The following is a 115,343-nucleotide window of genomic DNA, read 5'->3' on the forward strand; positions in this document are numbered from 1 at the left end:
GCGACCCGTTCGGTCTCCGCGACCAGCAGCGCATCCGCCACCAGCCGCAGCGGCGCCGGATCGGCATCGATCCGGCGCGCATCGACGAGCGCCGCAAACCGCGCATAGACCCCGGCATATTCCGAGGTCTGCCGCGAGCGCGGCGGGTCTGCATCGATCGTCAGCACCGCCGCGCCGTCCGACAGGCACAGGCTGTGGCTGCACGCGGTCTCGAGGACGATCCGCCAGACCTGATCGCCGTCCTCGCGGAAGTCGAAGTCGACCGGGATCATCGCGGTACCGCTCGCCAGCGTCAGCCGTGCGGCGATCGGCGTATGCGCGTTCGCGGGCACCGCAAGCCGCGCCGACACGACGTCGAGCGACGCCGGGCATATCTCGGTCAGGATCGACAGCGCGTTGATCCCCGGATCGAACACGCCGAGCCCGCCCGGTGCCCATAGCCAGGCCTGTCCCGGATGCCAGCGGCGCACGCTCTCGCGCCACGTGACGCCGCCGCCGACGACGGTCCTGCCCGCGAGCCAGATACGCGCCTCTTCGACCATCGCGGCAAAACGCAGATGCCATGCCGCGAACAGCGTGACGCCCGCCGCGCGCGCCTGATCGGTCAGCGCCGCCAGCGCGGCCAGCGTCGCCGCCGGCGGCTTTTCGAGCAGCACGTGCAACCCCGCGGCGATCGCCTCGCGCGCGATCGCGCCGCGCATCTGCGGCGGGGTGCAGATCGCGACCGCCTCGACGCGGGGGCCGCGTGCCAGCAGCGCGGCGAGATCGGCAAAGTTCGGCACGCCGTCGATCCCGGCGCCGGGGTCGACCGTCGCGACGAGCGTGAAGCCGTCGCCCGCCGCGATCGCGGGGATGTGCTGGTCGCGCGCGATCTTGCCCGCGCCGATGATCGCGAGCGGACGGCTCACCATTCGCGCGCCAGCCCGTCGGGACCGCGCCAGACCGGGTTGCGCCAGCCCTCGACCGGGCCGCGCGCCGCCTCGCGGACCTTCGCCTCGTCGATCTCTATCCCGAGACCCGGGCCGGTCAGCACGTCGACCATCCCGTCAGCGACGTCGAACACCGCGGGGTCGCGCATATAGGTCAGCAGGTCGTGCCCGCCGACATTGTAATGGATGCCGAGCGACATCTCCTGGATCACGAAATTGGGCGTCGTTGCGGCGATCTGCATGCACGCGGCGAGCGCGAGCGGGCCGAGCGGGCAATGCGGCGCGACCGCGACGTCATACGCCTCCGCCATCGCCGCGATCCGCCGACATTCGGAGATGCCGCCGGCATGGCTGAGATCGGGCTGGATCACGTCGACGCAGTTCGCCTCGAACACGCGTTTGAAATCCCATCGGCTGTAGAGCCGCTCGCCCAGCGCGATCGGGGCGGTCGTATGCCGCGCGAAGTCGACGATGCCTTCGAGATTTTCGGACAGCAGTGGCTCCTCGATGAACAGCGGGCGCAGCGGCGTGACCGCGGCGGCGAGCTGCTTGGCCATCGGCCGGTGCACGCGCCCGTGGAAATCGAGCCCCACATCGAGTCCCTGCGCCTGGACCGCGGCGACGCGTTCGACCGTCTCGTCGAGCGCCCTCGGGCTGTCGAGCCAGCCAAGGTCGGCGGTCGCGTTCATCTTGACCGCCTTGAACCCCTGCTGCAGCCGCGCCGCCGCGGCCTCGGCCACTTCGGCGGGGCGATCGCCGCCGATCCAGGCATAGACCGGCACGCGGTCGCGCACCTTGCCGCCGAGCAGCTGCCACACCGGCACGCCGAGCAACCGACCCTTCAGATCCCACAGCGCCTGGTCGAGCCCCGACAGCGCGGACATCAGCACCGGCCCGCCGCGATAGAACCCCAGCCGATAGGCGATCTGCCAGATATCCTCGATCCGCGCGGGGTCGTGCCCGATGAACCGGTCGCGCAGCGACGCGAACGCGCCGTCGACCGCCTCGGCATGCCCCTCGAGGCTCGCCTCGCCCCAGCCGACCGCGCCATCGTCGGTCTCGACGCGGACGAACAGCCAGCGCGGCGGCACGATGAACGTCTCGATCCGGGCGATGCTGCTCATGGTAGACGGTCCTGCACAGGATAAGGTAAGCGGCGGCACGCGTCGGTTCCGCGTGCCGTCCGGGGTCAGGTCAGCGGCCGCGGGTCGGCCAGACGGGTGCGGCGGCGCCGTCGGTCATGCGCACGGGCGCGATCGCCCCGTCGCGCGCGTAGCGGACGCGGTCGATCGCGATCACCCGCTCGCCCTTGAACGGCGCAGGGCCTGCCTTGCGTTCCCAGCGGTGATAGACGATCAGCCAGACGCCATCGGGGCCACGGACGAAGCTGTGATGCCCCGGCCCCTGATGCCCCGCATCGCTGGCGAGGATCCGGCCGCGATAGCGCCACGGCCCGACCGGTGACGATGCGGTCGCATAATGCACCGAATAATCGGGTCCGTTCCACCGTCCATGGCTGTACGACAGGTAATAGACCCCGCCGCGTTCGTGCATGAACGCGCCTTCGGTAAAGTGCTGCGGCTGCGCGACGGGAACCTCGCGCGCGGTCCGCGTCATGTCGGGTGTCAGTTCCCACACGCGCAGCCGCGCGCCCGCGCTGCCGCCGGCATAGAGATAGGTCCGCTGCGACCTGGGATCGACGAAGACCATCGGGTCGATCGCCTCGAACCCGTTGCCGCCGGTGACCAAGGGTCGCCCGCTGTCGCGATACGGCCCTTCCGGCCGGTCGGCGACCGCGACGCCGATGCGGCTGGGCGTCGGGTTCTGCGGCCCGACCGAATAATAGAGATACCATTTGCCGCCCCGCGTCGCGACCGCGGGTGCCCAGAGGAAATGCTCCCTGGCGCCATCGTCGCCGATCCAGCCGATCTGGTCGCGCCGGATCAGCACGCCGCGCGGGCGCCACTGGCGCAGGTCGCCCGACGAGAACGCGCCGAAGCGGTCCGCCTGCCAGCTGCCGCCGGGTCCACCGGTCGGGAACACCCACAGCTCGCGGCCGATGACGATCGCGTGCGGGTCCGCACCCTCGAACTGCGGATTGCCCCGCCCCGCGGGTGCATCCGCCGCGGTGAGCACGAGCATGGAGGCCGCGAGCGCGGCCGCGGTGACGATCCGGCGCATCAGAACCGCGTCCGGATGCTGACGGCATAGAGGCTGTCGTCGGTCCGTGTGTCGCGCCATATGAAGTCCTGTCCGATATAGCTCTGGTAGCGTGAGCGCAGGATATTGCTGCCCTCGACCGTCAGCGTCACGTTCTTGTTCACGTCATAGCCGACGCTGAAGTCGAGCCGGCCGTTGGGGCGGACGTAATTGAGCCAGGCGGGGCTGTCGACCGGCCGCACGTCGCCGGTTCCCGAGCGATCCTCGTCGAAATATTTCGAGCGATAGGTGTAGACCAGCCGCGCCGAGATCCCGCTGCGGTCATACAACAGCCCGACATTGTAATTGTACTTTGATACGCCCTGCAGCGAATAGCCCGCGAGCGGATCGCCGCCGCCGACCTCGGAGTCCGCGAGCGTGAAGTTGCCGAACGCGCCGAGCCCCGCGAGATCGCCCGGCAGGAACGAGAAGAAGGTCTGGCCGCTGACCTCGATCCCCTTCAGCTTGGCGCTGCCGACGTTGCGCGGGCGCGAGATGTTGTAGACGATGCCGTCGATCGTCTCCGCGGTGACGCCGTTGATCACGCGGTTGGATATGTCGCGATAATAGCCCGCGATCGCGAAATAGCCGTCCTGCCAGTAATATTCGGCCGTCGCGTCGAAGCTGTCCGACTTTTGCGGCTTGAGGTCCGGATTGCCGCCCGACCCGCCGTTGCGGATGTTGGGGTTGGTCGAGACGATGTAGTTGAGCCCCGGATTGAGCGACCCGAAGGACGGCCGCGCGAGCGTCTTGGCATAGGTCGCGCGGAACTGCAGTCCGCCGCCGAGTTGCAGGCGGGCGCTGGCGTTGGGTAGCCAGTCGGCATCGGTCTTGCCGACCGTCGTCGTGACGGGCGCGCCGCTGACGACGCCCGTGCCCGTGATGTCGCGTTCGGTCCGCGAATAGCGCACCCCCAGCTTGCCATCGAGCGTGACGGGGCCGCTGCCGAACGGAATCTCGTATCCGGCCTGCGCATAGCCCGCATAGCTTTTCTCGGCGACGTCGAAGCGCCGCGTCGGGTCGAACGCCGGCTGTCCCGCGGGTGCGCCGAAGAAGCCCCGCAGCGCCTCCTGCCCCGCGTTCGACAACAGATAGTCGCGCGACGGCAGCAGGTACGGCGCGCCATTGTTGATCTGCGGAATGCCGGGGCCGCGTTCGAGCGGCAGGTTCGCCGCGGTGATCGGCGTCGCGAACGACCCGCCCGGCGGTGCGACGCCCAGCTGGACCTGCTCGAACAGCGCGGTGCGGTCGGCATAGCGCCCGCCCAGCTCGATCGTCTTCAGGACCGTGTCGAAATCATAGCTGACATCGCCCTTGATCGCGAGCAGCCCGCCGCTCGAGCGGACATAGTCCTGGAACAGCGCGTTGATGTACGTGAACCCGGTCGCGTCGATCATCGGGTTGCCCGGCGCGGTCACGCTCGGCGTCTTGTTGTCGTCGAGCCCGATCGTCACCGACGGGATGCGCTTGCCGATATCGACGATGAAATTCTCGTTGTTCGCGATCGAGCGTTCGTAGCTGACGTCGAGATTCGCCTTCAGCTGGTCCCGGTCGAACTTCATCCCGGTCGCGGCCAGCCAGGTATCGGTGCGGTTGTTGTGCGCCTGCGTCGAGGTGAAGGCCTCGGGATTGTTGAACGTCGCGCTGCTGAAATTGCACAATTGCTGTTGCGTGACGCTTGCCGGGTTGGTCGTCGCGTTGGGGTTGAACCCGTCGGGACCGACATTGGCGGTAAAGCAGTCGTCGGTCGGCGTGACACCCGTCACGCTCGACGCGGTGCCAAGCCGGTATTCGTAGAAGCCGGTCGAATATTTGCTGCGATACGCCGAATAGAGCCCGTCGACATAGAGTTCGAGATTGGGCGTCGCCTGCCACTGCAGCGACCCGTTCGCCTGCGGCCGCTGGTACCGGCCGAATTCGTTGAGCCCACCCGCGGAGATCGGCAGCAAGAGCCCGTTCGCGCCGGCCGGCCCCGCATTGCCCGATCGGCGATCCGCGACGTAATTGGTCGGGCGGTTATAGGGGATGTCGTACCACGACACGTTGATTAGCGCGCCGATCTCGCCGATCCCGGTGTCCCAGCGATCGGTCGCGAGGAAGCTCACCTGCGGCCCCACCTTTTCGGCATTCGACGGATAGTTCAGCTTGCCGCTCAGCGCGATGGTCGGCTTGGTATAGTTGAACGCCTTGTTCAGCCGCAGGTCGATCGACCCGGCGACGCCGCCCTCGATCAGGTTCGCGGTGTTCGACTTGAACACGTCGACGCGCGCGATCGCCTCGGCGGGCAGGTCCTGGAACGCGAAGCCGCGGCCCTCGGCGGTGAAGATCTCGCGCCCGTCGAGCGTCGTCAGGATGTCCGACAGGCCGCGCACCAGCGGGCTCACGATCTCGTTGTTGCCGCCGACCGTCACCTGCACGCCGGGAACGCGCTGCAGCGCGGCGGCGGTCGTCGGGTCGGGGAACTTGCCGATATCCTGCGCGATGATCGAATCGACGATCTGCGGCGCGTTGCGCTTGATCTCGGCGGCCTTTGCCAGGCTCGCGCGAATGCCGGTGACGACGATCTCGGCACCCTCGCCGTCCGCACCTGGTGCGGCGGCCTGCGGCGCGGCCGCGGCGGTGTTGGGCAGCGGGCTCGTGTCGCTGCCCGCGGGCGCGGTGGCGTCGTTGGCCGGCGGTGCGGCCTGCCCGTTCGCCGCTGTCGTGCCGTCGGGTGCGGTCTGGGCCGGGGTCTGACCCGCGGTCTCAGTCTGTGTCTGGGCATGTGCCTGTGCCGCGACGACGAGCGCGACGACGGACACCGAAAGCGCGAAGGACCTGCGCATCATAACCTCTCCCTGATGTTCCGGCGCGCGATACGAAGCGTTCGGTGCCGGTTACGTGGCGGCGTGGTATCCGCTCGTATCCGGCGTATCAAGGGATTTATCTTATTAATCACTTGCCTGCGGAAAACCGATCTCCTACCCCTTTCCCGAGCAGCATACGGGCGTCGCAGGGCGCCGGTGTGCTGCATAAAGACAGGCCCGCATGACGGGCCGGAAATCGATGGAGGGAGATACCCGATGCGCCACGTCATCATCGCCACGCTGCTCGCGGCGACCTGTGCCACGCCTGTGGTCGCGGCGCGGACGACCCGCGCGACGTTCGGCACCCTGCCCGACGGGCGCGCGGTCGAGCGGGTGACGCTGACCAACGCGCACGGCGTCTCCGCCAGCGTGATCGCGCTCGGCGCCGCGCTGCAATCGGTGACGATGCCCGACCGCGCGGGCAAGGTCGCCGACGTGCAACTCGGCTACGACACGCTCGAGGGCTATGCGACCAAGCCCGAATTCTTCGGCGCCACCGTGGGTCGCGTCGCCAACCGCGTTGCCAGGGGCCGCTTCACGCTCGACGGCAAGGCCTATGCGACCCCGGTCAACAACGGCCCCAACTCGCTCCACGGCGGCACCAAGGGGTTCGACAAGGTGCTGTGGCAGGTCGTCGCGGTAAAGGACGGTCCGACCGCCTCGGTGACGCTGCGCTATGTCAGCCCCGATGGCGACATGGGCTATCCGGGCACGGTGACGACGCTGGCGACCTATTCGCTCGACGAGCGCGGCGCGCTGACGATCGATTACCGCGCGACCACCGACCGGCCGACCTATGTCAATCTGTCGAACCATGCCTATTGGAACCTCGCGGGGCCGGGCATGAGCGCGATGGGGCATGTCGTGACGATCCCCGCGGACCGCTACACCCCGACCGACGCCTCCTCGATCCCGCTCGGTCGCCATGCCGGCGTCGCGGGCACGGTCTTCGATTTCCGCAAGCCCACCGCGGTCGGCGACCGCGTCCGCGACGCGCGCGACGAACAGATCGTCTTTGCGCGCGGCTATGACCACAACTGGGTCGTCGGCGACGCGGTGACGCCCGACCAGCACCACATGGCGCGTGTCGTCGACCCGGTCTCGGGGCGCGGCTTCGAACTCTGGTCGAACCAGCCGGGGCTGCAATTCTATTCGGGCAATTTCTTCGACGGCACGGTGAAGGGCAAGCGCGGGCAGGCCTATCGGATGGGCGACGCCATCGTCATGGAACCGCAGGTCTTTCCCGACGCGATGAACCAGCCCGGTTTTCCCTCGATCCGGTTGAACCCCGGCCAGACCTATCGCAACGTCATGACGTACCGGCTCTTCACCGAGAAAAACTGACAGGGGAGGAAGACATGAACAAGTTACTGCTGGCCGCACTCGCGGCGACGAGCGCGCTCACCGCAGGCACCGCCGATGCCCGCCCGCGCTGGACCGAGGCGCAGGCCTCCGCCTGGTACGCCAAGCAACCCTGGCTGGTGGGCGCGAACTACACCCCCGCCTCCGCGATTAACCAGCTCGAGATGTGGCAGGCGACGACGTGGGATCCCAAGCGGATCGACTATGAACTCGGCCTCGCGCAGGGCATCGGGATGAACACGATGCGCGTGTTCCTCCACGACCAGCTCTGGGTGCAGGACCCCGAGGGCTTCAAGCGCCGCGTAGACGAGTTCCTGACGATCGCGCGCGCGCACGGCATCCGCCCGCTGTTCGTGCTGTTCGACAGCTGCTGGGATCCCGATCCGAAGCTCGGGCCACAGCATCCGCCGATCCCCGGCGTGCATAATTCGGGCTGGGTGCAGGGTCCGGGCCTGCCGGGGCTCCGCGACCGCAGCCGCTACCCCGCGTACAAGGCCTATGTGCAGGGGATCGTCGGCGCGTTCGCCAAGGACGACCGCATCCTCGGCTGGGACGTCTGGAACGAACCCGACAACGGCGCCGACCAGTATAAGGGCCAGGAGGGCAAGGAGCCGCTCGTCCGCGCGCTTCTGGCGCAGGCGTTCGACTGGGCGCGCGATGCCGACCCGTCGCAACCGCTGACGTCGGGCGTGTGGCAGCATGACGACTGGACCCCGACCGGTGGCAAGCTGACGCCGATGGAAAAGCTCCAGCTGGGCCAGTCCGACGTCATCAGCTTCCACGATTACAGCTGGCCAGAGACGTTCGAGGCGCGCGTGCGCCAGCTGCTGCCGTACAACCGGCCGATCCTGTGTACCGAATATATGGCGCGCGGGAACGGCTCGACGTTCGACGGCTCGCTGCCGATCGCCAAGCGCTACAATGTCGCGATGATGAACTGGGGGTTCGTCGACGGCAAGACGCAGACGCGGCTGCCCTGGGACAGCTGGAAAAAGCCCTATGTGATGGAGGAGCCGACGATCTGGTTCCACGAGGTCTTCCGCACCGACGGCACGCCGTATCGCAAGGCCGAGACCGACCTGATCCGCCGGCTGAGCGCTGCCCCCAAGACCGTCGTTCCCGCCGAACCGGCTGCCGCACCGCAGCCCGGCACACGCCGCCGCCGCTGACGAGGGAAGAGGCCGGGAGCCTGATCCCGGCCTCCACCGCTGCGTATCACGGCAGGACCGAAGCCGCGCGCCCCCAGTCGTTCGGCGTGCGACCCACCGCGAGCTCGAGCGTCCCGCCCTGCAGGATCGCGGCCTGCGACACGAACGGCGTGTCGAGCGGTCGCCCGTTGAGCCGCGCCGCGCGGATATAGCGCGTCCCCGCCCCCTGCCCGCGCGCCACTATCGTGAACGTCCGCCCGCTTTCGAGCGTGATCCGGCTCCGCGGCTGGTGCGGCGCGTGCAGATAATAGAGGTCGCTGCCGAGCTTCGGAAACAGCCCGAGGCGGTTGAACACGTAATGCGAGCTCATCGCGCCATTGTCCTCGTCGCCGGGATAGGCGTCCGCGGTAAACCGCCGGAAGACGATATCGGCATATTTGCTCGCCAGATCGGGGCGCCCGACCTCGCTGAACAGCCAGGGCGTCGAGAAGGACGGCTCGTTGGTAAAGTCGATCAGCCCCGCATCGAACGCATGCTGCAACCGCCGCGTGAACGCCGCGCGCCCACCCATGATCGCGACCATGCCCGGCACGTCGTGGACCGCGCCGTAGGAGTAGATCCAGCCCGTCCCCTCGTAGAAGCCGAAATTGTCGTGCGTCTTGCCGTCCCAGCCGCGCTTGGGATCGTTCGGCTGGAACCGGCCATCGGCGAAGCGCGGCCCGACGAACCCGGTATAGCCGTCGCTCGCCGCGCGCGGATCCCAGACGTTGCGCCAGTTCCCCGCGCGCGTTTCGAGCACCGCAGCTTCGGCGGCGTGCCCCGTGCCTGCCGCGACCTTCGCCGCGTAATAATCGTTGAGCGCCATGCCCATCGTCGCCGACCCCGAGCGTGACCGCTGCGGCGTCCCCTCGGGGCTGCGATCGTCGACCGCGAAATAGCCGTCGACCAGATAGCGCGGCCGGCGCCGCTCGAACGCGTTGAACAGGACGACGTTCGCCGCCTTCTGCCAGTCGACGCCGGGGACGCCGCGCAGGAACCCCTCGCCGATCACATTGTCGACCTCGTCGCCCGCCTGGCCGACATGGAAATTGCGCCCGGCGATGAACGCGGTATCCGCCGCGCCATAGCGTTCCCACGTCCGCACGAACGATCCGATCACACCCGCATAGGCGCTGGGCCGGATCAGCGACATCAGCGGATAGACCGTGTGGTACGTGTCCCACAGCGTATAGTGATCGTCGTAGAGCGGCGACGCGCGCTCGGTGTCCGCTTGATCCTGCGTGCGGTCGCGCGGCTGGACGACGCTGTGGTAGAGCGCCGTATAGAAGCGCCGCCGGTCCGCCGCGCCGACCCCGTCGATCGTGATCCGCCCGAGCGCGTCGTTCCACGCCTTGCCCGCCGCGCTGCGGACCGCGGCCATGTCCCAGCCGGGCAGGTCCTGCGCGAGCAACTCTTCGGCGCGCGCCGCGCTCGTAAACGAGACCGCGATCTTCATCGTGACCGGCCCGCGCCCCGCGCTGCCGAACGTCCACCACGCGCGCAGCGGCTGGTCCGCGGGCGCGTTCGCGCGCGTCGCGCCGGCGGTGCGGACATTGGCGCGTTCGATTCCCCAGGCGGTCGGCTTCGCATCGACCCTGGCGACGAACCAGATATCGACCTCCGCGGGCGACCAGTAATGCCGCGTGCGGACTCGCCCGACGATCTTGCCCTGCTCGGGAAACAGCGTCACCTCGGATCCCGCAGTGCCGAGCTCGCCCATGATCTTGCGCGTCACGTCGAACAGCAGATGCGCCTCGCCGCTGCTGGGAAAGGTGAAGCGGTAGAGGGCAGCGTGATGCGCGGGCGCGATCTCGACGTCGGTGCCATAGCGCGCGAGCGTCACGCGGTAGCCATCCGCCCGCGCGCGCTCGTCGCGCTTGGGCGAGAGATGCTCCGCCTCGGTCGTCGCGAGCGGCCCCGTCTGCGGCGAGACGAGGAACGTGCCATAGCTCGGCACCCCGCCCGACCCTTGCGTATGCAGCTGCGCGAACCCGCTCAGCGGTGCGGCGCGGTCATAGCCCGCATTGCTCGTCGCCGCGGTGATCGTGTTCGGGCTGGGGTGGATCGATCCCGCGGGCAGCGTCGGCCCGGGGATCGTGTCGCCCTCGTCGTCGTCCCCCGTGCCGATCAGCGGATCGACATACTGGCTGAGCGGCAGCGGATCGCGCCCCGCCCCCGCCCGCTTTTCAGCCGGTGTGGCCGGTGCGGCCGCGGCCAGCGCCACGCCGACCCCGATGACACGCAGCATCGTACACGCCGCCACGCCGCAGCGCGCACTCATCGCTTCGCCGGAGTCGCACGCGCCTCCGCGGTCAGCACGAGTTCGGCGGCGAGCAGCGCGCCCTCCTGATCCTGCGCGACCGACGTGCGTTCGACCAGGTCGGTCACGAACTGCGGCCCGAACGGCAGCGGCACCTTCGAACAATCGAGATAGCGCGTCCCCTTCTTGTCCGCGATCAGCAGGTGGTTGCCGCCCGGACGTCCCGCGATATCCACATATTTGCGCAGCTCGATATAGCCCTCGGTGCCGAGGATGAAGAGGCGGCCGTCGCCCCAGGTCGACAGGCCGTCGGGCGTGAACCAGTCGACGCGGACATAGCCCGCGCCGCCATCGCCGCTCAGCATCATGTCGCCGAAATCTTCGAACTTGGGATGCGCGGGATTGCCGAAATTGCCCGTCTGCGACGCGAGCACCTGCGCGCGCTTGCTGCCCGTCAGATAGACGAACTGGTCCGCCTGGTGGCTGCCGACATCGGTCAGGATGCCGCCGTTGCGCGCCGGATCCCAGAACCAGTCGGGACGGCTCGGCGCGGACAGCCGGTGCGGCGCGAGGTTGATCGTCTGGATCACGCGCCCGATCGCGCCGTCATGGACGAGCTGCCCCGCCATCACCGCGGCGGGCACCTCGAGCCGCTCGGAATACATGATCGCGAACTTGCGCCCCGTCTCGCGGATCGCGCGGCGGACATCGGCGAGCTGCTTGAGCGTCACGACCGCGGCCTTGTCGCTCAGATAGTCCTTGCCCGCGCGCATCACGCGGATGCCCAGCGGCGCGCGCAGCACGGGGATCGCCGCGCTGCACACCAGCTTGATCGCGCGGTCGTCGAGGATCTCCTGCTCGGACCGCGCCAGCTTGATGTCGCCATAACGCTTGCGGAAACTCGCGATCTGCTTGGGATCGGTCGCATAGAAGGCGGTCAGCACGCCGCCGCCGCGGATCACCGCGTCGGTGATGCCATAGATATGGTTATGGTCCATCCCGATCACCGCGAACGGCACGCGGTATTTGGCCTCGGGCGCAGGCTTGGCGACCGCCCCCTCGGTCGGCGCATCGCCGCGCGTGGCGGATTGCGCGAACGCATCGGCGGCGAACCCCGCCGCCAGTCCGGCAGTCAGTCCGAGCCCGAGAAGTCCCCGGCGGTTGGTGTCGGTCACAGCTCTATCCCCTTCAGATCGCGACCAGGTTCGTCGGCCAGGTCATTGCTTGGTTGCGGTCCATCGCCTGCTCGCCGAGCAGTGACGCGACGCTCGCCTGATAGGCCTGGCGCAGCAGCCCGGGCAGCGGCTTGCCCGCGCGCACCGCCTCGCCAAAGCCCTCGAACTGGAGCATCGTCTCGTCATATTCACCCCAGCCGAGCGACTCGCCGGGCGTCGTCACGGGCAGCTCGGGGAACCAGGTCGCGCCACCGATCGGCACCGTGCGCTTGTGTCCGCGCGCGACGTCCTTGTGCATCCGCTGCAACGCCAGCACCTTGGCGGGCACCTCCTGATAGATCCGCCCCAGCTCGGGCTCGATCGTCCCCTTGCTGCCCTGGATCTGCTCCTCGCAGCCATAGCGCGCATTGTTGAGCAGCGAGGTGTAGATCAGTTTCCGCCCGCCGCTATATTCGTAGATCAGCGCGACATGGTCATAGACCTCACGGCCATCCTTCCAGAAACAGATGCTGCCCGACCCGATCACCCGCGTCGGCACCGCGTCGAGGAACCAGTTGCCGACCTGAAGCTGGTGCGTCGCCAGCTCGGTCATCAGCCCCGCCGACCGGTCGCGGTACAGCCGCCAGTTGATCTGCCGGTCGTTCGCATCCGCGGGCACGACGCGGCGCCAGGCATTGTTGCGGTGCCAGCTCGCGCGGATCTGAGTCAGCGTGCCGATCTCGCCCGCGCGCGCGCGCTTCAGCGCGTTGAGATAGGTCGGGTGGAACATCCGCTGATGCCCGATCTGCAGCACCTTGCCCGCCGCCTTGGCGCGCGTGATCATCGCGCCGCAGTCGGCGATCGTCCGCGCCATCGCCTTTTCGCACCACACGTGCAGCCCGGCGTCGAACGCGTCGAAACAGAGCTTCGCATGCGTATCGAGCGGCGTCGCGATCACCACCGCGTCGATCCCGCGCGCATCGAGCATCGCGCGGTGATCGGCAAAGCGCCGCGCGGTCGGCGCCCATTGCTGCGCCTTGACGAGGTTCGGCGCATAGCTGTCGCAGATCGCGACGACCGTGCAGTTGCGCGACTTGGCGATGTTCTGGATCAGCGCGCGACCGCGGTCGCCCGTGCCGATCACGCCAAGCCGCACCGGGTTCGACTTGACCGGCTCGGCGCCCGCCGCGGCGGAGGCTGCGGACACGGCCCAGGGTGCGGCGGCCGCCATCCCCGCGCCCGCCGTCGCCGTCAGCACACGATCGATGAACGATCGCCGCGAGAGGTCGAAATCCTTGTCGGTCATGCCGCTTGCATCCTTGTGGTGTCGTCGGTCCGCGCCGCCGCCTTTGAGAGATCGTACAGGAACCGCCGCGCCGGCGCGGCCTCGACCAGCCGTCGCGCGCGCGGCGCATCGGCGACGAGCAACGCGGTGCTCATCGCCTCGGCGACGCCGCCGCTGCGGTCGATCGCCACGGTACAGCGCGCCGCGATCACGATCCCGCCATCGGTCGGGCGGATCATCGCCGCGCGCTCGGGCGCCTGCGTGCCCGCACCGACCGTCGTCGAGATCGACAGCGCCTCGTCGACCAGCTCGACCTCGACCAGCACCGTGTCGGTGCGCGACGGATCGGGGATCGCGAACGGCCACCCGCCGCCCAGCGGATGCTCCCCGATCACCGCGATCGAGCTTTCACCCGCCGACAGGCACGCGCAGACGACGCCCGCATCGCGCAACGCGGCGCACGCGCGGTCGAGCGCGAAGCCCTTGCCGAACCCGCCGAAATCGAGCGCGAGCGGCCGCGTCGCGGCGATCCGCGCGGTGCTGCGGTCGAACACGAGATCGCCCCAGCCCGCGCCGGCAAACCGCCGGTCGGCCGCCGGATCGAACAGCCCTTCGGTCAGCGCATGCGCCGCGTCGATCGCGATCAGCGCCTCGATCAGCACCGGATCGTCGATCGCGACGCCGCGCCCGGCGAGCAGTTCGTCGTTGAGCGCGGTCGTCGGCGACGGCCGGTGGATCGTCAGCGCGTCGTCGACGCCCTCGATCGCACGCCGCGCGGCGTGGAGCGCATCCGCGGATCCTGCACCGAAGACGTGAAGCTCGATCCGCGTCCCCATCGCGACGAAGCGCTCGACCCGCGCGACGCTGCCCACGTCAGGCCTTGACCTCCCAGCCGGGTTCGTACGCGACCGACCACAGCTTCATCGCCTCGGCACTGCTCGGCTTGCCCGTCGTCGGATCGACGGTCAGCACGCTGTTCGTGCGATACGCCATGTTGCCGAGGTGGCAGAGCGTCGTGCTGATATGCCCCTCGGTGATCGGCGAGTTGAGCGTGGTGGCCTTGCCGCGGATCACGTCGACGAAATTGCCCGCGTGATAGACGTCGAGCACCCCCTCGCCGACCGTGCCCGTCGTTTCCGACGTCGCCTTGGCCATCACCTGCCGGACCGACTTGCCCGCCAGGTCATAGAGTTCGAACCCGTTGCGATCGACCACTGCCGATCCCTTGGTGCCGAGCAGCAACACCCCGCGGCCGCGGCCATAGGTCAGCATCGCGTTGCAGCTCTGCCCGTTCCAGCGAATCACGCGGTCGTTATCGTAGTTCAGGTCGAGCGACAGCGAGTCGTACATCTCCCAGTCGTCCCCCGCGTGGAAGCGCTTGGCCCCCTTCGCCTCGACCTGCTTCGGATAGGCCAGCCCCATCAGCCAGCGCGCGACGTCGAGTTCGTGCATCGCGTTGTTGCACAGCTCGCCCGTCCCGTATTGCCAGAACCAGTGCCAGTTATACGGCACCAGGTTCGACCGGTACGCCGCGCGCGGGCGCGGCCCCTGCCACATGTTCCAGTCGAGCGTCGCGGGCGGCGCGACCTGCTGCCCCTTGCCGATCGATCCGCGATTATTCGCGTACCAGGTCTGCGCCTCGTACACGTCGCCCAGCTCGCCCGCCTGGACCAGTGCGAGCAGCTGCCGCGTCTCGGGGCTCGACCGCTGCTGGTTGCCGACCTGGAGCTGGCGCCCGGTGCTCTTCTGCGCGGCGATCATCGCCTCGCCCTCGGCGGGCGCGATCCCGATCGGCTTCTCGCAATAGACGTGATGCCCCGACTTCATCCCGTCGACCGCCAGCTTGGCGTGCCAGTGATCGGGCGTCGCGACGGTGATGATGTCGATCGCCTTGTTGTCGAGCAGCTTGCGGTAATCGCCCTCGGTCCGCGGCGCGGCATGGCCCTTCGCCGCGAACGCCGCCGCGCGCTTGGCCAGCACCGCCGAGTCGACGTCGCAGAAATGCGTGATGTCGATGTTCGGCACCTTGGTGAACGCGCTCATATGCGCCTGGCCGCGGCCATTCACCCCGACGATCGCGACGCTCAGCCGGTCGTTCGCGCCCTTGATCCGTGCATAGCTGCGCGCGCTCATCGCCACGCCGAGCGTCGCGCCCGCGCCCTTAATCATCGTCCGACGGTCCATCGCTTGATCCCCCTTAGAGTACACGCAGCTTGATCGACCGGAATTCGACCCGATCGCCATGATCCTGCAGCAGGATCGGCCCCTGCACGGCGTCGCCGAACCCGGGGATCGCGGCATATTTGCTTTGCGCCACCAGCGCGCGGAACGCCGGCGACCCGCGGTCATATTCGACCATCTTGAAGCCGTTCAGCCAGTGCTCGACGCGCGCACCGCGCACCACGATCACCGCCCGGTTCCATTCGCCGGGCGGGTTGATCCGCTTGCCCGGGCTCGACGGGTCGGACAGGTTCTTCGCCGCGATCAGGTCGTAGAGCGAGCCGAGCGTCCGGTTGCCGTCGCGACCCATCTTCGCATCGGGATGCCGCGCATCGTCGAGCAGCTGATATTCGAGCCCGAGCGCATCGCCCTTGCGCTTGAGCAGCCCCGCATCGACGAAATACTTGATCCCGCTGTTGGCGCCGGGCGTCAGCTTGAAATCGACCGACAGCTCGAAATTGCGATACTCGCGCGTCGTGACGATGTCGCCGCCGCCGCCGTCCACGCGCAGAACGCCGCTGGCCATCGTCCAGCCCTTCGCCGGGAACCCCGTGCCCTTCGCGCTGCGCCAGCCGGCGCCGGTCTTGCCGTCCCACAACAATTTCCAGCCCGCGCGCTGCTCCTCAGCCGACAGCCGGTTGCTCAGCCAGCCCTGCTGCGGCAGCGCGGTCGCGGGCATCGCATAGCGCGCCGGCGCATCGGTGATCACGCGGACGTTGCGGAACCGCACCTCGGGGTGCCGCGCGGCGTCCGCATCGGGGATCGCATGAACCTGGAACGCGATGAACCCGCGCGCATCGACGTCGTCGACGGTATCGGTCGCGGGGACGCCGTTGATCCAGCTGCGCAGCCGCGTGCCGATCGCCTCGACACGGTAGTGGTTCCAGTCGCCCGAGCGGAAGGTCTGCCGCGCAGGCGCATTGCGGCCGAGCGTGTACAGCCATTGCCGGCGCTGTTCGTCATACATCCCCGCGCTCCACGCGCGCGCCGACGGATCGATCTCGACCTGATAGCCGTGCACGACGCCGTTGCGATAATCCGGGCGGCTCTGCCCGCGGATCATCATGCCTGAATTGAGCGCAGGATCGGTCTTCGCATCGAACTCGACGATGAAGTCGCCATATTGGGCCTCGGACACGAGCCAGCTATTGGTCTTGCCCGGCTCGGCGCGGCCGATCAGCTCGCCATTCTCGAACGCGTAGGTCGCGTTGCCGCCCGTCGCGCGCCAGCCGGCCAGCCCTTCGCGCGGAGTCACGTCGCGCCACGGCGCCTTGGCCTGCGTGCCGGAGGACTGCTGTGCCGGTGCCGCGCGGACCGACGCCTGCGCCATCAACGGCGCGACCGCCAGGGTCAGAATTGCGAGCGCTCGAGCCATTCGCCTCCCCTTTCTCTTTTCTGCGAGCATGGATCGGGCAACCCTCGGCCGGACGGTTTCCGGACGTCTCGCATCATGTACCGCCGACATGTCGCTGTCGTACGGCCTCTCCTGTATCTGGTCTTAAATTGTGGTCGGGCCACATGCAATAGGATTGTAAGACATTTTATCCGTGATGACCGCTTCAGAGGCTTGACGCGCGCCGATACAACGCGAACTAGGTGGCGATGCTGGCCACCGCCCGGGTGCGCCGGCGACGAGGACAAGGATGCACGTGACCGACGGCGGCGGCAAACTCTACGGCAAGATCGTCCAGGCGATCATCGCGGACATCGCCGACGGCATATTTCCCGTCGGCTCGCGGCTGCCCGCCGAACGCGACCTGACCGAGCGGTTTCAGGTCAGCCGGCCGACCATCCGCGAGGCGATGATCGCGCTCGAGATGAAGGGGCTGGTCGAAGCGCGCAAGGGCTCGGGCGTGTTCGTGCTCGCCGCCGCGACCGCCGATACCGACCGCGAGCTCGATATCGGCGCATTCGAGATCACCGAGGCGCGGCGGCTGCTCGAAGGCGAAGTCGCCGCGGTCGCCGCGACCGAGATCAACGAGGCACAACTCGCCGAATTGCGCGGTTTGCTTGCGTTGATGGAGCAGGACGACACCGCTGCGGCGGAGGACGCCGATCGCCGGTTCCACATCGCGATCGCCGAGGCGACGGGCAACGCGGTCATCATCTCGGCGGTGGCCGATTTCTGGGACATGCGGTTCCGCTCCCCGCTCGCGCGCGAGGTGCTGGCGAAGGCGGGCAGCCTCGGCACCGAGAGCCGCATGGCCGAACATGGCCGCATCCTCAGCGCGCTCGAAGCGCGGTCGCCGATCGATGCACGCCTCGCGATGCGCGACCATCTCGCGCGCGTGATCGACCATCTGCTCCACGTCACCGAGACCGAGGCGGTCGAGCGCGCACGCGCCGCCACGAACGAGCGCCGCCGCGCGCTGGCGCGCCGCTCGGTCTGACACAGTGATCGGGCGCGTGCCCGATCTGACGCCGGAAGTCCCGGCACGTCCCCGACAATGGCGCACGCGGCACGGCGTATCGCACTGCATCGGCGCGCTTGGACCGTCGATAGTGCTGCACTGCAGCCGGCCAACGACGATCCAAGCGAACCCAGGTCCTGCCCGCAGCGGTATTGCCTGACCACATGATTCCATATTGTAATATAGAAATTGCAGTGTTACGCATCTCTGGTCGGACAGAAAAAACCACGCCGACGCATAAACATCCCTGTCGGCAGGCCTTCTGTACGCGGGGATTTACGGGGAGAGGGAATGTGATCTGCAGAGGCATCAATATGCGCGGGCTGCTCGTCTCGACGAGCCTTGTCAGCCTGTTAGTGGCCGCACCGGCGATCGCCCAGCAGACCGCGGGCAGCCAGGTACCGCCGCCGGCGGACAGCCAGACCAGCGCACCCGACCCCGTTGATCCATCCCAGGCCGCGCCCGAATCGGAGAGTGCCGACATCGTCGTCACCGGCTTTCGCGCGGCGCTGAACAACGCGCTCAACCAGAAGCGCAACGAGACCGCCGCGATCGACAGCATCGTCGCGGAGGATATCGGCAAGTTTCCCGACTCCAACCTCGCCGAATCGATGCAGCGCATCCCCGGTGTCGCGCTTTCGCGCGGCGACGGCGGCGAAGGTCGCAACATCTCGGTTCGCGGGCTCGGCTCGCAGTTCACGCGCGTCCGCATCAACGGCATGGAGGGCGTGTCGCAGGTCAGCGGCAGCGACATTCGCGGCGGCGTCGCGACGGGGCGCTCGTTCGACTTCGTGACCTTTCCGACCGAGATCTTCTCGGCGCTCTCGGTCCGCAAGACGCTGTCGGCCGATGTCGAGGAGGGCTCGCTCGGCGCGACCGTCGATCTGCGCGCGCCCAAGCCGTTCGACCAGCGCAAGGACTTCGTCCTCACCGGCACCGGGCGCGGCATCTACAACGACATCAGCAAGGAAGCCGATCCGCGCCTCTCCGCGCTCGTCTCGAAGAAGTTCGGCGACACGTTCGGCATCCTCGGCAGCATCGCCTATTCGAAGCGGCATATCGACGAATATGCCTATTCGGCGGTCGATGTCGTCCCGACCACGGTCTATGGCCAGGCGCAGCCCGCGGGCACCGCGAATGCCGGCGTCATCTTCCCGTTCTGCACCCCGGTCGGCTATTCCTTCCGCGGCGGCGCGGCGACCAACCCGGTGTCCGGCTATACGCAGCCGAACGGCACGCCGATCGGCGCGGACGCGAACAATTGCAGCACGGGCAATCCGCGGACCAGCACCGCGGCGGCCTATGACTATATCATGAGCCGTACCGGGGTGAACGGTCGCCCCGGCGGCGGGGTATTCCTGCCGCGCCTTCCGCGCCCGGTGAAGAGCAGCCAGGAGCAGCAACGTCTCGCGGGCACGCTGACGCTCCAGTGGAAGCCGAGCGACGATACCGACATCTCGCTCGACGGCCTGTATTCGCGGTTCAAGGTCGACCGGCTCGACAATTATTTCGATGCGCGGTCGTTCGGTCGCGCGATCTCGAACAACGGTCAGCCGCTGACGTCGGTGCGCGAGATCGAGGTCGACGACAACGGATCGCTGATCCACGGGCTGTTCGACGGCGTCGACCTGCGATCGGAAATGCAGAAGGAGAAGTTCACCTCGACCTATCGCCAGGTCAATTTGAACCTCGATCACCGCTTCTCCGACACCGTCCGGATCTCTGGCCTGGCGGGCATCAACCAGTCGCGGCTCGACGTCGATCGCCTGCAGGTCGCGATCGATCCGAACGACACGCGCAATTTCTCGATCGATTTCCGCGACAATCCCAACATTCCCAAGATCGGCTACGGCATCGACACGACGAACGCGGCGCTGTTCCAGTTCGGCCCGCCGCTCGCGAACGGCGACCAGCGCGGCCAGTTGTCGAACCTGATCCGTCGCAACACGATCACCAGCAAGACGTTCGAGCTGAACGGCGAATGGGAAGCAGCCCCCGACTTCACGCTGCAGGTTGGCGGCCAGTACCGCACCAACAAATACACCGCGCGCGAACGGCAGCTCGCCACCAACACGCCGCTCGCGCTGCCCGCGGGCGTCACCGTTTCAAGCTTCACCACCGTGACGAGCGGCGTTGGCGGCAATCTGGACGGCCTGCTGCAGGATTTCGTGACGATCGATCCGGACAAGTTCCGCGACGCGGTCGGGCTCGATAATTACGTCTATTGCAGCATCGAGTGCGCCAAGGGCACCTATGGCGGCGTGTACGAGAAATACGGCTCGGGCTACGCGATGGTGAAGTTCAACACCGCGAACTCGCTGCCGTTTGCGCTGCGCGGCGATGCCGGCGTGCGCTACGTCCATACCAGCCTCGACACCTATGGCCCGATCACCTCGGCCGCGCCCGCCGGCTCGCTCTATCCGTCACGCTTCGTGATCTCCGAGATCAGCCGCAGCTATGAGGACTGGCTGCCATCGGCGAACCTCGCGCTCGACGTCACGCCCGAGCTGATCGCGCGCGCGTCGGTGGCACGCGTCATGTCGCGCCCCTCCTACGGGCAGCTGATCCCCGCGGGCTCGGCGAACCTGGTCATCCAGACCGCCTCGTTCAGCAATCCTTCCTCGAGCCGATCCGCGCCAACACGTTCGACGCGGCGCTCGAATGGTATTTCGCCAAGGGCTCGCTGATTTCGCTCGCGTATTTCTACAAGAATATCGAAAGCTATATCCAGACGACGAGCCAGTCGGTCGCGTTCCAGGACATCGGGCTGCCGCTCACATTGCTCAACGGCACGCAGCTGCGCCCGACCGACCTGTTCACCGTCCAGCGCAGCAACAACACGCAAGGCGGGCCGTTGCGCGGGTTCGAGGTGAACGTGCAGCTGCCCTTCACCTTCCTCCCGGGGGCGCTGCGCAACTTCGGCGCGCTCGCCAACTTCACGCGCGTCCGGTCGAACATCAACTACGTCATCTCGCCGACGCTCTCGCGCACCGCACCGCTGGTCGGGCTGTCGCCCGAAACCGCCAGCGGGACGCTCTATTACGAGGATGACAAGTTCAGCATCCGGTCGACGGTGAACTATCGCGCCGCGTTCCTGACCGCGGTTCCCAGCGGCTCGGTCGACGCGGACTCGACGTCGAACGCCAGCTCGATCTTCGTCGACGCCTCCGCCTCGTACAACCTCAACGAGCATATCAAGCTGATCGCCGAAGTCTCGAACATCACCAACGAGACCAACCGGCTGACGGTCGACACGACGCGCAACGACCCGCTCTACACCGCCTATTTCGGCCGCACCTATGCACTGGCGGTCAATTTCCAGTTCTGATCACTCGGTTTCCCCCGTCGACATCGGTCGTTCCCATAGCCGATGTCGACCTAACCTCAGGGTGCGCCGCACGTCATGCGCGGCGCACCCTTTTCTTATGCGAGCGTCGCATAGGGTGCATCGTGCGATGCGGCGGGAATGCCCCCGCGACGGCCGATGACATAGCCCGCAAGGACATGGCCGGCGGTCACGCTGTCCGCGATGCTGCCGCCGTTCAGTCGCGCGTGCAGATAGCCCGCGTTGAACGCATCGCCCGCCCCGGTAGTGTCGACCGGCACGATCTTCGCCGGCACCGGGCGGACCGCGCCGTCTGCAAAACACCCCTCGCCGCCCAGCTTCACGACGACCTCGCCGACACCGCGGTCGCGCCACCACGCGTCGATCGCCACGGCATCGTCGAGCCCCGTCAGCGCCTGCTCGTCCTCGCGCGTCGGCAGGCCGATGTCGGCGACCGCGACCGCGCGCGCATGGACCGCGCGCGCCACGGCATCGCTTTCCCACAGTGCGGCGCGGTAATTGCTGTCGAACGCCACGCGTCCGCCGCGTTCGCGGATGCGCGTGCACAGTGCGAACACCGCGTCACGGCCTTCGGGCGGCAGGATCGCGAGGCTGATCATCGAGAAATACAGAAGATCGGCCTCCCCGGCGGCCGCCAACACGTCGTCATTGTCGCGCAGCGCGAACATCCGTCGCGCGGCGCTGTCGCTGCGCCAATAGGTAAAGCTGCGCTCGCCCTGCGCGTCGGTGGTGATCGCGTACAAGGCGGGCCGCCGGTCAGGATCACGGCGGACCAGCGTCAGGTCCAGCCCCTCCTCCGTCCAGTCGCGGCGCAGCGACTCGCTGAACGGATCCGTGCCCAGCGCGGTGACGAACGCGACGCGCTGCCCCAGCCGTGCCAGATGCACCGCGCTATTCAGCGTGTCACCGCCATAGCCCAGCGCCCAGCCCGACACGCGCGCGTCCGCCCCGCCCGACAATTCCAGCATGCCTTCTCCGACGACGATGATCATGCGATCCCTCTTTTTGACAGACAAAATGGCCTTACCACTTCTTTGGTTATGGCCTATCAGATTATCCGGTGCTAAACAGACATGACCCGCAGTGGAAGAGCCATAAGGCCCGCGCGGTATCGAGAGGGGTGGCTGACGGTGATGATGACCGAGACGATGCGCTGGTTCGGCCCCTCCGATCCCGTACGACTGCACGACATCCGCCAGGCGGGCGCAACCGGCATCGTAACCGCGCTGCACGAGATCGCCAACGGCGATGTCTGGCCACAGGCGGCGATCGCGGCACGGCAGGCGGAGATCGCGGCGGCTGGGCTCGTCTGGTCGGTGGTCGAGAGCCTGCCGGTACACGAGGCGATCAAGACGCGCGGCGCAGACTGGGATGCGCTGATCGACAATTACCGGCAGAGCCTGTCGAACCTGGCGGCGTGCGGGATCCGCACGGTGACCTATAATTTCATGCCGGTCATCGACTGGACGCGGACCGATCTCGCCTGGGTCATGCCCGACGGCGCGCGCGCGCTGCGGTTCGAGCCGGAGGCCGCCGCGGTCTTCGACCTCCACATCCTGCGCCGCGCGGGGGCGGAGCGCGACTATTCCCCCGCGCTGGTCGACGCCGCCGAACGCCGGTTTGCGGGCATGGATGCCGACGCGCGCCGGCTGCTCGAGAAGACGATCATCGCGGGGCTTCCGGGCAGCGAGGAAACGTTTACCGCCGACCGGTTCCGCGAGGCGCTCGCACAGTATGACGCGATCGACGCCGAGACGCTGCGCGCCAACCATGTCGCGTTCCTCGAGGCGGTCTGCCCCCTCGCCGACTCGCTTGGCATCCGACTGGTGGTACACCCCGACGACCCGCCCTTCGCGCTGTTCGGCCTGCCCCGCGTGGTCAGCACCGAGGCGGATGTCGCAAGCCTGTTCGCGCGCGTACCCAACCCCTCCAACGGCCTGTGCTTCTGCGCCGGGTCGTTCGGTGCGCGCGCGGACAACGACCTGCCCGGCATGATCGAGCGGCTTGGCGACCGGATCGGCTTCCTCCACCTGCGCTCGGTCCAGCGCGAGCCCGATGGCGGCTTCCACGAAGCCGCGCATCTCGCGGGCGACGCCAACATGGTCGCGCTCGTCGCCGCGATCCACACGGTGCAGACGCGCGAGGGGCGATCGATCCCGATGCGCCCCGATCACGGCCACCAGATGCTGGACGACCTGTCGAAGCACACGCTGCCCGGCTATTCGCTGCTCGGACGGATGCGCGGGCTCGCCGAACTGCGCGGGCTCGAGCGCGGGATCGCGCATATGGCGACGTCGCGATGACCCGCCCGCTTCGTCTCTCGCCCGACCGGCTGTTCTCGAGCGATCCCGACCAGCGCGCGATCGCACGCGCGCTCTATGCGGAGATCGCGACGCTGCCGATCGTTTCGCCGCACGGCCATACCGATCCGCGCTGGTTCGCGACCGACGCGCGCTGGAGCGACGCGACCAGCCTGTTGCTGTCGCCCGACCATTATCTGTTCCGTATGCTCTACAGCCAGGGCGTCGCGCTCGATCGCCTCGGCGTGCCGTCGCGTGACGGCGCACCCGATACCGACCCGCGCGAGGCCTGGCGGACGCTCGCAAGCCACTATCACCTGTTCCGCGGCACGCCGTCGCAGGCGTGGCTCGATCACGTCTTCGCCGAGGTACTGGGGTTCGACGTCGCGCTCGATGCGTCGACGAGCGACCTGTATTTCGACGGCATCGCCGAGCGGCTCGCGACCGACGCGTTCCGCCCGCGTGCGCTGTTCGACCGGTTCGGCATCGAATTCCTCGCCACCACCGAGGGTGCGGACGATCCGCTCGAGGCGCATCGCGCGATCCGCAGCTCGGGCTGGGCGGGCCGCGTCGTGACGACCTACCGTCCCGACGGCGTCATCGACGTCGAGCACGAGGCGTTCCGCCCGACGATGGAGCGGTTCGCCGCGCTGACCGGCGAGGATGTCTGGACGTGGCGCGGCTATCTCGCCGCGCACCGCAAGCGCCGGGCGGATTTTCGCGCAGCCGGTGCGACCGCGACCGATCACGGCCACCCGACCGCGCGGACCGCCAATCTCGCCGCAAGCGAGGCGGCGGCGTTGTTTGCGCGCGTCATCGGCACCGATCCGACACCCGCCGATGCCGAGCTGTTCCGTGCGCAGATGCTCACCGAAATGGCGCGCATGTCGATCGAGGACGGGATGGTGATGCAGATCCATCCCGGCAGCGTGCGCAATCACAATGCCCGGCTGTTCGCGACGCACGGCCGCGACCGCGGCGCCGACATCCCCGGCCGCGCCGATTTCGTCAACGGCCTGCGCCCGATGCTCGACGAGGTCGGCAATGATCCGGGGCTGACGATCATCCTCTTCACGCTCGACGAATCCACCTATGCGCGCGAACTCGCGCCGCTCGCGGGGCATTATCCGTGCCTGCGGCTCGGCCCCGCCTGGTGGTTCCACGATCCGCCCGAGGGCATGCGCCGGTTCCGCGAGATGACGACCGAGACCGCGGGCTTCTACAACACCGTCGGGTTCAACGACGACACGCGCGCGTTCCTGTCGATCCCCGCGCGCCACGACGTCGCGCGCCGCGTCGACTGCGCGTTCCTCGCGCGGCTCGTCGCCGAGCACCGGCTCGCGGACTGGGAGGCGGCCGAGCTCGCGCAGGAGCTGACCGTCGGGCTGGCGCGCAGGGCGTATCGCCTGTGAGGCTGTCCGCCGCCACGATCGAACGGCTGCCGGCGAGCGTCGCGCGGTTCGACTATGATCGCCGGCGCCAGCGTATCGGCATCGTCCATCTCGGTATCGGCGCCTTTGCACGCGCGCACCAGGCGGTGTTCACCGACGCCGCGATGTCGGCGGGCGACCGGGACTGGGGAATCATCGGCGCGTCGCTGCGCTCCCCCGCGGTCCACGACGCGCTCGCCCCGCAGGACGGGCTGTTCACGCTCACCGAAACGGGCGCGGACGGCGCGGCGTCGCGCCTGATCGGGTCGGTCCGCGACGTGCTCGTCGCATCGGCGGCGACCGACGGTCTCCACCGCGCGCTCGTGTCGCCCGACGTGGCGATCGTGACGATGACGGTGACCGAAAAGGGCTATCACCGTCGCGCCGACGGATCGCTCGACCTCGCCGCGGTCGAGCGGTCGGGCGGCACGCTCTACCATCACCTCGCGCGCGCGTTCGCGGCGCGACGCGATGCCGGGATCGGCGGGCTGACGCTGCTGTGCTGCGATAACCTCGCCGACAATGGCGGGGCGCTGTCGGCGTCGCTCGGCGCATGGCTCGACCATGTCGATCCGGCGCTTGGCAGCTGGTTCGCCCGCGAATGCGCGTGCCCGTCGACGATGGTCGATCGCATCGTCCCCGCCGTCACCCCCGCCGATCTCGATACGGTCGAGGCGATGCTCGGCGTCCGCGACGAGGCCGCGATCCTGACCGAGCCCTTCGCGCAATGGGTCATCGAGGACCGGTTCGCCGGCCGCCGGCCGCGCTGGGATGCGGTCGGCGCACAGATCGTCGCGGACGTCGCGCCGTACGAGACCGCCAAGCTTCGCATGCTCAACGGCGCGCATTCCGCGCTCGCCTATCTGGGGCTGCGTGCCGGCCTGACCTATGTCCACGAGGCGATCGGCGACCGCGTGATCGGCGCAAGCGTCGAACGGCTGATGCGCGACGAAGCCGCGGCAAGCATCGACCCTGCGCCCGAACAGGATCTGACGGCCTATGCCGACGCGTTGCTCGCCCGCTTCGCCAATCCGGCGCTGCGTCACGCGCTGCGCCAGATCGCGGGCGACGGGTCGCAGAAGATTCCGCAGCGCTGGCTCGCCTCGCTCGACGCCAATCGCGCGCGCGGACGGTCGTGCCCGGAAACGCTGAAAGCGCTCGCCGCGTGGCTGCTGTACGTCCGCGGCGATGACGGCCACGTCGACGACCCGCGCGCTGCCGACCTTTCGGCCGCATGGGCTTCGGCAGGTCGCGACGGCATCGTCGATGCGGTGCTCGGCGAACGCGGCCTGCTCGCCGGTACCTGGTGCCCGCGCGATGACGACCGAGCGATTCTGTCCGAAACGCTGACGGCATTCGACACAAGATAACCGCGACAAACGATAACAGGCGGAAGAACCGCGAGGGAGAGCAAGCGTGAACGGTTCAACACAGGCGACGGATGCGGGCCCGCAAAAGGCCGGCGGCAACGTCCGCTGGGTCATCTGCGCGCTGCTGTTCTTCGCGACGACGATCAACTATATCGACCGGCAGGTCATCGGCATCCTCAAGCCCACGCTGCAGGGCGAGCTCGGCTGGTCCGAGGTCGATTATGGCATGATCGTCTTCTGGTTCCAGGCGGCCTATGCGATCGGGCTGCTCGCCTGCGGACCGATCATCGACAAGGTCGGGTCGAAGATGGGCTATGCCGCGGCGATCACGCTGTGGAGCCTCGCCGCTTTGTTCCATGCGCTGGTCCGCACCCCCGGCGGCTTCTCGATCGCGCGGTTCGCGCTCGGTCTCGGCGAGGCCGCGAACTTTCCCGCCGCGATCAAGTCGGTCGCCGAGTGGTTTCCCAAGAAGGAACGCGCGCTCGCGGCCGGGATCCTGAACGCGGGCGCCAATGTCGGCGCGATCGCGACGCCGATCGTCGTGCCGATCATCACGCTGGCCTATGGCTGGCGGGTTGCCTTCATCGTGACGGGGATGCTCGGGTTCGTCTGGCTGGCGGCGTGGCTTCTCTTCTACCGCGCGCCCGAACATCACCCCCGCGTCTCGGCGCAGGAGCTCGCCTATATCCGCGCCGATCAGGACAATGACGCGGGCACTGCGCCGATCCCGTGGCGCCGCCTGTTCCGCTATCGCGGCACCTGGGCGTTCGTCACCGCGAAGTTCCTGACCGACCCCGTCTGGTACCTGTTCCTGTTCTGGCTGCCCGACTTCTTCGCCAAGCGCCACGGTCTCGATCTCAAGACCTTCGGCCCGCCGCTGATCGCGGTGTACCTGCTCGCGGACGTCGGCAGCATCGGCGGCGGCTGGCTGTCGTCGGCGCTGATCAAGCGCGGGTACAGCGTCAATGCCGGGCGCAAGCTCGCGCTGCTCGCGTCCGCGGTGCTCGTGCTCCCGATCATGCTGGCGAGCACCGTGTCGAGCCTGTTCGCCGCGGTTGCGATCATCGGCGTCGCCGCAGCGGCGCATCAGGGCTGGTCGTCGAACCTGTACACGATGGTCTCCGACACCTTCCCCAAGAGCTCGGTCGCCTCCGTCATGGGAATTGGCGGCGCTGCGGGCGCGGTCGGCGGCATGATCATGGCGCGCTATGTCGGGCATGTGCTCGAGACGGTCGGCAGCTACGCGCCGGTCTTCATCTGGGCGGGCAGCGCGTATCTCGTCGCGCTCGCCATCGTCCATCTGCTGCTGCCAAAGCTCGACGTCGCGACGGTATCGCCGACGACCTGACACGCCGCTGTTGCCTCGGTCCGGTCGTCTCGGCGACCGGACGCAGGGGAGATGCGACAGCGCGATCGTCGCGCTGTCGCGAAGGTTACTTTTTCACGCCTACACGCCGGACGTCGCCAGTTCAGTTCAGAGTTTGTCGCCGTGACCGCGCCCCAGTTCCTATTCGCCGAGATCGTCGACGACGCCTGCGACCGCTCCCCCATTGCGCGCCCGAAACCGCGGCGCGGCCGTGCGACCCGACACATCCGCCAAACGACCCGGCGACGGGCTGGGCAACCGACCCCCTGCAAGGACCTCTGCTATGATACAGCTGTTTTACAAAGCCCTGCGCGGCACGGCGCTGGCGGGCGCGATGCTCGCGGTCTGCAGCACGCCCGCCGCGGCGCAGGAGGCGCGCAACGTCATCCTGTTCCTCGGCGACGCGGGCGGGCTGTCGACGCTTAGCGCCGCGGGGATCCTCGCGCACGACCGGCCGCAATCGCTGTTCATCCAGTCGATGCCCAACGTCGCACTGTCGGATACCTCCGCGCTCGATAAATGGGTGACCGATTCCGCCGCCGGGATGACCGCGATCATGACGGGGCACAAGACGAACAACGCGATGGTGTCGACCACGCCGTCCGGACCGGGCGGCCGCGCGATGCCGGTCAAGACGCTGCTCGAATATGCCGAGCAGCGCGGGCTGTCGACGGGCGTCGTCACCAACATGAACATCTGGGACGCGACCCCCGCCGCGACCTTTGCGCATGTCGCCGCGCGCGTGGACAAGCGCGAGATATTCCACCAGATGCTCAAGCCCCGCTTCGGCGACGGCGTCGACATCCTGATCGGCAAGGGCCACGCCGACGCCGTCGCCGCTTTCGCCGGTCCGGGAACGAGCGCGGAACAGGCGTTCAGGACCGCCGGCTACCGGTTCGGCGAGGATCCCGCGCTCGTCGGCCAGGCGCCGCGGACCGCGGTGCTCCGCGATGCCGATTTCGCGCCGCTTCCCGCGGTGGAGGCGACCGTCGCGCAGCTTTCGCGCAACCCGAAGGGCTATTTCCTGATGGTCGAATGGGACATGCATACCGACGACCCCAAGGCGGGGCTGCGGCATGTCGTCGAGATGGACGACATGATCCGCCGGATCAGCGCGGTTGCCGGCAAGGACACGCTGATCCTGTTCACCGCGGACCACAGTTTCGGCCTGCGCATGACCGGCGGCACGCGCGCGACGCCGCTCGCGTCGCAATATGATCCCGCTGCGAAGTCGGTGATCAGCGTCGAACCCGGCCATACCGGCGAGGAAGTCGTCGTCGCGGCGAGCGGCCCCGGCGCCGACAAGGTCCGCGGCTTCATGCCCAACACGCGTCTCTTCGACATCATGCTGTCGGCATTCGGCTGGAAGAAGGACAAGTAATTCGCGCGCCACGCTGGCGCGCCGTTCCACGACCGGGCGCGCCTCGCCCGGCCGTGGTTTTGACGATCAGAACTTCACGCGCACGCCGAAATTGTAGCGCGGACCCGTTTCCTGAAGCAGCAGGAACCGGTCTTCGACCGCCGACCATTCGTCGACGCGCTCGTTGAGGACGTTGACGCCCTGGACATAGACCTGGAAGTTCGCGGTCAGGTCATAGGCGACGTTGAAGTCGAGCTGGCCGTACGAGGAACGGTTGCGCGGGCGCCCCTGGCTCGACCGGCATTGGCGCAGGTAATCCGACCGCCAATTATACGACGTGCGCGCCGAGATGCCGTATTTCTCGTAGAAGATGCTGCCGTTGGCCGAATGCGGCGACAAGCCGTTATACCCGCAATCATAGTCGGCCAGCGTCTGGTCGCGTTCCACCTTGCTGTCGACATAGGTGTAGTTGCCGGTCACGCCGAAGCCCGAGGCGAAGCCCGGCAGCCAGTCGAACGCATATTGCGCGCCCACCTCGACGCCGCGGATATAGCCGCTCTGCCCGTTGCGCGTGCGCGTGTCCTGGAACACGCGGCCGAACCGGTTCACCGGCAGCGTCTGCAGTTCGAGGAAGTCGCTGAGGTCCTTGTAGAACCCGCCGACGCTGAAATAGCTGACCGGGGTCACGTACCATTCCACCGAGGCGTCGTAGTTGGTCGACCGGAACGGCAGCAGGTTCGGGTTGCCGCCGCTCGACTGCGGCACCGAGATGCGTCCGCCGAAGTCGTTGTTGACGCCGAGATCGGTCAGCGTCGGACGCGTGACGGTCTGCGAGAACGCCGCGCGGGCGAGCAATTTCTCGGTGAGGTTGAACCGGATGTTCGCCGAGGGCAGCGCGTTGACGTAGCTGTTGCGCACCGTCACCGGCGTGGCCGGGCCATAGGTATATTGCAGCGTATCGTCGCCCGGCGTGTTGGCGATGTTGGTGACGGGCGTATCGAAGCCCGACGACACGACGTCGGTCTTGACGACGCGCACGCCGACATTGCCTGCCCAGCGCTCGCCGCCGAACTGCATGCTGATATAGCCCGCGGCCAGCTTCTCCTGCACGTTGACCGTGCCGCGAAGCTGTTCGCGCACGCCGAACGGCCCGCCCGGCAGCGCGAGCACCTGTTGCGCGTACGCGGCCTGCTGCTCGGGGGTGCGGCCGTTGGTGGGGATCGACAGCGTGGCGGGGTCGTTCAGATAGGCAAGGAACGCCGACGGATCGAACTGGAACACCGATGGCGGGATATTGCGCCCCCCGCCGAGAAGATCGCGCCAGTCGTAGGATTCGAGAATGCCCGAGGCGATCGGGACCTGGTACCCGCAATAGGTGCAGTTCGAATCGCTGTTGTTGAACGACCGGTTGATCTTGCGCCGCTGCGTGTACGACCCGCCGATCAGCACGTTCTTCAGCACCGAGTCCTGCACGTCGTACTTGGTATCGAGGTGGAACTCCGAGCCGCGATCGCGCGACCGGTTGCTGTCGATCCCCATGTAATGCAGCCGCATCTGGTTGGGATCATTGATGATCGCGTTGTTGAACGACGCGGTCGGCAGCCCCTGCCCCGCGTTCAGATCGAACTGATAGCTGTATGGCAGCAGCGCGCCGATGACGAGATACTGGTTGGGCGAGACGCGCTTCGCACCCGTGACCGACGCGTCGACCCGGACTTCGACGTCCTCGGCGGGGTTCCACTTGATGTTGCCGCCGAACTGATAGCTTTCCGACTTGCGGTTGGTCAGGTTGTAGACATGGTCGATCTTGGCGTTGAGGCCGTTGTTGGTCAGCCGGTCGCGATTGTCCGCGAGGAACTGCGGGTTCTGCGCGATGAAGTCGCCGCCGATCATGCCAAGCCCGGTCGCGGTGTTGTTGGCGTCGAACGTCGGCTGGTAATAGGGCGCGGCGAGGAAGTTATCCATCTTGCGGACCACGCCCGACACGGTGAACTTCGAATAGACGCCGTCGATCGTGATCTCGAGATTGTCGCGCGGCTTGAACTGCACCGCGCCTGCAAGGTTGATCCGCTCGCGCGATTCCTGTGTGCGCTGGTAATAAAGGCTCTGCGGCACGTTGACGTTGCCCGCCGCCGGGTACCGCGAGTCGGCGCCCGTGATCAGCGTCGGCGCGCCGCCGATCACCGAGATTACGTCGGGACGTCCGTTGATCCAGCCGTCGATCCCGATCGAATCGTCCTGGTTCTTGCGCTTGGTATAGGATCCCGACAACACGACGCCAAAGGTCTTGTCGGTGTTGGTCCACGATGCGGTGGCCGATGCATCCGGCCCCGCCTTTTCCCGCAGCGTGTCGTAGATCGCGCCCGCCGACCCTGCGAAGTGAAAGCCGTCGCGTCCCGCCAGCGGGCGCGCGGTGATGATGTTGACCGTGGCCCCGATGCCGCCTTCCTGAAGCTCGGGCACGTTCGACTTGAACACGTCGGTACGCTGGATCATGTTCGACGACAGCACGTCGAACGAGAATTCGCGCCCCGCATTGTCGGTCGCCATGACGCGACCGTTGACCAGCACCGTGTTGAATTCGGGCCCCAGACCACGGACGGTGATGAACTGACCCTCGCCGCCCGACCGGTCGATCGCGACGCCGGTGATGCGCTGGAGCGATTCGGCGATGTTGGAATCGGGGAATTTGCCGACGTCCTCCGCGCTGATGCTGTCGACGATCTGCTGCGCGTCGCGCTTGACGCGCGCCGAATTGGCAAGGCTGCTGCGGATGCCCGTGACGACGATCTCCTCGCCGGCGGCGGCGGGATTGTCCTGGCCGGGTTCGGCGGCGGTCGGCGTCGGGTCCTGCGGGGTCGCGGCGGCGCTGTCCTGCACCGCGCCTGCGGTGGGGGCGGTTACGTCCTGCGCCAGCGCGGGGGTCGTCGCGATGATGCTGCCGAGCAGCAGACAGACGCGTACGGAATACAGCCTCATGGTTCTTCTCCCTGTATCGGACCCCGTTCGGTCCATTGATTTATGGTTGCTTCGGGTTCTTGAGCGCCCGATTGTCGATCATTGAAAGAAATGTGCAGTTACGCAGCGCGCATGCGTGGCTACGGCCAAGCGATGTCGCAATTCATGATAGCGATGGGAGCGCGCGAATCACGCGCAAGCCGCAAGCTATTAAGGAACTGGCCTTGGCCGATCCCATCGGATCGCCATGCGTGCTACGCTGATCCCCGCATGTGCTGCGATCATGCTCACCTCTCCTTTCGCGACGTCTTGGCGTCACCTTTGTCCATTGGTTATTGTGAGAAACGCATCATGTAAAGGATTACATTTCCAAGCGAGCGCCAGCCGCGGCGACACGATCCGTCGGACCGGTACAAACCCCGCGTTCGACACGCCGCAATCGTTGACGACCGACGCGGCGCCACATACCTCGGCCATGGTCATTCCGGATGAGGAACGAAATCATGTCGTCGCGCGCGCGTCTGGTGCTGCTGCTGGGGCTGGCTCTCGCTGGAAACGCGCCCAGCGCTGCCCCCGCGGCGACGGTGCAGACATCGGCGGCGATCGCGCAGGCGAACGACCGGACCCGGACGCTGCTGAAGGCGAGCATGGCGGAACGGCACATCCCCGCACTTCAGGTCGCCGTCATCGCCCATGGCCGCGTCGTGATGTCCGAGGCATACGGCGTTGCCGATGTCGAACAGCACGTCGCGGCGACTCGCCAGACGCTGTTCCCGATCAATTCGGCGACCAAGTCCTTTACCGGCCTCGCGATCATGCAGCTCGTCGAGGCGGGCAAGGTCGATCTCGAAAATCCGGTGTCGCGCTACATCGACGGCCTGCCCGCGGCATGGCGCGGCGTGCGGATCCGTCACCTGCTGGCGCACGCATCGGGCCTGCCGAACATCGTCGACGAGAAGGGGCTGATCGGGGGCGGCAGCGATGCGGATGCCTGGGCCAGGGTGCAGACGCTTCCGATGGACGGCGAAACCGGCGCGGCGTTCGCCTATAACCAGACCAACTATCTGCTGCTCGGCCGCGTCATCGAGACGGTGAGCGGGGTTTCGTTCGTGCACTTCCTGACCGAGCATCAGTTCACGCCGGCCAGGATGGCGCATGCGCGGTTCGGTGACGGGTACGACATCGTCCCCGGCCGCGCGGATGCGTATATCCGCGACCATGCGGGACGCAGCGACGCCGCGTCGGATCCGCGCGCGCTGTACCACTGGATCGACGACATCCCCGTGTCGACGCGCGCGGGGGCCGGGCTCTACACCACCGCCGACGATGTCGCGCGCTGGATCATCGCGCTGCAGGACGGGCGACTTCTCGCCAGGCGGGCCAGCATCGATCGCCTGTGGCAACCCGACAGGCTCAACGACGGCACGGCGAGCATCTGGGCGATGGGCTGGCCGATCCTCGCCGGGACGAAGCGTCGCGCGGTCGGCGGTATCGGCGGCGGCCGGGCGGCGTTCTTCGTCTATCCCGACGACGATCTCGCGGTGATCGTGATGACCAACCTCGTCGGCGCCAATCCGCAGGAGCTGATCGACACGATCGCCGACCAGTATGTTCGCGCGGCGCCGCCTTAGGACCGCGCCACCGGCCGCGACGCAGCCCGGGAGCTATTCGAGGTCGGCGACCACGGGGAAGTGATCGGATGCGTAGCGTGGCCCGACATGGTCGGTCCGCACCGTCGCGCGAACCGGCGTGAACCCGCGCGTGAAGATATAGTCGATCCGGCGATCCGCGACCCCGGTGAAATTGTGGAAGGTCATCGCCGGGCCGCGGCGGACCGGCGCCGCTGCCCAGGCGTCGGTCAGGCGGTCCGCGAGGATATGATAGGCCTTGCTGTCGGGCGTCGCGTTCATGTCACCCGTCAGCACCACCGGCAGCGTGCCGGCGATCGGCGCGAGCTGCTCGAGGACCAGGCGTGCGGAGCGTTCGCGCGCGCCATCATCCTCGTCGCGGTGCGCGAAATGCGTGTCGAACACGACGAACTGCCGCCGCGCCGGACCGCGGGTTTCGAAGACGCCCCAGTTGACCGTTCGCGGCAAATTGGCATCCCACGCCATGCTGCCGACCACCGACGGCGTGTCGGACAGCCAGTAATCGCCGTGACGGATGAGCGTCAGCCGGTCGCGGCGATAGAATATCCCCATATGCTCGTCGGCATGGCCACCCCGGCGGTCGCGCCCGAACCACGCATAGCCGGGCAGCGCGCGGACGATATCGGCCCCCTGTGAGGCGAACAGCTCCTGCGTGCCGATCACGTCCGGCCGTGCCGCGGCGATCGTCTGCAGGAAGACCGCGCGACGCTTGGCCCAGACATTGGGACCATCGTCCTTGCTGGGATAGCGGACGTTGAACGTCATGACCCGGATGGGCAGCCGGACATGCGGTCGCGCTTGCGCAGCGTCGGGCGCATGCGCGGCAACCGCGCTGGCAAGCGTGAACGTCAGCAGCGCGGCGACGCGCAGGATCTTGAACGGCATGAAGCAACTCCCGGCAGGACAGAGATGCACAAACGCGACGGAGCCGCGTCCGGTCCTATACACCCGATCATGGCGCGGCGATGACACATTCGGCGGCGGTGTCGATCAGGCGGCGTACCGGTAATGACTGTCCAGTATCGTCGCGAGGCTTTGCAACGGCACGGGCTTGCTGATCAGATAGCCCTGGATCATGTCGCAGCCCGACGTGCGGAGGAATTCGAAGCAGGCGTCATCCTCGACGCCCTCCGCGACGACTTTCAGGCCCAGCCTGTGCGCGAGTTCGATCGTCGATCGGACGAGGATCGCGTCATCCGGATTCTGGTGCGCATGCTGGACGAAGCTCCGGTCGATCTTCAGCTCGTTGAGCGGCAGCTGCCGCAGATAGCTGAGCGTCGATTGACCGGTCCCGTAATCGTCCATCGAGACCGCGATGCCGAGCGCGCGATAACGGTGCAACGCGGCCACCGCCTTATTGGTATCGGCCATCGCCGCGGATTCGGTCACCTCGAACACCAGCGCGGATGCCGGCGTCCCCGCGGCTGCGATCAGCCGCTCGACCTCGGTGTTGAACGACGACGAGGACAGCAGCTTGGCCGAGATGTTGATCGCGGCGGTCAGCTGCGGGTGCTGCGCGCGCAGGACGGCGAGGTCCCGGATCACGTGCGACAGGACGTGAAGCGTGAGCGGCGCGATCCGGTTGGTCTTTTCCGCGACCGGAATGAACAGGTCGGGGCCGACGAACCCGCGCGACGGATGACGCCACCGGACCAGCGCCTCGACGCTCGTGATGCACGTCTCGCGAAGGTTGTATTTGGGCTGGTAGAACACCTCGATCTGACCGGTGGCGATCGCATCGTCGAGTTCGCCCATGAGCGATATCGACCGTTCGAGGCCGACGATGTCGGTCTGGGCGCGCTTCCAGAACAGGTCGGACGCGCGCGCATCCTCGGCTGCGAGCGATGCGTCGGCGATCACCCGCTCCATCTCGGCGCAGGGCCCCGTCGCGATCCCGATCGTCATCGCGACATCGACCCGCCGCCCGCCGACCTCGATCTGCTGCAGCATGATCGTGCGCAGCCCGTGGAGCGCGTCGTCGATCGACTGGTCGAGCGGCAGGCAGAAGGCGAGCTGCGGATCCGACATGCGGTAGACCTGGCCGCGTTCCCCGACGAGCGCGAGCCGCTCGCTCACGCGAAGGACGACATCGGCGGTTCCGCGCTCGCCCAGAACCGCGCGCAGCGGATCGTAATTGCCGATCTGCGCCACCGCGAGGACGATCGTCTCGCCGCGATTCGACAAGTCGAGCAGCTGACGGCTGTTGGGAAGACCCGTCGCCTCGTCAACCGAACGCTGTCGCTTGAACCGACCGATCACGTCCCGGACGAGACAGGCCATGCCCGTCAACACCATCATCAACGCCGCGGTGGCGATCGGATAGGTTATGAAAAGATAATGCTGTGCCAGCAGCACGCCAAGGATCAGGACGCACAGGCTCACGCCCATCACGACCGCGCTCCCGACCGTGGTCCGGAACCGCAGCATCACGCAGACGACGATCCCGGCGAGCAGGAAGACGAGCAGCGGCGAGCCATAGGACGGCACGCCGCGGATCAGCGTCTCGGCGGCGAGCGCCTGGACGACGACGCCCGGTATGACGCCCCATTGCGGCGTCCCGTACCGGTCGCCCATCTCGATCGCGGTCGCGCCGACCAGGACGTTGCGCCCCCTGACGCGCGACGCGTCGAAGCGGCCATCGCGGACGGCGACGAAGCTGAGCCGCGGGATCGTGCTCGGATCGATCGACATGTCGATCGGGAATTCCTGATCCACCGCGCCCGATCGTGCCGCGATGAACGCCGACAGCGACGGTCGCGGCTGGCCCGCGGTCACGGTCGCCATCGTCATGTTGCGGACCTGGCCATCGGGATCCGGACGGATGCTCACCGATGCCAGAATCGCGTGACCGCGCAGCATCGGGATCGGCAGCGCGTCGATCGTGCGCTGGTCGTCGCTCCCCGCGACCTGGCCGAACGTCGGCAGCGCGACGCGCCCGTCCGCACGCGAAAGCGACGCGGCGAGCGCACGATCCCCGGCCGCATCGGAGGGCGACGAGAAATCGACGTCGAACACGATCGATGCGGCCCCAGCCTTGCGCAGACGATCCACCACCGCGGCATAATGCGACCGCGACCAGGGCCAGCGCGCGATCGCCGCCGCGCTGTCGGCGTCCATCTCGACGATCGCGACCTTGCCGCTCGCCTGGCGATCGACCACGCCGAAGCGCATCGGCATCAGCACGCGGTCGATCGCCGCGCCGGTCGCGGTCACCATCGTCAGATAGCCGGCGGAGAGGACGAGGAGGCATATCACCCAGGAGGACGGCCGCCATCCGGTCCGCAAGACGCTGGTGCCCACCGGTCAGAAACTCCGCGAAAGCCGGAACGACACGCGCGGGCGCTTCGTCTCGGTATCGAACCGGTCCTCGTTGAGCGGGAACGCGACCTCGATCATCCCGTCGAGCGTCCCGTAGCCGAGCCTTGCCCCCGTCCCGGTCGACAGCAGCGACCCTCCGCCGATGCCGTTCCGGAGATTGTCGACATAGCCCCCGTCGACAAAGCCATAGAGCTGCATCCGGTCGAGCCCGCCCTTCACGCGCCCGAAATTGGCGCGCAGTTCGGCCGAGCCGAGCATGCCCTGGTCCCCCGTCCGCTCGGCATAATCATAGGCGCGCCCGAACCCCGGCCCGCCCGCGCCGATCTCGGCCGTGGCGAGCAGCGGGCGCGAGGCGAGCTGGCCCGACGAGGCGAGCGCGATCGCGAACGGGCCGGTGATATCCGCGGACCAGTCCATCGTGTAGCCCCAGGTCACGAACCGCGCGTCGCCGTCCGCGCGCGACGTCCTCAGATCGCCTTCGTGGCTGACCCCGTCGAGCGGCAGCCCGCCGACCATCGCGACCTCACCGCGCAGGATGCCCGGTCCGAGCTTGCCCGTACCGTTGATCGCGCCGGTGATCGTCGCCAGTCGATCGTTGCGGAGCATCGTCCCCAGCAGCGTCTGGTCGCTTTTCAGCGCGCGCAGCTCGACCGTCGCCCACACGCTCCGCGCGCGGCTTCGCATCAGCGGCGTGGCATAGCTGATCGCCGCATCGACGCTGTTCCCGACGACGTCGAGCGGCTTGAGCGAGGCCCCCGGGTTGGCGCGACCATAGGATCCGGACACCGTGACCACGCTGCCATGCGAATCGACGGGTGCCGCATACAGCGCGCGGAAGAACGCGAACTCGCTCGGCTCGACGGGCGTCGCGGCAGCGATGAAGCGGAGTTCGTCGCCCGACTGGGCGATGCTGCGCAGATTGGCCAGCATCGTCGCACGGATCGGCCCGACCTCGGCGCTGCCGCGATTGTCGACCTGCAGATAAGCAAACGCGCTGTCCTGCGCGATCGTGACGAGAAGAATGCCAAAACCGTTCTGGCGGATATATTTGCTGCTGGTGACGGTCATCCCGGGGATATCGCCCACCAGAAGGATCGCGCGTTCCAGCGTCTCGCGACGGACCGGTCCACCGGCGACCAGCGCATCGGTCAGGATCCGGTCGGCCAGCGGGCTGGTCGCACCGATCACGCGCACCGCGGCGATCGTCCCCTCGTCGAGCGTGATGTGGAGAACGCCGTCGCGCATCGACTGGACGGGGATCGACGCGCTGGCGAACGGATAGCCCCCACCGCGCGCGATCCCCGCAACCGCGCCGGCCAGCGTCGAGAGATCGGCCGCGGTCAGCTGCCGGCCGATATACGGGACCAGCGCGGGCGCGAAGGCGCTGGTCGCCACGCGCTCGTTTCCGTCGACGACGATGGCGGTCGCGACCTGCGACGGCGCGGCAATCGTGCTGACGGGCGCTGTCGTTTCCTGGGCCACGCCGGGTGGTCCCGCGGCGGGTACGGGCGCCGGCTTGGGCAGCGCCTGTTCGGTGATTCTCGGGTCCGCCCGATCCAGCCGGACCTGGGCGATTGCCGGCGTCGCGGCGCATGCGCCTGCTGCGGTCAACGTTGCGGCGACCAGCGTGCGGCGCATCATGTTCTCTCGTGTCATTCGACCGCTGACTAGTGAGCAAGCGTTTGCAAATGGTTGCTTTTCTTGACCCTAACGCGCGATTTACCTTCCCGCTGAACGCACCGGTAATGATGATCCGACGATAGACCCGGAATGGGCGGAGCGCGCCCGCGGGGGATGTAATGCGTAAGCGGATACTGGCGTTGTTGGTTGCCGGCTGTTCAACGGCCGCGATCGGCAAGCAGCCGAGCTGGACGATCAGCGAAACGAGTGGCGCGGTGCGCGTGTCGCATGCCGGCATCACGCGTGTCGCGACGCGGGGGAATGCGATCGCGCCGGGCGACGTCGTCACGACGGGCCCCGGCGGCCGCGCGGTCCTCGTCCGCGGCACCGAGTTCATGATGGTCGCCTCGGCGTCGCAGCTTCGTCTCCCGGTCGAGGAGCAGGCGACGGGATTCACGCGCGTGTTCGAGGATTTCGGCCATGTCGTCTTCATGATCAAGAAGCAGATGACGCCGCATTTTGAGGTCAAGACGCCCTATCTCGCCGCCGTCGTGAAGGGCACGACCTTCAGCATCGGGGTGAGCCCGCAGGGTGCCGCCGTCCAGGTGCTCGAAGGCGCGGTCGACGTGGCGACGGGCGATGGCGGCGCGCATGACATGCTGCGCCCCGGCTCGATCGCGCGCGTCGGCGCGGACAACATGTATCGCATGCAGGTTCAGACGAACGGCATCATGCGGACGCTCGTGTCGCCGGCGATGCCCGCGTCGGGAGACACGGCCGGTCCGATCGTCACCGCGCCAAGCGGCACCACTGCCCCGGACGACAGCACGACGACGCCGGCGCTCGCGACCCCGGCGCTCGCCACCCCCACCCCCACCCCCACGCTTGCGGCCCCACCCGCCGATGAGATCGCGGTTGCCGCAGACGCGCCCGGATCGGCGATCGCCACGCCCGGTGTCATGGCCGCGGTGTACGAGACACCCGTCTCGCTGGCATCGACGACCGCGGGCCTCGTCACCGGCACGCTTGGCGGCAACGCGCTTGCCGACCTCGCTGACGTCGCGAGCATCAGCAGGACCGTGACCGAGGCGTCGACGTCCGCCGTCAAGGCGGTGCAGGTCGCGGTCGAGACGACCGCGGTGACCGATGCGCAGACGGTCGCCGCGTCGGCGGCGACGCGCCAAAGCGAGGCGGCAACCGCCGCCGCGGAGTCGAAGGCCTCCGCCGACCGCGCGAGCGAGGAAGCCGCCAGCGCAGCCCTGCGCGCGAACGACGCCGCGGCGAAGGCCAAGGCCGCGCAGGATGCGAGCGAAGCCGCCAAGATGGCGGCGCAGGCGCAGGCCGACGCCGCGGTCAAGGCCGCTGCCGATGCATCGCAGCAGGCCGCCGCGGCGCAGGCCGATGCAGCGGCAAAGGCGGCAGCCAAGGCTGCAGCCGACGCCGATGCGGCGATGGCGGCGCGCGCGGCAGAGGACGCCGCCAGGGCCGCCGCCGATCTGTCGGCCGAACAGGCCGCACGCGTCGCGGCGGCCACCGCGGCCAAGGCGGCGGAGGATGCCCGCCGGGCAAGCGAACTGGCCGCCGCCGCGGATGCGGATCATGCGGCGAAGTCGGCCGCCGATGCCGTCGCCGCCAGCGCGGCCGCCGCTGCGGCCAAGGCTGCGGACGCCGCTGCGGCGGCCGCGCGCGACTCCGACGACGCCGCGACGCAGGCCGCAGCACAGAAGGCGGCGGCGGAGGCTGCGAAGGCGGCGAGCGACGCCGCGGCGGCCGCGACCGCATCGCGGCAGGCGGAAATCGACAAAACGGCGAGGGACGCGGCCAAGGCGGCCGCCGACCAGGCCGCGGAAGCATCGAGGACCGCCGAAAAGGCCGCCAAGGACAGCGCCGACAAGATCGCGCGCGACGCCGCCAGGGATGCCGAGAAGGCTGCGAAGGATGCAGCCCAGGCCGCCGAAAAGGCTGCGAAGGCAGCGGCCGATGCCGCGCGCGCGGATACCGAAAAGGCGGCGCGGGATGCTGCGAAGGCCGCATCCGACAAGGACGCGGAAAAGGCCGCGAAGGATGCCGCCAAGGCCGCCGAGGAGGCGGCGAAGAACGGACGCGACCAGGCGGCGAAGGATGCGGAAAAGGCGGCCCGCGAGGCTGCTCAGGACGCCGCCAAGGCCGCGGCGGACCTCGCCAAGCAGCAGGACGATGCTGCAAAGGGCGCGAAGAAGGCCGCCGACGACGCCGCCAAGGGCGCCGACGACGCCGCCAGGGATCTGCTCAAGCGAGCCGATGCCGCCGCGAAGGCCGCGCTCGAGGCGCTCAAGAAGTTCAAGCTGTAACGCGCGCTTGATGACCGCGGGTTGCCTGACGGCAGCCCGCGGCACCAAACGCGGTGACTTTCCCGATCGGACCCGGCCCGCGGACCGCGGCGCCACGCCCGCGCCGATCCTCCGCCGCATCGGTAGGAAAGCGCGCCGCACTATGCAGGCGCTACGCAGAAAGTCGGAATCGATCTCGAATTGCTATGCCGCGCCCGATAGCTGGGTTGCCACGACAAGGAGTGTGGCATGGCGGCGTGGCATCGGTCGCGGCGAGCGGATCTCGGCTTGCGCGCGTCGGGACTTCTTCTCTGCGGGATAGCGTACACCGCGCTGTCGCGGCTGTGCGCGATGCCGCTCTCCCCGGACACCGTCGGCGCGCTCGCCTTTGCGCTCGCCGCGATCGGTCTGCTCGCGGCGAGCGCGGGCAGCGCGATGGCGGCGCTCGGCCACCATCTGTTCGACCAGATCGCGCTCAGCGAACGGTGGCAGCCCCGGACCCATGACGTCATCCTGCCGGTCGAGACCGCGAAAGCCATCGATATGACAGACCCCGCACGGCTCGCGTCGCAAACCGCGGGTGCCGAGCGTGTGCCCGCGTCTCGGCTGGCTGGCACCGAACGCACCGACGCTCGTCCACCGCGCGGTTTCTGCGCATCGACCGCCGAACGCGTCGACGGCCGATCCGATCGCGCCGCGTTCGGTCCGCCGGTCGCGCTGGCGGTAGCGACGACGCGGTGAAATGCGACGAGCCGTTGCGGCCACTATGCCGGCACTATGGGGTTTCCCGAAATCGCTCTCGAATCGCTATGCCGCGGTTCGTAACTCGGGTCCGCGGGCGGCTGGACGCCCGATCACACAGGCCGCGGTGCGTGGCCTGAGCGGGACACGGACATGACAGTCATCATCACAAGACCTGGCCTGTGCCGCACGGCACGATACGACCCGCGCTGGCCGCGGATCACGGCGGCGCTGGCGGCGATGCGCGAGCGGCACCGTCACGCCGTCCGGATCGTCGATGCCGACTGCGCGTGCGGGACGCTGCTGATCGCGGCCGTGCGCTACGCGCGTGCGCTCGGGTTCACCGCGATCGAGGGACACGGCATCGACGACGCCGCCCCGCTGATCGGTCGCGCGCGCGCTGCCGCGACCCGGCTGCACGATCCCGCGATCGGGCTCAGCTTCGAACGTGCCGACATCGCGCAGGCGCTGGCCCGCGAAGCCGATGTCCCGGCGGACATCCTGCTCTGCCACGACCGTCACGCCGCCGACGACAACGACGGCAGCACCGCGCGGCTGCTGGCGGCTGCGGGTCACGTCGTGATCGACGATCGCGTATCCGGAACCGCCTGGAGGTGCGCGGCATGACGCGGCGCGACCTGCGATGGAAAGCCGGCGGTCTCGCGCTGACCGCTACCGCCTGCGCGCTGTGCGGGGCGGTCGACGGGTCGCCGTTGATGATCATCGTCTTCCCGCTCGCATTGCTCGGCCTGCCGCTGATGATCCACGGCAAACGCGTGGGGCAGATGGTCCGCGCGGAACGTCGCGGCCACAGCCACACCATCGACGTCGTCCACGCCGCGCGCATGCGCCGGCGCGGTCACTGACGCGCGATGGCACGCCTGTCCCCGCGCTGCCGTCAGCGCAGGCGTTCGGGATCGACCCAGTCGCGGCGGAGCGGCGTCGATGCCAGCCACATGAGCAACGCCGCGACCAGGTACAGAACGAGCCCCGCGAGCATCGCATAGCGCAGCGCTTCGTCGCCATAGCGCGCGGCAAGCGTGTCCGAGAGTGCGCCGAGCGCGAAACTGCCGCCGCCAAGACCGATCAGGTTGTTGATCAGCAGGAACGTCGCCGATGCGGTGGCGCGCATATGCCCGGGTACCAGATGCTGGATCGCGGTGATGACGGGCGCGAGCCAGACATAGGCGAGCGCCTGGGGCACGAGGAAGAAGACGAACGCCGCCGTCACCGAGGACGACAGGATCCCCGCGGCGAACAGCGGCACCGCGATGACGAACGCGATCGCGGGGACGCGCGCATACATCCGCCGATCGCGCGCGCCCAGCCGGTCGCCGAGCACGCCGCCGAGCAGGACGCCCGCAACACCCCCCAGCAACAGCACGCCGCCATAGAATTGCGCGGTCGCGATCAGGTCGAGCCCGAAGCTCCGCTGCATCAGCGACGGCAGCCAGAAGGCCAGGCCATAGCCCAGCATCGAACTCGCCGAGGCGCCGAACGCGAGCAGCCAGAAGCTCGGCTTGCGCGCGAGGATGCCGAACACGCGGCGGACGGGTTCGCGGTCGCACGCATCGGACCCACGGACCGGCTCGCGCACGCACAGCCGAAACACCGGCGCGAGCACCAGCCCCGCGACACCGACCGCGACGAACGCGGTCCGCCAGTCGATCGACGTCGCGATATAGCCGCCGAGCATCACGCCGGCCGCCGACCCGAGCGGGATGCCGAGCGAATAGACCGCCAGCGCGCGTGCACGGCGATCGGGCGCGAACGTGTCCGCGATCACCGCATAGGAGGGCGCGACGCCCCCCGCCTCGCCTACCCCCACGCCGACGCGGAACGCGAACAGCTGCGCGAAACTGCCCGCCACGCCGCACAGCGCGGTGAACGCGCTCCACACCGCGAGCGAGAGCGTGATCACCCAGGTCCGGCTCGTCCGGTCGGCGAGCCACGCGAGCGGGATCGCCAGCGTCGAATACAGCAACGCGAACGCCAGCCCGCCCAGCAGGCCCAGCTGCGTATCGGTCAGTGCCAGGTCGGTCTTGATCGTCGGCGCGAGGATGCCGAGGATCTGCCGGTCGACGAAGTTGAACGTGTAGACCAGCAACAGCATGACGAGCGCCGTCACGCGGTAGCGGCTGCCCTCGCGCGGGGCCGCCGGGATATCACTCGTCATATTCTACTCCAGCAAACGCAGGGCGATCACCCGCCCCCCGCCTGCGCTCCATCAGAATTTCGCGGTGAGGGTCGCAAAGACCTGACGCGGGTTGCCGTAATAGGCGGTCAGCACGCCGTCGCTGCCGAGCGATGGCCGCAACGCGCCCGCCGCCGTGCGCAGATAGTCGCCGGTATCGGGGTTCTGCAGCAGGAAATTATAGCCCGACACGACATAGCGCTTGTTGGTCAGGTTCTTCCCATGAACCCCGATCGAGAAGCGCGCATCGATCGTATAGACGAGGTTCGCGTCGAGCAGCGCATAGGCTGGCTGGTCGAGCAGCGGCGTGCGAAGCTCGAACTGTTGCGAATCGCTGCGATAGGACAAGGTCGTGCTCGCATCGATCGCGCCCGCCGCACCGACCGGGACATGATAGGCGAGCGTCCCGCTTGCGGTCAGGTCGGGCGTGTTCTGGAACCTGCGATTGGCGGCGACATTGATCCCGCGTGAATCGATGAAGCGCGTGTATTTGGCATCGAGATAGCCGATCGTCCCCGACAGATTGACGCGGTCGCCGGTCCCCGCGATCCCCTCCGCCACCGTCAGATTGGCCTCGCCTTCGACACCGTTGATCCGCGCGCGGCCCGCATTGGTCGTGATGCCGATAAAGGTCTGGATTCCGCCGACGGTGGCCCCGACCGATCCGGGGACCTGGACATCGGTATATTTCGAATGGAACCCCGCCACCGCGAGCGTCAGCCGGCGGTCGAACAGCGACGCCTTGTATCCCGCCTCATAGCTCTCGACGCTCTCGGGCCCGAACGACAGGAAGTTGTAGATATCCTGCCGGTCGCCGCCGGCACCGGTGATGCCGTTGCCGTTGAGGTCGGGCGCTGCGGTGCCGACCCCGCGCGGATCGAACCCGCCGCCCTTGAACCCTTCGACCAGCTCGCATAGAGCGTGTTGTTCGCATCGGGCTTGAAGCTGACGGACGCGCGCGGCGTGAACTTGGCGAAGCTCGCCGTCCCGCGGAAGTCGGTCTGCCGTGCGATCGGCGCGGTCGTGCCGCCGAAGAAGGGCGATGCGCCCAGATACACGTTGCGCTGCACCTGCGACATGCGATCGTCCCACGTATAGCGGCCGCCGACCGACACGCTGAGCATCGGCGTCACGTCGAGCGTGGCATCGCCGAAGACCGCCACCGTATTCGTCCGCACATCGCCGAAGGTCAGCGCGGTCACCGTCGCCGGCAACCGCACGTCGAACACGGTGCGCGCCTTGGCATCGAGATAATAGAGCCCCGCCAGCATGTTGAACGGCCCGGCATCGACCAGCAGCTGAACCTCTTGGCTGAACTGCTCGTTGTTGTAGAAGGCGGGGACGTCGACATCGACCGCGGGCAGCGCGTCGAAATCGATCGGCGTCGCGCTGTCGTCCTTGCGATAGCCGGTGATGCTGCGCAGCGTCAGATACGCGGCGGGCTTGAGTTCGGCGAAGAGCGAACCGCCATAGGCCTCGACCGACTGTTTCGGCGCGACCAGTCCCCCGCGGCTGTCGAACACGTCGGACAGCACCGGCGTCCTTGAAACCAGCCCCGGGATCAACCGGTGCCCGCCGCGCGGGTTGCTGTCGTCCTTGGTATAATCCCCCGACAGGCGGAAGAACGCGCTGTCGCCCGCCTCATATTGCAGCGTGCCGCGCGCGCCCCAGAAGTCCTTGTTGTAATTGTCCTGTCCCGTGGTGAGGTTGGTGCCGAACCCGCCGCGGCTCAGCCGTGCGACCGCGCCGCCGATCCGGAACCCCGTGTCGCCGATCGGCGTGCTCGCGCTGATGACGCCGTCCGCCTGGTCATAGCTGCCATAGGTGCCGCGGATGCTCAGCGTCGGGTCCGAGCCGATCCGGCGGGTCACGTACTTCACCGCGCCACCGATCGTGTTGCGACCATAGAGCGTCCCCTGCGGCCCGCGCAGCACCTCGATCCGCTCGACGTCGTAGATATCGAGCACCGCGGCCTGCGGGCGGTTGAGATAGACGTCGTCGAGATAGATGCCGACGCCCGCCTCGAACCCCGCGACGGGATCCTGCTGGCCGACGCCGCGGATGAAGGCGGTGAGCGTCGAATTGGTGCCGCGCGAGGTCTCGAGCGTGACGTTCGGCGTGACGGCGGCGAGGTCGGTGACGTCGAGCGCACCCGACGCCTCGAGCTGCGCGCCCGTGAACGCGGTGATCGCGATCGGCACGTCGAGCAGCCGTTCCTCGCGGCGGCGCGCGGTGACGACGATATCGCCATCGATCCCGGCCTCGTCGGCGGCGGGCCCCGTCTGCGTGGCCTGCGCGGCGTCTGCGGCGCTGGCGGCGGGTTGAGTCTGCGCGGACGCGGATCCGCCGAGCATAGCGGCGAGTGCGACCCCGGCGTTCAACATGATTATCACGGATTTCGGCTGTGCCACGGTGTCATCCCCTCCTGCGGCGCCCGCTTGATGCGCCCGGTATGATCCGGGTTGTGCGCCTTGGTTCCAGTCTATACTGAAACCTGAACCAGTATTCAACTTGTGTATCGAGGCAGACAGAATGGCGAAGGCGCAGGAGACGACGCCGTCAGACCCGGCGACGACCGGCGACAGCAAGGCACCGCGGACCGAGCGTGGCCGCCGGACGATGCGCGCGATCCTCGACGCCGCCGCGATTGAATTCGGCGACAACGGGTTTCACCAGGCATCGATCAGCGACATCACCCGCCGCGCCGGCGTCGCGCTCGGCAGCTTCTACACCTATTTCGACTCGAAGGACGCGGTGTTCCGCGCGCTCGTCCGCGACATGTCGGACCAGGTGCGCGATCAGGTCGCCCCGGCGATCCTGTCCGCGCCCGACCAGCTTGCCGCGGAGCAGGCGGGGCTTCGCGAGTTCATCACCTTCGTCCGCCAGCACAAGGAGATCTACCGGATCATCGACGAATCCGAATTCGTCGATCCCGCCAGCTTCCGCCTCCACTACGCGACCACCGCCGATCGCATCACGCGCCGCCTGCGAAACGCCGCGGAGCGCGGCGAGGTCACGGGCGACGTCGGCGAGATCCACGGCTGGGCGATCATGGGAATGAACGTGTTCCTCGGACTCCGCTACGGCGTCTGGAGCGAGGACGGGACGCCCGACGAGATCGCCGGCGTCGTCGCGCGGATGTTGCGCGATGGCATCCTGCGCAGCCCCGCGGATCGCTCACCGCCGGATGCCGACCGTGCGTCCGAGCCACAGGCCCGCGACGTTCCGTAGCGCCGGCAGCGGGTCAAACTCCCGACAGCGCCGGTCTCATTCGTGGCGCAGCGCGCGCGCGGGCTCGCTGCGTGCGACGCGCCATGTCTGGCTGAAGATCGTCGCCACCGCGATACAGCCCGCAATCAGGATCGCCGCGACGAACAGCCACGGCGACAGCGCGACGCGGTCGTCGAACCCCGCCAGCCACCGCTGCATCGCGATATAGGCGACCGGGACCGCGATGACCCCGGCGATCAGGACGGGCGTCAGGAACTGGCCGATCAGCAGCATCAGCACGTCCGTCGTCGACGCGCCCAGCGTCTTGCGGATCCCGATCTCCCGGATCCGGCGCGCGGTGTCGAACGCGGCGAGGCCATAGAGGCCGATACACCCGATCGCGACCGCGAGCACCGCGCCGATCATGAACAGCCGCGATCGCTGGACGTCCTGACGATAGAAGGATTCGTAGAGTTTCTGATCGACCGTCACCACGACCGGGGGCACCGCCGGCGCGATCCGGTGCCACAGCGTCTCGATGCGCGCGAGCACCGGCGCCGGATCGCCCGCCGTCCGGACGACCTGAACCGAGCGATAGCCGCCATCGGGCCGGTAGCTATAGGCCAGCGCATCGACCGGATCGCGCGGCGTGCCGAACCGCATGTCGTCGACGACACCGACGATCCGAACCGCGCCGGTATCGCGCGCCACCACCTGATCGATCGCGTCCGCGGGGCGTGCAAACCCCAGCCTGCGGACCGCGGTGCGGTTGAGGATCACGTTTGGCAGTCGCGCGGGCGGATCCTTGTCGCCATTGCCGATATCGAGCGCGAACCGGGCGGGATCGAACAGCCGCCCCGCGTGCAATCTCGCGCGATAGGTCTCGAAAAAGGCGTCTCCGACCGTGCCCTGGACGATCATCGGCGGTTCGCCGGTCGCGCCCGCGCGGTGCATCTTGCCGATCGCGAAGCTCCCGCCGCCGGGCACGATGCCGCTCGTCGTCACGGCCGCCACGCCCGGGATGGCGCGGATCGCGGTCGCAAGTTCGGTCCTCTGCGCCGGATCGAGCGCGCGGTCGCCAAAGCCGTTGACGAGGATCAGGCCATCGCGACCGAAGCCGATATCGGCATTCTGGACATGGCGGGCCTGCGCGACGAGCACCGCCGTGCCGATCATCAAACTCGTCGCGATCGCGAACTGCAGCACGACCAACGCCTTGCGGACGCGGGCCCCGGCGCGGTCACCCCCGGAGTCTGCGCCGCGGCGAGCACCGCGGCTGGCTGGAACCGCGAAATCACGAAGGCGGGGTAGAAGCCTGCGAGCAGCGTCACGAGCACGACCAGCGCGGCAAGCGGCGGCAGGATCGATCGCGCGCCCCAATAGACGAGCGTTAGCCCGATCCCGCCTGTCGCGTTGACGAAGGGGAGCGCGATCTCCGCCAGCGTCAGGCCGACCAGCGCCGACAGCGTCACGGCGACCAGCGCTTCGCCGAGCAGCTGGACGACCAGCATGCCGCGCGTCGCGCCGAGCACCTTGCGCATCGCGATCTCGCGTGCGCGCATCCCTGCCCGCGCGGTCGCCAGGTTCACATAGTTGAGTATCGCCAGCAGCAACGCGACCGCGCCCACGGTGCCGAGAACGGTCACGACCGTCCGGCTGCGGCCGTCCGCGAGGTGCAGGTCGGCGAGCGGCGTGATGTCCTCGGTCAGGAACTTGATGCTGTCCGCGTTGAAGCCCGGATCGGGGTGGCGACGGATGAAGGTGGCGATACGCTGCGCGCTCGCGGCATCGGGCAACGACAGGAAGGTCGTCACGCCGTAGCCGGCGGATTGCTCGTCGGCGGCGGGCCGCGCGGGCATCGCTGCGAACATATCGCTGACATAGGTCGTGTTCGCGGGCAGGTTCGCGATCACCGCGCCGATCCGGTAGACCGCGGGCTTGCCGTCGCGCGCGACCGTCAACGTACGGCCCAGCGCGCTGGCCCTGCCGAAATAGGTCTCGGCGACCATGCGCGTGACGACGATGCCGTCGGGGCGTGCGAGCGTGCCCGCGACATCGCCCTCCAGCACCGGCGACGGAAAGATCCGGAAATAGCCTGGATCGACCAGCGTGAGCCTGGCGGTGGCGCTGCTCTGCCCCGTCAGCACCGTGGCGGTGTCGTACGGTGTCATCCGCACGCCGACGAGCCCGGGAAACGCGGCCCTGAGCTGCGGGAGCAGCTCGGGCGACGAGGGAATCTGGAACCGCGGATTGCCCGGAAACTGGATGCTGCGCTCCACCTTCCACACCCGCTCCCATCCCGGCAGCACGCGGTCATAGCCCGTCTCGAACCGCACGAAGAGGAAGAGCACGAGGAACACCGCGATGCCGAGCGCGAGCCCGCCGATGTTGAGGATGGCATACAGCCGATGCCGGGTCAGCGATCGGTACAGCGTCAGCAGTGCGGAATGCATGGCGATGATCCTATTCGTGCCGCAGCGCGCGCGCGGGCTCGGCACGCGCGACGCGCCACGCCTGGCCAAAGACGGTGGCGCTCGCGATCAGCACCGCGGCCAGCGACGCACCGGCGAAGAACGCCGGCGACAATGCGATCCGGTCGTCGAACCCGGCCAGCCAGCGTTGCATCGCGACATAGGCGAGCGGCCAGGCGACGATATTGGCCAGGATCACCGGCCGCATGAACTGCCCGATCAGCAGCCTGAGCACGTCCGCGGTCGACGCGCCGAGCGTCTTGCGGATGCCGATCTCCTTGACGCGCCGGGTCGTGTCGAACGCGGCGAGGCCGTAGAGCCCGATACAGCCGATCGCGATCGCCAGGACCGCCCCGATCGTGAACAACCGCGAGCGCTGCGCATCCGCCTTGTAATAGCGCCGGAACAGATTGTCCTCGACCGAGCGCGCGTCGAACGGAACGCCGGGCACGACCCGCTTCCACGCCGCCTCCATCGCGTTCGCCATCGCCTCGGGATCGCCCGCATAGCGCACCGCGGCATAGGGCGAGAGGATGTCGATGCTGTTGTAGCTATAGGCGACCGGATCGACCGGATCGCGCGGACTGCGGAACCGCACGTCGTCGACCACGCCGATGATCGTCGACGGCCGGCTGCCGTCGCTGATCGTCTGTCCGAGCGCTGCGGCGGGCGAGGTGAACCCCAGGGCGGTCGCCGCCTTGCGGTTGATCACGATATTGGGCCCGGTCCGCTTGCGCTGCTCAAGCGTCAGCAGCGCGCGATCGTCGGCATGCGCGGCGTCGAACAGCCGACCGGCGATCAGCCGCGCGCCATAGACCCGGAAATAGTCGCGGCCCGTATCGACATCCATGACCGACGTCTTCACGCTGGAGCCGCCCGGTCGGGTATAGCCAGAGAAGTTCGTCGTGCTCTGGTCGCCCGGCGCGTTGTTTCCGACCGTGACACCGGTCACGCCCGGCACCGCCGCCAGGGCGCGCAGGATCGCCGCGCGTTGCGGCGCATCGATCCCGCCCGTCATCAGCGACCGCACGATCATCAGCCCGTCGCGCCGGAACCCGAGATCGGCGTCGCGCATGTGCGCGGTCTGCGCCAGCATCGTCGCGGTCGCGATGGCGAAGGCGATCGCGATGGCGAACTGGATCACGACCAGTCCGCCACGCAGCCGCGCTCCGGCGCGACCACCGCCCGGCGCGCGCGTCGACGCGAGCACCGCGGCGGGGCGGAAGCTCGACAGCACGAAGGCGGGATACAGCCCGGCGACGAGCGCAATCCCCAAGACCAGCGCCAAGAGCGGTGGCAGGATGCCGTCCGCCCCGAAATACCGGATCGCAAGCGTGGTCCCGCCGAGCGTGTTGACGAACGGCAAGGCGATCTCGGCGAGGGCCAGCCCTATCAACGCGGCCACCGCGACCGTCGCCAGCGCCTCGCCCAGAAACTGTCGCATGAGCGACCGGCGCGTGCCGCCGAGCACCTTGCGCATCGCCACCTCGCGCGCGCGGAGCCCGCCCGCGCGGTCGCCAGGTTGACGTAATTGACGATCGCGATGAGCAACGTCAGCAGCCCGACCGCGCCCAGCGTCGTCACGATCGCGCGGTCGCCAGGGGTGTACAGGTGCATCGCGGTCATCGGGCGCAGCGACTGGAAATACTCGCCCTTCTTGATGTTGCCGCTCGCATAGGCGTGCGCGTCGAGGAACGAGGGCAATCGCGCCTCGAACGCGCGCGCCGCCGCGACATCGGGAAAGCGCAGGACCGTCGTCAACGATGCGCTGCCCCAGTGATCCCACCACTCGCTTCCGAACCGCGCACGGACGAGTTGCGCGAACATCTCGCTCTTGAGGCTGACATTGTCGGGCATGTCGCGCAGCACGGCGCCGATGCGATAGGGATAGGTCTGGCCATCGATCGACAGCTGCAGCGTCTGGCCGATCGCCGGCTGGCTGCCGAAATACTTGCGCGCGGCGGCCTGCGTGACGACGAGCCCGTTGGGATCGGCGAGCGTGGCGGTCGGGTCACCCTCGACCGCCGGATAGCGCATCAGGTCGAAGAAATTCGGATCGACCGCGGCCAGATCCTCGGCGGTCGCCTGCGCCCCTTGCCGAACGGTCGCCGCGACAGTGGAATAGCGCGTGCCGACGAGTTGCGGATAATCGGCCTTCAGGATCGTCAATTCGCTGCCCAGCGTGTCGGAGCTGGTGTCGGCAGGATAGCCGGGCATTGCATAGCGTTGCTCGAGAACCCAGAGCTTGTCCTGGTCAGGCAGCGCGCGGTCGAATCCGGTCTCGAACTGCACGAACAGGAACAGCACGAGGAACACCGCGATGCCGAGCGCGAGCCCGCCGATGTTGAGCAGCGCGAACAGGCGATGGCGCGTCGCCGAGCGATAGAGGCTGGTGAGAGCGGACATGGCGGGTCCTTCAGGCGTCGCCGGAGGGTTTGGGGGCGGGCTTGGTCGCCGCGAGATGGCGGACGAGGACGACGACGAGCAGCAGCAGCACGAGCGTCCCGAGCAACCGGCGCATCATGCCGCCCGGCGCGCCGACGACAGGATGCGGCCGTCGAGCATGTGCACCGTCCGCTTGGCGATGTCGGCGTGCGACGGGCTGTGCGTGACCATCACGATCGTCGCGCCGTCGGCGTTGAGCTGGCCGAGGATGTCCATCACCTGCGCGCCGTTCTCCGTATCCAGATTGCCGGTCGGCTCGTCCGCGAGGATGAGGCGCGGCTCGCCGACGATCGCGCGCGCGATCGCCGCGCGCTGCTGCTGCCCGCCCGACAATTGATGCGGGTGATGCCGCTGGCGGTGCGCGATGCCGACGCGGTCCATCGCCGCCGCGACGCGGTCCTTCTTCTCGCGCGCGGGCATGGTGCGATAGGCGAGCCCCAGCGCGACGTTCTCGGCGATCGTCAGCTCGTCGATCAGGTTGAAGCTCTGGAACACGAAGCCCAGCCGGTCGCGGCGCAACCTTGCCAGCGCAGCCTCGGGCGCGCGTGCGATGTCCGCGCCCTCGAACAGATACCGCCCGTCGGTCGGCCGGTCGATCGTGCCGATGATGTTGAGCAGCGTCGACTTGCCGCACCCCGACGGCCCCATGATCGCGACGAACTCGCCCGCCTCGACCGCGAGGTCGATGCCGCCGAGCGCGGTCGTCTCGATCTCGTCCGAGGCATAGGTGCGGCTGAGGGCCTGTAACTGGATCATGATCGAATCCTATCGGATGAGAAGGGTCTGGAAGGGGGTGTAGGTGCCGAGCGCGGTCGTCACGATCCGCTCGCCGGGCACGAGGCCGGAGACGATCTCGACCTGATCGGGATTGCGCCGGCCGGTGACGATCGCGCGCCTGACGGCCTTCTGGTCGCCATCCAGCACGAACGCGGTCGTGCCGCCCGCATCGAGCCAGCCGCCCGCGGGCGCGACCACCGCGGGCCGGTCCGCACCCAGCACCAGCCGCACGTCGAGCGTCTGCCCGCGGTTCAGTCCGCCCGGCGCGGCACCCCGAAACCCCAGTTCGACGCGGAACCGCCCCTCGGTCACCTGCGGCAGTTTCTTGATGACGGTCATCGGATAGCTGCGCCCGTCGATATCCGCCGCGGCGCCGAGCCCCGCGCGCACGCGCCCGAGATAGAATTGGTCGACATCGGCGGTCAGCTTCCACTGCCCCTCCGAATCGATCTGCCCGACCGGGTCGCCACTTTTCAGCGTCTGCCCGGGCTGGAGCGTGAACGCGGTGAGCCGCCCCGCGACGGGCGCGCGCAGCACCAGCGCGGACAGGCTCGCGCGGACCATCGCGAGGCTTTCGCGCAACTGGCGCGCGGTCGCGGCGATCCCCGACGCCTGGTCCGCCAGCGTCGCCCCCGCCTCCGCCGTCCCGCGATCGAGCGCCGCCACGCGCGCCTGCTGATAGCCGACGTCCTCGCGCACCGGATCGATCGCCGCGCGCGTGATGATCCCGCGGTCGAACAGCACCTGCTTCTGCGCGAGCAAGGTCCGCGCCTTGGACAGCGCGTTGCGTGCCTCGGCAAGATCGCGCGCGCCGTCCTGCCGCGTGGTCTGAACCGACAGGCGCTGGCCACTGATCGCGCTCAACTGCCCGACGATGTCGGCCGACCGGCTGGCGACGTCGAGTTCGAGCGACGGGTTGGACAGCTGCGCGAGCGGCGTACCCGCGGCAACGCGCGCGCCGTCGCTCGCGGCCAGTGCGGCGACCTGCCCGCCCGAGATCGCGGTCACGAACACCGTGCGCAGTGGCGCGACCTCCGCGCGCAGCGGCACGAAATCGCGGAACGGCGCGCGCGTCACGACGCCCGTCCGGATCGCCGCCGCATCGACCGCCAGCGCGTTCGCCCCCGGCATCAGCAGCCATAGCAGCGCCGCCGCCGCGAGCACCGCCAGCGCGATCGTGCCGCGCACGATCCGCCTGCGCCGCGCGGCATGCGGGCGCTCGATCCGCCGATCCATCGCGGCGCCGGCACTGGGCAGGGTCGTCTCCGTCATGCGGACACTGTACCGGACCGCGCGGTTACAGCCTAAGTGACTGAGTTATAGTGAGAATAGAACGCGGCCGGCCTCGTCGCGTAGCCAGACTGTACCGACTGTTCGTTTCCGGACACTATGTTCGCCATGTCAACCGAATCGCATATCCTCGTCATCGACGACGATCCCGACATCGCGAGGGCCGCCCGGCTGTTGCTCGAACGGCACGCGATGCGCGTGTCGACCGCGGCGGATCCGGAGGCAGCATGGGTCGTGCTGGCGGGGGAATCGATCGACGTGATCCTGCTCGATCTCAACTTCGCGCGCGGGCGCACCACCGGCGAGGAGGGGTTCGCGATGCTCGACCGGCTGATCGCGGCGGATGCGCGCGCGGTCGTCATCGTCGTCACCGGGCATAGCGGGATCGCGGTCGCGGTCCGTGCGATGCGCAGCGGCGCCGCCGATTTCGTCATCAAGCCGTGGAACAACGAACGCCTGCTGACCACGGTCGAACGCGGCCTGGCGCTGCGCCGCGCGAAGCTCGAGACCGCAGCGACGCCACCGGTCACCGACGGCATCCTGCTCGGCGAAAGCGACGGGATCGTGCGCGCACGGACTTTGATCGCGCGCGTCGCGCCGACCGCGGCGCCGATCCTGCTCCTGGGTGCGACGGGCACCGGCAAGACGCTGATCGCGCGGCTGATCCATCAGGCCTCGCCCTGCGCGCACCGGCCGCTCGTGACGCTCGACGCGGAGGCCGCGGACGCTGCCGCCATCGCGGCGCGGACGGCCGCCGCGGCGGGCGGGATGCTGGTGATCGACCATATCGACCGGCTGCCCCGCGCGCTCCACGACGTGCTGCTGCCCGCGCTCGACGGGATCCGCGTGGTCGCGACGACGCGGCTCGATCGCGCGGGCGTGCGGGGCGCGATCGGCGAGGACCTGCTCGACCGCGTCGGCACGATCGAGATCGCGCTCCCGCCGCTCGCCGACCGCGGTGGCGATGCGGTGCTGCTCGCCCGCCATTTCCTCGCGCTGTTCGCGCATCGCCATGGCAAGCCGAACAGACCGCTCGACGCGGACGCGGCGCAGGCGATCGCGGCGGATCGCTGGCCGGGCAACATCCGCGGCCTGCGCCAGACGATCGAGCGCGCGGTATTGCTCGGCACCGGTGACGCGCACGCGATCGGCGACCTCATGCTGTCGCCCGACATCGCCGTGCCGCACGCGCTCGCCCCCGATCTGTCGCTGGCGCGCAACGAGGCGGCGCTGATCACCGCCGCGCTCGAGCGTCACGCGTTCAACGTCAGCCGCGCCGCCGCGCAGCTCGGACTGACGCGCGCCGCGCTGTATCGACGGATGGCGCGCCATGGCCTCTGACCGCGTCCGCGCCGCGGTGCGCGCACTGGTGATCGCCGCGGCGGGGGCCGGCGGAGCGTTTGCCGCGACGCGCGGGCTCTATGCCACCGCGCTGCTCGCCGCGCTGATCGCGGTCTGGACCGCCGCGCTGAACCTCGTCGACATCGGCCGGCAGCCGCCGCCGCGGCCGTCGCCCCCTGCGCCCCTCCTCGCCGACGTCCGCGCCGACGAGGAGGACCGTCGGCGGCTGACCGCCTATCTCGACCTGTCGCCCGCCCCGCTCGTCGCGCTCGACGACGGCCGCCTGCGCGTCGTCAACCGTGCCGCGCGGCGTCTGCTCGGCGCGAGCGACCTCGTCGCGGATCCGCCCGCGGGACTCGTGACCGCGCTGTCCGATACCCGCCCCGGTCGGACCGCGACGATCGACATCAGCCACGACGCCGTCGTCCGCAGTTTCGCGCTGGCCACCGGCGATCTCGCGCTGTCGGGTCGGATGACGCGGATCGGCGCGCTGATCGACATCGATGCCGAACTGAAAGCCGTCGAGGCGACCGCGCTTCGCGAACTCGTCCAGGTGCTGAGCCACGAGATCGTCAACGCGCTCACCCCGATCGCCTCGCTCGCCGAGACCGCCGTGGCGATGCTCGACGATCCCGACCCGGCGCTGCCCAAGGTCCGCGAGGCGATCGAGACGGTGGCGCGCCGCGCCGCGAGCCTGCACCGGTTCGGCGAGAGCTATCGTGCGCTGGCGCGGCTTCCCGCGCCCGTGCCCGAGCGGATCGCGCTGACCGCGTTCACCGACGATCTGGCGGCGCTGTTCACGACGCGGTGGCCGGGTATCGCGTTCACGACCGACCGCGCGGACGCGCCGGCGCATCTGCTCGCCGACCCGGACCAGTTGACCGCAGCACTCTGGGCGGTGTTGCAGAACGCGGCCGAGGCGCTCCACGACACGCCCGATCCGCGCGTCACCTTCGCCGTCTTCGCACTGGTCGGCCAGACGCGGTTCGCGGTGACGGACACCGGTCCGGGGATCCCCGCCGGCGACCAGCCCGACATCTTCCGCCCCTTCTTCACCACCAAGGCCAAAGGCACCGGCGTGGGCCTCGCGCTCGCCCGGCAGATTCTCCGCGGCCATGACGGCGACCTCATGCTCGCCGCCTCGCGCCCCGGGGCAACGCGGTTCGAGGCGTCGGTCCCTGCGGGTATGACCGGCTGACGCGCCGGCACCGCCGTGGCGACGGCGGCGTCCGGACGTTCACGGCGCCGCGGTCTGGTCCTCAGCGCAGCACGCGACGGCCAGCCGCCGTTCGAGCCAGCGCGACAGCAGCAGATGCGGGACCGCCACCGACGCCAGCAACTGGAACGCCTGCGCCCCGAAGCTCGGGTCGAACCGCGACGGTGCGATGACGCGCACGCCCCACCAGCCGAGGATCGCGACGCCGGACAGCAGCGCCCCCGTCCCGATCCACCGCGCGCGCGTCATGTCGCGCAACAGCACGCGCGTCTGCGCGAGGTGCCGCGGCGAATGGAGGAAGACGAAGAACAGCGCGAACCCCGCGACCGGCGGCAACACGATCAGCAGACCCAGACACACCGCCATCGCGCTCGCCCAGTGCCGGCTCCCCTGCCGCCATGCCAGCGCGATCCCGACCAGCGTCACCAGCAGCGCGACCGGCGCGATTGCCGTGACGATCCGGGCCACCACCGCCGCGCGCGGATCGCTCATCGCGACGAACACGGCCGATACCGCGGACGGATGCCCGATCGTCGCCGCGCCGATCACCGCCGCACCCGCCGCCACGCGCAACAAGGGCTCTTCGAGCATCGCCCAGTCCTCGCCGAAATGCACCGCGGCAACCGCGAGGAACAGGACCAGCGCCACCAAGGGCACGGTCAACCACAGCGACACCATCAGCAGCGCGGTCGCGACATAGCCCCCGACCACCAGTCCGACGCGCAGCAATCCGTCGCCCGTCAATCCGCCGCGCGCCAAGCCGACTCGCGACCGGTCCAGCGCGACCGCGCGCCGCAACAGCGCGATATCATAAGCGCCGTGCGGCAGCCCGCCGCCGATGAACACGATCGTCGCCGCCACGACCGCGGCCGGCTGTCCGAGCGGCAGCCCGAGCAGCGTCGCCACGATCAGCGCCGCCGCCGCGACCCAATAGGCCGGATAGACGACATCACCGCGCCCGGACGGGGCACGGTGACGGGATGACGCGCGTCGGTCCGATGACGCGCGTCGTTCGGATGACGGGCGGGGATGCGCAACGATCGTCACGGCATCACACGGCATAGCCCTTGTGCGCATCGGCCTCCGCCTCCGACTTGCGGACCGCGATCAGGAAGATCAGGATGCCCAGACCCGCCTTGGCGACGATATCCGCGATCGTGTAGCCGATCTGGATCGTCGTGGTGACGGTGCCGCCGGTCAGCCCGGCATAGGGCGCCATGTACACGATCGGGTAGAACCCCCATGACGCGAAGGTCAGCAGCCGGGCCTTGCGCACGAGCCCTTGCGCGGCGACGGGCTGGTCGGCGATCGACTTGCCCAGCCCGCTGAACAGCTCCCACACGATATACACGAACGGGATCGACGACAGCGTGCCCCACAGGACGCGCGTCGGAATATCCGCCGAGATCTCGCCCGGATAGCCCAGCACGATCATCAGCGCGGCGGCCGACCCCAGCCGCACCGCCTTCGAGCTGGTCTCCTCGCGCGACAGCCGCATCACCAGCACCAGTTCGATCAGCAGCAGCGGCACGGTCAGCAGCCAGTCGACGTAGCGATACGCATCGTTGAACGCAAACGGCGTCGCCGTGACGACGCCGTTGCCGAAACTGTACGCGGCGATCCAGCTCTCGAAGATGCGGTAATAATGATAGGCGGCGATTCCCGTGACGAGGCCCGAGATGGTCAGCGCGGTCCGATACGCCGGCGCGACCTGCGACCGGCTCAGCCACAGAAACGCCGTTGCCGCCGCCATCGTCGCGAAGGTGAAGGAAAACGCGTTGTAGATCAGCGAATATTGAAAGGGTGTCACGATATCCATTGGAGCCTCCGTCGCATTGATCCGCGGCACGAGTGCGCCGGGCAGCCTGACGCGGGATGTCGCCCAACGATCATGAGGCGCCCTCCATCCCCCGGTACAGCGTCACACCGCGCTGGATGGGAGCGGGTTCTCCCAGCCGCAGATCGCATGGCCCAGGGGCCACGACACCGCCGTTGTGACGACCAGCCTTGCGTAGAAGGCACCGGGATCGCGGGCGATACGGACTTTGTGCCGTATCCCAGCGCGCGCGCCTAAAGCCCCGCCTCGACCGCCAGCCGGATGAGGTCCGCCGTCGTGTGCAATCCGAGCCGGTTCATCAGGATCGCGCGGTGCATCTTGACGGTCTTTTCCGCCAGATCAAGTTCCGCCGCGATCTGCTTGTTGAGCAGGCCGTTCGCGACGAGCTGGAGCACCTGGCCCTGTCGCGGCGACAGCGCCTTGACCATTTCCGCCGCACGGATGCGCCGCATGCTCGACGACGTCGCCGCTTCGGGCGCAATCTCGAGTTGCACGCCGAGGAAATACAGCAGCGCGTCATGCGTGTCATAGATCGGTGCGACCATGACGGCGTTGCGGAACGGCTCGCCACTGCGCTTGTAGTTCAGGATCTCGACGAGAACCGGACGATGCTCGCGCACGCCGCGCCGGATTTCTTCGGTCAGCCACGGCTCGGTCGCCGGACCCGAGAGGAACCGGCAGTTGCGCCCGACCACATACTCCGCCGGATAGCCGGTCAGGTCGCAGAAGGCGGTATTGCAGGCGATGATCGGGTTGTCCGGCAACCGCGGATCGCTGATGACACAGGAAATCGGACTATCGGCGACCAGACGGAAATGACGATCCTGTTCGGGAAAGACTTCGGCCTGTTCTGCCATATCACCCGCCTCCCCGATTCCCGTCGCCATGCATACCGTCGTTGGAAGATCGTGGCACTCGAATTATCGCGGCACCAAGGACAGTTTTCGGACCACCATGAATATTACCACCTTTACATTCGCGCAGCAGCGAGAATTCTCCATGCCCGGGTGTAGTCGGCAGTTCCCGACGACCGACGGCCAGATAGACCGACGCAACACAGGTTATAAAATGTGAATTGATATAAATCAGGCTGCGTCTGCTGCAGCCCTTCCCGCCGACCCTGCGCCCGACGAACGCGAGGACGATGCTCGCCCCGCCATCGCGGTACGACGCGGGGACGGACGCCACGACACACCCTCGCAATGCCATCCGCCATCCGACGCGCCGTCCGCCCCGGGCGCGCACGCCGAAACACCCGGTCGCGCCGAACCTTTGTCGCCGGTGGCCGTTGACGGACGATGGCAGAACCGGCGGCGCAGCAGGCGCAGGCGCGCGTATTCTTCACCGCCGACACGCATTTCGGCGACCACCGCACGATCAACATTTCGCGCCGGCCGTTCGCGACCGTTGCCGAGATGGACGAGGCGCTCGTCGCACGCTGGAACGCCGCGATCGGCCCGGATGACGTGGTCTGGCATCTCGGCGACGTCGCGCGACGACCGGCGGACGTCGCCGGGCTGCTCGCACGGCTCAACGGCACCAAGCATCTGCTCCGCGGCAACAACGATCCCGACGCGACGCTCGCGGCACCCGGGTGGGCGAGCGTCGCCGATTATGCCGAAATCGAGCTGGACGGTAGGCTGCTCATTCTGTGCCATTACCCGTTCCGAAGCTGGAACGGACAGCACCGCGGCGCGATCAACCTGCACGGCCACAGCCATGGGCGGCTGAAACCGGTGACGCGCCAGTTCGACGTCGGCGTCGACGCGAACGGCTATGCGCCGATCCTGCTCGACCAGCTGCTCGCCCCCGCTGATCGCGCGCCGTCACGATGCCGGCGTCCCGCGTAGACCTTGCCGGCTAGACGACGATCGCGGCGTCGGGCGCGGATCCCGTGGCGAACGCCCCTGCGATCGCCCATGTGCGCAGATCGACGCGCACGACCCTGTCGTTTTCTAGCGAGGCATAGAGCATGTCGCCTGCAAGGTTCAGCCCCGGCGCCCCCGCCTCGAGGGCAAGCCGGTCCGTCTCGGCGAGCGTGACCGGATCGAGCCGCGACAGGCTCTTGTCCGCCACGTTCGACACGATCAGCCGGCCATCCGCCTGCGTCACGATACGGACCGCCTCACCGCGCATCGATCGCCGCGCGCGCGTCTCGAGCGTGTCGGCATCGAGCGCGTGGATGATTCCGCCGGGGCGATCGATGACGTAGAGCGTCCGCTCGTCCGCGCTCAGCGTCATCGCCTCGGGCGCGGTGCCGATCCGTTTGCGCACCGGCGCGACGCCCATGTCCTCGGGATCGACCATGATGACCGCGCCGCTCAGCGTGTCGGCGACATAGCAGCGCGTGCCGTCGCGCCGGATGACGAGGTAATGGCTGCGCGCGCCGCCCACCGGGATCAGCCGCGACGGCGCGTCGTCCCGCACGGGATCGTCGAAGCGCGCGAGCATGCTGTCGGTCTCCGACAGGACATAGAGCCGCCCCCGCGCGTCGATCCGGACCGCGTGCAGACGACCGAACGGCGACAGGTCGATCGTCCGCACGAGCGCACGCCGGTGTAGGTCGATGACCCAGACCTTGCTCCCGCCCGCGCCGGGCGCCTTCCAGCTTTCGACCCCGTAATGGCCGACATAGGCAAAGCGCCGTGCCGCGTCCGCCGCGATCTCGTGCGGCTGCGTGCCGAGCGACAGCGCGGCGACCCGCCGGCCGTCGGGGAGCGCGTAAAAGGCGATACGCCCCGCGGACTTCTCGATCAGCGCCAGCACGTCTCCGCGCGGTCCGCTCGGTTGCCCAGCCGCCTGCCCCACCGCGCGCGCGCCAAGCGCAAGCGTCGCGACCGCACTCCCGGCAAGCAGCCACAATCCCTGCCGTCGATCGATACTGGACATGATGTCTTCCTTCACCATCTGAAGCGATGAACGCCGGGGCGGTTCCGGAAACGACCGCCCGTGCAGCCAGCGGTCGATGGCAAGCGCGCCGCGCGGCTTTCCGCCTCCCCGTTCGTTCGCACGACACAGCGCCCGCGCACAGCAACAGGACCACGCCCCATGCAGATCGATCTCACCGGCAAACGCGCCATCGTCACCGGCTCCACCGAAGGCATCGGGTTCGCGATCGCCAAGGGGCTCGCCGACGCAGGCGCGACCGTGGTCGTCAACGGCCGCACGCAGGCGAAGGTCGATGCCGCGGTCGCGGGGATCGGCGGCGCCACGCGCGGCGTCGTCGCCGATCTCGGCGATGCCGCGGGTCACGACGCGTTGCTTGCGGCCGAACCCAGGGCCGACATCGTCGTCAGCAATCTCGGCATCTTCCAGCCCGCGGACTTCTTCGAAACCGACGACGCGACGTGGGACCGCCACTGGCAGATCAACGTGATGGCGGGCGTCCGCCTCGCGCGCAGCTATCTGCCCGGCATGGAAAAGGCGGGATGGGGCCGGTTCGTGCTGCTCGCGTCCGAGTCCGCGTTCAACATCCCGGTCGAGATGATCCATTACGGCGTCAGCAAGACCGCCGACGTCGCGCTCGCGCGCGGCCTCGCCAAGCGGATGGCGGGTACCGGGGTGACGGTGAATTCGGTGCTGCCCGGCCCGACGCTGTCCGAAGGCGTCGCGACGATGCTCGAGGACGAGCGTGCAAAGGGCGATCGCGCGATCGAGGACGTCGCCGCCGACTTCGTCACGGCGCATCGCTCGGGCTCGCTCATCCGCCGCGCCGCGACCGTCGAGGAAGTGGCGAACATGGTCGTCTATCTCGCCTCGCCGCTTGCCTCGGCGACCACCGGCGCGGCGCTACGCGTCGATGGCGGCATCATCGACACGCTGATGTAAGGCACTGGGATGTAAGCGCGGGATGTAGGGACAGGACCATGAGCGCGGACGACATGAAAGCCTTCATCGCCGCGCTGGACCGGCTCCCGACCGGATATGGCGAGGGATCGTATCGCGGCGTCCGCTGGGGCGCGACGCTGTCGGTCTCGGCCGATGCCAAACGCCGCTGGCTCTGGGGCGAGGCGTTGGACGGCAGCTTCACGGTCAGTTTCAACCTCTACATGCTCGCCGCCGGTCCCGCGCTGCGACCGTGCGAGATGCCCGCCGCGGACGTGATCGCGTTCGTGCTCGGCTACATCCCCGACGCCGCGGCCTGACCCTTCGCAATGCTGTCGACACCGGCGGCGGAGACGGTCGCACGCGTCGCCGATGGTGGCGCGTCGGCGGCAGCACTCCCCCACGCGGTGTTGGGCTTCGGCCCCATCACCAGCGCCAGCGTCGCCCCGTCGCGGATGTCCGCGTGACTGAACCACGGCTTCGTCCACGGGCGGCCGTTGAGCGTCGCGGACTGGATATACATGTTGGCCGCCGAGGTGTTGCGCGCGACGATCTCGAGCATTTTCCCGTTGCCCATCGTCAGCCGCACCCGGTCGAAGATCGGGCTGCCGATGATGTACGCCGGCGTCGAGGGATCGACCGGGTAGAATCCCATCGCGCTCAGCGCGTACCAGGACGAGGTCGATCCCTGGTCGTCCATGCCGGGATAGCCATAGCCCGCGGCATCGCTGCCATAGAGGTCCGCGAGCACGCGGCGGACGAGCGCCTGCGTCTTCCACGGCTGCCCGCTCCAGGCATAGAGATACGGCGCATGCTGGTCGGGCTGGTTGCCCTGGACATATTGGCCGATCAGCCCGGTACAGTCGCGGCAGATGCCCTTTGGCGCATAAGGCGTGGTGAAGAACGCATCGAGCTTCGCGTTGAACGCCGCGCGTCCGCCAAGCGCACCGATGAGTCCGTTCACGTCGTGCGGCACCAGCCACAGGTTCGACCAGCCCGACGCCTCCTTGCTCGCGAAGTTGTAATAGGGCTCGCCCGGGTCGAACGGCGCGATCCAGTTCCCATCCGCGGTGCGCCCGCGCATGAACCCGATCGACCGGTCGAACACGTTGCGCCAGTTCGCCCCCCGCCTGGCGAAGAACGCCGCGTCGTCGGTCTTGCCGAGCCGGCGCGCCAGTTGCGCGAGTGCGTGGTCGTCCCAGGCATATTCGAGCGTCTTGTCCATCCCCGCCTTGCCACCCGCATAAGGCGGGCTGGGATTACCCGCGGGCACGATGTCGGAGATCCAGCCCTTGCTTGCATATTCCGCGAGATACCCGCGCGGCCCGTTCACGTCCGTCGCGTTCTTGCGCAGATAGGCATAGGCGTCGGCATAATCGAAGCGGATGCCGCGCTCCATCGCGCCCAGGTACATCAGCACCGCATGATCGCCGTGGAACGAGGTGTTCATATACCCGCGTTCGCGCGCGGTCTCGAGCTCGGAGCGCATCGTCGCCGCGACCAGATCGGGCGCGACGAGTTCCAGCAGCGTCAGCTGGTTGCGCGCGGTATCCCAGTACGGCACCGGGCTGTAGCGGTCATACGCCATCACCGACGCCCCCCGCCTTGCCGCATCAGCCGTTCCCCCTTGCGCGCGATCAGCCGCGGACTCGCGAAGGACTGGAACAGCGTCGAATAGAAGAGCTGGCGCTGGCGCGGCGTGCCGCCGGTTACCTTTACCTTGTCGAGCAGCTGCGCCCAGGCGGCACGCGCGGCCCCGCGGACGCCCGCGAAATCCCAGCCCGGCTGTTCGGACCGCAGCCGAGCCTCCGCCTCGGCATAGCTGTGGCCATGCGCCACCTTGACGAGCACCGTCTCGCCGCGCTGCGCCGCGAAATCGAGATAGCCGCCGGCATAGCTGCCAGCGACGCTGCGGCGTTTCGCCTCGACGTCCTTGTCGCCGATGCCCCATGCCGCACCGTCGCCGGGCGCCTTGCGGAAGGTACCGAAGCCGCTGAACGGCCGTGAGAATTCGGCAACGAAATAGGGGCCGTCGGCGGTCTCGCGATCGCCCTGCGGTGCCGACAGACCGCGGATCACATGGTCGCCCACCACCTCGATCGTACCGCCCGCACGCGGCAGGTTGACCAGCACCGCGGCACGATCGGTCTTGGGAAAGGCGAACTTCATCAGCCCGCTCAGGCGCGTCGCGGTCAGCTCGACCACGGTCCCGCCGTCCAGCGCGACCGAATAATAACCGGGCGCCGCCGTCTCGCGCGTCTTGTCGTAATGGACCTGCGTATAGGCCGGCGGGACGGTCCAGTCGCCGACCACGGGCATGAAGAGGGGCTTGGCACGCCCGCCATAGGTCGGCCCGCCGCCCGCGGTGAAGCCGATCATCGTCGCGTTCGGATAATGATAGGGTGTCGGGACGCCGAACGGATAGTTCAGCTCGATGTTGACGTTGACCGGCGCGACCTCGACGCCGCTGTGCGGCACGCGCGCACCGGGCGACGTCTGCCCCGAATAGGCCGGCTCGCCCGGCGGCGGCGCGTTGCCGAGCAGATCGGCGCGGTCGAGCGGCGCGGTCCCGACGAGCGGGTTGGCTTCATCGACGGGTTCGCGGATGCCCCGGCCGGACTGCGCACCCGCGGCCACCGCGATCAGCGCGCCGCCGACCAGGAGGAGAACTCGGCAGGGACCGGAACGGATCATGGCGCGCGCCTCTCGTGTTTCGAGGGCGATGCCCCTCTCCCGTCGCGGCGTGCCCCGTCTCGATCGCGGAGCATCGCAGCGACCCGAGGATCAAATAAGAAAAGCAATTTGTCAAATATGAACCGCCACGCCGCGCCGGCCCCGCGTTCCGCCGTCTCAGTGCCCCCGCGCCAGATCCATGTCCTCGAGCGCGATCCCGTTCGTCTCGGGCATGACTTTCCAGACCCACAGGAACTGGAGCAGCATCATCGCGCCGAAAAACGCGAACACCCAACCGCCAAGACGCGCGGCGAAGACGGGGAATGCCCAGGTGATCGCCGCCGCCATCACCCAGTGCGTCGTGCTGCCGAGCGCCTGGCCCTTGCCGCGAACCGCGCTCGGGAACACCTCGGAGATGAACACCCAGATCACCGCGCCCTGCGACACCGCGAAGGCGGCGATGAAGCCGAGCAGCCCGATCAGCACCAGCGTCCCGTCGGGACGGTCGCCGGCGAGTTGCACGCCGACGAGGAACAGCGCCGCGGCGGTCAGCACCGACCCCATGTACAACAACGGCCTGCGGCCGAACCGGTCGATCAGGAACAGCGCGAGGATCGTGAAGACGAGGTTCGTCCCACCAACCGCGATCGACTGGAGCAACGCGGAATCGGCGCCCGCGCCCGCCAGCTCGAAGATCCGCGGCGCATAATAGAGCAGCGCGTTGATCCCCGAGAGCTGGTTGAACATCGCGATCGCGATCGCGCACGTCACGGGTACCGAATAGGCGCGCTGGAACAGCCGTGGCGCCGACGCCGCGGCGGTCCGGGTCGCCGCCGCGTGCATCTTCGCGACCTCGCCGGCGGGGTTCGCAAAGCCGAGCCGCGTCATCACCGCGCGCGCTTCCTCGTCGCGCCGCTTCCCGACCAGCCAGCGCGGACTGTCGGGCAGCAGGAACGTCACCGCGAGAAACAGCACCGACGGCACCGCGACGATCCCGAACATCCACCGCCACGCGGTATCGGCGGGGATCAGCCCGGCGATGATGTAGTTGGACAGGAAGGCCAGCACGATCCCGAGCACGATGTTGAGCTGGTTGAGCGCGACCAGCCGACCCCGGAACCGCGCGGGCGACACCTCGGCGATATAGACCGGCGTGACCACCGACGCCGCGCCGATCGCCAGACCGCCGAGAAAGCGGAACGCCAGCAGCACAGCCCAGCCCGGCGCCAGCCCGGTTCCCAGCGACGAGACGACATAGGCGATCGCCACCGCCAGCAGCATCGGCTTGCGCCCGAACCGGTCGGCAGGCGCGCCTGCGCACAGCGACCCGATCACCGTACCGATCAGCGCCGATGCGACCGTGAAGCCGAGCGCGCCGTCGCTCAGCACGAATTGGCTCTGCAACGCGGCCGTCGTTCCGGAAATGACCGCCGTGTCGAACCCGAACAACAGACCACCAAGCGCCGCGCCGGCCGCGCTCAGGATCATCGCCAGCGTCACACGGCTTTCGGCCGCCGGATAGTCATGCATGCATCGCGCTTTCGTTCGGATGGGAGGCCTGCCGCCATGCTAGCCGGTTGATTCTCCGTTGTCGCATGGCGAACGACCCCGCCCCCCCGCCCGCCCGGCCGCACGCATCGATGGTCCCCTGGCACGACGATGATCGGGGTCAGCTCGGGCTTCCTAAATCGAGGACGACGCGCGCGGCGACGTTACCGTGGTCGAGCCGGTCGAACACGGCGTTGATCGCCGACAGCGGCTGGCGTTCGATCTCGGCCCTGACCTTGCCGTCAGCGGCAAAGGCGAGCGCTTCGGCCATGTCCTTCCGCGTGCCGACGAACGACCCGCGGACCGTGATGCAGGCCGCCACGACGTCGAACAGCGGCAGCGGAAAGTCGCCCGGCGGCAGCCCGACGAGCACGCACGTGCCATGCCGCCGCGTCATCGCGACGCCCTGATCGAACGCGGCGAGCGACGGCGCGGTGATGAGCACGCCGTGCGCGCCCCCGCCGGTGACGGCCTTGAGCGCGCCGACCGGATCATCCCCCCGCGCATCGACCAGCGCTTCGGCACCGAGCGCCCTCGCATGCGCCAGCTTGCCGTCATCGACGTCGACCGCACAGACGCGCAGCCCCATCGCGCGGGCATATTGGACCGCAAGGTGCCCGAGCCCGCCGATCCCCGAGATCGCGACCCATTCGCCGGGCCTCGCGCCGGTCTCCTTGAGCCCCTTGTAGGTCGTCACACCCGCACAGATGATCGGCGCGGCGTCGATCGCCGACAGCCCGTCGGGAATCCGCGCGACATAGTTCGGGTCCGCCAGGATATACTCGGCAAAGCCACCGTTGCGCGTGTAGCCGGTGAACGCGATGTCGGGGCAGACGGTCTCCCACGCCGACAGGCAATATTCGCAGTGCCCGCACGCCGAATACATCCACGGCACGCCGACCCGGTCGCCGAGCGCCACGATGGTGACGCCCGCACCGACCGCAACGACGACGCCGATCCCTTCATGCCCCGGGATGAACGGCGGGACCGGCTTGACCGGCCAGTCGCCGCGGGCGGCGTGCAGATCGGTATGGCACACCCCGCACGCCTCGGTTTTGACGAGGATCTGGCCGGGGCCGGCCGACGGCGTGTCGCATTCGCGAAGGACGAGCGGCTGGCCGAAGGCCTCGACGACGGCAGCCATCATCATGCGCGGCACCACGGGTGCGGTCCGGGGCAGCGTCACTGCGTCACCTGCCGTACGAGGTCGGGATCGTGCATCAGCGCCTCGTCGCCGAACGCGACCTGCGCGCAGCTGCGCCGCGCCTGCGTCTGCACGTCGCGCAGACAGACGTCGGCGGCGTGGCGGCTTAGATCCGGGGTGATGTGATCGAAGCGTCGGTGCTCGTGCGACTGCATGCCGAACGCATGGACCAGATACGCGTCGAGCACGCTTCGCAGCCCCTGCTCCTGCCCTTCCTCCTCGAGCCAGACGTTCGACAAGGCGGCCGTCGTGAAACTCAGCAGGCGTTTGCGACCGAGCAGCGGGTCGCGCACCTGCCGCCGCACGGCTTCGGGTGTCACGCCGGCGCCGAAGACGCGTTCGATATAGCCCTTCATCATCGCCGGCGGCGACCCGAACCAGATCGGATAGATCAGTACGAACAGGTCGCACCCGGCCAGCAGCTCGCGCTCGGCGGTCACCTCGGGCGCCCGCCGCGGGTCGGCAAGCGTCGGCCGCTCGTCCGCCTTGAGGACCGGATCGAACCGCATCGCATAGAGATCGCGCAGCACGACGTCCTGCCCGGCGGCGCGCACCGCGTCGCAATAGCGCGCGGCGATGGCATGGTTGAAGCTGTGCGGATCGGGATGACACAGGATGACGGCATGTCGCCCGCCCCTGCCCGGGGCCTGCTCGTCTACGCTCATCATGCTGTCCGATCATCCGTGCGGTGCAAGGAAATACCGGAATACGCGCGCAGCGGATGCGCGAAGACCCTCGGAAACTACGCAATGCGGTTGCGCCGCGGTCAGGCCGCCGGCGGGGGACCAGTTCGTCCGGGATCGACGACGAATGTGGCGATCATTGCGATCATGACGCGACCCCGGCAAGCCGGCGGTCGGGCGTCACGGTCGGCCTGACCGCCGCGACGCCGCCCCGCGTCAGACCATCAGAACTTCGCGCGGATGCCGAAATTGTAGCGGCTTCCCGTTTCCTGCAGCAGCAGGAAGCGCTCCTCGATCGCCGACCATTCGTGGATTCTGACGGTTGAGGACGTTCACGCCCTGAACATAGACCTGGAAATTGGGCGTGACATCATAGCCCACGTTGAAATCGAGCTGGCCATAGGCCGACCGGTTCCGCGGCCGCGACTGATCGGACCGGCAGGCGCGCAGATAATCGGAGCGCCAATTGTACGAGGTCCGCGCCGAGACGCCGTATTTCTCGTAGAACACGCTGCCGTTCGCCGAATGCGGTGAAAGCCCGTTATAGCCGCAGTCGTAATCGCTGAGCGAGATGTCGCGATTGGCCTTGCTCTCGACATAGGTGTAGTTGCCGGCGACGCCGAAACCCGATGCGAAGCCCGGAAGCCAGTCGAGTGCATATTGCGCGCCGATCTCGACGCCGCGGATATAGCCCGACTGGCCGTTGCGCGTGCGCGTATCCTGGAACGTCCGCCCGAAGCGCTGCACCGGCAGCGTCTGCAGCTCGAGGAAGTCGCTCAGGTCCTTGTAGAACCCGCCCACGCTGATGTAGCTGACCGCGGACAAATACCATTCGAGCGACAGATCGTAATTGTTCGACTTGAACGGCGCGAGCGACGGGTTGCCGCCCGAGGAGAGCGGGACGGAGACGCGACCGCCAAAGCTGTTGTCGACGCCAAGGTCGGTCAGCGTCGGCCGGGTGATCATCTGCGAGAACGCGGCACGCGCCAGCAGCTTTTCGGTCAGATTGTACCGGATGTTGGCCGATGGCAGCGCGTTGACGTAACTGTTGCGCACCGTCACCGGCGTCGAGGGACCAAAGGTATATTGCAGCGTGTCGTCGCCGGGCGTCGTCGCGATGCCGATGACGGGAAGGTCGAACCCGCGCGACATGGTCTGCGTGCGGATCACGCGGACGCCGGCATTGCCGCTCCAGTTCTCGCCGCCGAACTGCATCGAGATATAGCCGGCGAGCAGCTTCTCATCGACATTCGACAGCGACCCCAGATTCTCGCGCACGCCGTAGGGCCCGCCTGGCAGTGCCAGCAGCCGCGCCGCCTCGGCGGCCTGCTCGGCGGCGGTGCGGCCCTGACGTGGCCTGGCCAGGTTCGTCGGGTCCGACAGGAACGCGATGATCGCCTTGGGGTCGTAGGTGATGAACCCCGCGGGCGCGTTCTGGCTGCCCGAGACGCCCGACAGGAAATCGTCGAGCTGGAACGGGCTCAGCAACGACGGGTCGATCGGAATGTCGTAGCCGCAATAGGCGCAGCCGCCGTCCGTATTGTTCCGGAACCGGCGCAGCTTGTTGCGCTCCGAATAGGAGAAGCCGATCTTCACCGCCTGCAGGACGCTGTCCCGCACCTTGAAGTCGCTGTCGATATGGTATTCCGACCCCTTGTCGCGGACGGTGTTCATCTCGGCGCCCGTATAATGCGCGCGCATCAGCGACGGATCGGTGATGTTGCCGAAGTTCGACGCGCTCGGCACGTCGTCGCCGGGATTGAGATCGAACCGCGGTGCGGATTGCGCGAGCGAGCCGACGACGACGAAATTGGTCGGGTTGCGCTGTTTCGCACGTGTCGTCGACGCGTCGAACCGGATCTCGGCATCTTCGGTCGGGTTCCATTTGAGGTTCCCGCCGATCTGATAGGTCTGCGTCAGGCGATCGTTGAGATTCACGATATTGTCGTTCTGCGACAGAGAGACGCGCGACGCGAGCAGTGGATTGTTGGCGATGAACTGCGTGCCCGGACGGTTGAAGCCGGTCGCGCTATTCGTGTCGTCGACGGTCAGCCCGATATACGGCGCGGAGTAGAAATTCGCGAAGATGTTGCGGTTCGTATAGACGTTGAACTTCGAATAGATGCCGTCGACGGTCAGCAACAGCGTGTCGGTCAGCTTCGCCTGAAACGCGCCCGCGACGTTGATGCGTTCGCGCCGGTCCTTCTGGCGGACGAACGCCAGGTTCTGCGGTACGTTGACCGAACCCGGCGTCGTCACGATCGCCGCCGGCGTCAGCCCGACCGAGTCCGCGTTGCCGTTGATCACCGACTGCGGGCCGAACAGCCATCCGTCGGTCTGCGTATAGTCGAGCTGGCTCTTGCGGTTGGTATAGGATCCCGACAGCACGATGCCGAGCGTCTTCGCGTCGTTGGTCAGCGAGGTCACCGCCGACAGGTCCGGGCTGAACTTGTCGCGCAGCTTGTCGTAGATCGCCCCGGCCGACGCCGCGACATGGAAGCCGCTCCGCCCGTCGAGCGGCCTTGCCGTGACGATATTGACCGTCGCGCCGATCCCGCCTTCCTGCAGTTCGGGCACGCTCGACTTATAGACGTCGGTCCGCTGGATCATGTTGGACGACAGCACGTCGAACGAGAATTCGCGGCCCGGATTGTCCGTCGCCATCACGCGACCGTTGACGAGCACCGTGTTGAACTCCGGGCCAAGCCCGCGGACCGTGATGAACTGCCCCTCGCCGCCCGAACGGTCGATCGCCACGCCGGTAATGCGCTGGAGTGACTCCGCGATGTTCGCATCGGGAAACTTGCCGACGTCCTCGGCCGAGATGCTGTCGACGATCAGATTGGCTTCGCGCTTCGTCCGTGCCGACGACGTCAGGCTACCGCGGATACCGGTGACGACGATGTCGTCGTTGCTGGTCGTCGTCACGTCGTTCTGGCCGACCTCTGCCGAGGGCGGGGTCGGATCCTGCCCGGCAACCGAAGGGTCCTGCTGGACTGACCCCGGCGTCGGGTCGGTGACCTGTTGCGCGAATGCCGGCACGGCGACGGCAAGCGCCGTCACGAGCAATCCGGCTTTGAACGGTAGCGCCATGCAATCCCCTCCTGTTACGATCGACGTCAACCACCTGCGTAATTATCTTACGTCAATGTGGCCGCGCGGAAACAATGAAAAGGAAATTTGCCTTTGTCCAGCAATCATTCGGAATAATCTTATATATTGCCTTCCGATGACTATAGATCGCGCCGCACTTACTGTTCGGTAACCGCACACCACTGCTTCCGAGCCTGGCGACCCGGCTCATATCGGCATCATGGGCACTGCTGACGCGATCTCAGGCCGCGGGAATCCCCGTACCCTCGCCGCCCAGCCGGTGCCGTACGTCCGATACGGCAGCGCACGGGGCGGATGATCGGCCGGTTGCACGGCGACAGGATTCCCGTAGCTTGGCCGACACCCTCGTCCCGAACAGGAGCGTTTGATGCTGCGACTTTACCTGCTTGCCGGTCTCGCGCTCGTCCCGACGACCACCGCGGCCCCCGCGCAACAGGCGCAGCACGCTCGCCAGGACGCGCTGTTCGAACTGCGGATCTATTATCCGGAGAAAGGCAAGCTCGCGGCACTGAACGCGCGCTTCAGGGACCACACGATGACGCTCTTTGCCAAACACGGCATGCGCAACGTCGCCTATTGGAACGAGGAACCGACCGAAGCCGCACCGGAAGGCCGGCTCGTCTACATCCTGAGCTATGCCGATCGCACGTCGCGCGACGCCAGCTGGAAGGCGTTCGGCGCCGATCCCGCATGGCGCGCCGTCGTCGCCAGTTCCGAGGCGGATGGCAAGATCGTCGCGAAGGTCGAAAGCATATTCATGACCTCGACCGACTATTCGCCGGGACTGCTCACCGCCAAGCGCCGCGGGCACACTGCGCCCCGCTAACCCCCAGCCATCGGCATGACTCCGCTCAGGCCGGCTCGCGCTTCTTGATCAGCACATATTGTCCATCGTTGAGAACGATGATCCGGGACAGGTCGTGCTGGTCGGGCTGAGGGGCCGACTGGGTACTCGCCGGCGGCGGCATCTCGATCTCGAACTCCGCGACCATTCGGTACAGCGTGGCGCGCCCGCACCGGAGGCGCTTTGCCGTCAGCGTTCGCGAGTTCCCGCAATATGACAGAGCGGCAACAATCGCGGCGCGCTCGGCCGCAGCGAGCGTTCCTTCAATCTTCCAGTCCGGAATCGATGGGTCTGCTTCCTTGTCCATTCGCAAGGACTGAACGATCCAACATAAACAGAATATGACTGAAACATACAATTTGCCATGTGTCTCGGTTTGGCACGCAATTGCGTGAAACGTTGATCGGCCAAGACTGATCACGTTACTGAACACTGGCTTAACTTCGACACTAATCCTGCGCAGCTTTTTACTTGTTCCGGACAGCGCATCGTATCCGCATTGGTCACGCAAATGGTCGTAAAGACTTGAACACTACTTCGCAGTATTGACCTGCCATGAACAAGCCCGCCGGTTCTACGGCCAAACCATTATGGCGATCTTGACCCGGACGATGATGCCGCGACCGGAGCTCCCCACCCGCCACGGGTTCGGGAGCCAGCGCGTTCGATCAGCGGGGTCAGTGCTTCGCGGTGATCGGCACCGACGCGCGTTGCGGACGGTCGACCGCCGCCTCCACGGCGCCGCCTGCCGCCGGCCGCTGGTGCCGGGTCGCGTGCAGGTGGCGCAGGATAAGCGCGAGGTCGCGCTCGGTCAGTCCGGTGTCCCGGTCGATCACGGCCGCGACGGGCAAGGGCTCGACCCACGCCGCAAGCCGGTTGCACGCTGCACCGAGTTCGGGATCCGCGGAATCGTCAAAGTCAGCCATCGCGGTAAAATAGCCCTTCCGGTTTGCCCTGCAAGGCTTGGGGCTGGTCCAGTGCGGCGCGGCACTACGCGATCTCGCCGGACTCCCCGGTTAATTGAGCATTGGGTCAGTCTCGGTGCCTTGTTAACCATAAGAGTTTGGGGCTTACGGTACGCCATCGACGGTGCAGATCGCACCGCGGATGAGAGGGTGTATCGATGGCAATGATCCTGGTCGGGTGGGCTGGCTCTTCCCTGGCAACGTTTCTCGCGCTCGGGCACGCCGCGCACAAACTCAAACAGGCGTAAACCAGCACCAGCGCTGCGGATCGGGGCCCATCGCCCGATCGGGTTTGATGGCGAGCAGCGCGCCCTGCCCCGCCCCGGACGCCCCGACGCCCGCCGCACAAAAGCTTCGACCAGCAAGGATGCCTTGCACCCCGCGTGATGCGTCTGCACCAGGCGGGGTGTGACATGCTCCCCCATGGAACGCCGAGATCTTCGCCTCGCGGTCGTTCCAATATACGCGATGGGCTGAGAAGACGCGAAGATCAGGCGCCGACGCGCGCGTTGCTTCCCTCAAAATTCCGCGCGGCAACGATGAAAGCCGGTCGCACGACGCCAGTGGCGGCAGGCGACGATGACGCCCGGGACAATCCGCACAATGCCGGCAAGCCGCCGCACCATGATGAGGCATGCCGGGAGGTTTATGCGATGAATGAACGCTATTGCTCGACAGCATATCGTTACAATTTGCCGTGAACGCGTTTGGACAACAACTTAACCTATAATTTTCTACCTGATGCAACAATCGATTGCAGGCGGGGTTGTAGCTACTGGAATTCAGGCCTACGCCGCAGGAATAGAATGGAGCACAATATGTCTGCAGATACCATCGAACTGAACCCTATAGAACTTGCGACCGAATTGACGATCGCATGGTTAAGCAATCCCAACACGCGTACGTCTGCCGATGAAGTGCCCGCTTTTCTCGGCAAGATGCACAATTCCATCGCGGCGCTTGCTGGCCATGCGCAGGCATCGGGCACGACCACCGACGTGCCGACCGACTATTCTCCCGCCGTGACTGCAAGAAAGTCGCTTGCCGATCCCGACTACATCGTCAGCATGATCGATGGAAAGAAGTACAAGACGTTGCGCCGCCATCTGTCGACGCATGGCATGACGCCCGAAGAATATCGGGTGCGCTACGGCCTCAAGGCCGACTATCCGATGGTCTCGGCCAATTATTCCGAGAGCCGTCGGGCGATGGCGATGAAGATCGGTCTTGGTCGCAAGTCCGGTGAGACTGTCGGAAGCAAGACGGATGCCGCCAAGTCGGTCGCGCGCAAGCGCAAGGGCGACGCCCCCGGCGAATGAGGCACGAGTTTACTATCGGTCTGCTTTACATTTGATACACTTCGGCTTCGAAGACGGCAGCCTTGAGCCGCCGTCTTCGAAGCCGCCGCGGCGACCGGGTCCGCAGCGCAGCGCCAGCGCTGCGCGGACCATGATGCTGCATAGCGCTGCTTGGTCACCGGTCCGAGCGACGTAGACCGCACCTGCGCGCACCAGACCTCGATCCCGCGATCGGCCGGCAAATCCCCGACATTGCGCACCGGCAGCGAAAAGCGGACAACCATCCTCCCCCCAAGCCCGATCGGGTCAATTCCCCCCGACCGATCCGCAGCGGCCAAAGGAAATGCGTCCATGGATACCCTGTCGCGTCGACAAGCGATGAAGGCCGGCACCGCGGGCGCGGCGGTCCTGTTGAGCGGACCCGCGGCGGCGATCGGACAGCCGCGCGTCGGTGCCGACCACCCGTGGCGACTCTGGTATCGCCAGCCGGCCGCAGCCTGGACGGAGGCGCTGCCGATCGGCAACGGCCGCGTCGGCGCCATGGTGTTCGGCGGCGCGGCCAGCGAACGGCTCCAGCTCAATTGCGATACGCTGTACGCCGGCGGCCCCTATCGCCCCAACAGCCCCGAAGCGCACGGCGCGCTCGCCGACATTCGCCGGATGGTGTTCGAAGGCCGCTATGCGGAGGCGGAGGCGCTGATCAACGCGCGGATGATGGCGCGCCCGCTCAAGCAGATGCCGTACCAGACCGCGGGCGACCTGACATTCACGCTGCCCGCGCTCGCGACGACCGATCGCTACGAACGCGCGCTCGACCTTGATACGGCGATCGCGCGCGTGTCGTTCACGAGCGCGGGCGTGCATCATGTCCGCGAGGTGTTCGCGAGCGCGATCGACGGGGTGATCGCCGTGCGGCTGACCGTCGACCGGCCGGGTGCGCTCGATGTCGCGGTGGCCCTGCAGCCGGGGCAGGTCGGCAAGACCGAGGCGCGCGGAGCCGACCTCGTCTTCCTCGGCCACAACCAGCCCTCGTCGGGGATCGACGCGAAGCTGTCGCTGGCGATCCGCGCGCGTATCATCGCACCGGGCGCGCGGATCGCCGTCGAGGGCGACACGCTCGTCGTGCGCGGCGCCACCGAAATGGTCGCCATCGTCGCGCTCGACACGAGCCATCGCCGCTATGACGACGTGTCGGGCAAGCCCGCGGACGTGACCGCGGCGGCGATCGACCGTGCGGCGCGCAAAGGCTGGAACGCGCTGCGCGAGGCGCACGTCACCGAGCATCGCCGGCTCTTCCGCCGCATGACGATCGACCTCGGCCGGACCGCCGCCGCCGACCGGCCGACGGACGTGCGGATCGCCGCGCTGACCTCGCCCGACTCGCTGTCGGCGCCGTCGCTCGCCGCCGACCCGGCGCTGGTGGCGCTGTATCACCAGTTCGGCCGCTATCTGCTGATCGCATCGTCGCACGCGGGCAGCCAGCCGGCGAACCTGCAAGGCATCTGGAACGACAGCAATCGTCCGCCATGGGACAGCAAGTATACGATCAACATCAACACCGAGATGAACTACTGGCCTGCCGAGCCCACCGGTCTTGCCGAATGCGTCGAGCCGCTCATCCGGATGGTCGAGGATCTCGCGGTCACCGGTGCGGAGACGGCGCGCGTCATGTACGGCGCGCGCGGATGGGTGGCGCATCACAATACCGATCTGTGGCGGGCGACCGCACCGATCGACGGCGCGCAATGGGGCATGTGGCCGACCGGGGGCGCGTGGCTGTGCCTGCATCTGTGGGACCGCTGGGACTATGGCCGGGACCCGGCGTTTCTGCGCCGTATCTATCCGCTGCTGCGCGACGCCGCGCTGTTCTTCCTCGACACGCTGGTGCGCTATCCGGGGACCGACTGGCTCGTCACCAATCCGTCGCTGTCGCCCGAGAACCAGCACCCGCATCGCAGCTCGATCTGCGCGGGCCCGACGATGGACATGCAGATCCTGCGCGACCTGTTCGACCATGTCGCCGCCGCCGCCGCGATCCTCGGCACGGACGCTTCGCTCGCCAAGGAGGTCGCGGCCGCGCGCGCGCGACTGGTCCCCAACCGGATCGGCGCGCAGGGGCAGCTGATGGAATGGATCGAGGACTGGGACCTCGACGCGCCCGACCTCCAGCATCGCCATGTCAGCCACCTCTACGGGCTCTATCCCAGCGCCCAGATCAGCCTCGACGAAACGCCCGCCCTCGCCAACGCGGCACGCCGATCGCTCCGCATCCGCAGCGACAACGCCACCGGCTGGGGGCTGGCGTGGCGCCTGAACCTGTGGGCGAGGCTCGACGATGGCGAGCACGCGCACGCGATCCTCGGCCATCTGCTCGGCCCGGGGCGCACCTATCCCAACATGTTCGATCCGCACCCGCCGTTCCAGATCGACGGCAATTTCGGCGGCACCGCGGGCATCACCGAGATGCTGGTACGCAGCCGGGGCCAGACGATCGATCTGCTCCCCGCATTGCCGGGCGCCTGGCCCGACGGGAGCATCCAGGGCGTTCGCGTCCGGGGCGCCGCCGAACTCGATCTCGCCTGGAACGCCGGCGTCCTGCAGCACGTCCGGATGCAGTCGGCGATCTCGGAAACATGGACATTGCACTACGGCGATCGTCAGCACCGCGTGACGCTGTCCCCCGGGCAGACGCTGACGCTGAACCCGGCGGATTTCAGACGTCAGGACCCGGGGTCGAACAGGCCCGCGGTTCCAGGATAGGCGTCGGCGATCATCACCCCCGCCGTCTCGGCGTACACCGCCTCCCAGGCCTGACGCGTTGCGGGCGTGAAACCGTCCGCGAGAATGTCTGCGAACGTATCGATCAGGACGGCGCCGACCACCGCATAATGATAGGGCTTCACGCCGTACTGGACATGTCTTAGCGCCAGCGCCGACAGCGCGGGATGCAGCCGCCCGAGATCGACGACATTCTCGACCAGGACATCGATCGTCTCCGAGAACACGGCGATCTGATGCGCCATGTCGTCGGGGAAAAGCGCGCGCGCGAACGGATGATCCAGCAGCAGCCGATAGTAAAACGCGTCCGAATAGCGCGTCGGTGCGCGGCTGATCAGCGCATAGCTTTCGCGCACGAGCCTGATCTGATCTGCCGTCAGAGACACATCGCCCTCCCCGTCGGCTCCCCCGTCGAGTCGACTTTGCCGCATCGCCGCCTGTCGCGGCTGATCGCAGATTATCCTGACGCCGCAGCATCATGACGCCAAGCGCAATCGGTTCCGCCCGGCATCTTTCGCCGCATACAGCGCGACATCGGCACGCTTGAGGATGACATGCCCCGTGTCGTCGCCCTGCGTCGTCGCGACGCCCAGGCTGACGGTGACCTTCGGCTGCGCGCCACCCCGCGATGCCTCGATCCGGGACCGCACGCGTTCGGCGATCTGCAACGCGGTGTCCGCATCGGTCCGCGGCAGGATGATGACGAACTCCTCCCCGCCATAACGGCCGATCAGGTCGGTGCTCCGCAATCCCTCGATCGCCGAGGCCGCGACGCGCTTCAGCACCTCGTCGCCGACATCATGCCCGTACCGGTCGTTGACGGCCTTGAAATGGTCGATGTCGAACAGCACGACCGACAGCGCGGCATCGCCGTCAGCGACGTCCGACAGCGTCGCATCGAGATATTCGACGATCCGCCGGCGGTTCGCCAGCCCGGTCAGCGCATCGGTCGAGGCCAGCGCCATTGCCCTCTCCGCGCTCCGGTTGGCGGCGTCGCGCGCATCCTGCAGCACCTTCCGCGCTTCGATCTGCTCGGTCACGTCACGGATCAGGCCGAACAGCCCGATCGCGTCGTCGGTCGACGAATAATCGCGCTCGCCCTGTGTCGCGACATGACGGATCGCGCCATCGGGCCGGACGATCCGGGCCTCGAAGGCAAAGGGCTGCCCGCTGGAGAGCGCCTCCGCGACAACCTGCGACACGACCGCCCGGTCATCCGGGTGATACAGGCCGATCGCCTGTTCGAGCGACGGTGGCCGATCTTCGGGAAGCCCGTGCATGCGGAAGACCTGCGGCGACCAGAAAATGGTCTGGTTGACCGAATTCACCCGCCAGTGGCCGATATGCGCGGCGGCCTCGGCCTGATCGAGCAGCCGGATACGCTCGGACAGATTGACCCTCAGGCGATCGCGCGCCGCGAGCAGCGTCGCCATCGGCAATGCCGAGACGAACAGCGACAGAAGATAGAACTGGAAGAACAGCAGGCGCAGAATCATGCGATCCCCGGATCAGAAAGATCGGGCCGGAATCCCACCCGAGCGCGAGCGACCCGATCGCCGCGACGACGATCATGCTGATGATCCCGCCGAGCATGCCGCCACGCAGGACCGCGACGACGATCACCATCATCGGCACGAACAGCATGGGAAACTGGGTTTGCGAGAAGGTCGCGCCCGCCGCGACCGCGGTGCAGATGATGATAGCGATGAGGTTGAGGACATCGCGCCGCGCGACCGCCTGCCGTGCCGACACCAGCAGCTCGAACAGCGCGAGCAACAGCGGCGTGACGAGGAGCATGCCGAGCCATACGGTACTGAACCAGGACAGGATGAACGCGCGGCCGGCCTGCGGTGCGATGCACGCCGCGACGCCCGCGCTCACCAGCGCCGCGACCAGCGAGGCGAGAAAGAACGCGGCCAGCCCCGCCGGATCGACGAACGAAACGCGGCGTCCCGACCGCCGCCGCAGCAGCAGCGCGGCGACGACCGCCTCGAGGCCGTTGGCGGCGGTAAATCCCACGGAGACGTAGAGATCGGCACCGGTGAGGAAATTGGCGGCAAAACTCGCGGCGAGCGCCGCGATCGCGAACCGCCAGACCGATCGCCGGCGGACGATCAGCAGCGTCGCCAGCAGGATCCCGCTCGGCGGCCAGATCGCGGCGATGCCATGCGCCCCGCGTGTCGCGAGCAGCGACACCACCGCAAAGGCGAAATAGGCAATGCCGAGAGCCATCGGACCGAGCGGTGAATCACCCAATCGTATAATCATTCGTCGCATTGCAATCGGTTATCGGGAAATCCTTAACGACGAGATTACCGTCGCGCATCATCACGCTGTCGTATCGACCAGCGCCATCGCGTGTCGCCCGCCGCGCGGCCGACGGACCGGCGGAGGATACGGTCCGCCCGAGGCGGACTGCCCCGCACCAGCCGGGCATCTGGTCTCGCCGCGCGCTTTACTGCTAGCGGACGCTACGCCTCCACGAGGTGCGTGTAATCGCGCCAAAGCGCGCCGCCGTTAAAACGTCGGCGCCTTGGACCGCTAGCTGCCGGCGTTCAGACGTGCCTGCCGCGCATGTCTGCGGCTCACCTCTTTCATGGCATCCGTTTCGGTGAGATCGACGACATGGACCGTGAGCGGACCGATCCGCTGCGGTATGCGGCTGCCCGTTGGTATCTCGAACGTGGCCCGCACGGTGAACCGGTCGATCCGGTACATGCCCGCATCATTGTCGCTGCCGCTCAGGGGAATATAGCGGCGTGAACCGATCTGTTTCAGGATCCCGGGCGCCCATTGTCCGAGCCCGGCATTACGCAGCACCTCGACGCCGGCCGTTTTCCCGTCAGGCCGAACCCAATACCCCACATCGGCAAATCTGATCTTCGAATCATGCCAGGGATCCTTCTCGACCAACGTCCGGATCGCGTTGATGTCATTGATCGGTGGCGCATAGAGCAGCTTCGGCGGCCCCTCGGGGTTCTGACGAAGTCGCGCGGCAAGCGCCTCGATTCCGTCACGCTTGCCTTGCTGGAACGCGATCCGGGCGCGCAATATGTCGCGCAGGTCGGTCATCGACGTTTTGTTCTTGGCCGCCAGCCCGACGGCTTCGTCCGCGACGCGCTCGGCGTCCTTGTAGCGACCCGAGCCCATGAGCAGCCACGCCCGCCGAAAAGCGCTCCCCGCGGCGATTTCACCTTGTCCCTGCGCAATGGCCAGGCGCTCGACCTTTTTATAAATGCCTTCGGCAAGTTGAAGCCGGCCCAGCTTGATCAGAGTATCGGCAAAGTCGATCTCCTGCCCCAACGTCGCGCTATTGGCCTCCCCCAGATAGCGGCGCAGCGTCAGTACGTTGTTGCGGGCCGACCTCAGCCACAGCTCGTCATTGCCCTGATGCTCGGCAACGGTGGCGAGCGTGGCGTAAAGACTTGATACGGGGCCCGGCAACCGCTCTGCATACGCCACGTTGCGCTTGATCGCCTTCTGGAGAGACCGTTGGGCATCATCATACCGGCCACCGGTAAATTGCTCGACAGAGGTTTGGAGCGTAAGTTCGATCTCTTCGTCAGGCGAACAGTTGCGGGCTATGCAAGCGGCCAGCTCTCGCTCTGCTCGTTTGCCCACCACGACAATATCCGGCGATGGCGGCGCGGCAGTAACTTGTGCGACGAGAAGCAGCAGGGCCAGCATTCTATCATCGTCCTTGTCCCGGCACCCGCTGTCAAGCGTCACACGTGTCTGGACGCGAAGGCATCAGCTGCCCTCGGCAGGCCGCTCATCCTTGTCCGGGTCTCGCCCATGGCTGCGGTCGAGTAGACGCATGATCGGCGTCACGGTGAGCCCGTGCAGCACGATCGAGAACAACACGACCAGCCCGACCAGTCCCCAGAGCCGTTCGGCGCCCGTCACGTGGATATGGTTGAGGCCATAGGCCAGATAATAGATCGACCCGACGCCGCGTATGCCGAAAAACGCCAGCGTCAGTTTCTCCGACCGATCAGCCCGGTGACCCCACAGCCCGATCAGCCCGGTGACCGGGCGGATCACCAGCAGGATGACCAGCGCGACCAGCACGTCCGTTAGCGAGACCGATGCCAGCAGGCCGCTGACCAGCGCACCGCCGAACAGCAGAAGCAACACCATCATCGCCAGTCGTTCGATCTGCTCGGTGACATCGTGCATGTCGTGATGGAAATCGTGAGTCCGATGCGTCCCGCGAAACGTCAGCGCCGTGACGAACACGGCAAGAAACCCGTAGCAGTGGATGATCTCGGTCACGCCATAGGAGATGCACGTCGCAGCCAAGGCAATCAGCCCGTCGCCGGTCTGCGCCAGTTTGGTCTGCGCCGGAACATGGAAGGTCAGCCAGCCAAAGGCGCGACCGATCAGCCAGCCGGCGCCGACGCCCGCGCCGATTTCCCACAGCACGCGGTAGCTCAGCCACTCACCCAGCCATGGTCCCTGCGTGCCGGCAGCGGCTGCCGCCATGATCGCGAGATGGACGAACGGAAACGCGAAGCCGTCGTTGAGCCCTGCTTCCGACGTCAGTCCGAAGCGCACCTCGTCTTCGTCGTCGCTCTTGGGTGGCCCGACCTGGATATCGGAGGCGAGAACGGGATCCGTCGGTGCCAGGCTCGCCGCAAGCAGCAGCGCGATCGCCCATGGCAATCCCATCCCCCACGCCGTCACCGCGGCGATGGCGAGAATGCCGAGCGGCATCGTGATCGCAAGGAGGCGCCACGTGACCACCCACTCGCGCCAATGAAACACCCGGTCGATCTTCAGGCCGGCGCCCATCAACGCGATGATGACGACGAACTCGGTAAAGCGCTCGGTGATCTCGGGGTACAGAATCGGTAGCGGCCTCAGCGTCACCTGCGGCAGCGAGAACAGCGCGGCGCCGAGCCCGATGCACACGATGGGCAACGACAAGGGCAGCTTGCGGAGCGCCAGCGGCAGCCAGACGACCAGCGCGGTGAGCAGGCCAAATCCGGTCAGGATGAGGATGTACGGGTCGGGCAATCCGAAAACGGCGATCATGACGGGTCTTTCGGGTCGGGAATGCGACCGTGCCGCAGGCTCGGCACGGTCATGGGCTCCGGCGTCCGAGCGCATCGCCGATGCCAACGTTCCGAAAGACGCGATTGAAAGCCCGAAATTCCGTCACGTCAGCGGCAGCGCGAGGCGATGACGAAGTTCCGGTTCTGTGACGATCTCGATCGTCGCCTTGCCTCGCCGAAGCTCCTCCACCCGGCGGTAGTCCGCATGCGCGGTGACGAAGCGGCCGAAGGGCTGGTCATCACTGATGACGAGCATCGTCGTCGTGGACCCGACCGAGGCCATGACGCGCGCACCGGCGGCCGCCAGATGCCGCGCGAGCGTGCCATCGCGCGCGCCGCCGAGAATGGCCACGCGCTGACCCTTCATTGGCCCCGTCGCGGCGGCCTTCAACGCGACACCGCGGCGTCCGCTCGTCGACGACAGCCAGCCGGCGAGCCCGATACCGGTGTGCTCGATCGCACGCACGATCACCATGCCGGCGGCACGCGCGTCGCTCAGCGCATCATGGTGCTTGTGCCGAACCCCAAGGAATTGTGTCAGCACGTTCAGCCGGTGACTGGGCAGCTCGGGCCACGCGCGTTTCGCGACGCGCACGCTGTCGAGCCACGTCGTCTCGATGGCGGCCTGCCCATGGATCGCACACGCCGCGCCAAGCGCGCCCTTGTCGAAGAAGGAGTGCGCGACGGTGATCCGGCCCGCGAGATGGCCGTCGATGACGGCATGGACGTCGCCGAAATTCGGCGCGCCAACGACATGATCGCCGGTGATCCCATGGATGCGCGTGTTGAACGACGAAAAATGGTCGAGCGGGTCGACCAGCGTCTCGTACGCGAACAGCTCGACGCCGTCCCTGAAGCCGACGATACCGATCTGGCAGATACTGCTGACGCGCGAGCACGCCGTTTCCACGTCGACGACCACGAAGTCGGGTACGGCGGCATCCGGTGCGGGCGATTGAGGCAGCTGAACGGGGTCAAGGGCCATCATGGTCGACCTGCAAGGCTGCGGAACGTGATCGACCAGCGCGGCCGCTCCATCGCGACGATGCTGTGCTCCCAGTCGTGACGGGCGGGTCCGCTCAGCTGGTAGGCGGCGCGCGGATCGAGCGGGACCGACGCCCTGTCGAACCCATCGCTGCGTCGACGTCGAAACCGCATCTCGGCGGGCGCGCCGAGCGATATGCCGAGGACGTGACCATAGATCGGGCGGTCGCGATGCCATCCGATCCCTGCGCCCGGATCGTACCGGATGAGCAGCGCCTGGATCAGCTCCTCCGGATCGAGATCTGCAAAGCCCGCCGCCCGGTCGCGGAACGGCAGCAGCCACCCGGGGATGGGGGTGCCTCTGCCGGCCGGCCGACCTCGAAGTCATAGCTCCACCCGAAGGAGGTCGTGAGGCGCTTGCCGGTCCAGCCCTGGAAGCGGAAGGGCGTGAGATCGGTCGCATCGATGCGCTCGATCAACGCGTGCTCCTCGCCCGCATCGACCAGGTCGCCGCGCGTACTGAGCCCGGGCAGCACCGGCGCGTCGAACAGGTCCAGGGTCACGCCATCGTCGCCGCGACGATCGGGCGCCGGCCCGGCATGGCTGACGGCGGCGCGGCAAGGCTTGAAACGGCAGCGCCGACCAGCCGGATGCCCGTTTCCACGAAGGCGGAACAGGCGTCCATGTCGACGGGGACGAACGTGCGGGCGACGGCGGTCATCCTCCACCGATAGCAAACACGGAACGAAGTGGGAACGGGTCTGGTGTACGATCGCCGCGCCCGCTGCGTTCGACACGAGCACGCCTGCCGCAGTCCTGCCGCTGGCGAGCGCCGGTTGCAGACGTTCGGACCGCCTTGCCGACTTTCGCCGATCGTTCATCCGACCCATCGGCCGCGCCCGGCGACCCGGCTCGGTCCGTTAACCGGGGACGGAGCGCAGGCCGAACCACCGCCGCGAACATCCATCACTTCAGCCAGGCAAACGCATCGAACTCCCGGGCGAAGATCGCACGGGCGACACGCTCATAGACCTTGCGCCCGGAATCGCCGTTCGTGAGAATTACGACCGCCATGTTCGATGCCAGATCGACGACAAACAGGTTGGCGACGCCGTCGTTCGCGCCCCAGTGCCAGGCGAAACGTCGGTCCGCACCGCGCTCCAGCCCCCACCCGAGCCCCCAGTCGAGCGTCCCCTTGACGCGCGTCGTCGGGGTCGAAAGCATCGCGTAGCGCTGCGCATACGCCAGACACCGGGCGAAATCGGCGGCCGTCGTCCACAGCCCGGCCGCCATGTTGGGGATCGTGAACATCGGCATCGCCGGCCTCCCGCGCGACACGGCCGCGCGCTCCCGCTCGACCTGCGTCCAGCGGTCGACGGGTGTCGATGGCCCGGCGTCGCGACGCGCTGCGAATTCTGCAGGCCCCTTGTCCGCGAGCAGCGCACCGGCGCCATCATGCGCCCACGCGACCAGCGGCTCGGTGCCGTGCGCCCAGCCATAGCTGCTCCGGCGCATCCCCGCCGGCCGCAGGACCCGCGCTGCGACAACCCGCGCGGCCGTCTCACCGGTCACCGCTTCGATCAGTCGACCGAGCAGCACGAAGCCTTCGCCCGAATAGCGGAATCTGGTGCCGGGGGTGAACGCGCTCGTCAGCGCTTCGCCCGCCGCGTCCCGCCAGTTGGGCAGACCGCTGGAATGCGAAAGCAGGTGCCGCGGCGTGATGGTGCGCGTGCGGGGATCGTCGGTGAACGCGACATGGTCGGCCACTGGCCTGTCGAGATCGATCAGACCAGCGCGCACCATGTCATGAACGGCGACCGCGATGACGACCTTGGAGAGCGACGCCGCTTCGAACAGCGTGTCGGGCGTCGCCAGCACGTCATTCGCCCTGGCATAGCCGACCGCGCCGCTTGCGATGGTGCCCGACGCATGCAGAACCGCCCAGCTTGCGCCAGGCACCGACGCCAGCTCCAGCCACGCCGGCATCGCGTCGAGCGGTGCCGGCAACTGCGCCGACCTTGCGCGCGTCGCGGTCACCGCGACCGCTCCGAGGCACGGAACCGCCAGCACGGTACGCCTAGACACCGAAACCATGCGCATCCCCCCGCAAACGAAGCCGGACCATACAGCGTCACGCCGCGGCGTCACTGGCCCAAATCTCGTCATTAGAATGGCTTGTCGACCTGCGCGGCTCCCGACGGTCGGTCATTCCTGCACGGACGGTAGCGCAGGAAGACCAGCGTCGCGCCTCCTTCAATCACCCCCCGTGTCCCGGCATGAACGCGCACGCTCGACTCCGGACGCTCTTATTCCCGTCTCATGCCGACGTAATATTTGTAAAGATCAGTCTTCCTCCGGCGTCGTCCCCTGCGGGCACGTTGACAAGATGAATGCCGTCCGATCCTAGCTACCCGGGAGATTATCCGGGGGACCAGCCATGAAGACCGTTTTCGCGACGTTTACCGCCATGCTGCTGCCGTTCGCGCCCCCCGCGATCGCACAGACCAAGGCCCCGGCGGCGACGCAGTATGAGATCAGCTTCCCCAATGCGGTCCATCACGAGGCGCAGGTCACCGCGACCTGGCGCGATCTTGGCCCTGCCCCGTTGCGCGTCCAGATGTCGCGGTCGTCACCCGGCCGCTACGCGATCCACGAATTCGCCAAGAACGTCTATGCGCTCTCCGCCAGGGATGGCCGCGGTCGCGCGCTCGCGGTGACGCGGACCGACCCTTATGGCTGGACGGTCGCCGGGCACGACGGCACGGTGACGGTGACCTACACGCTGTTCGGCGATCACGGCGACGGTACCTATGCGCAGATCGATGCGACGCACGCGCATCTCAACATGCCGGCGACCTTCCTGTGGGCGGCCGGACAGGAAAAGCGCCCGATTCGCGTGCGGTTCGTGCCCTTCGACACCAAGTGGAAGGTCGCGACGCAGCTTCAGCCGACCGGCGACCGCTACACCTTCGCCGCGCCCGACTTCCAGTATTTCATGGACAGCCCGACCGAGCTGTCCGATTTCGACCTGCGCGAATGGCAGGTCGGCGAAGGGCCGACGCGCGCCACGATCCGCCTCGCGGTCCATCACGACGGCACGCCCGCCGATCTCGATCGCTTCGCCGCCAGCGCCAGGAAGGTCGTCGCACAGCAGATCGCGCTGTGGGGCGAACACCCCGCCTACGACTTCGGCACCTACACCTTCATCGCCGATTACATGCCGCAGATCAGCGGCGACGGCATGGAACATCGCAACTCGACGATCATCTCGCAGCCGCGCTCGTTCAAGGCGGCGAAGTTTTCGCAGATCGACACGCTCAGCCACGAATTCTTCCACAGCTGGAATGTCGAGCGGATCCGCCCCGCCGAGCTCGAACCGTTCGACTTCACCCGCGCCAACCCGACCCCGTCGCTGTGGCTCGCCGAAGGGTTCACGCAATATTACGGGCCGCTGATGATCCGCCGCGCGGGCGAATCGGCGATCGACGCGTATCTGCGCGGGGTCGGCGCGACCGTCAACGCGCTGACCACCGGCACCGCCCGCACCTATGGCGGCCCGCAGGAGATGAGCCTGCGCGCGCCGTTCGTCGACGCGGCAAAGGCGATCGACGCGACCAACCCCAACATCTTCGTGTCCTATTACACCTATGGCGCCGGCCTCGCGCTCGCGCTCGACCTGACGCTGCGTCAGCGCTACCCGGACATCACGCTCGACACCTTCATGCGGCATTTGTGGCAGACCTTCGGCAAGCCCGAGCGCCCCTATACGCGTGCCGACCTGTCGCGCGCGCTGGGCGCGGTGACGAAGGACCCCGCCTTCGCCGACGCCTTTTTCAGGACCTCGATCGATGCCAGCGCGCTCCCCGATTATGCCCCTTTGCTCGACCAGGCGGGTCTGAAGCTGCGTCCCGCCAGCCCGGCCGCCGCGTGGTTCGGCAACGTCCGCCTCAAGGCGACCGGCAGCGAGGTCCGCATCGATGGCGCGCCCGCACCCGGTACGCCACTCTATCGCGCCGGCCTCGACAATGGCGACCAGATCGTCAGCCTGGGCGGGACGTCGATCACCAGCGATGCGGAGACGGCCGCGGCGCTGTCGCGCTACAAACCCGGCCAGACCGCCGACATCGTCTACCGCCAGCGCGGCCTCGAACGCCGCGCCACGCTGACCTTCGTCGCCAATCCCACCGTCGAGGTGGTCCGCTACGAAACCGCGGGCATAACGCCGACCGCCCGCCAGATCGCGTTTCGCACCGCGTGGCTCGGGCAGGATATCGCGGCCAACTAGGCGGGAACAGCGATACCCGACCAGGCGGATAGGCGTTGAAATCCGGCGGCCGTCGTGTATCCCTGTGCCACCACAAAAAGGGTTGATCATGAAGAAAGTTTTCGCTGTCGCCGTCGCTACCGGCCTGCTCTCGCTCGCAGCCTGCAACTCCAGCCCGCGCGAGCAGGCGGCTGATCAGATCGAGTCGAACACCGAAGCCGTCGCCGACAACCTCGAAGACGCGGCCGACGATACGGGCAACGCCGCAGCGGAAGCCACGCTCGAGAACAAGGCCGACGCCGTGCGCGCAACCGGCCAGAATCAGGCCGACGACATGCGCACCAACGACCCCGACACCAATCTTTCGAATGGCATCTAAAAGATTGACCGCGTAAAACCGCAGCCAGGTTGCTCCCAAGCAGCTTGTAAGAACAGGGCATCCGGGGCCGACCCGGGTGCCCTTTCTGCGTCCCGAGTAAGCGCCCGGGCCGCTGGCGAATGAAATCGGCACCGTCATGCCGGTCATTCATCGTTGCGACGACCGCGCTTGGCGACCGACCCGCCGTCATGGCCGTCACCTAGACAGGTGATCGTGCGCTGCACGGCTACCGCGTGAACAGGAACCCGACGCCGCCGAGAAACAAGGCGCCCTCGAGCATGCCGATCGCCACGTTACCCGTGGCACGCAGATAGCCGGTTCCAAGCACCTTCGCGAACCTGCCGGTCAGAACGAGAAAATAGTTGAGCGTGGTAACGCCCATCAACCAGTGGCCGATCATCGGCATCAGATCGCTTTTATCGTCGATCAGGACGGCGCTGAGGCTCATCCCGAGCGCGAACACCGCGGCAGGATAGCATTGCACATAGAAGGGCTGTCGTAGCGAACTGCGGTCTAACTTCACCCCGCGGCAACGCACTATTCGGGCAGCAAGAAAAAGCGGAAATGCCGCAAATATCACCGCCCGGAAGGCCAGCGCCGTCGTATTGTCGTTGACGAGGCCGGCAAGCCCATGCGTGTTGGCGATGATTTCGTCGGTCTGGCCAAGTGCTGCGCTGACGGTATGCGCAAGCAGCAACGCCAGCGCCAGGAAAAGCGGCGGCCGCAGCAGGGCCGCATATTGCTGATCATCCGGAAGTGCCGCTTCGCGTTCGACCTGCTCCATCACGGCGATGGGTTGGAAGACGGCACGCCATAGCGTCAACGGGAAGAAGATCAGCCAGCTCATGACCTCATAGAGGAGTTCGTCGAGCGAACTGAGCCACTTCATGAAGTCCATGCTGCATCATGTTCGATTCGATCATCGATCGCAACGGCTGGCGTTCCCTCAAGGTCCGGCCTTGGTGCCTGCTATCGATGGAAGGTCACTGACGCGGCCGGGTATGATGCAAACCATCGTCGGGCGTGCGGCTCTCTGGCCGAAACGACGATCCTGATCGCCCAATTCCCGCTGGTGACCAGGGCCTGAAAGCTGTCGACGGTTATGGACGCCGTCGTTCCTGATTTATAAACTCGCCATACCGATGACGAGCTGATTCCGCCCGAACAGGAGAGTCGCGATGCGTTGCCCAGCAGGCCTGTTGAAGATCACGGCCATGTTTCTTTCCGCTTCTGCACTTCCGGCGATTGCCCCGGCGCAATCTACCGGTCTTGAAGACATGATTGGTGCCCGTGCCGGTCAGGCCGAGATGGAACTGCAACGGCGCGGCTATGTGAACATCCGCGGGGAGCAAGGTGACGATCGCGCCTATACCTATTGGTGGAACGCCGACCGGCGCCAGTGCGTCACCATCGCCACGATGGAAGGCCGGTACAATTCCATTCAACCGACCACGTCGCCCGACTGCCGGAAACCCGCCAACCTTCGTCCCGACCCCGGCTACGGTCGTCAGCCTGCGTCACGGCCGCGCCCTGACTATGAACCGGATCCTGCCTATGAACGCGCGCCACCGCGTACCGGTAGCGGACAAGCGGGCTATCCATCGGCAGGCCCGGTCGTCGACGGACGAAACGTGGAGCTCGGTCTCGTGTGTTTTGGGGACGGATCGAAGACCGGCCTCGCCAGCGGTACGACATGGAACTGGAATCGTGATCGCGATCGGTACGAGTCCGGCACCTACACCGAAACCAGGAGAGAGGTCTTCGACGCCTCGCTCATGGTGCAGACCTGGGCGGGTGGTGGACGTATCCGGTTGCCCAAATCGCTGGTCCCGCCAATCCATTCCCGTGGGGATCAGGGGTGGTGGGACTTGTACGACGTGTCGGTAAGCCCGGATATGATCCGGGCCAGCTATCGCCTGAACGGTTTGAACAAGCCACGGATGGTGATCGATCGGCGCAGCGGTCGCATCACGGTGGAAGGCATGAGCAATTACGGCTTTCGTGGCACGTGCGACGCCATCGGTCACGAACCCCGCCGCTTCTAGCCCCGCCGTTTTTTGCATGGAGCAGCGGGGCTAGAGCGGCGACAGCCAAGTCCGGCAACGGAACGGCTGCGCAAGGCATCAGCCGTGAGCAGGGCAATATCGCGCGAGGAATTCGCCATGTCGCGGCAGCGTCCGCACCGTGCGCGCTATCCCCCTGGACAAATCCGCGAAGGAGTTTTGCAGCTCCTGTCCTTTGATGATGCTCGCGATGCGGTGATGCGCGCGTGGCACGACGCCTTGCCCGAGCATGACGGAAACCCAGGAATCGATCCGGAACAGGTCGTCCTGTCCCTGCCAGGCACCCGCGGTCGTGGTGAAAAGCGAGATCCGCTCGGCGAGGCTGTCGGGAACGCTCATCTGCGCGCAGTCGCGCCAGAACGGCGAATCGCGACGCTCGGTGACGTGGTAATGGAGGATGATGAAGTCGCGCACATGCTCCCACTCGTGTCGCGACTGCGCGTTGAAGCGCGCGGCGAGCGCAGCGTGATCATCACCCCGAAACGGGAACAGCTGGATCAGACGGATCACCGCATTCATGATCAGGTGGATACTGGTCGACTCGAGCGGCTCGATGAATCCCGCCGCGAGGCCCAGCGCGATACAGTTCCGGTTCCAGGCCTGTCGGCGCATGCCCGAGCGGAAACGCAGCGGGCGCGGCTCGAACAGCGGCCGGCCGTCGAGCGCGCCGATCAGCGTCGCATGCGCCTCGTCATCGCTCATGTGCCGGCTGGAATAGACCAGCCCGTTGCCCGTCCGCGTCTGGAGCGGGATCTGCCAGCGCCAGCCTGCACTGTGCGCGATCGCGCGCGTGTACGGCACGGGCGGCGCGACCGTCTCCGTCTGCACGGCAAGCGCCCGGTCGGTGGCTAACCATTCCGACCAATCCTCATAGCCGGTCCCGAGCGTGCTTTCGGTCAGAAGCGCGCGGAAGCCGGTGCAGTCGATGAACAGGTCGCCCGCGATCCGTTCGCCCGATGCCAGGACGAGCGCCGTAATATCACCCCCTCGCCGTCGCGCTCGACCCGGTCGATACGTCCCTCGACGCGCCGCACGCCCCAGGGCTCTGCCAATGTCCGGAGGAACCGCGCATACGCGGTCGCGTCGAGGTGGTAGGCGTATGCCAGCGAATGCTGCTCGTCGTGACCGAAGAGCCCCGCCCCCGCGGCCTGCTGTTCGAGCGAATAATCCCCGTAGGCGCCACCGAACCCGCGGGCACGCGCCTCGAGCCAGAAATGCTGAAAGTCGGCGATCGCCACCGACCTGCCGACGCTGCCGAACGGATGGAAATAGCGGTCGCCGACCCGGCGCCAGTTCTCGAACGCGATGCCCAGCTTGAAGGTCGCCTGCGTGGCGCGCATGAAGGCGGCTTCGTCGATGCCGAGAAACGCGTGGAAACTGCGCGCGGTCGGAATGGTCGATTCGCCGACGCCGACGGTGCCGATCTCGTCCGATTCGACGAGCGTCACGTCGACGAGCGATCCGAGCTGACGCACGATCGCCGCGGCCGCGATCCATCCGGCGGTGCCACCGCCCGCGATCACGACGCGGGTCCGCGGGCGTTCAGACGTCTCGGTCATCGGTTCAGCCTGTGCAGCAGATAGGCGCGCAACTGACGGGCGCCGGGCTCGTCCAGCGGTGCGAGCGGTCCGCGTGCGGGGGCGGCAGATGCGCCGCGACCGCCTCCGCATCGCCGAACACATAATGGTCGAACATCGCGCGCCACGCACGCTTTTCCTGGGCGGGCCGGTCGCGCAGGCTGAGCAGCGCGTGCAGCAGCGTATCCATCGGCGTGTCCATGAAGGCCGGTGCCGCGTTCCACCAATAGTTCACGAGCACGTTGAAATCGTCGAGCGCCTCGACATGGTGCCACCACAGGGCCGGATAGACGAGCACGTCGCCGGCCTCGAGCTCGGCCACCGATCCGGCGGCAAGCGCGGCAGCGAAGCGGGGATAGGCCTCGAGATCGGGCGCAGCGAAATCGACCATGCTCACCACCTGCCCGCCCGGGGTCGGCGCGAGCGGGCCGGGATAGAGGTTGCCGACCTGGTCGGGTGGAAACAGCGTGAAGCGTCGCCGCCCGACGGCGCAGACCGCCGCGTTGTTCGACATGTCATGGTGCGCGGACGCGATCGTGCGGTTGCCGATCCAGATGCTGGCTAGCGGCGCGTGACGATCGAAGACGTCGCCGTGCGGCGCCAGATCGTTCTCGCGTCGGAAGCCGGGAAGATAGGTCTCGACGTCGGTCGAGCCGAGATAATAAGCGGGCGCCTCGGCGTCGCCCAGATGCCCGAGCACGCGATCGAGGAAATCCCCCAGCGCGATCCGCTCGGCCACGAAGTTCATCGCGGTGACGGACCCGTCATAATGGAAGCGCCCCCTGATCGCGGGATCGCCGACATAGCCGGTGACGGGACGGCCCGCATCGAACCGGCGCAGATAGGCGGCAGCCTCGTGCGGCGACCTCCGTCCGGCCTGGACCAGCGGCCAGTCGGCGGCGAGCCCGCGGAGGATCACCGGCTCCTCGGTCGCGATCAACGCTTCCAGATCGAGGACGCCGGTGTGATCGATCTCGCGCACCCCGCGCGACACGCGCACGCGCTCAGCCACGGAACTCCTTCCGCAGCTTGCGATCGATCAGGTGGCGAAGGTTGCCGAGCGACGAGGCGATCCAGAATGCCGGACGCAGGAAATCGTCGCGGTGGAGTGCTGCCAGAGCGTCGCCGTCGAGCGCAGCCAGCCGCCCCGCATCGACGGTAAAGCGATCGGGAATGTCATACCGACGCCCGTCGGCGAGATCGAGTTGCAGTGTCGCGGGTTCGAGCAGGCCCGCGTCGGCGAACGCGTCGAACATCGCCTTTTCGGTCTCCAGACCGACATAGATCTGTTGCAGCATCGTCGAGACGTGATCGAGCAACGGCGCGTTGCCGCCAAGCTCGCGGAACACCGGCTCGCCATCGTCGACGATCCGCGGATGGTCCGGGTCGACATGGATCATCGGTCCGCCACCGGCATCGACGCCGATCGAGAACGGACCACGCGCGCGTGCCGCCGGCACGTACCGCGCGTCCCAGTTCTCGCCGTCGAGGAACAGGTTTTCGTCGGGATCGAGCCCCAGCAGGACGGTCGCGAAGAGGACGCCTTGCTCGTCGCGACGCAGCAGGATCGCATAGTCGCGCTGCAGTTCCTCGAACTCGCCCGGGAAGACGCGCGTCTGGTTGATCGCATCGCCATAGCGCGCGTGGTGACCGACCGCGACACGCAGGTCGCGGTGGTCGATATTGTTGAGAAGTACCGGAGAGGCCATGCGTTGATCCTAGACGAGGAAGGCCGCTTTCGTCAGCGGCCTTCTCGTCATTCGGTCAGAAGCGGTATCGCGCTCCGACCAGGTACCGTGCGGATCCTTCCGAAAGGTACCACAGGTTGCTCTTGTCGCGGCCGTAGGAGCGCACGCCCTCCTCGGTGAGGTTGATCGCTTCGAACCCGAGCGCGAACCGGGGCGTCAGGTCGAAGTTCACCGAAAGGTCGAGCTGACCATAGGGGGCCGTGAACACCGGATTGCGATCGCCGCCGCGGTTGATGCCGCTGAGGAACTTGTCGCGCCAGTTGTAGGACATGCGCGCCGAAATGCCGTTCTTGTCGTAGATCAGCGTGGCGTTGGCCGTGTCCGACAGACCGACCAGTGCGAACGTGTTGACGCTCGGATCGGCGGCGATGTCGATGCCGATATTGCCGCGGACCAGCGTGTAGCTGGCGGCCACGCCGAAGCCCGTATCCCCGAGGAAATACTGCCCCGCCAGTTCCACGCCGTAGATGTGCGCGTCCTGGTTGTTGATCGGCGTATTCACCGCGAAGTTGAACAGCGGATCCTGCGCATTGGCGGTGATGTCGTACTGGCCGAGGATCTGATCGACGAACCCCTGGTTCAACGCGCGGCTCTGCGTGTTGTAGTTGGCCGCGAACTGGGCGTTCGTCGTCGCGACGTTACCCGCATTCTGCTGCAGCAGCGCCGTGTAGGTGAACAGGTTCACGTCGGTGATGTCCGCGTTGAACGTGCCGGCGAGCTGGTCGCGCGCGGTGCCCGAGCGCGTCCCCGCGGTGCCCGAGGTGGGATCGCGCAGACCGAACAGGTTGCGGTTGACCACCGTCTGACCGATGAAGTTATGGACCTTCTTGTTGAAGAAGCCCGCCGACAGGAAGACGTCCTTGCGCGGATACCATTCGAGCGAGACGTCGATATTGTCCGACGACAACGGATCGAGATCGGTATTGTGCGCGGTGCCGGTGGCGATGCCGCCGATCGCCGTCGGGCGGCCCGGACCGCCGACGTTGGTCGACGCGAACAGGTCGCCGTAGCCGGCGCGTGAGATCGTCTTGCTGTACGACGCGCGGGCAAAGAGGTTGTCGACGACCTCGAACTTGGCATCCACCGACGGCAGCCAGTTGCTGTACCCGCCACGCGACGACAAAGTCTGCCGATCGGCGGTGTTCGCCACGAAGAAGTCGTTGTCGGCCGTCCATACGACCGCGGTCGGCACGGGCTGAAGCGACACCGCGCGCACCTTGGTATTTTCGTAGCGGACGCCGGCAACCAGCTGCGCGTTGTGGTCGAACAGCTTGCCGTTCCACGATCCCTGGACATAGCCCGACCAGATATTCTCACGGACACGGTTGTCGTCGTTCGCGTCGATGTTGTCGGCATGGTTCACGCCGTCGTTCGTCACGCCGAGATAATAGTCGTGGAGCGTGTTGTAGAGCTTCGTCGCATCCTGCGTACGGAACGCCACCAGCGTGTTGGCATCCGGATTTCCGTCGTTGTGCTCGAACTTGCACACGTTGCAGAACTGGAACACCTGACCGGGCGCGAGACGCGCGACGTCGGGCGGCAGCGAGTTGCCCCAGTCACCCAGGACCTGGCGCGTGTTGTACTGCGTCTGCCGCGTATTCGTGGTGCGATAGTCCGCACCCGCATCGACGCGGAGCTGATCGTTCAATGCCCATCCGGCATCGGCGCGCAGTTCCTTGACCCGCTGCGTCTGGTTGGACGCGAACTGACGCTGCACCGCGCTCGACAGATCGCCGAGATCGATCACGCCGTTGCCATTGCCCTTGATGAAGGACTGGCCGGTCGGCGTCGTGCTGACCGAACCGTCGTTGATGGCGATCGTCTGCTGGGGGAAGCCATTCTTGCCCAGCGTCAGCGAATGTTCGGCGACGACCGGTGCATTGAAGGCGACCGTGGTCGACGTCTGGCCATTGGGATTGTCAGGCGCGCTGTCCGCCCGACCGATATGACCGTCGATCGCGAGCGAGAAGCGGTCGGTCGGCTTCCATTCGATGTTGCCGCCGAAATCGTACAGCTTGTTCTTCTGCGCACGATACGCCTGCTCGAACGCCTCGTCCTTCACGCCGTTGATCGTTTCGGACAGGAAGCTCGTCGTCGCGATGCCGTTGCTGGCGTCGTCGAACGTGACCACGCCGAACGGGCGATTGAACCAGTTGGACTGGGTCGAGCGACGTTCGGACTGACGCAGCTGCGCATAAAGGCCGTCTGCGGTGAAGGTCAGCGTATCGGTCGGGCGGAATTGCAGGACGCCCGACCCGTTGATGCGCTCGCGGCTCGCCTCGGAGAAGTGATAGCGCGAGTCGTTCGGCACCGACACCAGGACATTGCCGTTCGTGGGACGGTTGTTGATCACCGTCTGACCGTTGACGAAGCCGTTGCCGGGATTGAGGAAGTCAGTCAGCGACCGGATGTTCCAATTGTCGGGCGCGACGCTGGAGAAGCTGAAGTTGCGCTTCTGATAGCTGCCGAAGAGCGAAACGCCGAACCGCTGGTTGGGATCGCTCCAGCTGGCGGTACCCGACACCTCGGGCGTGACCCGCGCACCGCAGTCGAAACAGTCCGACGAGCTGTTGTCATAGCTGCCCTTGACGCCGAGCGAGCCGAGCAGACCCGTGTCCTTCGAGTCGAGCGGACGACGGCTGACGACGTTCACCGCCGCGCCGATGCCACCCGACGGGATCGCCGCGCGTCCGGTCTTGTAGACCTCGAGCGTCTTGACGCCTTCGGACGCGAGATTGGAAAAGTCGAACGACCGACCAAAGCCGCCGGCCCCGTCGCCGCCCTGGTCACCGCCCACGGCGACGATGTTCGACGTCGCGAGCTGACGCCCGTTGAGCGTGACGAGATTATACTGCGCACCGAAGCCGCGCACCGTGACGGTGGAGCCTTCGCCGTTGCGGCGATCGATCGACACGCCGGTGATCCGCTGCAGCGATTCGGCGAGATTGGTATTGGCGAACTTGCCGATGTCCTCCGCGCTGATCGCGTCGACGACACCGAAGGAGTCGCGCTTGATCGCGATCGACCGCTCGAGCGAGGCGCGAACGCCGGTCACGACGATATCGTCGCCGGGGGCCTGGTCGGGCTGCGCATTGGTCGCGGTCGCGCCCGTCTCGGGCTGCGTGGCGCCGGGCGACGTATCGGCTTGCGGCGTACCCTGCTGGGCCTGTGCCGACGGTGCCGGAACCGGCGCCGTCTGCGCCGTCGCCAAAGTGGGCATCGTCAGCCCCGCCACCAACGCCAACACCGACGTCGAGCGCGCAAACGCCGTCGGAATAGAACCCCTCATACTCATCCTCCCTGACCGGCAAGTCCCTGCCGGCGTGTGACTTTTGGCGGTGTAATCCCGCGTTCCCCGACCGTGCTTTCGCCCGACATCGATGTCAATCAATGCGTGACATCAAGGCCTTTCGCGCGCGGATTTGCCTCAAGGTGTGTCAAATGCAGCACGCGCCGATGCAAGCCGCCGGTCCGTCAGGTTGACCCTGCCCGCCGCGACCATGGTCTGTGCGTCGGTTGCGAGCGTCAGCGCATAGGCGCCGCCCTTGAGGCGCCAGCCGGCGGCTTCCCACCGTGCCAGCGCGCGTGGATCGGCGGTGATCGTCACGGTTCTGGTCTCGCCGGCCGCCAGCGTCTGGCGGGACCAGCCGACCAGCCGCGGTGCGCCGCCGTCCGGCAACGTTGCGTAGAGCTGCGGTACGGCAACGCCCGTCCGCGCGGTCCGGTTGGTAACGGCGAACGTGACGCTGGCGTTGGCGCCGCCCGAGAACCGTGGGTTGCTGATCCGGGTGCTGGCATAGCTCAGCCCGAAGCCGAACGGGAACAGCGGCGAGTCCTTGCGCGTGGCGTACCATCGATACCCGACGTTCGCGCCCTCCTGATAGGTGACGGGATAGGCCGGCAGCAGGCCGGCGTCGCCGGCACCGGCATTGGCGGAGGCATCGTTGCTCGTCGCGCCGGTCGGCGATGTGACCGGCCGGGGGCGAGGAAGCTGCTCGATGGTCCGCGGGAAGCTGATCGGCAGACGACCCGATGCATCGACCTCGCCGAACAGGACGCGCGCGATCGCCTCGCCGCCACGCTGGCCCGGGTACCAGGCTTCGACGATCGCCGGCACGCGCGTCGCCCACGGCATCAGGACGGGTCCACCGGTCTCGAGCACGACGATGGTGCGTCGGTTGGCGGCGGCGACCGCGTCGATCACCGCATCCTGGTTATCGGGAAGCGAAAGCGATGGCGCATCCTGCGCCTCGGTCTGCCAGTGCGTTGCAAAGACGATCGCGAGGTCGGCGGCGCGCGCCGCCTTCGCGGCGGCGGCGGGGTCGGTGCCGTCGACGAACGTCACCGTCGCATTGGGGGCCAGCGCCCTGATCGCCCGAAGCGGCGATGACGAATGATAGGTAATTCGCGCGAACGACGCGGCCGCGCCGCTCTTGAGCGGGATCTCGATCGGCACGCCGCCGACCGAGCGAACCTGCGACGAGCCGCCCCCGGACAAGACGCCGACATCGGCATGCCCGCCAATGACCACGATCGATCGCGCCGTCTTCGCAAGCGGCAACAGGCCGTTCTCATTCCTGAGCAGGACGATCCCGGCCTCGGCGGCACGCTGTGCGACCTCGGCGTTCGCGGCATAGTCGATCGGCTGTGCGGACAGGGGGTGGGATGGTCGTAAAGCCCGCTCGCGATGACGCCGGTCAGGATGCGGCGGACCATGTCGTCGAGCCGTGCCGTCGAGACCCGCCCGGCAGCGACGGCGTCGGCAAGCGGCGTGCCGAAATAGACCTTGGCATCGAGTTCCTGACCCGATTCCTGATCGAGCCCTGCGTTGGCGGCCTTCTCGGTGGAATGGACGGCACCCCAGTCGGACATGACGAACCCCGGATATTTCCAGTCGCCGCGCAGGACGTCGGTCAGCAGCCGCTTGTTCTCGCACGCATAGTCACCGTCGATGCGATTGTACGCGCACATGACCGAAGCCGGCTTCCCGTCCGCGATCGCGATCTCGAACGCCAGCAGGTCGCTTTCCCGCAGCGCCGTCGGATCGATCCGCGCGTCGAGCACGGCGCGTCCCGTCTCCTGGCTGTTCAGGACGAAATGCTTGATCGTCGAGACGATATGGTTCGACTGGACACCCCGGATCGACGCCGCGCCCATCACGCCCGTCAGCAGCGGATCTTCGCCGAGATATTCGAAGTTCCGCCCGTTCCAGGCATCGCGCGTCAGGTTCACGCCGCCGGCCAGCAACACGTTGAAGGTCTTCGCGCGCGCTTCGCTGCCGATCATCGCGCCCCCGGCATAGGCGATGGCGGGATCGAAACTCGCGGCGGTGGCAAGGCTCGCGGGCAGCGCGGTGGCCACGTCGCCCTTGCGCTGCTCGACCTGGTTGGCAACGCCCAGCGACGCATCGCTCTCGCGCAACGTCGGTACGCCCAGCCGTGGGACACCGGGCACATAACCCGCGGACGGGATCATGTCGGCCGTTGCCGGCTTCGCCATCGGCGGGAATATGCCGTGAACATAACGCAGCTTTTCGGCGCGGGTCATCGCCTTCACCAGAGCGTCCGCGCGGTCCGCAGCGGTTCGCGCGGTGTCGCGCCAGATCTCGGCCGTGCGCGCATCCGGTGCGCCGGCGGTCCTTGACGCCGACGCCTGTGCGGAGCCCGCCACCGGCAGCGGCACCGGCAGCGTCTGCGCCGAAAGCGCGATCGGCGCGACGCTCATCAGCGCGCAGGCGATCCGCGGAAATCCGGTGCTCATCCCCGTGCTCATCGTCAATATCCTCCCATGCCGCGTCTTCCCGAGCGGCTTGGAGGCGTGATCGCCAACTCCGACATCGATGTCAATGCGAAGCGCGCGGCCATGGTCGCACGTTGCGCAGCCGCGCCGCCTTGCTAGGATGAGGCGTGACCACCATCAGCATGCTCCTTGCGCCCACGCCCAGCGAACAGCGCGCGACGCTGCTGTTCCGGCTCTGTATCGGCGTCTATTTCCTCGGCGGCTTCCTCAACTCGCTCGTCGGGCTGCTCGTCCCCCGGTTGCGGATGATCGAAGGGCTGAACCACACGCGTTCGCTGCTGGTGCAGTCGGCGTTCCATTCGAGCTATCTCCTCTTTGCCGTGCCGATCACCGCGCTGGTCGTGAAGTTCGGCTACATGCGCAGCATCGCAGCGGGGCTGGTCGTCATTGCGCTCGGGTGCGGCCTGCTGGCCGTATCGCTCGGGTCGCTCGGCTACACGATGGTTCTGCTCGCACTCCTCGCGCTCGCGGGCGGCGTCACCTTTCTGCAGATCGCCGCCAACATCGTCGTGCCCGTGGTCGAACCGGTCCGCCGCGCCGTCTCGCGACTGACCTTGCTGCAAGGCTTCAACTCGCTTGGTACCGTGCTTGCGTCGCTGGCAGGATCGACACTGCTGCTCGGAACGGGTCGGCAACGGCCCGGCGCGCTGGCCGAGCACATACGCGTCGTTCTGCCGTTCCTCGCGGTCGCGCTGGTTGCGCTTGCGCTGGCCGCCGCCTTTATCTCCCGACGCGATCTGCTGCGCGCATCCTCGAGCCCGCGTCGCGTGCCGCTCTCGGGGATCGTCGGCGTGCTGTCGAACCGGCGATTGCTGGCGGGTGGCGGCGCGATGTTCGCCTATGTCGGTGCCGAGGTCACGATCGGCACGCTGCTCGTCGAATATCTGGCGATGCCCGGCATCCTGAACGTCTCGCCCGTCGCGGCGGGGCAACTCGTCGGCCTGTACTGGACAGGGGCGCTGGTCGGCCGATTGGTGGGCGCCCGTTATCTCACCCGCTACGGCGCGCCGACGATGCTGCTCGGCTGCGCGATCGCCGCCGTCGCGCTCGTGGCGATCGCGATCGGCCTGCACGGGCCGGTGGCCGCCGCGGCGCTGCTCGCAGTCGGGCTGTGCAACGCGATCATGTATCCGACGATCTTCGCGCTTTCGCTGCCCGATGACCATTCCACCGCGACCTATGCCTCGATGCTGTTGTGCATGGTGGTCGTCGGCGGCGCGATCATCCCGTTGCTGACCGGCGTTGTCGCGGACGCGGTCGGCCTGACGATGTCCTTCATGCTCCCGGGCGCATGCTACATCGTCATCGCGGCGTTCGCGTGGTGGCGGCAGCGAACATGGGCTTTGTGAGACGATGATGCCGCCGGTCACCATCAAGGATGTCGCGCGCGCTGCAGGCGTGTCGCCCAAGACCGTTTCGCGCGTGATGAACGCGGAGGCGCATGTCCGCCCGGCGGTACGCGATCATGTCCTGCGCGTCGTCGCGGAACTCGACTATCGCCCGAACGCCTATGCCCGCAGCCTGTCGAGCTCGCGATCCTACCTCATCGGGTTGTTCTTCGACGATCCGGCATCGGGATACGCCGCAGACGTCCAGATCGGAGCGATGGCCCGCTGTCGCCATCATGGCTATCATCTCATCGTCGAACGGATCGACCGCAGCGGCTCGGGCGCGCTCGACGAGGTATCGCGCATGGTGCAAGCCCTGCAACTCGCCGGGGTCATTCTCACCCCGCCGATCTGCGACTGGGCGGAGCTCACCGACCTGCTCGATCAGCGCGGCATCCCGGTCGTGAAGCTGAATGCATCACGAACCGACACGTCTGCCGCGGTGATCCACATCGACGATTATCAGGCCGCGCGCGACATGACCGATCATCTCATCGCGCTCGGGCACCGCGACATTGCGTTTGTTCAGGGCATAGCGTCACACGATGCGGCCGGCAAAAGGCTCGCGGGGTTCAGCGACGCGATGCATTGCGCGGGGATCCGCATCAGCGATGGCTGGGTTCAGACCGGTGACTTCAGCTTCCGGTCGGGCATGGCGGCCGGCGACGCGATCCTGTCGACCGACGACCGTCCCAGCGCCGTGTTTGCCGCCAATGACGAGATGGCGCTGGGTGTTCTGGTCAGCGCCGCGCGCAGAAACATCGCAGTCCCCGGGGCGCTGTCCGTCGTCGGCTTCGACGATGCGCCGATTTCGCGGATGGCCTGGCCTCAGCTGACGACCATCCACCAGCCCAACGCCGTCCTCGCAAGCGCGGCGATCGATATCCTGACCGACCCCTCGTACCGACAGGCCGACGACCGCGCCGCGCGATCGGTTCAGGTGCCCTATACCTTTATCGCCCGTTCAAGCTCGGGACCGGCTTGACGCGCGGAGACCTTTGGCCAGCGTGCCGGTATTGCTACGACCTCAGCCTGCAACCGAACGTACGGATCACCAGCGGTAATTCACGCACGCGATGCCTCACCTGCGCGTGCGCACCCCGAAGCGGAATCCGGCAAGATGTGTCTGCAGCGGTTAGTGGCGGAGCGGGAGGGATTCGAACCCTCGATACGCTTTTGACGTATACTCACTTTCCAGGCGAGCGCCTTCGACCACTCGGCCACCGCTCCGCATTGCTCTGGAACGCGCCTGCTAGAGCGGGTTGGGCCGCGGCGCAAGCGATTGCGTGATGCGCGGCACTCGGGCAGTCTCGTGACCATGATCACAGCCCTTCTCGCCGCCGCCCTCGCCCAGGCCGCCCCGACGCCCGCGCCTGCCCCGCCGCTGCCGTCCGATCCGGTCGCGGCGGACTGGGTCGCGGTGCCCGATGACGAGATCCTCGTCTTCACGCTCGCCAACGGGCACGGCTTCACGCTCCGGCTCGCGCCCGCCTATGCGCCCGCGCACGTCGCCAACATCCGCGCGCTCGCCCGCGCGCGCTGGTGGGACAGTGCGACCAGCGTCTACCGCGTGCAGGACAATTATGTCGCGCAATGGGGCGATGCGACCGAGAAGAAGCCGCTCGTCCCCGGCGTCGCGGACGGGATCGCCGCCGAATATGACATGGCCGGGCCGACCGCGGTCGCACGGCTCACCAAGTCCGACCCCTATGCGCAATGGGCAGGATACAGCGCGGATGGCTGGCCGCTCGCCGGATCGGGCGCGCGGCAGTGGCTGCCGCATTGCTACGGGATGGTCGGCGTCGCGCGCGATCTCGCGCCGAGCGTCGGCAGCGGCGCCGAGCTCTACACCGTCATCGGGCATGCGCCGCGCGCGCTCGACCGCAACATCGCGGTCGTCGGGCGCGTCGTCGACGGGATCGAGTGGCTGTCGTCGCTGCCGCGCGGTACGGGGGATCTCGGCTTCTACGCCACGCCTGCCGAACGCAGCCCGATCGTCTCGGCACGGCTGGCGAGCGACCTTCCCGCCGCCACCCGCCCGCATTTCCAGTACCGCGGGGCGCGCAATCCGCGCTTCACCGCCTGGATCGCGGGGCGCGAGAACCGGACGCCGCCCTTCTTCACGGTGCCGGCGGGCGGTGCGGACATCTGCAACGCGCTCCCGCCGGTCCGTCGCACGCCGGGCTAGGCGTTACCCTGCAACGTGCGGATGATCGCGGAGAAGTCGAGCCCGCCCTGCCCGGCCGCGGCGAGCGCCTCGTAGCGCTCGGCGGCCTTCGCGCCCATCGGCGTGTCGGCGCCGACGTCCTGCGCCGCCGCCATCGCGAGCCGCAGGTCCTTGAGCATCAGGGCCGCTGCGAACCCGCCCTGATAGTCATGGTCGGCGGGCGTGTCGGGGCCGATCCCCGGCAACGGCGCATAGCTCGTCATCGACCAGCTCTGCCCCGACGAGACGCTGGCGATGTCGTAAAACGCCTTCGCGTCGAGCCCGAGCTTGTCCGCGAGCACGAACGCCTCGCACGTCGCGATCATCGTCGCGCCGAGGATCATGTTGTTGCAGATCTTCGCCGCCTGTCCCGCGCCGTTGACGCCGGCATGGATCACCGCCTTGCCCATCGCCGCGAGGATCGGCTGCGCGCGCTCGAACGCCGCCGCCGAACCGCCGACCATGAAGGTCAGCGTGCCCGCATTCGCCGCACCGATCCCGCCCGAGACGGGCGCATCGACCGCGGCGAGCCCCTTGGCCTGCGCGGCGTCGGCGACCTGTTTCGCGGTCGCGACGTCGATCGTCGAACAGTCGATCAGGATCGCGGTCGGCGCCGCGACGCCGAACAGCGCATCATACACCTCGGCGACGTGCTTGCCCGCGGGGAGCATCGTCACGATCGCCTCGGCGCCGTCCGCGGCCTCGGCGGCGGAGTCGACGGGCAGGCAGCCCGCCGCCTTCGCCTTGGCCAGCGCGTCGGCGCTCAGGTCGAACGCGCGCACGTCATGGCCGTTCTTCGCGAGGTTGGCGGCCATCCCGCCGCCCATGTTGCCGAGCCCGATGAATCCGATGCGTGCCATGTTCTCTCTCCTAAATCTGCCGCCGCGGCTGTGCCGCTCGCGCTGCGATCCCGCCATATGCGGCGCCGATGTCCCGCACCCCACCACCCCGTCATCCTGACGAAAGTCAGGATCCAGAGCCAGAAACGACACCGCCCTTAACCCTGGATCCTGACGTTCGTCAGGATGACGGGCAGCAACGATGACGGGCGCGCCCGTTACTTGCCCGTCCAGGCCCCCGCGCGCTTCTCGACGAATGCGGCCATGCCTTCGCTCTGGTCCGCGGTGCCGAACAGCCCGTGGAACAGCCGCCGCTCGAACTGGACGCCCATCGCTAGCCCCGTCTCGAACGCCGCGTTGACCATCTCCTTGTTCGCCAGCACCGCGAGCGGCGCCATCGCGGCGATCGTCGCGGCGGTCTTCACCGCCTCCTCGACGAGGTCGTCGGCGGGCACGATACGCGACACCAGCCCTGCGCGCTCGGCCTCGACCGCATCCATCATCCGCCCGGTCAGCACCATCTCCATCGCCTTGGCCTTGCCGACCGCATGCGTGAGGCGCTGCGACCCGCCCATCCCGGGGGACACCGCGAGCTTGATCTCGGGCTGGCCGAACTTGGCGGTATCGGCGGCGAGGATGAAGTCGCACATCATCGCGACCTCGCAGCCGCCGCCCAGCGCATAGCCCGCGACCGCCGCGATGATCGGCTTGCGAGTCCGCGTCACCTGTTCCCAGCCGGCGAAGAAGTTGCTCGCATACATGTCGGCAAAGCCCTGGCTCTGCATCTCCTTGATGTCCGCGCCCGCCGCGAACGCCTTGGCCGAGCCGGTCAGCACCGCGCAGCCCTGCGACGGATCCGCATCGAACGCGGCGAACGCGGCGATCAGGTCGGCGAGCACCTGCGAATTGAGCGCGTTGAGCGCCTGCGGCCGGTTGAGCGTGACGAGCGTCACGCCCCCACGCTGCTCGACGAGGATCGTTTCGTAATCGGCCATGTCAGTCTCCAATAAGCATCGTCATCCTGGACTTGATCCAGGATCCAGAGCCGCGAACGACGTCGCAAGTAACTCTGGATCCCGACTTTCGTCAGGATGACGGATTAACCCGGCGTCCACGCCTCGGCTTCCGGCAACGGCGCGAAGATCTGGTCGATCACGTGATCGCTCACAGCCTCGGGCGTCGCCGGGTCCCAGCGCGGCGCATTGTCCTTGTCGACGATCACCGCGCGGACGCCCTCGATGAAGTCATGCCGCTGCACGACATGCGCGCCGACCGCATATTCCTGTTTCATCTCGTCCGCGAAACTCGCCATCGCCGCGCCTTCGCGGAGCAGCCGGAGTGACACCTTCATCGTCTGCGGCGACTTGGTCCTGAGCGTCGCAAGCGTCTTTGCCGCCCATTCCCCGCCATCAGCGTCGAGCGCGGCATAGATCTCCTCGAGCACGTCGGACGCGAACAGCCGGTCGATCTCGTCCTTGCGCGCAAGGATCTGCGCTTCGGGCGCGGCAGTCGACAGCGCAGCGAGCACGCCGGCAATATCCTGCGGCATCTCGGCGATCCGCGCCTTGGCAGTGTCGAGTGTATCACTCGGCAGATACTGCGTCGCCAACCCCAGCGCGACACACTCCGCCCCATCGAGCCGATGCCCCGTCAGCGCGAGATACTGCCCGATCCGCCCCGGCAGTCGCGACAGATACCAGCCCCCGCCGACATCGGGGAACAGCCCGATCCCGGTCTCGGGCATAGCGAACTTCGTGTTCTCGGTCGCCACGCGGTACGTGCACGGCAAGGCGAGCCCGACGCCGCCGCCCATCGTGATCCCGTCCATGAACGCGACGATCGGCTTGGCATAGACGAACAGCCGGTGGTTCATCCGGTACTCGGCATGAAAGAACGCGCGTGCGTCGACGCCATCGCCGGCTCCCGATGCGGCCAGCATCCGGATATCCCCGCCCGCGCAAAACCCGCGACCCTCGGCATGGTCCACGACGATCGCCTCGACCGAAGCATCCCCGCGCCACGCCTCGAGCGCCTCCAGCACACCCTCGCACATCGCCAGATTGAGTGCATGCAACGCCTTGGGCCGGTTCAACCGAATCCGGCCGACAGGCCCTTCATGTTCAACGATTAGATCATCGGTCACGCGATCACCTCCCGGGCACCATCTCCGCGCCTCCGCGTCTCCGCGTGAGAAAATTCTTTGTTCACGCGGAGGCGCGGAGCCGCGGAGGAGAAGGAGGGAGCAACGCTGCGCGGGCTCACTGCCGGGTCAGTTCGCGGCCGACGATCATCCGCATGACCTGGTTCGTACCCTCGAGGATCGAATGCACGCGCAGGTCGCGCCAGAAGCGTTCGATCGGGTAATCCTGCAGATACCCATAGCCGCCATGCAGCTGCAACGCGCGGTCGACCACCGACGAGCCGGTATCCGTCGCCAGCCGCTTCGCCATCGCCGCGAACTTGGTCTTGTCGGGCGCGTTCGCCGTCACCTTGGCCGCCGCGATGTACAGCAGCGCGCGCGCCGCCTCGAGTTCGGTCGCCATGTCGGCCAGCATGAACTGCGTGTTCTGGAAGTCCGCGATGGGCTTGCCGAACTGCTTGCGGTCGCGCGTATAGGCGATCGCCTCGTCGAGACACCGCTGCGCGCCGCCGAGCGAGCACGCGCCGATGTTGAGCCGCCCGCCATCGAGCCCCATCATCGCGATCCGAAACCCCTCGCCCTCGCCGCCGACCATGTTCGCGCCCGGCACGCGGACGCCGTCGAAGATCACCTGCCGCGTCGGCTGCGAATGCCAGCCGAGCTTCTTCTCGTTCGCGCCGAACGACACGCCGGGCATGTCTTTCTCGATCACGAGGCAGGAAATGCCCTTCGGCCCCTCCTCCCCCGTGCGGACCATGGTGACGTACACCTCGTTCTCGCCCGCGCCCGAGATGAACTGCTTCGAGCCCGTCACGATCCAGTCGTCGCCGTCGCGCACCGCGCGCGTCTTGAGCGCGGCGGCATCCGACCCCGAGCCCGGCTCGGTCAGGCAATAGCTCGCCAGCCGGTCCATCGTCACCAGATCGGGGAGATACTTGTCCTTCACCGCGGCCGACCCGAACCGGTCGATCATCCACGCCGCCATGTTGTGAATGCTGATGAACGCGCTCGTCGAAGGACACCCGTACGACATCGCCTCCATGATCAGCGCGGCTTCGAGGCGCCCGAGCGCGATCCCGCCGCTCTCCTCGCTGACATAGATCGACGCGAAGCCGAGCTCGGCCGCCGCCTTGATCGTGTCGCGCGGAAAGATGTGCTTCTCGTCCCACTCGGCCGCATGCGGCGTGATCCGGTCGGCGGTGAAGCGGCGCGCGAGTTCCTGGATCTCGCGCTGGTCGCCCGTTAGATCAAATTGGGTGAGGTCGAACTGGTTGGTCATCGGGCTTTCCTGTGTCGTCATACTGGGCTTGACCCAGTATCCAGAGCGGCGAATGCTGACGCCTGTGGCTCTGGATCCTGACCTTCGTCAGGATGACGGGGTGGGGGAATGATATGGCTAGGCAACCCGCGGTCTATATCATGGCGAGCTGGCGCAACGGAACGCTCTACATCGGCGTGACGTCCGACCTGATGGCGCGGATCGTTCAGCATCGCGACGGCATGTTCGACGGGTTCTCAAAGCGATACGGCGTGAACCGGCTGGCCTGGTTCGCGATGGCAGACACGATGGACGCGGCGATCACGCGCGAGAAACAGCTCAAGGTCTGGAAACGATCCTGGAAGACCACGCTGATCGAGACGGACAACCCGACCTGGCGCGACCTCGCCGAAGACTGGGGCTTCGCCCCCTCCCCCACCGTCATCCTGACGAAAGTCCGGATCCAGAGCCACGAGCGTAGCGCTCCGCAACTCTGGATCCTGGATCAAGTCCAGGATGACGGGAGGGTGTAACGCGGACCCACCCCGCGCGGACGCCGCGTAATCGCCCACCCCTCCGTCATCCTGACGAAAGTCAGGATCCAGAGCCACGAACGCCGCGCTCCGCAACTCTGGATCCCGGATCAAGTCCAGGATGACGGAAGAGGGTAACGCGACCCCACCCCGCACCAACACGTCGCAATCGCTTATCCCACCGTCATCCTGACGAAAGTCAGGATCCAGAGTCACGAACGCCGCGCTCCGCAACTCTGGATCCTGGATCGAGTCCAGGATGACGGAAGAAAGGGAGCGCACCCCACTCACCCCATCGTCGGAATGACGAACGCGTCGTTGTTCCGCGCCGGGCCGCCATCTTCCGCCATCGCCGGCAGCGCGGAGCCATCAGGCCAGCGTTGCGTGATCGTCTTGACCTTGGTCCAGAACTTCACGCCTTCCATCCCGTGCTGGTTGGTGTCGCCGAACGCGCTGCGCTTCCACCCGCCGAACGTATGATACGCGACCGGCACCGGGATCGGCACGTTGATCCCGACCATCCCGACATTCACCCGCGCCGCGAACTCGCGCGCCGCATGGCCGTTGCGCGTGAAGATCGCGACGCCGTTGCCGTATTGATGCTCGCTCGGCAGCCGCACCGCCTCCCCGAAATCCTTCGCGCGGACGATCTGCAACACCGGCCCGAAGATCTCCTCCTTGTACGCCGACATGTCCGTCGTCACGTGATCGAACAGCGACGGCCCGATGAAGAACCCCTTCTCATGCCCCTGCAACTCGAACCCGCGCCCGTCGACGACCAGCTCCGCGCCCTCGTCGACACCCGTCTGGATCCAGGTCTCGATCCGGCTGCGATGCGCCGCGTTCACCACCGGGCCGTAATGCGCGTCATTGTCGGTCGACACGCCCACGCGCAAAGCCGCAATCGCCGGGATCAGCTTCTCGCGCAAAGCGATCGCGGTCTTCTCGCCGACCGGCACCACCACCGGCAACGCCATGCACCGCTCACCCGCCGAGCCGAACGCCGCGCCCGACAGGTCGGCGACGACCTGGTCGAGGTCCGCGTCGGGCATCACGATGCCGTGGTTCTTCGCGCCGCCCATCGCCTGGACGCGCTTGCCCGCCTCGACGCCGCGGCGGTAGACGTAATGCGCGATGTCGGACGACCCGACGAAGCTGACCGCCGAGATCGCCGGATGATCGAGGATCGCGTCGACCATTTCCTTGTCGCCGTGGACGACCTGGAAGATCCCCTCGGGCAGCCCCGCCTCGAGGAACAGCTCGCCGAGCCGCACCGGCACCGACGGATCGCGCTCGCTCGGCTTCAGGATGAACGCGTTGCCCGTCGCGATCGCGACGCCGCTCATCCACAGCGGGATCATCGCGGGGAAGTTGAACGGGGTGATGCCGGCGCCGATGCCCAGCGGCTGGCGCATCGAATAGACGTCGATCCCCGGTCCCGCGCCTTGCGTATACTCGCCCTTCAGGATGTGCGGAATCCCGCAGCAGAACTCGATCACCTCGAGCCCGCGCTGGATGTCGCCCTTCGAGTCCGCGATCACCTTGCCGTGCTCGGACGACAGCAGCCGCGCGAGCTCGTCCATGTTCGCCTCGACGAGCCGCTTGAACTCGAACATCACGCGCGCGCGGCGCTGCGGGTTGGTTGCCGCCCAGCCCGGCTGCGCCTTGTGCGCGGCGGCCACCGCGCGGTCGAGATCGGCCTGCGTGCCAAGCGTCACACGCGCCTGGATCTCGCCGCTGTTGGGATCGAACACGTCGCCGCTGCGCGCGCCGCCGGAGCGCGGTGCACCCGCGCCGCCGCCTGCGATCAGATGCTCGATGGTGCGAACGGTCATGGCGCCTCTCCTTGTTTTGTGGCCTCTACACCACCGCATCCACCACGACACAAGCGATAGACTTGCAGGCGATAGCTGCATATCTGCAGCCGGCATGGACTGGAGCGACCTCCCGATCTTCCTCGAAGTCGCCCGCGCGCAGCAGCTTGGCCGCGCCGCGGCGAGCCTTGGTGTCGATGCGACGACGGTCGGCCGCCGCCTCCGCCGGCTCGAGACCGCGGTCGGCCAGCGGCTGTTCGAACAGGGCCCCGACGGCCAGATCCTGACCAGCGCGGGCGAGGACCTGCTCGCGCGCGCGACCGCGATGGCGGCGATCGCGTCGGACATCCGCACCCCGCCCGCGGGCCGGACCGAGGTCGACGGCACGATCCGCGTCAGCGTCGCCGAGGGGTTCGGCACCTGGTTCGTCAGCCGGCATCTCGGCACGCTCGCGCAGGCGCATCCCAGGCTCGCGGTCGATCTCGTCGCGACCAGCGGGTTCCTCAACCCGACCCGGCGCGAGACCGATGTCGCGGTCCTGCTCGCGCGCCCGCGCCGCGGTCCGCTGCGGACGCGCAAGCTCACCGACTATACGCTGCGGCTCTATGCGTCGGCGGAGCATCTCGCGGTGCACGGCCCGGTGCACGGCATCGCCGACCTGCGCGACCGGCGGATGATCGGCTATGTCCCCGACATCGTCTACGCGCCCGAGCTGCGCTATCTCGACGAGATCCCGGGCGTCCGCGACCCCGTGCTGCGCTCGTCGAGCATCAACGCGCAGGCGCACATGATCGCGGCGGGCGCAGGGATCGGCGTGCTCCCCTGCTTCATCGGCGAGGCGTATCCGGGGCTCGTCGCGATCCTCCCTGACATCCGCATCAGCCGCGCCTTCTGGCTGGTGACGCACCAGGACACCGGCCGCTTCGACGCGATCCGCGCCTTCACCGACTGGCTCGTCGCCCTCGTCGGCCGCGAGCGCGCGGTGCTCGCCCCCTTCCATCATCCTGACGCCCCCCCTTTTCGTCATCCTGACGAAAGTCAGGACCCAGAGCCAAAACCACCGTCACCCGCGATCTCGTGCCGGCGAGACAAACCCGATTGCCCCCGCGCGACAATTGCGCCTAGCCTGTGGCCATTCCCCTCCCGGAGCGTTTGCATGACCTTCAAGCTCGTCCTCCTCGCCTCGATCGCGCTCGCCACCGTTTCGTCGGCGCAGGTGCCCCAGACTGTTTCTGACAAGACCGCCCCCGCCGGCGGCGACGTGCCGGCCAGGTTCGTCCCCGCCACCGCCAACCGCGATTACGTCAAGCGCGAGGTGATGGTCCCGATGCGCGACGGGACGAAGCTCTACACCGTCATCGTCTATCCCAAGGGGCTGACCAACGCGCCGATCGTCCTGACGCGCACGCCCTATGACGCGAAGTCGCGCGCGACGCGGATGGACAGCCCGAGCATCCTCTCGACGCTGCCGCTCGCCGACGAGATGTTCGTCAAGGGCGGGTATATCCGCGTCTATCAGGACGTCCGCGGCAAATATGGCTCGGAGGGCGAGTATGTCGTCACGCGCCCGGTGATCGGCCCGCTCAACCCGACCAAGGTCGATCATGTCACCGACGCCTATGACACGATCGACTGGCTGGTGAACAAGGCGAACCTGCCCGAGTCGAACGGCCGCGTCGGCATGATCGGGTCGTCGTACGAGGGCTTCACCGTCGTCATGGCGCTGCTCAACCCGCACCCTGCGCTGAAAGCCGCGGTGCCCGAAAGCCCGATGATCGACGGCTGGATGGGCGACGACTGGTTCCATTACGGCGCGTTCCGCCTCGCCAACATCGCCTGGCTCGGCGGCCAGACCGGCTACAAGGGCGCGGGCAAGGCGCCGCCGACGGGCGGCTATGACGATTACGAGAATTTCCGCCGCATCGGCTCGGCGGGCGACTGGGCCAAGGCGTCGGGCTATGACCAGCTGCCCTATTGGCAGCGGATGGTCGCGCATCCCGCCTATGACGCATTCTGGCAGGGCCAGGCGCTCGACAAGTTGCTCGCCGCCAACCCTTCGAACGTGCCGACGCTCTGGGAACAGGGGCTGTGGGATCAGGAGGACATGTACGGCGCGATCACCGCGTGGGAGGCGCTCAAGGCCAAGGGCAAGATGGGCAACAACCATCTCGTCATGGGCCCGTGGCGGCACAGCCAGGTCAATCGCGACGGCCGCAGCCTCGGTCCGTTCGAGTGGGACGGCGACACCGCGCAGCAGTTCCGCGAACAGATGGTGCTGCCGATGTTCGACCAGTATCTGAAGGACGGCCCCGCGGTCACGCTGCCCGCCGCGGCGATCTACAACACCGGCGAGAATCACTGGGACAAGCTCACGACCTGGCCGCTCGCGTGCGAGACCGGCTGTGCCGCACCCTTGAAGCCGATCTATCTCGGCGCCGAGGGCGGGCTGGGCTTCACCAAGGCGGCGAGCGGCGGCGACAGCTATGTCTCCGACCCCGCCAAGCCCGTCCCGCATCTGCCGCGCCCGGTCAATTTCGGCGACGGCCGCTGGGGCGACTGGCTGGTCAGCGACCAGCGCGGGGTGGATGGCCGCACCGACGTGATGACCTACACGACCGAGGTGCTGACGACACCCGTCCGCGTGTCGGGCGCACCGATCGCGGACATCTATGCCAAGACGACGGGGACCGACGCCGACTTCGTCGTCAAGGTGATCGACGTCTATCCCGACGAGGTCGCGAGCGATCCGAAGATGGGCGGCTATGAGCTGCCGATCAGCCTCGACATCTTCCGCGGCCGCTACCGCGACAGCTTCGCCAAGCCGACCGCGATCCCCGCGGGCAAGACGCAGCGCTACAAGTTCCGGCTGCCGACGGTGAACCACGTGTTCCAGCCGGGTCACCGGATCATGGTCCAGGTCCAGTCGAGCCTGTTCCCGCTCTACGACCGCAACCCGCAGACCTTCGTCCCCAACATCTTCCTCGCGAAGAAGGCGGACTACAAGAAGGCGACGGTAACGATCGAACGCGGCGGCGCGAATGCGAGCGCAGTGTGGCTGCCCGTGGTCGCGGTCGACCAGTCGGCGGTGCAGGCGAAGTAAGCGCAAAATCCTCCCCCGCCAGGGGGAGGTGTCGCCGAAGGTGACGGAGGGGGAGGATACGGAACAGGCGTTTCCCTTCCCGCCCCCTCCGTCAGGCTGACGCCTGCCACCTCCCCCTGGCGGGGGAGGATCTAGTTTGGACGTCCCGCGCTCAGATAACCGGCGCGGGCCCGAACAGCCCCGCCTGGTAATCGCGGATCGCCTCGCCGATCTCCTCGCGCGTCGTCATCACGAAAGGCCCGTGCGCGACGACCGGTTCGTCGATCGGATCGGCATGCCCGAACACCAGCCGCACCGGCCCCGCCGCCACAACCTCGACCGTATCGCCGTCCTCATCGAACGTGACGAGATGCCACGGCTCGACGACCGTGCCGCCAACCTCGGGCCGCCCCTCGATCACATAGAAGAACACGCTGCGACCGCGCGGCGCCGGCAGCGTCACCCGCCCCCCCGCCGCCAGCTCGACCGTCATCATCGCAACCCCGGTCAGCGACTCGACCGGCCCCGCCCGCCCTTCGAACGTCCCCGCAATGACATTCACGACGCCGCCGTCGACCGCGACCGCCGGAATATCCTCGCGCTGGAGCCCGGTATAGGCAGGCTGCGTCATCTTCAGCCGCCCCGGCAGATTGACCCACAGCTGCAGGATCTCGAGCGGCCCGCCGTCGCGCTTGAACGACGCGGGCGAGATCTCGGCATGGATCAGCCCCGACCCCGCGGTCATCCACTGCACCCCGCCTGCGCGCATCACGCTTTCGTGCCCGCCGCTGTCGAGATGCGCCATTTCGCCGCTCAGGATGAAGCTGACCGTCTCGAACCCGCGATGCGGATGCGGCCCGAACGGCAGGCCGTTATTCCCCGGCCGATACGTCTGCGGCCCGTGATGGTTGAGGAACAGGAACGGATCGACCTGCGGCAGCTGCGGCCCCGGCAGCGGCCGCCGCGTGACGAGATCGGCGATATCGTCACGCTGGGCGGGGTAGGTCCGCAGCACGCGCCGCATCTCAGTTGGCCTCGCGCACGGCCGAGGCGGGCCGCGCGATCTCGCGCAGCAGGTCGTCGACCCCGTGCATCAGGAACTCGAGCGTGCCCTGGTCGCCCAGCCGCCCGTCGGTCATCTTCTCGTGCACCGCGCCGATCACCGATTGCGGCCGCAGCAGCGTGCGCGCGCCGATCGACGCCAGCGTCTCGTTGAGCTGCGCCTGCGCGCGCGCGCCGCCGACCGCACCCGGCGACGAGGTCAGCGTGAACACCGGCTTCCCCGTCAGCGTCGCCTTGCCATAGGGCCGCGACGCCCAGTCGAGCGCGTTCTTGAGCACGCCCGGCATCCCGTGATTATATTCGGGCGACGCGATCACGATCCCGTCCGCCTCGCCGATCGCGGCGCGGAACGCGGCCACCGTCTCGGGCGGCGTCTCGGTGTCGGCGTCCTGATCGTACATCGGGATCGCGTTGAGCGGGAAGATCCGCAGCGTCGCCTTGTCGCCCAGCGCATCGGCGAGCGATTCGAGGATCGCGGTGTTGAACGAGTGGCGGCGCAGGCTGCCGGAAATACCGAGAAGAAGGGGCATGGACGTGTCTCCTGTGAAAGGGTCAGGCAAAGCTGAAACCGGAAATCGCGGTCTCGAGAACGTGTTCGGCGTAAATCCTGGTCCCGCGCGCCTCCGACGCGCCCGCGGCGACGATCAGCGGCAGCAGGTGCTCCGCGCGCGGGTGCGACAGCCGCCCCGCGGGCGCATCGGCCCAGCGATCGAGCGCGGCACCGCGCGCGTCGGGCGCGGCCGCGACCGCATCGCTCAGCCACGCATCGAACGCCTCGGACGGTGCGGTGAACCGCGGATCGCCATAGCCGCGCATGTTGTGGAAACTCATCCCCGACGCGACGATCAGCACGCCCTCGTCGCGCAGCGGCGCGAGCGCGCGGCCCGCCGCACGGTGCAGCGCGGGGTCGAGATCCCGGTCGACCGACATCTCGACCACCGGGATATCGGCCTCCGGAAACGCGACCTTCATCGGCACGAACACGCCGTGATCGAGCCCGCGCGCCGGATCGACCTGCGCCGCGATCCCCGCCGCCTCGAGCAACGCCGCGCCGCGCGCTGCCAGCGCAGGGGCGCCCGGCACGTCGTAGCGCAGCTCATAGGTATGCGGCGGGAAGCCGCCATAATCGTAGATCAGCGGCGGCCGGGCGGCGCCGGTAAACGCGAAGCCCCGCGTTTCCCAATGCCCCGACACGACCAGCACCGCGCGCGGCCGCTCGGGCAGGCGATCGGCGAGCGTGCGCAGGAACGCCGCCATGCCGGTCCAGTTGCCCGCGGGATCCTCCATGAAGAAGCACGGTCCACCGCCATGCGGGATGAACAGGCTCGGCTGGCGCAAGGTCGTGGTCATCGGACGGCTCCCGGCAGGACGGTCCACGCGATCTAGGCGCTGCGATCGCCCCCCGGAATAGCGCGTTCGGCAACACAGCGTTGCCGCGCGCCCCTGCGCATCACTTGACCGGGCGCTTCTCCAGCTTCCGCGCGAGTGTGCGCCGGTGCATGCCCAGCTGCCGCGCCGTCTCCGATATGTTGAACCCGGTCTCCGCCAGCGTCGCGTGGATCCGCTCCCATTCGAGCGTCTTGATCGTCGCGCGGCGTTCGGTGACCGCGGTGTCGACCTTGCCCTCGGTCCGGTCGAACGCCGCCTCGATGTCGTCGGTGTTCGACGGCTTCACCAGGTAATGCGACGCGCCGAGCTTGATCGCCTCGACCGCGGTCGCGATGCTGGCAAACCCCGTCAGCACGACGACGAGGATATCGGGATCGTGCGCATGCAGCGTCTGGACGCAGACGAGCCCCGACGCGCCGCCGAGCTTCAGA

88 protein-coding genes, 1 tRNA gene and 6 pseudogenes (2 of these 95 running past the window's edge) are annotated in these 115,343 nt (G+C 67.6%); 33 read left to right on the forward strand and 62 right to left on the reverse strand.

Annotated elements, in window-relative coordinates:
• The 4 genes from QP165_RS07550 to QP165_RS07565 all read right to left on the reverse strand — a co-directional run.
• Nucleotides 1–908: the 5' portion of a Gfo/Idh/MocA family protein gene (locus tag QP165_RS07550; RefSeq protein WP_333994872.1), read on the reverse strand. 16 nt of this gene lie to the left of the window's left edge; 908 of the gene's 924 nt are visible here — the first part of the coding sequence; it begins with the start codon at nt 906–908; the stop codon falls past the left edge of the window.
• The gene (dgoD, locus tag QP165_RS07555) at nt 905–2,053 is read right to left on the reverse strand and encodes a galactonate dehydratase (RefSeq protein WP_333994875.1); all 1,149 of its coding nucleotides are present in this window, start codon (nt 2,051–2,053) and stop codon (nt 905–907) included. The genes QP165_RS07550 and dgoD overlap by 4 nt, the downstream gene beginning before the upstream one ends.
• Nucleotides 2,054–2,123: 70 nt before the next feature.
• Entirely contained in the window at nt 2,124–3,110 is a 987-nt protein-coding gene (locus QP165_RS07560) for a family 43 glycosylhydrolase (RefSeq protein WP_333994878.1), read from the reverse strand.
• Nucleotides 3,110–5,953 carry a TonB-dependent receptor gene (locus QP165_RS07565; protein ID WP_333994880.1) on the reverse strand — a complete coding sequence of 948 codons (2,844 nt, stop codon included), beginning with the start codon at nt 5,951–5,953 and terminating at the stop codon, nt 3,110–3,112. The genes QP165_RS07560 and QP165_RS07565 overlap by 1 nt, the downstream gene beginning before the upstream one ends.
• Nucleotides 5,954–6,190: 237 nt before the next feature.
• On the opposite strand from QP165_RS07565, the gene QP165_RS07570 reads away from it, so the two are divergent.
• Both QP165_RS07570 and QP165_RS07575 read left to right on the forward strand, forming a co-directional pair.
• Nucleotides 6,191–7,318 (forward strand): aldose epimerase family protein, encoded by a 1,128-nt coding sequence (locus QP165_RS07570; RefSeq protein ID WP_333994881.1) that lies wholly within the window; start codon nt 6,191–6,193, stop codon nt 7,316–7,318.
• A gap of 14 nt (nt 7,319–7,332) precedes the next feature.
• Nucleotides 7,333–8,505: a cellulase family glycosylhydrolase gene (locus QP165_RS07575; RefSeq protein ID WP_333994884.1), complete on the forward strand. Its 1,173-nt coding sequence runs from the start codon at nt 7,333–7,335 to the stop codon at nt 8,503–8,505.
• 46 nt (nt 8,506–8,551) lie between these two features.
• Here QP165_RS07575 and QP165_RS07580 read toward each other — a convergent pair whose 3' ends face one another.
• From QP165_RS07580 to QP165_RS07605, 6 genes are read right to left on the reverse strand one after another with little or no spacing between them, the layout of a single operon-like run.
• Nucleotides 8,552–10,771 (reverse strand): GH92 family glycosyl hydrolase, encoded by a 2,220-nt coding sequence (locus tag QP165_RS07580; RefSeq protein ID WP_333994887.1) that lies wholly within the window; start codon nt 10,769–10,771, stop codon nt 8,552–8,554.
• 29 nt (nt 10,772–10,800) lie between these two features.
• The gene (locus QP165_RS07585) at nt 10,801–11,958 is read right to left on the reverse strand and encodes a Gfo/Idh/MocA family protein (RefSeq protein ID WP_333994889.1); all 1,158 of its coding nucleotides are present in this window, start codon (nt 11,956–11,958) and stop codon (nt 10,801–10,803) included.
• Between the two features lie 13 nt (nt 11,959–11,971).
• Nucleotides 11,972–13,243 (reverse strand): Gfo/Idh/MocA family protein, encoded by a 1,272-nt coding sequence (locus QP165_RS07590; RefSeq protein WP_056016846.1) that lies wholly within the window; start codon nt 13,241–13,243, stop codon nt 11,972–11,974.
• The gene (locus tag QP165_RS07595; protein WP_333994893.1) at nt 13,240–14,094 is read right to left on the reverse strand and encodes an FAD:protein FMN transferase; all 855 of its coding nucleotides are present in this window, start codon (nt 14,092–14,094) and stop codon (nt 13,240–13,242) included. Before QP165_RS07595 ends, QP165_RS07590 begins: the two co-directional genes overlap by 4 nt.
• A gap of 1 nt (nt 14,095) precedes the next feature.
• The gene (locus QP165_RS07600) at nt 14,096–15,406 is read right to left on the reverse strand and encodes a Gfo/Idh/MocA family protein (RefSeq protein ID WP_056016849.1); all 1,311 of its coding nucleotides are present in this window, start codon (nt 15,404–15,406) and stop codon (nt 14,096–14,098) included.
• Between the two features lie 13 nt (nt 15,407–15,419).
• Entirely contained in the window at nt 15,420–16,817 is a 1,398-nt protein-coding gene (locus QP165_RS07605; protein ID WP_333994896.1) for a 3-keto-disaccharide hydrolase, read from the reverse strand.
• A 268-nt stretch (nt 16,818–17,085) separates the two neighbouring features.
• Between QP165_RS07605 and QP165_RS07610 the strand changes: the two genes are divergently transcribed.
• The 3 genes from QP165_RS07610 (at nt 17,086) to QP165_RS07620 (ending at nt 21,181) form a co-directional block, all read left to right on the forward strand.
• Nucleotides 17,086–17,832, forward strand: a complete 747-nt coding sequence (locus tag QP165_RS07610; RefSeq protein ID WP_333994898.1) for a FadR/GntR family transcriptional regulator — start codon at nt 17,086–17,088, stop codon at nt 17,830–17,832.
• Nucleotides 17,833–18,146: 314 nt separating this feature from the next.
• Entirely contained in the window at nt 18,147–20,540 is a 2,394-nt protein-coding gene (locus QP165_RS07615) for a TonB-dependent receptor (protein WP_333994900.1), read from the forward strand.
• Nucleotides 20,483–21,181, forward strand: coding sequence for a TonB-dependent receptor domain-containing protein (locus QP165_RS07620; RefSeq protein WP_333996976.1), 699 nt, complete (start codon nt 20,483–20,485; stop codon nt 21,179–21,181). The genes QP165_RS07615 and QP165_RS07620 overlap by 58 nt, the downstream gene beginning before the upstream one ends.
• A 95-nt stretch (nt 21,182–21,276) precedes the next feature.
• Here QP165_RS07620 and QP165_RS07625 read toward each other — a convergent pair whose 3' ends face one another.
• Nucleotides 21,277–22,191, reverse strand: coding sequence for a sugar kinase (locus QP165_RS07625; protein ID WP_333994902.1), 915 nt, complete (start codon nt 22,189–22,191; stop codon nt 21,277–21,279).
• Nucleotides 22,192–22,335: 144 nt separating this feature from the next.
• Between QP165_RS07625 and uxuA the strand changes: the two genes are divergently transcribed.
• The 5 genes from uxuA to QP165_RS07650 all read left to right on the forward strand — a co-directional run bounded on the left by uxuA (nt 22,336) and on the right by QP165_RS07650 (nt 29,046).
• On the forward strand, nt 22,336–23,502 hold the full coding sequence (gene uxuA, locus QP165_RS07630; RefSeq protein ID WP_333994904.1) for a mannonate dehydratase: 1,167 nt from the start codon (nt 22,336–22,338) through the stop codon (nt 23,500–23,502).
• Nucleotides 23,499–24,911: a glucuronate isomerase gene (gene uxaC, locus QP165_RS07635; RefSeq protein WP_333994905.1), complete on the forward strand. Its 1,413-nt coding sequence runs from the start codon at nt 23,499–23,501 to the stop codon at nt 24,909–24,911. Before uxuA ends, uxaC begins: the two co-directional genes overlap by 4 nt.
• Nucleotides 24,908–26,299 carry a mannitol dehydrogenase family protein gene (locus QP165_RS07640; RefSeq protein WP_333994906.1) on the forward strand — a complete coding sequence of 464 codons (1,392 nt, stop codon included), beginning with the start codon at nt 24,908–24,910 and terminating at the stop codon, nt 26,297–26,299. The genes uxaC and QP165_RS07640 overlap by 4 nt, the downstream gene beginning before the upstream one ends.
• Nucleotides 26,300–26,345: 46 nt before the next feature.
• Nucleotides 26,346–27,647: an MFS transporter gene (locus tag QP165_RS07645; RefSeq protein ID WP_056016870.1), complete on the forward strand. Its 1,302-nt coding sequence runs from the start codon at nt 26,346–26,348 to the stop codon at nt 27,645–27,647.
• A 301-nt stretch (nt 27,648–27,948) separates the two neighbouring features.
• Complete coding sequence (locus QP165_RS07650; protein WP_333994908.1) at nt 27,949–29,046, forward strand: alkaline phosphatase; 1,098 nt, start codon at nt 27,949–27,951, stop codon at nt 29,044–29,046.
• A 66-nt stretch (nt 29,047–29,112) separates the two neighbouring features.
• Here QP165_RS07650 and QP165_RS07655 read toward each other — a convergent pair whose 3' ends face one another.
• Nucleotides 29,113–32,004: a TonB-dependent receptor gene (locus QP165_RS07655; RefSeq protein WP_333994910.1), complete on the reverse strand. Its 2,892-nt coding sequence runs from the start codon at nt 32,002–32,004 to the stop codon at nt 29,113–29,115.
• Nucleotides 32,005–32,486: 482 nt separating this feature from the next.
• Here QP165_RS07655 and QP165_RS07660 point away from each other — a divergent pair, with 482 nt between their 5' ends.
• On the forward strand, nt 32,487–33,614 hold the full coding sequence (locus QP165_RS07660; protein WP_333994912.1) for a serine hydrolase domain-containing protein: 1,128 nt from the start codon (nt 32,487–32,489) through the stop codon (nt 33,612–33,614).
• A gap of 33 nt (nt 33,615–33,647) precedes the next feature.
• On the opposite strand, the gene QP165_RS07665 is transcribed toward QP165_RS07660, so the two are convergent.
• The 3 genes from QP165_RS07665 to QP165_RS07675 all read right to left on the reverse strand — a co-directional run bounded on the left by QP165_RS07665 (nt 33,648) and on the right by QP165_RS07675 (nt 38,591).
• Entirely contained in the window at nt 33,648–34,517 is an 870-nt protein-coding gene (locus QP165_RS07665; protein WP_333994913.1) for an endonuclease/exonuclease/phosphatase family protein, read from the reverse strand.
• A gap of 105 nt (nt 34,518–34,622) precedes the next feature.
• The gene (locus QP165_RS07670) at nt 34,623–36,932 is read right to left on the reverse strand and encodes a putative bifunctional diguanylate cyclase/phosphodiesterase (RefSeq protein WP_333994915.1); all 2,310 of its coding nucleotides are present in this window, start codon (nt 36,930–36,932) and stop codon (nt 34,623–34,625) included.
• Between the two features lie 3 nt (nt 36,933–36,935).
• The gene (locus QP165_RS07675; RefSeq protein ID WP_333994917.1) at nt 36,936–38,591 is read right to left on the reverse strand and encodes a ShlB/FhaC/HecB family hemolysin secretion/activation protein; all 1,656 of its coding nucleotides are present in this window, start codon (nt 38,589–38,591) and stop codon (nt 36,936–36,938) included.
• A 158-nt stretch (nt 38,592–38,749) separates the two neighbouring features.
• Here QP165_RS07675 and QP165_RS07680 point away from each other — a divergent pair, with 158 nt between their 5' ends.
• The 4 genes from QP165_RS07680 to QP165_RS07695 all read left to right on the forward strand — a co-directional run bounded on the left by QP165_RS07680 (nt 38,750) and on the right by QP165_RS07695 (nt 42,486).
• Complete coding sequence (locus QP165_RS07680) at nt 38,750–40,900, forward strand: FecR domain-containing protein (protein ID WP_333994918.1); 2,151 nt, start codon at nt 38,750–38,752, stop codon at nt 40,898–40,900.
• A 228-nt stretch (nt 40,901–41,128) separates the two neighbouring features.
• On the forward strand, nt 41,129–41,620 hold the full coding sequence (locus QP165_RS07685; RefSeq protein WP_333994919.1) for a hypothetical protein: 492 nt from the start codon (nt 41,129–41,131) through the stop codon (nt 41,618–41,620).
• Between the two features lie 153 nt (nt 41,621–41,773).
• Nucleotides 41,774–42,247 carry an SAM-dependent methyltransferase gene (locus QP165_RS07690; protein ID WP_333994920.1) on the forward strand — a complete coding sequence of 158 codons (474 nt, stop codon included), beginning with the start codon at nt 41,774–41,776 and terminating at the stop codon, nt 42,245–42,247.
• Nucleotides 42,244–42,486: a hypothetical protein gene (locus QP165_RS07695; protein ID WP_333994922.1), complete on the forward strand. Its 243-nt coding sequence runs from the start codon at nt 42,244–42,246 to the stop codon at nt 42,484–42,486. Before QP165_RS07690 ends, QP165_RS07695 begins: the two co-directional genes overlap by 4 nt.
• Before the next feature lie 32 nt (nt 42,487–42,518).
• On the opposite strand, the gene QP165_RS07700 is transcribed toward QP165_RS07695, so the two are convergent.
• Both QP165_RS07700 and QP165_RS07705 read right to left on the reverse strand, forming a co-directional pair.
• The gene (locus QP165_RS07700) at nt 42,519–43,796 is read right to left on the reverse strand and encodes a spinster family MFS transporter (RefSeq protein ID WP_443019272.1); all 1,278 of its coding nucleotides are present in this window, start codon (nt 43,794–43,796) and stop codon (nt 42,519–42,521) included.
• Nucleotides 43,797–43,847: 51 nt separating this feature from the next.
• Nucleotides 43,848–46,168 (reverse strand): annotated as a pseudogene (locus QP165_RS07705) (TonB-dependent receptor).
• 178 nt (nt 46,169–46,346) lie between these two features.
• On the opposite strand from QP165_RS07705, the gene QP165_RS07710 reads away from it, so the two are divergent.
• Nucleotides 46,347–47,045, forward strand: coding sequence for a TetR/AcrR family transcriptional regulator (locus tag QP165_RS07710; protein WP_333994925.1), 699 nt, complete (start codon nt 46,347–46,349; stop codon nt 47,043–47,045).
• Nucleotides 47,046–47,081: 36 nt separating this feature from the next.
• On the opposite strand, the gene QP165_RS07715 is transcribed toward QP165_RS07710, so the two are convergent.
• The 6 genes from QP165_RS07715 to QP165_RS07740 form a co-directional block, all read right to left on the reverse strand.
• Nucleotides 47,082–48,230 (reverse strand): FtsX-like permease family protein, encoded by a 1,149-nt coding sequence (locus QP165_RS07715; protein ID WP_333994927.1) that lies wholly within the window; start codon nt 48,228–48,230, stop codon nt 47,082–47,084.
• On the reverse strand, nt 48,200–49,477 hold the full coding sequence (locus tag QP165_RS07720) for an ABC transporter permease (RefSeq protein WP_333994930.1): 1,278 nt from the start codon (nt 49,475–49,477) through the stop codon (nt 48,200–48,202). Before QP165_RS07720 ends, QP165_RS07715 begins: the two co-directional genes overlap by 31 nt.
• 10 nt (nt 49,478–49,487) lie before the next feature.
• Entirely contained in the window at nt 49,488–50,975 is a 1,488-nt protein-coding gene (locus QP165_RS07725) for an FtsX-like permease family protein (RefSeq protein ID WP_333994932.1), read from the reverse strand.
• Entirely contained in the window at nt 50,888–51,901 is a 1,014-nt protein-coding gene (locus tag QP165_RS07730) for an ABC transporter permease (RefSeq protein WP_333994934.1), read from the reverse strand. The genes QP165_RS07725 and QP165_RS07730 overlap by 88 nt, the downstream gene beginning before the upstream one ends.
• 114 nt (nt 51,902–52,015) lie before the next feature.
• Nucleotides 52,016–52,696, reverse strand: a complete 681-nt coding sequence (locus tag QP165_RS07735; RefSeq protein WP_056016902.1) for an ABC transporter ATP-binding protein — start codon at nt 52,694–52,696, stop codon at nt 52,016–52,018.
• 9 nt (nt 52,697–52,705) lie between these two features.
• The gene (locus tag QP165_RS07740) at nt 52,706–53,989 is read right to left on the reverse strand and encodes an efflux RND transporter periplasmic adaptor subunit (RefSeq protein WP_333994936.1); all 1,284 of its coding nucleotides are present in this window, start codon (nt 53,987–53,989) and stop codon (nt 52,706–52,708) included.
• A gap of 126 nt (nt 53,990–54,115) precedes the next feature.
• On the opposite strand from QP165_RS07740, the gene QP165_RS07745 reads away from it, so the two are divergent.
• Both QP165_RS07745 and QP165_RS07750 read left to right on the forward strand, forming a co-directional pair.
• Entirely contained in the window at nt 54,116–55,348 is a 1,233-nt protein-coding gene (locus tag QP165_RS07745; protein WP_333994938.1) for a sigma-54-dependent transcriptional regulator, read from the forward strand.
• The gene (locus QP165_RS07750) at nt 55,338–56,546 is read left to right on the forward strand and encodes a sensor histidine kinase (RefSeq protein WP_333994939.1); all 1,209 of its coding nucleotides are present in this window, start codon (nt 55,338–55,340) and stop codon (nt 56,544–56,546) included. Before QP165_RS07745 ends, QP165_RS07750 begins: the two co-directional genes overlap by 11 nt.
• Before the next feature lie 39 nt (nt 56,547–56,585).
• On the opposite strand, the gene QP165_RS07755 is transcribed toward QP165_RS07750, so the two are convergent.
• The 3 genes from QP165_RS07755 to QP165_RS07765 form a co-directional block, all read right to left on the reverse strand.
• Nucleotides 56,586–57,626, reverse strand: coding sequence for a Brp/Blh family beta-carotene 15,15'-dioxygenase (locus tag QP165_RS07755; RefSeq protein WP_333994940.1), 1,041 nt, complete (start codon nt 57,624–57,626; stop codon nt 56,586–56,588).
• The gene (locus QP165_RS07760; protein ID WP_056016907.1) at nt 57,616–58,383 is read right to left on the reverse strand and encodes a bacteriorhodopsin-like; all 768 of its coding nucleotides are present in this window, start codon (nt 58,381–58,383) and stop codon (nt 57,616–57,618) included. The genes QP165_RS07755 and QP165_RS07760 overlap by 11 nt, the downstream gene beginning before the upstream one ends.
• A gap of 251 nt (nt 58,384–58,634) precedes the next feature.
• A complete protein-coding gene (locus tag QP165_RS07765) occupies nt 58,635–59,258 on the reverse strand; it encodes a LuxR C-terminal-related transcriptional regulator (protein WP_333996978.1) in 624 nt (207 codons plus the stop codon).
• Nucleotides 59,259–59,699: 441 nt separating this feature from the next.
• Between QP165_RS07765 and QP165_RS07770 the strand changes: the two genes are divergently transcribed.
• A complete protein-coding gene (locus tag QP165_RS07770; protein ID WP_333994942.1) occupies nt 59,700–60,251 on the forward strand; it encodes a metallophosphoesterase in 552 nt (183 codons plus the stop codon).
• Between the two features lie 10 nt (nt 60,252–60,261).
• Here the strand turns inward: QP165_RS07770 and QP165_RS07775 are convergent, their stop codons facing one another.
• Entirely contained in the window at nt 60,262–61,290 is a 1,029-nt protein-coding gene (locus QP165_RS07775; RefSeq protein ID WP_333994944.1) for a YncE family protein, read from the reverse strand.
• A gap of 159 nt (nt 61,291–61,449) precedes the next feature.
• Between QP165_RS07775 and QP165_RS07780 the strand changes: the two genes are divergently transcribed.
• Nucleotides 61,450–62,229: an SDR family NAD(P)-dependent oxidoreductase gene (locus QP165_RS07780; RefSeq protein ID WP_333994946.1), complete on the forward strand. Its 780-nt coding sequence runs from the start codon at nt 61,450–61,452 to the stop codon at nt 62,227–62,229.
• A 38-nt stretch (nt 62,230–62,267) separates the two neighbouring features.
• Complete coding sequence (locus QP165_RS07785) at nt 62,268–62,546, forward strand: hypothetical protein (RefSeq protein WP_333994949.1); 279 nt, start codon at nt 62,268–62,270, stop codon at nt 62,544–62,546.
• Here the strand turns inward: QP165_RS07785 and QP165_RS07790 are convergent.
• The 6 genes from QP165_RS07790 to QP165_RS07815 form a co-directional block, all read right to left on the reverse strand.
• On the reverse strand, nt 62,522–63,814 hold the full coding sequence (locus tag QP165_RS07790) for a glycoside hydrolase family 92 protein (protein WP_333994950.1): 1,293 nt from the start codon (nt 63,812–63,814) through the stop codon (nt 62,522–62,524). The two genes, QP165_RS07785 and QP165_RS07790, sit on opposite strands and share 25 nt — an antisense overlap.
• The gene (locus QP165_RS07795; protein WP_333994952.1) at nt 63,814–64,920 is read right to left on the reverse strand and encodes a glycoside hydrolase domain-containing protein; all 1,107 of its coding nucleotides are present in this window, start codon (nt 64,918–64,920) and stop codon (nt 63,814–63,816) included. Before QP165_RS07795 ends, QP165_RS07790 begins: the two co-directional genes overlap by 1 nt.
• 156 nt (nt 64,921–65,076) lie before the next feature.
• Nucleotides 65,077–66,429 (reverse strand): sugar porter family MFS transporter, encoded by a 1,353-nt coding sequence (locus QP165_RS07800; RefSeq protein ID WP_333994955.1) that lies wholly within the window; start codon nt 66,427–66,429, stop codon nt 65,077–65,079.
• Nucleotides 66,430–66,568: 139 nt separating this feature from the next.
• Nucleotides 66,569–67,606, reverse strand: coding sequence for a zinc-dependent alcohol dehydrogenase (locus QP165_RS07805; RefSeq protein ID WP_333996979.1), 1,038 nt, complete (start codon nt 67,604–67,606; stop codon nt 66,569–66,571).
• A gap of 23 nt (nt 67,607–67,629) precedes the next feature.
• Complete coding sequence (locus QP165_RS07810; protein ID WP_333994956.1) at nt 67,630–68,316, reverse strand: NAD(P)H-dependent oxidoreductase; 687 nt, start codon at nt 68,314–68,316, stop codon at nt 67,630–67,632.
• A 234-nt stretch (nt 68,317–68,550) separates the two neighbouring features.
• On the reverse strand, nt 68,551–71,427 hold the full coding sequence (locus tag QP165_RS07815; RefSeq protein WP_333994958.1) for a TonB-dependent receptor: 2,877 nt from the start codon (nt 71,425–71,427) through the stop codon (nt 68,551–68,553).
• Between the two features lie 388 nt (nt 71,428–71,815).
• On the opposite strand from QP165_RS07815, the gene QP165_RS07820 reads away from it, so the two are divergent.
• Nucleotides 71,816–72,274, forward strand: coding sequence for an NIPSNAP family protein (locus tag QP165_RS07820; protein WP_333994960.1), 459 nt, complete (start codon nt 71,816–71,818; stop codon nt 72,272–72,274).
• 25 nt (nt 72,275–72,299) lie between these two features.
• Here QP165_RS07820 and QP165_RS07825 read toward each other — a convergent pair whose 3' ends face one another.
• The 3 genes and pseudogenes from QP165_RS07825 to QP165_RS07830 all read right to left on the reverse strand — a co-directional run bounded on the left by QP165_RS07825 (nt 72,300) and on the right by QP165_RS07830 (nt 73,218).
• Nucleotides 72,300–72,440, reverse strand: coding sequence for a hypothetical protein (locus tag QP165_RS07825; protein WP_333994961.1), 141 nt, complete (start codon nt 72,438–72,440; stop codon nt 72,300–72,302).
• A gap of 12 nt (nt 72,441–72,452) precedes the next feature.
• Nucleotides 72,453–72,599 (reverse strand): annotated as a pseudogene (locus QP165_RS19980) (hypothetical protein); the annotation flags it as partial.
• 370 nt (nt 72,600–72,969) lie between these two features.
• Complete coding sequence (locus QP165_RS07830) at nt 72,970–73,218, reverse strand: hypothetical protein (protein WP_333994963.1); 249 nt, start codon at nt 73,216–73,218, stop codon at nt 72,970–72,972.
• Nucleotides 73,219–74,075: 857 nt separating this feature from the next.
• On the opposite strand from QP165_RS07830, the gene QP165_RS07835 reads away from it, so the two are divergent.
• Together QP165_RS07835 and QP165_RS07840 are read left to right on the forward strand one after the other, a co-directional pair.
• A complete protein-coding gene (locus tag QP165_RS07835) occupies nt 74,076–74,576 on the forward strand; it encodes a MucR family transcriptional regulator (RefSeq protein WP_333994965.1) in 501 nt (166 codons plus the stop codon).
• 330 nt (nt 74,577–74,906) lie between these two features.
• Nucleotides 74,907–77,315 (forward strand): glycoside hydrolase family 95 protein, encoded by a 2,409-nt coding sequence (locus tag QP165_RS07840; protein WP_333994967.1) that lies wholly within the window; start codon nt 74,907–74,909, stop codon nt 77,313–77,315.
• Here the strand turns inward: QP165_RS07840 and QP165_RS07845 are convergent.
• The 10 genes from QP165_RS07845 to QP165_RS07890 all read right to left on the reverse strand — a co-directional run bounded on the left by QP165_RS07845 (nt 77,276) and on the right by QP165_RS07890 (nt 85,459).
• On the reverse strand, nt 77,276–77,719 hold the full coding sequence (locus QP165_RS07845; RefSeq protein ID WP_333994968.1) for a globin domain-containing protein: 444 nt from the start codon (nt 77,717–77,719) through the stop codon (nt 77,276–77,278). The two genes, QP165_RS07840 and QP165_RS07845, sit on opposite strands and share 40 nt — an antisense overlap.
• Before the next feature lie 90 nt (nt 77,720–77,809).
• On the reverse strand, nt 77,810–78,613 hold the full coding sequence (locus QP165_RS07850) for a diguanylate cyclase (protein ID WP_333994970.1): 804 nt from the start codon (nt 78,611–78,613) through the stop codon (nt 77,810–77,812).
• Complete coding sequence (locus QP165_RS07855) at nt 78,546–79,565, reverse strand: MASE1 domain-containing protein (protein WP_333994972.1); 1,020 nt, start codon at nt 79,563–79,565, stop codon at nt 78,546–78,548. Before QP165_RS07855 ends, QP165_RS07850 begins: the two co-directional genes overlap by 68 nt.
• 309 nt (nt 79,566–79,874) lie before the next feature.
• Entirely contained in the window at nt 79,875–81,020 is a 1,146-nt protein-coding gene (locus tag QP165_RS07860; RefSeq protein WP_333994973.1) for a hypothetical protein, read from the reverse strand.
• A gap of 63 nt (nt 81,021–81,083) precedes the next feature.
• On the reverse strand, nt 81,084–82,370 hold the full coding sequence (locus tag QP165_RS07865; protein ID WP_333994974.1) for a cation:proton antiporter: 1,287 nt from the start codon (nt 82,368–82,370) through the stop codon (nt 81,084–81,086).
• Between the two features lie 123 nt (nt 82,371–82,493).
• Nucleotides 82,494–83,375: an exonuclease domain-containing protein gene (locus QP165_RS07870; RefSeq protein WP_333994976.1), complete on the reverse strand. Its 882-nt coding sequence runs from the start codon at nt 83,373–83,375 to the stop codon at nt 82,494–82,496.
• On the reverse strand, nt 83,375–83,725 hold the full coding sequence (locus QP165_RS07875) for an alpha-ketoglutarate-dependent dioxygenase AlkB (protein ID WP_333996980.1): 351 nt from the start codon (nt 83,723–83,725) through the stop codon (nt 83,375–83,377). Before QP165_RS07875 ends, QP165_RS07870 begins: the two co-directional genes overlap by 1 nt.
• Entirely contained in the window at nt 83,656–83,937 is a 282-nt protein-coding gene (locus QP165_RS07880) for a hypothetical protein (protein ID WP_333994978.1), read from the reverse strand. The genes QP165_RS07875 and QP165_RS07880 overlap by 70 nt, the downstream gene beginning before the upstream one ends.
• Nucleotides 83,934–84,095: a hypothetical protein gene (locus tag QP165_RS07885; protein ID WP_333994979.1), complete on the reverse strand. Its 162-nt coding sequence runs from the start codon at nt 84,093–84,095 to the stop codon at nt 83,934–83,936. Before QP165_RS07885 ends, QP165_RS07880 begins: the two co-directional genes overlap by 4 nt.
• A 245-nt stretch (nt 84,096–84,340) precedes the next feature.
• A complete protein-coding gene (locus QP165_RS07890) occupies nt 84,341–85,459 on the reverse strand; it encodes a serine hydrolase domain-containing protein (protein ID WP_333994980.1) in 1,119 nt (372 codons plus the stop codon).
• A gap of 352 nt (nt 85,460–85,811) precedes the next feature.
• Between QP165_RS07890 and QP165_RS07895 the strand changes: the two genes are divergently transcribed.
• Complete coding sequence (locus tag QP165_RS07895) at nt 85,812–87,659, forward strand: M61 family metallopeptidase (protein WP_333994981.1); 1,848 nt, start codon at nt 85,812–85,814, stop codon at nt 87,657–87,659.
• 88 nt (nt 87,660–87,747) lie between these two features.
• Nucleotides 87,748–88,017, forward strand: a complete 270-nt coding sequence (locus QP165_RS07900; RefSeq protein WP_333996981.1) for a hypothetical protein — start codon at nt 87,748–87,750, stop codon at nt 88,015–88,017.
• A gap of 226 nt (nt 88,018–88,243) precedes the next feature.
• Here the strand turns inward: QP165_RS07900 and QP165_RS07905 are convergent, their stop codons facing one another.
• A complete protein-coding gene (locus QP165_RS07905) occupies nt 88,244–88,915 on the reverse strand; it encodes a hypothetical protein (protein ID WP_333994983.1) in 672 nt (223 codons plus the stop codon).
• Between the two features lie 301 nt (nt 88,916–89,216).
• Here QP165_RS07905 and QP165_RS07910 point away from each other — a divergent pair, with 301 nt between their 5' ends.
• Nucleotides 89,217–90,062 (forward strand): hypothetical protein, encoded by an 846-nt coding sequence (locus tag QP165_RS07910; protein ID WP_333994985.1) that lies wholly within the window; start codon nt 89,217–89,219, stop codon nt 90,060–90,062.
• 78 nt (nt 90,063–90,140) lie between these two features.
• Here QP165_RS07910 and QP165_RS07915 read toward each other — a convergent pair.
• The 5 genes and pseudogenes from QP165_RS07915 to QP165_RS07935 all read right to left on the reverse strand — a co-directional run bounded on the left by QP165_RS07915 (nt 90,141) and on the right by QP165_RS07935 (nt 99,129).
• A pseudogene (locus QP165_RS07915) lies at nt 90,141–91,639 on the reverse strand (tryptophan halogenase family protein).
• Nucleotides 91,636–92,657: pseudogene (locus QP165_RS07920) on the reverse strand (cupin-like domain-containing protein). Before QP165_RS07920 ends, QP165_RS07915 begins: the two co-directional pseudogenes overlap by 4 nt.
• Nucleotides 92,658–92,661: 4 nt before the next feature.
• On the reverse strand, nt 92,662–93,366 hold the full coding sequence (locus tag QP165_RS07925) for a SapC family protein (RefSeq protein ID WP_333994989.1): 705 nt from the start codon (nt 93,364–93,366) through the stop codon (nt 92,662–92,664).
• 55 nt (nt 93,367–93,421) lie between these two features.
• Complete coding sequence (locus QP165_RS07930; RefSeq protein WP_333994990.1) at nt 93,422–96,694, reverse strand: TonB-dependent receptor; 3,273 nt, start codon at nt 96,692–96,694, stop codon at nt 93,422–93,424.
• A gap of 138 nt (nt 96,695–96,832) precedes the next feature.
• Nucleotides 96,833–99,129, reverse strand: a pseudogene (locus tag QP165_RS07935) (beta-glucosidase family protein).
• A gap of 182 nt (nt 99,130–99,311) precedes the next feature.
• Between QP165_RS07935 and QP165_RS07940 the strand changes: the two are divergent.
• On the forward strand, nt 99,312–100,553 hold the full coding sequence (locus QP165_RS07940) for an MFS transporter (protein ID WP_333994991.1): 1,242 nt from the start codon (nt 99,312–99,314) through the stop codon (nt 100,551–100,553).
• A 7-nt stretch (nt 100,554–100,560) separates the two neighbouring features.
• Nucleotides 100,561–101,577: a LacI family DNA-binding transcriptional regulator gene (locus tag QP165_RS07945; protein ID WP_333994992.1), complete on the forward strand. Its 1,017-nt coding sequence runs from the start codon at nt 100,561–100,563 to the stop codon at nt 101,575–101,577.
• Nucleotides 101,578–101,731: 154 nt separating this feature from the next.
• Here the strand turns inward: QP165_RS07945 and QP165_RS07950 are convergent.
• Nucleotides 101,732–101,822 (reverse strand) — tRNA-Ser (locus tag QP165_RS07950).
• A gap of 88 nt (nt 101,823–101,910) precedes the next feature.
• Between QP165_RS07950 and QP165_RS07955 the strand changes: the two genes are divergently transcribed.
• Nucleotides 101,911–102,780, forward strand: a complete 870-nt coding sequence (locus QP165_RS07955; RefSeq protein WP_333994995.1) for a peptidylprolyl isomerase — start codon at nt 101,911–101,913, stop codon at nt 102,778–102,780.
• Here QP165_RS07955 and mmsB read toward each other — a convergent pair.
• From mmsB to QP165_RS07975, 4 genes are all read right to left on the reverse strand, one after another.
• Nucleotides 102,777–103,658, reverse strand: coding sequence for a 3-hydroxyisobutyrate dehydrogenase (gene mmsB / locus QP165_RS07960; RefSeq protein ID WP_333994997.1), 882 nt, complete (start codon nt 103,656–103,658; stop codon nt 102,777–102,779). The two genes, QP165_RS07955 and mmsB, sit on opposite strands and share 4 nt — an antisense overlap.
• A 197-nt stretch (nt 103,659–103,855) precedes the next feature.
• Complete coding sequence (locus QP165_RS07965; RefSeq protein ID WP_333994999.1) at nt 103,856–104,632, reverse strand: enoyl-CoA hydratase; 777 nt, start codon at nt 104,630–104,632, stop codon at nt 103,856–103,858.
• 104 nt (nt 104,633–104,736) lie between these two features.
• Entirely contained in the window at nt 104,737–105,780 is a 1,044-nt protein-coding gene (locus tag QP165_RS07970; RefSeq protein WP_333995001.1) for an enoyl-CoA hydratase/isomerase family protein, read from the reverse strand.
• A gap of 115 nt (nt 105,781–105,895) precedes the next feature.
• Nucleotides 105,896–107,056: an acyl-CoA dehydrogenase family protein gene (locus QP165_RS07975; protein WP_056018927.1), complete on the reverse strand. Its 1,161-nt coding sequence runs from the start codon at nt 107,054–107,056 to the stop codon at nt 105,896–105,898.
• 113 nt (nt 107,057–107,169) lie between these two features.
• On the opposite strand from QP165_RS07975, the gene QP165_RS07980 reads away from it, so the two are divergent.
• Entirely contained in the window at nt 107,170–107,568 is a 399-nt protein-coding gene (locus QP165_RS07980; RefSeq protein WP_333995002.1) for a GIY-YIG nuclease family protein, read from the forward strand.
• A 287-nt stretch (nt 107,569–107,855) separates the two neighbouring features.
• Here the strand turns inward: QP165_RS07980 and QP165_RS07985 are convergent, their stop codons facing one another.
• Complete coding sequence (locus QP165_RS07985) at nt 107,856–109,403, reverse strand: CoA-acylating methylmalonate-semialdehyde dehydrogenase (RefSeq protein WP_333995003.1); 1,548 nt, start codon at nt 109,401–109,403, stop codon at nt 107,856–107,858.
• Between the two features lie 94 nt (nt 109,404–109,497).
• On the opposite strand from QP165_RS07985, the pseudogene QP165_RS07990 reads away from it, so the two are divergent.
• A pseudogene (locus tag QP165_RS07990) lies at nt 109,498–110,280 on the forward strand (LysR family transcriptional regulator); the annotation flags it as partial.
• A gap of 258 nt (nt 110,281–110,538) precedes the next feature.
• A complete protein-coding gene (locus QP165_RS07995) occupies nt 110,539–112,482 on the forward strand; it encodes a CocE/NonD family hydrolase (RefSeq protein WP_333996982.1) in 1,944 nt (647 codons plus the stop codon).
• A 151-nt stretch (nt 112,483–112,633) separates the two neighbouring features.
• On the opposite strand, the gene QP165_RS08000 is transcribed toward QP165_RS07995, so the two are convergent.
• The 4 genes from QP165_RS08000 to QP165_RS08015 form a co-directional block, all read right to left on the reverse strand.
• The gene (locus QP165_RS08000) at nt 112,634–113,485 is read right to left on the reverse strand and encodes a pirin family protein (protein ID WP_333995004.1); all 852 of its coding nucleotides are present in this window, start codon (nt 113,483–113,485) and stop codon (nt 112,634–112,636) included.
• Between the two features lies 1 nt (nt 113,486).
• On the reverse strand, nt 113,487–114,053 hold the full coding sequence (locus tag QP165_RS08005; RefSeq protein ID WP_333995006.1) for an NADPH-dependent FMN reductase: 567 nt from the start codon (nt 114,051–114,053) through the stop codon (nt 113,487–113,489).
• 22 nt (nt 114,054–114,075) lie between these two features.
• The gene (locus QP165_RS08010; protein ID WP_333995008.1) at nt 114,076–114,873 is read right to left on the reverse strand and encodes a DODA-type extradiol aromatic ring-opening family dioxygenase; all 798 of its coding nucleotides are present in this window, start codon (nt 114,871–114,873) and stop codon (nt 114,076–114,078) included.
• Between the two features lie 100 nt (nt 114,874–114,973).
• Nucleotides 114,974–115,343: the 3' portion of a response regulator transcription factor gene (locus QP165_RS08015; protein WP_333995010.1), read on the reverse strand. Its footprint extends 155 nt past the window's final position; 370 of the gene's 525 nt are visible here — the last part of the coding sequence; its start codon lies beyond the right edge, outside the window; it ends in the stop codon at nt 114,974–114,976.

Origin of the sequence: Sphingomonas sp. 22R3R2A-7, from assembly GCF_036856055.1 — a bacterium.
Taxonomy (GTDB): Bacteria; Pseudomonadota; Alphaproteobacteria; order Sphingomonadales; family Sphingomonadaceae; genus Sphingomonas.

Coding starts and splice junctions, on each gene's coding strand:
- QP165_RS07690 (WP_333994920.1), top strand. CDS start 41,774: ATGACAGTCATCATCACAAGACCTGGCCTGTGCCGCACGGCACGATAC.
- QP165_RS07580 (WP_333994887.1), bottom strand. CDS start 10,771: ATGCTGCGTGTCATCGGGGTCGGCGTGGCGCTGGCCGCGGCCGCACCG.
- QP165_RS07955 (WP_333994995.1), top strand. CDS start 101,911: ATGATCACAGCCCTTCTCGCCGCCGCCCTCGCCCAGGCCGCCCCGACG.
- QP165_RS07675 (WP_333994917.1), bottom strand. CDS start 38,591: ATGATGCGCCGCACGCTGGTCGCCGCAACGTTGACCGCAGCAGGCGCA.
- QP165_RS07860 (WP_333994973.1), bottom strand. CDS start 81,020: ATGCTGGCCCTGCTGCTTCTCGTCGCACAAGTTACTGCCGCGCCGCCA.
- QP165_RS07800 (WP_333994955.1), bottom strand. CDS start 66,429: ATGCATGACTATCCGGCGGCCGAAAGCCGTGTGACGCTGGCGATGATC.
- QP165_RS08010 (WP_333995008.1), bottom strand. CDS start 114,873: ATGACCACGACCTTGCGCCAGCCGAGCCTGTTCATCCCGCATGGCGGT.
- QP165_RS07810 (WP_333994956.1), bottom strand. CDS start 68,316: ATGAGCGTAGACGAGCAGGCCCCGGGCAGGGGCGGGCGACATGCCGTC.
- QP165_RS07895 (WP_333994981.1), top strand. CDS start 85,812: ATGAAGACCGTTTTCGCGACGTTTACCGCCATGCTGCTGCCGTTCGCG.
- QP165_RS07835 (WP_333994965.1), top strand. CDS start 74,076: ATGTCTGCAGATACCATCGAACTGAACCCTATAGAACTTGCGACCGAA.
- QP165_RS07760 (WP_056016907.1), bottom strand. CDS start 58,383: ATGGATATCGTGACACCCTTTCAATATTCGCTGATCTACAACGCGTTT.
- QP165_RS07755 (WP_333994940.1), bottom strand. CDS start 57,626: ATGCCGTGTGATGCCGTGACGATCGTTGCGCATCCCCGCCCGTCATCC.
- QP165_RS07995 (WP_333996982.1), top strand. CDS start 110,539: ATGACCTTCAAGCTCGTCCTCCTCGCCTCGATCGCGCTCGCCACCGTT.
- QP165_RS07700 (WP_443019272.1), bottom strand. CDS start 43,796: ATGACGAGTGATATCCCGGCGGCCCCGCGCGAGGGCAGCCGCTACCGC.
- QP165_RS07570 (WP_333994881.1), top strand. CDS start 6,191: ATGCGCCACGTCATCATCGCCACGCTGCTCGCGGCGACCTGTGCCACG.
- QP165_RS07625 (WP_333994902.1), bottom strand. CDS start 22,191: ATGATCATCGTCGTCGGAGAAGGCATGCTGGAATTGTCGGGCGGGGCG.
- QP165_RS07605 (WP_333994896.1), bottom strand. CDS start 16,817: ATGGCTCGAGCGCTCGCAATTCTGACCCTGGCGGTCGCGCCGTTGATG.
- QP165_RS07600 (WP_056016849.1), bottom strand. CDS start 15,406: ATGGACCGTCGGACGATGATTAAGGGCGCGGGCGCGACGCTCGGCGTG.
- QP165_RS07855 (WP_333994972.1), bottom strand. CDS start 79,565: ATGGCTCTCGGCATTGCCTATTTCGCCTTTGCGGTGGTGTCGCTGCTC.
- QP165_RS07665 (WP_333994913.1), bottom strand. CDS start 34,517: ATGCCGTTCAAGATCCTGCGCGTCGCCGCGCTGCTGACGTTCACGCTT.
- QP165_RS07710 (WP_333994925.1), top strand. CDS start 46,347: ATGGCGAAGGCGCAGGAGACGACGCCGTCAGACCCGGCGACGACCGGC.
- mmsB (WP_333994997.1), bottom strand. CDS start 103,658: ATGGCACGCATCGGATTCATCGGGCTCGGCAACATGGGCGGCGGGATG.
- QP165_RS07575 (WP_333994884.1), top strand. CDS start 7,333: ATGAACAAGTTACTGCTGGCCGCACTCGCGGCGACGAGCGCGCTCACC.
- QP165_RS07770 (WP_333994942.1), top strand. CDS start 59,700: ATGGCAGAACCGGCGGCGCAGCAGGCGCAGGCGCGCGTATTCTTCACC.
- QP165_RS07830 (WP_333994963.1), bottom strand. CDS start 73,218: ATGGCTGACTTTGACGATTCCGCGGATCCCGAACTCGGTGCAGCGTGC.
- QP165_RS07725 (WP_333994932.1), bottom strand. CDS start 50,975: ATGCGCAAGGTGCTCGGCGGCACGCGCCGGTCGCTCATGCGACAGTTT.
- QP165_RS07965 (WP_333994999.1), bottom strand. CDS start 104,632: ATGGCCGATTACGAAACGATCCTCGTCGAGCAGCGTGGGGGCGTGACG.
- QP165_RS07735 (WP_056016902.1), bottom strand. CDS start 52,696: ATGATCCAGTTACAGGCCCTCAGCCGCACCTATGCCTCGGACGAGATC.
- QP165_RS07680 (WP_333994918.1), top strand. CDS start 38,750: ATGCGTAAGCGGATACTGGCGTTGTTGGTTGCCGGCTGTTCAACGGCC.
- QP165_RS07780 (WP_333994946.1), top strand. CDS start 61,450: ATGCAGATCGATCTCACCGGCAAACGCGCCATCGTCACCGGCTCCACC.
- QP165_RS07925 (WP_333994989.1), bottom strand. CDS start 93,366: ATGGCCTCTCCGGTACTTCTCAACAATATCGACCACCGCGACCTGCGT.
- QP165_RS07945 (WP_333994992.1), top strand. CDS start 100,561: ATGCCGCCGGTCACCATCAAGGATGTCGCGCGCGCTGCAGGCGTGTCG.
- QP165_RS07900 (WP_333996981.1), top strand. CDS start 87,748: ATGAAGAAAGTTTTCGCTGTCGCCGTCGCTACCGGCCTGCTCTCGCTC.
- QP165_RS07610 (WP_333994898.1), top strand. CDS start 17,086: ATGCACGTGACCGACGGCGGCGGCAAACTCTACGGCAAGATCGTCCAG.
- QP165_RS07850 (WP_333994970.1), bottom strand. CDS start 78,613: ATGCACGGGCTTCCCGAAGATCGGCCACCGTCGCTCGAACAGGCGATC.
- QP165_RS07790 (WP_333994950.1), bottom strand. CDS start 63,814: ATGGCGTATGACCGCTACAGCCCGGTGCCGTACTGGGATACCGCGCGC.
- uxuA (WP_333994904.1), top strand. CDS start 22,336: ATGACCGAGACGATGCGCTGGTTCGGCCCCTCCGATCCCGTACGACTG.
- dgoD (WP_333994875.1), bottom strand. CDS start 2,053: ATGAGCAGCATCGCCCGGATCGAGACGTTCATCGTGCCGCCGCGCTGG.
- QP165_RS07655 (WP_333994910.1), bottom strand. CDS start 32,004: ATGAGGCTGTATTCCGTACGCGTCTGTCTGCTGCTCGGCAGCATCATC.
- QP165_RS07975 (WP_056018927.1), bottom strand. CDS start 107,056: ATGACCAACCAGTTCGACCTCACCCAATTTGATCTAACGGGCGACCAG.
- QP165_RS07565 (WP_333994880.1), bottom strand. CDS start 5,953: ATGCGCAGGTCCTTCGCGCTTTCGGTGTCCGTCGTCGCGCTCGTCGTC.
- QP165_RS07775 (WP_333994944.1), bottom strand. CDS start 61,290: ATGTCCAGTATCGATCGACGGCAGGGATTGTGGCTGCTTGCCGGGAGT.
- QP165_RS07820 (WP_333994960.1), top strand. CDS start 71,816: ATGCTGCGACTTTACCTGCTTGCCGGTCTCGCGCTCGTCCCGACGACC.
- QP165_RS08000 (WP_333995004.1), bottom strand. CDS start 113,485: ATGCGGCGCGTGCTGCGGACCTACCCCGCCCAGCGTGACGATATCGCC.
- QP165_RS07560 (WP_333994878.1), bottom strand. CDS start 3,110: ATGCGCCGGATCGTCACCGCGGCCGCGCTCGCGGCCTCCATGCTCGTG.
- QP165_RS07930 (WP_333994990.1), bottom strand. CDS start 96,694: ATGAGGGGTTCTATTCCGACGGCGTTTGCGCGCTCGACGTCGGTGTTG.
- QP165_RS07720 (WP_333994930.1), bottom strand. CDS start 49,477: ATGCATTCCGCACTGCTGACGCTGTACCGATCGCTGACCCGGCATCGG.
- QP165_RS08005 (WP_333995006.1), bottom strand. CDS start 114,053: ATGCCCCTTCTTCTCGGTATTTCCGGCAGCCTGCGCCGCCACTCGTTC.
- QP165_RS07840 (WP_333994967.1), top strand. CDS start 74,907: ATGGATACCCTGTCGCGTCGACAAGCGATGAAGGCCGGCACCGCGGGC.
- QP165_RS07660 (WP_333994912.1), top strand. CDS start 32,487: ATGTCGTCGCGCGCGCGTCTGGTGCTGCTGCTGGGGCTGGCTCTCGCT.
- QP165_RS07695 (WP_333994922.1), top strand. CDS start 42,244: ATGACGCGGCGCGACCTGCGATGGAAAGCCGGCGGTCTCGCGCTGACC.
- QP165_RS07650 (WP_333994908.1), top strand. CDS start 27,949: ATGATACAGCTGTTTTACAAAGCCCTGCGCGGCACGGCGCTGGCGGGC.
- QP165_RS07870 (WP_333994976.1), bottom strand. CDS start 83,375: ATGGCCCTTGACCCCGTTCAGCTGCCTCAATCGCCCGCACCGGATGCC.
- QP165_RS07750 (WP_333994939.1), top strand. CDS start 55,338: ATGGCCTCTGACCGCGTCCGCGCCGCGGTGCGCGCACTGGTGATCGCC.
- QP165_RS07815 (WP_333994958.1), bottom strand. CDS start 71,427: ATGGCGCTACCGTTCAAAGCCGGATTGCTCGTGACGGCGCTTGCCGTC.
- QP165_RS07740 (WP_333994936.1), bottom strand. CDS start 53,989: ATGACGGAGACGACCCTGCCCAGTGCCGGCGCCGCGATGGATCGGCGG.
- QP165_RS07730 (WP_333994934.1), bottom strand. CDS start 51,901: ATGTCCGCTCTCACCAGCCTCTATCGCTCGGCGACGCGCCATCGCCTG.
- QP165_RS07590 (WP_056016846.1), bottom strand. CDS start 13,243: ATGACCGACAAGGATTTCGACCTCTCGCGGCGATCGTTCATCGATCGT.
- QP165_RS07745 (WP_333994938.1), top strand. CDS start 54,116: ATGTCAACCGAATCGCATATCCTCGTCATCGACGACGATCCCGACATC.
- QP165_RS07825 (WP_333994961.1), bottom strand. CDS start 72,440: ATGGTCGCGGAGTTCGAGATCGAGATGCCGCCGCCGGCGAGTACCCAG.
- QP165_RS07685 (WP_333994919.1), top strand. CDS start 41,129: ATGGCGGCGTGGCATCGGTCGCGGCGAGCGGATCTCGGCTTGCGCGCG.
- QP165_RS07765 (WP_333996978.1), bottom strand. CDS start 59,258: ATGGCAGAACAGGCCGAAGTCTTTCCCGAACAGGATCGTCATTTCCGT.
- QP165_RS07885 (WP_333994979.1), bottom strand. CDS start 84,095: ATGACCGCCGTCGCCCGCACGTTCGTCCCCGTCGACATGGACGCCTGT.
- QP165_RS07905 (WP_333994983.1), bottom strand. CDS start 88,915: ATGGACTTCATGAAGTGGCTCAGTTCGCTCGACGAACTCCTCTATGAG.
- QP165_RS07985 (WP_333995003.1), bottom strand. CDS start 109,403: ATGACCGTTCGCACCATCGAGCATCTGATCGCAGGCGGCGGCGCGGGT.
- QP165_RS07795 (WP_333994952.1), bottom strand. CDS start 64,920: ATGATCCGTTCCGGTCCCTGCCGAGTTCTCCTCCTGGTCGGCGGCGCG.
- QP165_RS07980 (WP_333995002.1), top strand. CDS start 107,170: ATGGCTAGGCAACCCGCGGTCTATATCATGGCGAGCTGGCGCAACGGA.
- QP165_RS07785 (WP_333994949.1), top strand. CDS start 62,268: ATGAGCGCGGACGACATGAAAGCCTTCATCGCCGCGCTGGACCGGCTC.
- QP165_RS07865 (WP_333994974.1), bottom strand. CDS start 82,370: ATGATCGCCGTTTTCGGATTGCCCGACCCGTACATCCTCATCCTGACC.
- uxaC (WP_333994905.1), top strand. CDS start 23,499: ATGACCCGCCCGCTTCGTCTCTCGCCCGACCGGCTGTTCTCGAGCGAT.